The sequence below is a fragment of the Methylicorpusculum oleiharenae genome (assembly GCF_009828925.2).
GTDB classification, from domain to species: Bacteria; Pseudomonadota; Gammaproteobacteria; order Methylococcales; family Methylomonadaceae; genus Methylicorpusculum; species Methylicorpusculum oleiharenae.
The window spans coordinates 4,323,878-4,439,220 of record NZ_WUTY02000001.1 but is presented as its reverse complement, the minus strand read 5'-3'; the positions used below and the strand labels follow the sequence as shown (position 1 = coordinate 4,439,220).

At 46.6% G+C, this 115,343-nt stretch carries 81 protein-coding genes, 2 tRNA genes and 4 pseudogenes (2 of these 87 running past the window's edge); 47 read left to right on the top strand and 40 right to left on the bottom strand.

Features of this window, described 5'->3' with window-relative positions; genetic code table 11:
* Nucleotides 1-2,248, bottom strand: partial view of a hybrid sensor histidine kinase/response regulator gene (locus GO003_RS19775; protein ID WP_159658822.1) — the 5' portion only. Its footprint begins 1,118 nt before the window's first position; 2,248 of the gene's 3,366 nt are visible here — the first part of the coding sequence; its start codon is at nt 2,246-2,248; its stop codon lies beyond the left edge, outside the window.
* A gap of 364 nt (nt 2,249-2,612) precedes the next feature.
* On the opposite strand from GO003_RS19775, the gene GO003_RS19770 reads away from it, so the two are divergent.
* Nucleotides 2,613-3,002, top strand: coding sequence for a hypothetical protein (locus tag GO003_RS19770; RefSeq protein ID WP_159658823.1), 390 nt, complete (start codon nt 2,613-2,615; stop codon nt 3,000-3,002).
* A 283-nt stretch (nt 3,003-3,285) separates the two neighbouring features.
* Nucleotides 3,286-5,061: an ABC transporter transmembrane domain-containing protein gene (locus tag GO003_RS19765; RefSeq protein ID WP_231089102.1), complete on the top strand. Its 1,776-nt coding sequence runs from the start codon at nt 3,286-3,288 to the stop codon at nt 5,059-5,061.
* A 191-nt stretch (nt 5,062-5,252) separates the two neighbouring features.
* Here the strand turns inward: GO003_RS19765 and GO003_RS19760 are convergent, their stop codons facing one another.
* The 6 genes from GO003_RS19760 to GO003_RS19735 all read right to left on the bottom strand — a co-directional run bounded on the left by GO003_RS19760 (nt 5,253) and on the right by GO003_RS19735 (nt 11,306).
* Nucleotides 5,253-6,914, bottom strand: a complete 1,662-nt coding sequence (locus GO003_RS19760) for a glutamine--tRNA ligase/YqeY domain fusion protein (protein ID WP_159658824.1) — start codon at nt 6,912-6,914, stop codon at nt 5,253-5,255.
* 458 nt (nt 6,915-7,372) lie between these two features.
* Complete coding sequence (locus tag GO003_RS19755; RefSeq protein WP_159658825.1) at nt 7,373-7,636, bottom strand: hypothetical protein; 264 nt, start codon at nt 7,634-7,636, stop codon at nt 7,373-7,375.
* 41 nt (nt 7,637-7,677) lie between these two features.
* Nucleotides 7,678-9,510: a Na/Pi cotransporter family protein gene (locus tag GO003_RS19750; protein ID WP_159658826.1), complete on the bottom strand. Its 1,833-nt coding sequence runs from the start codon at nt 9,508-9,510 to the stop codon at nt 7,678-7,680.
* A gap of 189 nt (nt 9,511-9,699) precedes the next feature.
* Nucleotides 9,700-10,518 (bottom strand): MOSC domain-containing protein, encoded by an 819-nt coding sequence (locus GO003_RS19745; protein ID WP_159658827.1) that lies wholly within the window; start codon nt 10,516-10,518, stop codon nt 9,700-9,702.
* 13 nt (nt 10,519-10,531) lie between these two features.
* Nucleotides 10,532-10,864 (bottom strand): hypothetical protein, encoded by a 333-nt coding sequence (locus GO003_RS19740; protein ID WP_159658828.1) that lies wholly within the window; start codon nt 10,862-10,864, stop codon nt 10,532-10,534.
* A 46-nt stretch (nt 10,865-10,910) separates the two neighbouring features.
* Nucleotides 10,911-11,306, bottom strand: coding sequence for a PilZ domain-containing protein (locus tag GO003_RS19735; protein ID WP_159658829.1), 396 nt, complete (start codon nt 11,304-11,306; stop codon nt 10,911-10,913).
* A gap of 459 nt (nt 11,307-11,765) precedes the next feature.
* On the opposite strand from GO003_RS19735, the gene GO003_RS19730 reads away from it, so the two are divergent.
* The 18 genes from GO003_RS19730 (at nt 11,766) to bstC (ending at nt 32,775) form a co-directional block, all read left to right on the top strand.
* Nucleotides 11,766-12,929, top strand: a complete 1,164-nt coding sequence (locus tag GO003_RS19730) for an ABC transporter substrate-binding protein (RefSeq protein ID WP_159658830.1) — start codon at nt 11,766-11,768, stop codon at nt 12,927-12,929.
* 10 nt (nt 12,930-12,939) lie between these two features.
* Complete coding sequence (locus tag GO003_RS19725; RefSeq protein WP_159658831.1) at nt 12,940-13,902, top strand: PQQ-dependent catabolism-associated beta-propeller protein; 963 nt, start codon at nt 12,940-12,942, stop codon at nt 13,900-13,902.
* Entirely contained in the window at nt 13,899-14,636 is a 738-nt protein-coding gene (locus GO003_RS19720) for an ABC transporter ATP-binding protein (protein ID WP_159658832.1), read from the top strand. The genes GO003_RS19725 and GO003_RS19720 overlap by 4 nt, the downstream gene beginning before the upstream one ends.
* Nucleotides 14,633-15,436 (top strand): ABC transporter permease, encoded by an 804-nt coding sequence (locus tag GO003_RS19715; protein WP_159658833.1) that lies wholly within the window; start codon nt 14,633-14,635, stop codon nt 15,434-15,436. Before GO003_RS19720 ends, GO003_RS19715 begins: the two co-directional genes overlap by 4 nt.
* Nucleotides 15,436-16,512, top strand: coding sequence for a dTDP-glucose 4,6-dehydratase (rfbB, locus tag GO003_RS19710; RefSeq protein WP_159658834.1), 1,077 nt, complete (start codon nt 15,436-15,438; stop codon nt 16,510-16,512). Before GO003_RS19715 ends, rfbB begins: the two co-directional genes overlap by 1 nt.
* A gap of 344 nt (nt 16,513-16,856) precedes the next feature.
* Entirely contained in the window at nt 16,857-18,425 is a 1,569-nt protein-coding gene (locus GO003_RS19705) for a hypothetical protein (protein WP_159658835.1), read from the top strand.
* A 252-nt stretch (nt 18,426-18,677) separates the two neighbouring features.
* The gene (locus tag GO003_RS19700; RefSeq protein WP_159658836.1) at nt 18,678-19,178 is read left to right on the top strand and encodes a hypothetical protein; all 501 of its coding nucleotides are present in this window, start codon (nt 18,678-18,680) and stop codon (nt 19,176-19,178) included.
* A gap of 63 nt (nt 19,179-19,241) precedes the next feature.
* Nucleotides 19,242-19,316 (top strand) — tRNA-Gly (locus GO003_RS19695).
* A 50-nt stretch (nt 19,317-19,366) separates the two neighbouring features.
* Nucleotides 19,367-19,440, top strand: a tRNA-Cys gene (locus tag GO003_RS19690).
* Between the two features lie 346 nt (nt 19,441-19,786).
* Entirely contained in the window at nt 19,787-21,448 is a 1,662-nt protein-coding gene (locus GO003_RS19685) for a cytochrome P450 (RefSeq protein WP_159658837.1), read from the top strand.
* Entirely contained in the window at nt 21,445-22,047 is a 603-nt protein-coding gene (locus GO003_RS19680) for a nuclear transport factor 2 family protein (RefSeq protein WP_159658838.1), read from the top strand. The genes GO003_RS19685 and GO003_RS19680 overlap by 4 nt, the downstream gene beginning before the upstream one ends.
* 245 nt (nt 22,048-22,292) lie before the next feature.
* The gene (locus tag GO003_RS19675; protein ID WP_159658839.1) at nt 22,293-24,524 is read left to right on the top strand and encodes a terpene cyclase/mutase family protein; all 2,232 of its coding nucleotides are present in this window, start codon (nt 22,293-22,295) and stop codon (nt 24,522-24,524) included.
* A gap of 57 nt (nt 24,525-24,581) precedes the next feature.
* Nucleotides 24,582-25,976, top strand: a complete 1,395-nt coding sequence (locus tag GO003_RS19670) for an FAD-dependent monooxygenase (RefSeq protein WP_159658840.1) — start codon at nt 24,582-24,584, stop codon at nt 25,974-25,976.
* 257 nt (nt 25,977-26,233) lie between these two features.
* Entirely contained in the window at nt 26,234-27,250 is a 1,017-nt protein-coding gene (locus GO003_RS19665) for an NAD-dependent epimerase/dehydratase family protein (protein ID WP_159658841.1), read from the top strand.
* 37 nt (nt 27,251-27,287) lie between these two features.
* Entirely contained in the window at nt 27,288-28,394 is a 1,107-nt protein-coding gene (locus GO003_RS19660; RefSeq protein WP_159658842.1) for a Rieske 2Fe-2S domain-containing protein, read from the top strand.
* A gap of 19 nt (nt 28,395-28,413) precedes the next feature.
* The gene (gene bstA / locus GO003_RS19655) at nt 28,414-31,128 is read left to right on the top strand and encodes a sterol transporter cytoplasmic membrane protein BstA (protein WP_159658843.1); all 2,715 of its coding nucleotides are present in this window, start codon (nt 28,414-28,416) and stop codon (nt 31,126-31,128) included.
* A complete protein-coding gene (bstB, locus tag GO003_RS19650) occupies nt 31,128-31,970 on the top strand; it encodes a sterol transporter periplasmic substrate-binding protein BstB (RefSeq protein WP_159658844.1) in 843 nt (280 codons plus the stop codon). Before bstA ends, bstB begins: the two co-directional genes overlap by 1 nt.
* 1 nt (nt 31,971) lies before the next feature.
* On the top strand, nt 31,972-32,775 hold the full coding sequence (gene bstC, locus GO003_RS19645; RefSeq protein ID WP_159658845.1) for a sterol transporter outer membrane protein BstC: 804 nt from the start codon (nt 31,972-31,974) through the stop codon (nt 32,773-32,775).
* Between the two features lie 95 nt (nt 32,776-32,870).
* Here bstC and GO003_RS19640 read toward each other — a convergent pair whose 3' ends face one another.
* From GO003_RS19640 to GO003_RS19625, 4 genes are read right to left on the bottom strand one after another with little or no spacing between them, the layout of a single operon-like run.
* Entirely contained in the window at nt 32,871-36,032 is a 3,162-nt protein-coding gene (locus GO003_RS19640; RefSeq protein WP_159658846.1) for an efflux RND transporter permease subunit, read from the bottom strand.
* Between the two features lie 5 nt (nt 36,033-36,037).
* Nucleotides 36,038-37,246, bottom strand: coding sequence for an efflux RND transporter periplasmic adaptor subunit (locus GO003_RS19635; RefSeq protein ID WP_159658847.1), 1,209 nt, complete (start codon nt 37,244-37,246; stop codon nt 36,038-36,040).
* Complete coding sequence (locus tag GO003_RS19630; RefSeq protein WP_159658848.1) at nt 37,239-38,636, bottom strand: efflux transporter outer membrane subunit; 1,398 nt, start codon at nt 38,634-38,636, stop codon at nt 37,239-37,241. The genes GO003_RS19635 and GO003_RS19630 overlap by 8 nt, the downstream gene beginning before the upstream one ends.
* Nucleotides 38,624-39,259: a CerR family C-terminal domain-containing protein gene (locus GO003_RS19625; protein ID WP_231089101.1), complete on the bottom strand. Its 636-nt coding sequence runs from the start codon at nt 39,257-39,259 to the stop codon at nt 38,624-38,626. Before GO003_RS19625 ends, GO003_RS19630 begins: the two co-directional genes overlap by 13 nt.
* 646 nt (nt 39,260-39,905) lie before the next feature.
* On the opposite strand from GO003_RS19625, the gene GO003_RS19620 reads away from it, so the two are divergent.
* Together GO003_RS19620 and GO003_RS19615 are read left to right on the top strand one after the other, a co-directional pair.
* Nucleotides 39,906-40,079: a type II toxin-antitoxin system RelE/ParE family toxin gene (locus tag GO003_RS19620; RefSeq protein ID WP_159658850.1), complete on the top strand. Its 174-nt coding sequence runs from the start codon at nt 39,906-39,908 to the stop codon at nt 40,077-40,079.
* Nucleotides 40,080-40,082: 3 nt separating this feature from the next.
* The gene (locus GO003_RS19615) at nt 40,083-40,655 is read left to right on the top strand and encodes a PKD domain-containing protein (RefSeq protein WP_159658900.1); all 573 of its coding nucleotides are present in this window, start codon (nt 40,083-40,085) and stop codon (nt 40,653-40,655) included.
* Between the two features lie 166 nt (nt 40,656-40,821).
* Here GO003_RS19615 and GO003_RS19610 read toward each other — a convergent pair whose 3' ends face one another.
* From GO003_RS19610 to GO003_RS19600, 3 genes are all read right to left on the bottom strand, one after another.
* On the bottom strand, nt 40,822-41,316 hold the full coding sequence (locus GO003_RS19610; RefSeq protein ID WP_269144427.1) for a GNAT family N-acetyltransferase: 495 nt from the start codon (nt 41,314-41,316) through the stop codon (nt 40,822-40,824).
* A complete protein-coding gene (locus GO003_RS19605) occupies nt 41,316-41,588 on the bottom strand; it encodes a type II toxin-antitoxin system TacA family antitoxin (protein ID WP_159658851.1) in 273 nt (90 codons plus the stop codon). The genes GO003_RS19610 and GO003_RS19605 overlap by 1 nt, the downstream gene beginning before the upstream one ends.
* A 149-nt stretch (nt 41,589-41,737) precedes the next feature.
* Nucleotides 41,738-42,289 carry a hypothetical protein gene (locus tag GO003_RS19600; protein ID WP_159658852.1) on the bottom strand — a complete coding sequence of 184 codons (552 nt, stop codon included), beginning with the start codon at nt 42,287-42,289 and terminating at the stop codon, nt 41,738-41,740.
* Nucleotides 42,290-42,539: 250 nt separating this feature from the next.
* Here GO003_RS19600 and GO003_RS19595 point away from each other — a divergent pair, with 250 nt between their 5' ends.
* The 12 genes from GO003_RS19595 to GO003_RS19540 all read left to right on the top strand — a co-directional run bounded on the left by GO003_RS19595 (nt 42,540) and on the right by GO003_RS19540 (nt 68,540).
* The gene (locus GO003_RS19595) at nt 42,540-46,703 is read left to right on the top strand and encodes a DEAD/DEAH box helicase (protein WP_231089099.1); all 4,164 of its coding nucleotides are present in this window, start codon (nt 42,540-42,542) and stop codon (nt 46,701-46,703) included.
* Nucleotides 46,704-47,285: 582 nt separating this feature from the next.
* Nucleotides 47,286-48,332, top strand: coding sequence for a PstS family phosphate ABC transporter substrate-binding protein (locus GO003_RS19590; RefSeq protein WP_206444787.1), 1,047 nt, complete (start codon nt 47,286-47,288; stop codon nt 48,330-48,332).
* Nucleotides 48,333-48,448: 116 nt separating this feature from the next.
* Entirely contained in the window at nt 48,449-49,831 is a 1,383-nt protein-coding gene (gene pstC, locus GO003_RS19585; RefSeq protein ID WP_159658854.1) for a phosphate ABC transporter permease subunit PstC, read from the top strand.
* The gene (gene pstA, locus GO003_RS19580) at nt 49,824-51,140 is read left to right on the top strand and encodes a phosphate ABC transporter permease PstA (protein WP_159658855.1); all 1,317 of its coding nucleotides are present in this window, start codon (nt 49,824-49,826) and stop codon (nt 51,138-51,140) included. The genes pstC and pstA overlap by 8 nt, the downstream gene beginning before the upstream one ends.
* Before the next feature lie 82 nt (nt 51,141-51,222).
* Nucleotides 51,223-52,032, top strand: a complete 810-nt coding sequence (gene pstB, locus GO003_RS19575) for a phosphate ABC transporter ATP-binding protein PstB (RefSeq protein ID WP_206444792.1) — start codon at nt 51,223-51,225, stop codon at nt 52,030-52,032.
* 68 nt (nt 52,033-52,100) lie between these two features.
* A complete protein-coding gene (gene phoU / locus GO003_RS19570; RefSeq protein ID WP_159658856.1) occupies nt 52,101-52,790 on the top strand; it encodes a phosphate signaling complex protein PhoU in 690 nt (229 codons plus the stop codon).
* Nucleotides 52,791-53,317: 527 nt separating this feature from the next.
* Entirely contained in the window at nt 53,318-53,953 is a 636-nt protein-coding gene (locus GO003_RS19565; protein WP_159658857.1) for a hypothetical protein, read from the top strand.
* Nucleotides 53,950-54,732, top strand: coding sequence for a hypothetical protein (locus GO003_RS19560; RefSeq protein ID WP_159658858.1), 783 nt, complete (start codon nt 53,950-53,952; stop codon nt 54,730-54,732). The genes GO003_RS19565 and GO003_RS19560 overlap by 4 nt, the downstream gene beginning before the upstream one ends.
* Nucleotides 54,723-55,328: a hypothetical protein gene (locus tag GO003_RS19555; protein WP_159658859.1), complete on the top strand. Its 606-nt coding sequence runs from the start codon at nt 54,723-54,725 to the stop codon at nt 55,326-55,328. Before GO003_RS19560 ends, GO003_RS19555 begins: the two co-directional genes overlap by 10 nt.
* A complete protein-coding gene (locus tag GO003_RS19550) occupies nt 55,325-63,088 on the top strand; it encodes a calcium-binding protein (RefSeq protein WP_159658860.1) in 7,764 nt (2,587 codons plus the stop codon). The genes GO003_RS19555 and GO003_RS19550 overlap by 4 nt, the downstream gene beginning before the upstream one ends.
* 608 nt (nt 63,089-63,696) lie before the next feature.
* Nucleotides 63,697-64,890: a hypothetical protein gene (locus GO003_RS19545; RefSeq protein WP_159658861.1), complete on the top strand. Its 1,194-nt coding sequence runs from the start codon at nt 63,697-63,699 to the stop codon at nt 64,888-64,890.
* Between the two features lie 182 nt (nt 64,891-65,072).
* Nucleotides 65,073-68,540 (top strand): AAA family ATPase, encoded by a 3,468-nt coding sequence (locus GO003_RS19540; RefSeq protein ID WP_159658862.1) that lies wholly within the window; start codon nt 65,073-65,075, stop codon nt 68,538-68,540.
* Between the two features lie 194 nt (nt 68,541-68,734).
* On the opposite strand, the gene GO003_RS19535 is transcribed toward GO003_RS19540, so the two are convergent.
* The 9 genes and pseudogenes from GO003_RS19535 to pap form a co-directional block, all read right to left on the bottom strand.
* Entirely contained in the window at nt 68,735-69,337 is a 603-nt protein-coding gene (locus GO003_RS19535; RefSeq protein ID WP_159658863.1) for a nitroreductase family protein, read from the bottom strand.
* Between the two features lie 128 nt (nt 69,338-69,465).
* Nucleotides 69,466-70,551, bottom strand: coding sequence for a nucleotidyltransferase domain-containing protein (locus GO003_RS19530; RefSeq protein ID WP_159658864.1), 1,086 nt, complete (start codon nt 70,549-70,551; stop codon nt 69,466-69,468).
* 4 nt (nt 70,552-70,555) lie between these two features.
* Nucleotides 70,556-71,413 carry an HprK-related kinase A gene (locus tag GO003_RS19525; RefSeq protein WP_159658865.1) on the bottom strand — a complete coding sequence of 286 codons (858 nt, stop codon included), beginning with the start codon at nt 71,411-71,413 and terminating at the stop codon, nt 70,556-70,558.
* Entirely contained in the window at nt 71,410-71,715 is a 306-nt protein-coding gene (locus GO003_RS19520) for a hypothetical protein (protein ID WP_159658866.1), read from the bottom strand. Before GO003_RS19520 ends, GO003_RS19525 begins: the two co-directional genes overlap by 4 nt.
* Before the next feature lie 23 nt (nt 71,716-71,738).
* Nucleotides 71,739-72,425, bottom strand: coding sequence for a hypothetical protein (locus tag GO003_RS19515; RefSeq protein WP_159658867.1), 687 nt, complete (start codon nt 72,423-72,425; stop codon nt 71,739-71,741).
* Nucleotides 72,426-72,567: 142 nt separating this feature from the next.
* Nucleotides 72,568-73,671: pseudogene (locus GO003_RS26685) on the bottom strand (TonB-dependent receptor); the annotation flags it as partial.
* 576 nt (nt 73,672-74,247) lie between these two features.
* Nucleotides 74,248-74,535 (bottom strand): annotated as a pseudogene (locus GO003_RS26680) (TonB-dependent receptor plug domain-containing protein); the annotation flags it as partial.
* Nucleotides 74,536-74,876: 341 nt separating this feature from the next.
* Nucleotides 74,877-78,008 (bottom strand): bifunctional proline dehydrogenase/L-glutamate gamma-semialdehyde dehydrogenase PutA, encoded by a 3,132-nt coding sequence (putA, locus tag GO003_RS19505; RefSeq protein ID WP_159658868.1) that lies wholly within the window; start codon nt 78,006-78,008, stop codon nt 74,877-74,879.
* A 41-nt stretch (nt 78,009-78,049) separates the two neighbouring features.
* Nucleotides 78,050-79,543 (bottom strand): polyphosphate:AMP phosphotransferase, encoded by a 1,494-nt coding sequence (pap, locus tag GO003_RS19500; RefSeq protein ID WP_159658869.1) that lies wholly within the window; start codon nt 79,541-79,543, stop codon nt 78,050-78,052.
* Between the two features lie 316 nt (nt 79,544-79,859).
* Between pap and GO003_RS19495 the strand changes: the two genes are divergently transcribed.
* The 3 genes from GO003_RS19495 (at nt 79,860) to GO003_RS19485 (ending at nt 82,075) form a co-directional block, all read left to right on the top strand.
* Complete coding sequence (locus tag GO003_RS19495) at nt 79,860-80,744, top strand: transglycosylase SLT domain-containing protein (RefSeq protein WP_231089098.1); 885 nt, start codon at nt 79,860-79,862, stop codon at nt 80,742-80,744.
* Between the two features lie 232 nt (nt 80,745-80,976).
* Complete coding sequence (locus GO003_RS19490) at nt 80,977-81,675, top strand: metal-dependent hydrolase (RefSeq protein ID WP_159658870.1); 699 nt, start codon at nt 80,977-80,979, stop codon at nt 81,673-81,675.
* Nucleotides 81,676-81,859: 184 nt separating this feature from the next.
* Nucleotides 81,860-82,075, top strand: coding sequence for a cold-shock protein (locus tag GO003_RS19485; RefSeq protein WP_159658871.1), 216 nt, complete (start codon nt 81,860-81,862; stop codon nt 82,073-82,075).
* A gap of 377 nt (nt 82,076-82,452) precedes the next feature.
* Here the strand turns inward: GO003_RS19485 and GO003_RS19480 are convergent, their stop codons facing one another.
* On the bottom strand, nt 82,453-82,917 hold the full coding sequence (locus tag GO003_RS19480) for a CreA family protein (protein ID WP_159658872.1): 465 nt from the start codon (nt 82,915-82,917) through the stop codon (nt 82,453-82,455).
* Between the two features lie 417 nt (nt 82,918-83,334).
* Here GO003_RS19480 and GO003_RS19475 point away from each other — a divergent pair, with 417 nt between their 5' ends.
* Complete coding sequence (locus GO003_RS19475; protein ID WP_159658873.1) at nt 83,335-84,096, top strand: motility protein A; 762 nt, start codon at nt 83,335-83,337, stop codon at nt 84,094-84,096.
* Here GO003_RS19475 and GO003_RS19470 read toward each other — a convergent pair.
* From GO003_RS19470 to GO003_RS19460, 3 genes are read right to left on the bottom strand one after another with little or no spacing between them, the layout of a single operon-like run.
* The gene (locus GO003_RS19470; protein ID WP_159658874.1) at nt 84,093-84,677 is read right to left on the bottom strand and encodes a CDP-alcohol phosphatidyltransferase family protein; all 585 of its coding nucleotides are present in this window, start codon (nt 84,675-84,677) and stop codon (nt 84,093-84,095) included. The two genes, GO003_RS19475 and GO003_RS19470, sit on opposite strands and share 4 nt — an antisense overlap.
* The gene (locus GO003_RS19465) at nt 84,674-85,426 is read right to left on the bottom strand and encodes an endonuclease/exonuclease/phosphatase family protein (RefSeq protein ID WP_159658875.1); all 753 of its coding nucleotides are present in this window, start codon (nt 85,424-85,426) and stop codon (nt 84,674-84,676) included. Before GO003_RS19465 ends, GO003_RS19470 begins: the two co-directional genes overlap by 4 nt.
* Nucleotides 85,427-85,435: 9 nt before the next feature.
* Nucleotides 85,436-85,939 (bottom strand): CDP-archaeol synthase, encoded by a 504-nt coding sequence (locus GO003_RS19460; RefSeq protein WP_159658876.1) that lies wholly within the window; start codon nt 85,937-85,939, stop codon nt 85,436-85,438.
* 135 nt (nt 85,940-86,074) lie between these two features.
* Here GO003_RS19460 and GO003_RS19455 point away from each other — a divergent pair, with 135 nt between their 5' ends.
* Nucleotides 86,075-87,889, top strand: a complete 1,815-nt coding sequence (locus GO003_RS19455) for an ABC transporter ATP-binding protein (RefSeq protein ID WP_159658877.1) — start codon at nt 86,075-86,077, stop codon at nt 87,887-87,889.
* 35 nt (nt 87,890-87,924) lie between these two features.
* Here GO003_RS19455 and GO003_RS19450 read toward each other — a convergent pair whose 3' ends face one another.
* Together GO003_RS19450 and GO003_RS19445 are read right to left on the bottom strand one after the other, a co-directional pair.
* On the bottom strand, nt 87,925-88,800 hold the full coding sequence (locus GO003_RS19450; RefSeq protein ID WP_159658878.1) for a ribose-phosphate diphosphokinase: 876 nt from the start codon (nt 88,798-88,800) through the stop codon (nt 87,925-87,927).
* 5 nt (nt 88,801-88,805) lie between these two features.
* Nucleotides 88,806-90,341, bottom strand: a complete 1,536-nt coding sequence (locus GO003_RS19445; protein ID WP_159658906.1) for a thymidine phosphorylase family protein — start codon at nt 90,339-90,341, stop codon at nt 88,806-88,808.
* Nucleotides 90,342-91,183: 842 nt separating this feature from the next.
* Here GO003_RS19445 and ppsA point away from each other — a divergent pair.
* Nucleotides 91,184-93,643, top strand: a complete 2,460-nt coding sequence (gene ppsA / locus GO003_RS19440) for a phosphoenolpyruvate synthase (RefSeq protein WP_159658879.1) — start codon at nt 91,184-91,186, stop codon at nt 93,641-93,643.
* Between the two features lie 67 nt (nt 93,644-93,710).
* Here the strand turns inward: ppsA and GO003_RS19435 are convergent, their stop codons facing one another.
* Both GO003_RS19435 and GO003_RS19430 read right to left on the bottom strand, forming a co-directional pair.
* Nucleotides 93,711-94,328 (bottom strand): SOUL family heme-binding protein, encoded by a 618-nt coding sequence (locus GO003_RS19435; protein ID WP_159658880.1) that lies wholly within the window; start codon nt 94,326-94,328, stop codon nt 93,711-93,713.
* A gap of 160 nt (nt 94,329-94,488) precedes the next feature.
* A complete protein-coding gene (locus GO003_RS19430; RefSeq protein WP_159658881.1) occupies nt 94,489-94,722 on the bottom strand; it encodes a TIGR02450 family Trp-rich protein in 234 nt (77 codons plus the stop codon).
* A gap of 185 nt (nt 94,723-94,907) precedes the next feature.
* Here GO003_RS19430 and fusA point away from each other — a divergent pair, with 185 nt between their 5' ends.
* From fusA to GO003_RS19410, 4 genes are all read left to right on the top strand, one after another.
* Complete coding sequence (gene fusA, locus GO003_RS19425; RefSeq protein ID WP_159658882.1) at nt 94,908-96,950, top strand: elongation factor G; 2,043 nt, start codon at nt 94,908-94,910, stop codon at nt 96,948-96,950.
* A gap of 209 nt (nt 96,951-97,159) precedes the next feature.
* Nucleotides 97,160-98,356 carry a potassium/proton antiporter gene (locus GO003_RS19420; protein WP_159658883.1) on the top strand — a complete coding sequence of 399 codons (1,197 nt, stop codon included), beginning with the start codon at nt 97,160-97,162 and terminating at the stop codon, nt 98,354-98,356.
* A gap of 44 nt (nt 98,357-98,400) precedes the next feature.
* Nucleotides 98,401-99,963: an alginate export family protein gene (locus GO003_RS19415; RefSeq protein ID WP_159658884.1), complete on the top strand. Its 1,563-nt coding sequence runs from the start codon at nt 98,401-98,403 to the stop codon at nt 99,961-99,963.
* 166 nt (nt 99,964-100,129) lie between these two features.
* Nucleotides 100,130-100,816, top strand: coding sequence for a protein-L-isoaspartate(D-aspartate) O-methyltransferase (locus GO003_RS19410; RefSeq protein ID WP_231089097.1), 687 nt, complete (start codon nt 100,130-100,132; stop codon nt 100,814-100,816).
* 107 nt (nt 100,817-100,923) lie between these two features.
* On the opposite strand, the gene GO003_RS19405 is transcribed toward GO003_RS19410, so the two are convergent.
* Nucleotides 100,924-101,478 carry a DUF2799 domain-containing protein gene (locus tag GO003_RS19405; RefSeq protein ID WP_159658885.1) on the bottom strand — a complete coding sequence of 185 codons (555 nt, stop codon included), beginning with the start codon at nt 101,476-101,478 and terminating at the stop codon, nt 100,924-100,926.
* A gap of 414 nt (nt 101,479-101,892) precedes the next feature.
* Between GO003_RS19405 and trxC the strand changes: the two genes are divergently transcribed.
* Nucleotides 101,893-102,333, top strand: coding sequence for a thioredoxin TrxC (trxC, locus tag GO003_RS19400; RefSeq protein ID WP_159658886.1), 441 nt, complete (start codon nt 101,893-101,895; stop codon nt 102,331-102,333).
* A 24-nt stretch (nt 102,334-102,357) separates the two neighbouring features.
* Here the strand turns inward: trxC and GO003_RS19395 are convergent, their stop codons facing one another.
* From GO003_RS19395 to GO003_RS19380, 4 genes and pseudogenes are all read right to left on the bottom strand, one after another.
* Complete coding sequence (locus tag GO003_RS19395; protein ID WP_159658887.1) at nt 102,358-102,777, bottom strand: DUF2934 domain-containing protein; 420 nt, start codon at nt 102,775-102,777, stop codon at nt 102,358-102,360.
* Nucleotides 102,778-103,930: 1,153 nt separating this feature from the next.
* Entirely contained in the window at nt 103,931-104,728 is a 798-nt protein-coding gene (locus GO003_RS19390; RefSeq protein ID WP_159658888.1) for a DODA-type extradiol aromatic ring-opening family dioxygenase, read from the bottom strand.
* Nucleotides 104,729-104,834: 106 nt separating this feature from the next.
* Nucleotides 104,835-105,728, bottom strand: a pseudogene (locus GO003_RS19385) (restriction endonuclease).
* A 667-nt stretch (nt 105,729-106,395) separates the two neighbouring features.
* Nucleotides 106,396-106,599, bottom strand: a pseudogene (locus tag GO003_RS19380) (DUF6494 family protein); the annotation flags it as partial.
* A gap of 358 nt (nt 106,600-106,957) precedes the next feature.
* Here GO003_RS19380 and GO003_RS19375 point away from each other — a divergent pair.
* Nucleotides 106,958-107,419, top strand: a complete 462-nt coding sequence (locus GO003_RS19375) for a hypothetical protein (protein ID WP_159658889.1) — start codon at nt 106,958-106,960, stop codon at nt 107,417-107,419.
* Nucleotides 107,410-108,333, top strand: a complete 924-nt coding sequence (locus tag GO003_RS19370; protein ID WP_159658890.1) for a YihY/virulence factor BrkB family protein — start codon at nt 107,410-107,412, stop codon at nt 108,331-108,333. Before GO003_RS19375 ends, GO003_RS19370 begins: the two co-directional genes overlap by 10 nt.
* A 198-nt stretch (nt 108,334-108,531) precedes the next feature.
* Here GO003_RS19370 and GO003_RS19365 read toward each other — a convergent pair whose 3' ends face one another.
* From GO003_RS19365 to GO003_RS19350, 4 genes are all read right to left on the bottom strand, one after another.
* Nucleotides 108,532-108,672, bottom strand: a complete 141-nt coding sequence (locus GO003_RS19365) for a hypothetical protein (protein ID WP_159658891.1) — start codon at nt 108,670-108,672, stop codon at nt 108,532-108,534.
* 724 nt (nt 108,673-109,396) lie between these two features.
* Entirely contained in the window at nt 109,397-110,935 is a 1,539-nt protein-coding gene (locus GO003_RS19360; protein WP_159658892.1) for a vanadium-dependent haloperoxidase, read from the bottom strand.
* A gap of 373 nt (nt 110,936-111,308) precedes the next feature.
* Nucleotides 111,309-114,938: an HAD-IC family P-type ATPase gene (locus GO003_RS19355; protein ID WP_159658893.1), complete on the bottom strand. Its 3,630-nt coding sequence runs from the start codon at nt 114,936-114,938 to the stop codon at nt 111,309-111,311.
* A gap of 15 nt (nt 114,939-114,953) precedes the next feature.
* Nucleotides 114,954-115,343, bottom strand: the 3' portion of a protein-coding gene (locus tag GO003_RS19350) for a chemotaxis protein CheB (RefSeq protein WP_159658894.1). 204 nt of this gene lie beyond the right edge of the window; only the last 390 of its 594 coding nucleotides appear in the window; its start codon lies off the right edge, out of view; the stop codon is at nt 114,954-114,956.

Genomic DNA, 115,343 nt, shown 5'->3' with positions numbered 1-115,343 from the left:
TCGGTTCAGATTTTAATTCAAACTTCCTGGCTTCGATGCGGGCAATATCCAGAATATCCTCAATTAACGAGGATAGATGTTCACCGCTGCGTTTAAGAATATCGATAGCGGAGCGCCGATGCTCGGGAATAGCCGGGTCTTTCTGCAAGACATAGGCATAACCGATGATGCTGTTCAGCGGTGTTCTTATTTCATGGCTCATATTGCTTAAAAATCGGCTTTTCGCGCTATTGGCCTGGTCTGCTATTTTTAGAGCCTGCTCCAGTTTGATATCGGTTTTTTTATGTTCCTCGATTTCCATCAATAACAATTGTGTTTGTTTGGCGGTTTCTTCATGGGCAAAGCGGCGGCTTTCGTCATTCAAAATCAACCACCAGGTACACAAGCCGATGAAGACCAGCAGAGAGGCATAAATTTTGACGAAATTGGCTAACAAGAGGTCGAAAGAGGGCAAATACTTTTGCGCAACCAACAAATCCTGGTAATAAATAATGCCTATGAAAATGCTGGTGAGTATTGTCAAAAAGCCGAATAACAGAAAAAAGCGCAGTAATCTTAATCGGGAGTGCAGCGACATATTTGCCGGAAAAATCCGGTTGGCAAACACTTCCAGGTAATCGTCCAGCCTGAAACCAGGCTTGCAGGCATCCAGACAACGTGCATCCAGGGTACAACATAAGGAACAGATAGAACCCGAATAGGCCGGACAATAGGCTAAATCCTCCTGTTCAAACTGGTTTTCGCATATGCTGCATTTTTGATGCGCGGCGCTGTTATTTTTATGGCGGTCGCGTGCCAGATAATGTCTGTTACCGAAACGCCAGGCCATCAGTGGGCTTAATAGAAAAGCCAGGCCCAGCGCGATAAAAGCCGAAAATGCTTGAGGGTATAGACCAAACAGACCGACATAAGACAAAATCGATATCACCGAAGCGGCGAGGGTTGCAATGATGCCAACCGGATTGAGGTCCGGCAGGTAGGCCCTTTTAAACTCGACAATTGGAGGACTTAACTTTAACGGTTTGTTGATTAAAAACTCTGCGGCTACAGCGCTGATCCAGGCGATAGACATATGCGAAAAAAGGCCCAGTACTTTTTCTAAAGCGCCGAATACACCAAACTCCATCAACAGCAAAGCAATGGCGACATTGAAGAACAGCCAGATAACCCGACCGGGATGGGTATGAGTCAGGCGGGAGAAGAAATTCGACCACGCCAGTGATCCTGCGTAAGCATTGGTGACATTAATCTTGAGCTGACTGATAATCACAAACAATAAAGTGCAGGCCGCAACCCATTCCGGATTACTAAAAAGCGTACCGTAGGCAATCTGGTACATCTGAGTTGGCTCATGCGCATGCTCCGGGCTGATTCCATTGCGGATTGCCAGATGAGCCAGCAAGGCGCCGCCTAATTGTCTAAGCATGCCGAATAAAATCCAGCCGGGGCCGGCAGCAAAAACACCGGCCCACCAGCGAAATCTGTTTTCATGTTTTTTTTCAGGCATAAACCTTAAAAAGTCCACCTGTTCGCCGATCTGGGCCATCATCGAAAAAGCCACCGTTGCCGCGCTGCCAAACAACAATGCATCGAATCCCCTGCCGCTTCCGGCGATCCAGAAATAAGTGGAGAGCGTTAACTGCGCTTCCGGTTCATGCATAAAAACCGCGACATAAGGCGCAATCAACATAATGAGCCAGACGGGTTGTGTCCATAATTGCAATTTACTGATCGTGGTGACACCGAAAGTCACCAGCGGTATCACCAGAACAGCGCTTATCACATGAGCGAGAGCCAACGGCATCTGAAAATATAATTCCAGCGCCAGCGACATGATGGAGGCTTCCAGTGCGAATAAGGTGAATGTAAACGACGCGTAAATCAGTGATGTTATGGTAGAGCCAATGTAGCCGAAGCCCGCGCTGCGCGTTAGCAGATCAATGTCGATGTTATAGCGGGCCGCATAATAGCTGATTGGAAAGCTGGTAATAAAAATGACCAAACCCACCACTAGAATCGCCCAGAAAGCATTAGTGAATCCGTAATTGATGGACAAAAATCCGCCGATAGCCTCCAGCACCAAAAAGGATGTCGAGCCGAATGCGGTATTGGCTACCTGAAATTCAGACCATTTGCGAAAACTGCGCGGAGCAAATCTGAGCGCGTAATCTTCCATCGTTTCATCAGCCACCCAGGAATTATAATCCCGGCGAATTTTTGAAATAGTTTGATGAATGGGTCGGCTCATTGGGTTGGCACAGATGAACTCAAGTCGGTTGAATTGGGCATTTGCTGAACAAATAGGTAACGTCGGTTAATTGATTGCGACAGAAAGAGGGTTACAAAGTATAGGAACGATTCATAATGGGGCACATTTGCTCACTATTTAGCAATAAATGTTCCTTACTCATTCGGTGCGGCAATTACTTGAATTAATTAGGATTTACTGAGGCTAAAGATGAGTTGGATGCGTTATTTTGCATTATTCTGGTGCATAAAATGCTTTTAGCACTAAAAGAGTGCCTAATTTTTATGAATTCGATCTTGTCAACAGATGACTGATAGTAATTAACGTGTTATGTTCGGTATGCAATTTAACGAGGAGAGACACCATGAATATAATAATCAAAACCAGTTTATTTTTAGTGCTGACCCAGTTTGGGCCGCTGGCTGTGGCGATGGAAGACACTATGCCCCAAAAGTCCGATATGAAAATGGAAAAACCCATGAAACATAAGGCCGGCATGGGTGCTGGTAAAGAAGACGGTATGGCCGGTATGGAAGGCGGTAAAGAAGGAGGCATGGGCGGCATGGATGAATCCAAAATGATGGAACATATGAAGATGAGGCAAGAACATGACCTTAAAATGCATGATCTTTCCAATAAAATTCTTGCGGAAACCGACCCAGCTAAAAAACAAGCATTAAAAGATCAACAAATCGAGCTCATGAAATCCCATCATATGCATATGATGCAAATGATGAAAAATCATAAAATGTAATAAACTCGGTTGAACTTTAGTTCGTCCAACGCTACAGATTTAAGCCGGTCAAGGTCAGTTTGTCTGACCCTGACCGGCTTTTTTCGCCCACCCCTCACTCCCTACGAAAAAATTGAATAGGGGAATGTTTTGCGGTTTTCTTGACGCGTTTTATTCAAGGTTGCATAGCTTAGGGGCCATCAAAATCCAGGTCCCGAGTTGATTGGGCTATGAAGTTTTGTGTATTTCATGCGTTTTGTGGACAATGCGTAACAACAGATCTTAACTACGAGAACTCTCCTCATTGAATGAGCCTATTGCCCGTTTAGCCTCGACAAAAATCAAAATATTCAGCCGGCTGTCCGTTTTTTTCAAGCCCTATAAATTCAGAATGCTGATGGCGTTCGTTGCACTGGTGATAGCTGCCGCATCCTCTCTTTCGCTGCCCCTAGTTATCAGGAACATTGTCGATCAAGGATTTTTTGTTAATCAGCAAGCGGTTATCGACAGGTATTTTTTGATTCTGTTGGCAATTGTCGTCGTGATGTCCTTGTTTTCAGCATTGAGATATTACTTGGTCATGTGGCTGGGTGAGCGAATCGTTGCCGATATTCGTTCAACCTTGTACCAACATGTTTTGGCGATGGACTCGGTTTTTTATGAAGAGACACCCTCCGGCGAAGTCTTGTCCCGATTGACGACCGATACCACATTGGTGCAGTCAGTGGTCGGTGCCGGTCTCTCGGTCACGCTACGCAGCCTGTTTTTACTAATGGGCAGTCTTTTTATGATGACGCTGACCAGTCCCGAGTTGACCGGACTGATTGTTGTGATTGTGCCTTTGGTGATTTTTCCTATCATTTTCTTTGGCCGTAAGGTCAGGTATTTGTCCAAAATCAATCAGGATTCTATTGCACAATCCAGTGCGATAGCCGGTGAAACACTGAATGCAATACATCTTGTTCAGGCCTATGTATTGGAGACGTATCACTCCAGTCGCTTTAATGATTCAGTGGCAACTGCTTTTTCCACGGCCAGACGCCGGTTAAAAGCCCGCGCTTTATTATCGGCTTTTGCACTCTTTATTGTGTTTAGCGCGATCATGACAGTCATCTGGATCGGTGCCCGTTTCGTCATGGCCGGTCAGCTCACCGTTGGAGAGTTAAGCCAGTTTATGATGTATGCGATCATTGTGGCTTCCAATACGGCGTCACTCAGTGAAGTTTGGGGGGATGTTCAAAGGGCGGCCGGTGCCATGGAGCGTATTTTGCAGCTGTTAAACCAGTTGCCGGCACTGAAACGGGTTGAGCATCCGAAAGTGATGAATCCGTTGACCATTGACCGGATTCAATTCGATCGGGTGTACTTCAGTTACCCATCAAGATCTGAACACTATGCATTGGAAGATTTTTCATTAATGATTGAACCGGGTGAGACCGTGGCTCTGGTGGGGCCATCCGGGGCAGGGAAAAGTACTGTTTTTCAATTATTGCTGCGCTTTTACGATACGCAGCACGGTAGTATTCGTTTGGGAGGTACCAATATAGCCGAGGCTGATATTGATCAGTTGCGACGCAGTATCGGTATTGTTCCTCAGGATACGGTCATTTTTGCTGCAGATGTCATGGAAAACATTCGGATGGGTAAACTGGATGCCACCGATGCTGAGATTAAAGCGGCGGCAAAAGCGGCTGCGGCGGATGAATTTATCAGTCATCTTCCTGATGGTTACGACACCTTTTTAGGCGAACGAGGCATCAGGCTTTCCGGAGGTCAGCGCCAGCGCATCGCTATTGCCAGAGCCATTTTAAAAAACCCGCCTATTCTTTTACTGGATGAAGCAACCAGCGCATTGGATGCGGAGAGTGAAAAATGGGTGCAGGCAGCGATGGAACAAGTCATGAAAAATCGCACCACGCTGGTTATTGCGCATCGCCTGGCCACGGTATTGAATGCGGATCGAATTGTAGTAATGGATAAAGGCAAAATAGTAGCCAATGGAACGCATCAGGAATTGTTAAAGCAAGGGGGACTTTATGCGCGGCTGGCTGCTTTACAATTTGGCGATATTCATTTGTGAATCAATGCTGGCCTCGTTGTTGCCGGCCACTGGGGTTTCAGAAGAGGCTTTTATTCATTTCATACTGAAAAATCGTTCGATTTCGTTAAAGCCGCAGAATTGACCGTCGAGGACCGGACCGACTTCAACCGGTCAATGTGCGGTGACGGCAGCTTTCATGCTGCCGTCATCCACGTCCCCCAATCAGAAGATTATTTCCCCCAGGTGTCTCTGAGGGTCACCGTCCGGTTAAACACCATAACGCCTTTGTCGGTATCTTGAAGGTCGCGGCAAAAATAACCCAAGCGTTCAAACTGAAAACGGCTGCCAGGTGCCGATGTCGCCAGACTGGATTCAACGCGACAATACTTAAGCACTTCAAGTGAATGTGGATTCAGCGCATCCAGGAAGTTGGTTAATGTATCAGGGTTAGGATGATTGAATAGCCTATCGTACAGGCGTAATTCAGCGGGTACTGAATGCTGTTCGGATACCCAATGAATAACGCCTTTTACTTTACGGCCTTCAGGATTTTTGCCCAGTGTATCGGGATCGTAGGTACAACGAAGTTCGACAATGTTCCCTTGTTCATCTTTGCTGATTTCATTGCATTTAATGACATAAGCTCCACGTAAACGCACTTCGCCGCCATTAATCAAACGCTTGAATCCCGATGGCGGCACCTCGGCAAAATCATCGTGTTCAATCAGTACGGTTTTTGAAAACTGAATGTTGCGGGAGCCCATTTCCGGGTGCTGCGGATGATTGCTGATGTCAAGAGACTCAACCTGATCTTCAGGATAATTGTCGATAACGATTCTTAGTGGTTTTAATACCGCCATGGCTCTGGGCGAGTTTTCGTTAAGATCTTCACGAATGCTGTTTTCAAGTACAGCCATTTCAATCCAGGAGTCTTTTTTGGTGATACCGATACGTTCGCAAAAATCGCGAATGGCATTGGGGGTCACTCCGGCTCGTCTCAGACCTGCAAGAGTGGGCATACGCGGATCATCCCAGCCGTCGACATGTTTTTCCATGACCAGCTGATTGAGTTTGCGTTTGCTGACGATACTGTATTCCAGTTGTAAGCGCGCAAATTCAATCTGTTGCGGATGGCAGGGCACATCGAGTTGGTCCAGGACCCAGTCATAAAGAGGGCGATGGTCTTCAAATTCCAGTGTACACAATGAATGAGTGATGTTCTCCAGTGCATCGGAAATACAGTGGGTGTAATCATACATCGGATAAATACACCACTGATCGCCGGTCCGATGGTGGTGAGCGCGGCGAATCCGATAAATGGCAGGATCGCGCATGTTGATGTTCGGAGAAGCCATGTCGATTTTTGCCCGCAACACATACTGGCCATCAGCAAAATCGCCATTTCGCATACCTTCGAACAGCCGTAAGTTCTCTTCTATGCTCCGGCTTCTGTCGGGACTTTCCTTGCCGGGTTCGGTAAGCGTGCCCCGATATTGTCTTATTTCTTCAGGTGACAAGCTGTCAACATAGGCTTTATCCTGTTTAATCAAATCAACTGCATACTGGTAAAGTTGTTCGAAATAATCCGAAGCATGTCTTAATTCGTGCCATTCAAAACCCAGCCATTTCACATCTCTTTCTATGGATTCCATATACTCGATGCTTTCTTTTTCAGGGTTGGTGTCATCAAAACGCAGATTGCAGGTGCCTTGATATTCAGCAGCTGTCCCGAAATTCAGGCAAATCGATTTGGCATGACCTATATGCAGATAACCATTGGGTTCGGGAGGAAACCGGGTGGCGACCCTGCCATTGTTCTTGTTTTGTTTCAGATCATTGTTGATTATGTGACGGATAAAATTTGAAGTCGATTGATTTTCGTTTGTTGACATGGGGTTTATTACATTGAATGCGTTAAATTTTAACGCGGTTGAGTTGTGAAATGAGCCGGCTTGAAGCCGCACAGGTCCAGTTTTTAGAACGTTGCAACATTCTTAGGGTTGGCAAAATACTACTGCAATAAACCTACTGCGTAAAGACAAGCGTTAAAGGCCACCAATTCCCTGTTTGAACTTTTATTTAGCTTTGCGTGTTGGCGTAAGCCTTACGAGGAACGCTGTAAACCCCTTCATGGAAGCTTGACTGCAGCATTCCTGCTGCCGACATCCCCGCAAAACTGACGCCTCCCCTTTTTATCATCCAACTGGGAATTGTTGGTTTAATACTATGAATTTGCTAAAGGCCGACGGGACTTGTATTTTGATCCACCGGGGTTAAATGTTTAGTCAAGATCCTGGCCACATTTTGATTGATCACTCTGATTTTAAAAATTGCTGTTTTATGCAGATTATCAGCTCAAATTTTTAATGTTTTCATAAATTTCATGCAATGCGGCGATTCCCTTTTTGTATTGCATGCGAATAATTTCATGTTCTGTCTGAAACAGCTTTATCAGTTCAGGATCCTGGGTTAGCAGGATCTCATTTTCAAGCGCCTGTTGTTTCTTTTTTAGTTTCTCCAATATGTTTTGCAACTCTTTGGCATGAGCTTTATTTTTTTTAAGCTCGGGCCGGAAAAAACGCTGTAACTTAATTAATAACTTAACTATGTTCATATAAAAACTCTATCTCAGCCAGCTTAAAACGGGCCATTGGATCAGTTCAGATCGGAATTTTGTTCGTAAGCGGGGTTGATTTTTTCTATTACCTGTTTTATTTCCGAGTCATTCAAAGCCAATTTGAGTTCGGGGCGAAACATTTGCGGGCTTTTGTGCAGAAATAAAGTCTCCGCAGCTTTTACAAGATTTGACTTAATACTGTACATATAAGCGCTATCATTGATCAGAGACGAGCCGGTCTGTGGGGTTATTTTTTTCTCTCTGATCAGCTTTTCTATCTGGCGGGTCACTTGAAGATCATCTTCTTCTATTTTCGATTTTAATGAGTCCAGCGACAGCAAAGGCAATTCATTTTGAGCTATTTTTTGTCTGAATTGCTCGATTTCCCTGATCATCAACGCAATCTGAAACGCTATTTTCTGATATTCATCTCGGGCTTCGGCTGATTGTGAGCGCCCGTAACGTATCCAGTTTTTTTGCAAATGCTTGGTATCTTTGATGGCTTCGACAATATGACGGCCTGAATTCCTGAGCCAATAAAGTTTGGAAGATTGTTCCATTTCACGGCTGAATGTGGCTTGACTTATAAACTCAATAATTGCGCTGAAGATACCTTTGATGCGTTTTTCGTAGCCCGCATCGATGTCGTAATAAGTACCGGTGCTGTCTTTTTGCAATGCAGCCCAAAGCATGTCATTGTCAAGAAGGTCCCGTCGGTGTAATCCGAACGTTTTAAGCACAATATGAATGGCGTTTTCATAAAGATGAATGGTTTCCAGTCGGACCGATTCGACAAAAGTTTCGGGAAATCCTGCGGCTGAGTCTGTTAAATATTTGGGCTTAAAAATATTGGATTTGGCCGGTTTAATGATTTTCTCCAGCACTTTAACCAATTGGTCAATAAATGGAAACAGCAAAATGATGCCAAACAGATTAAATAGACTATGAAAAATAGCCAGCTTAACCGTGTAGTTATCAGCTGCGATGGTTAAAATCTGTGCAACCCAATCAACACATGCTTCAAAGTACTGGATTAAAACAAGTGCAAGTACGCCGGTGACCATATTAAATAAAAAATGGGCTGCTGCAAGCCGTTTTCCTTCCACATTGGCGCCCAGCGATCCCAATATTGCCGTAATCGTTGTTCCAACATTGGATCCTATCGCCAAAGCTAAAGCATTTTCATAGGTTATCTGGTGAGCGGCTAGTGCGGTGATAATCAAAACCATAGTCGCGTGACTGGATTGCATGATGATGGTGGCGGCAAATCCCATCAGGGTATATATCAGTAAGCCGCGTATTCCGGTTATGGCGTATTCAACCAGATCAAGTGTCTCTTTGATGGCTTCAAAACTTTCTTTCATATAATGAATGCCAAGGAATAAAAATCCCAGGCCTGCCAGAATGTAACCCAGTCCTTTTATTTTTTTATTGCCTTGAAAAATAAACAGAATGCCGAAGACTAATAGCGGGAGGGCGTATTCAGATAAATTGACTTTAAGTCCAAACCCTGCAATCAGCCAGGCTCCGGTAGACGTGCCCAGATTTGCACCGAAGATAACGCCTATACCTGCAGCGAGTTCAAGCAGTCCGGCACTGATAAATGAAATTGTGATGATAGAGACCAGCGAACTGGATTGCATCAACGATGTTGCAAGAATCCCGAACCATAGGCTGCGCCAATTTGTCCTCGTGGTTTTTCTTAGAATCCGTTCAAGTGTGCCGCCGGTAAAAGCGTTAAAACCTTGCTCCAGGGCGAGCATGCCAAATAAAAAAATCGAAATACCGGCGGCAATGCCAGTAAAGTCGTTGCTGAGCCAGAAGCCATAAATGAGGAAGGGGACACCAAGGATGAGCAGAATATTTTGCATTAGGTGGACAAGATAGCTTGAATATTGGTTTTATGAGATTGGAGCAACGGATTAGCTTTATGCCCGGCATAAAAAGATCAGGATTAAGGATAGCTCTCCTTAAGTTGCTTGTTGTCAGGCTTACGCCGGATTAATGATTAAAGACTTTGCCTGGTTGCAAAGATTGTAAGGGTTGTCTTACGAACTGATTTATTGGAGCGGTGGTTGTTTGGGTCCATGACTCAGAACAATTAGCGCATCATCAATGTGTAATTTTCCTGGCCTATCATGAAGTGCATTTTGACCAAAAAAGACTTGGTTATTCCATTTTCTGGTTCGATTAAGTGTACGTAGCGGTTCTTTACCTTGTTGCCCGGTAAGAGGATCAATCGTAGTGATAGAGCAGCGAGAACAAGGTTTAGGTAGCCGAAACTCAATTGCACCAATTTGAATGGTTCGCCAAGTATCTTCTGCATAAGGCTCGCAACCAGTCACTACAAGATTCGGCCTAAAACGCGTCATTGAAAAGTTTTCGTTCATTTCCTCATTCAAAGCCACAAGTGAAGCTTCGGAAATGATTAAAAAAGGAAATCCGTCTGAAAAGTAGATTTTGTCATTAGGCTTTGCGTAGTTTGGATCAACAGCACGAACAGCATCCTCGGGCTGATAGACTAAACGACAATCAGTTTCTAAAAAATGGCTTAGCCAGTTACTGGCTGCTTGTAATGCGGGTTTTGCTAAACAACTGTCATTCCAGATTTTAACTTTTAAAGAAGTCGTATGACCCGATTCATAAGGCACTGTTATCGGCGGCATCGATTCTGCGGAAAGATGCAAACCTTCTTCAGACAGCGACGTGCTGATTAATGCCATTTTTGGCAATTGCCGTTGAGTAATAAAACGGTTTTCCTTATCAACTATTACCCACCTTCTGTCGTGCAATAATCCTTTTTCGTTAACGGGCCATGATTTAACATTAAATCCCCCAAGGGATTTTACCGGATAGACATAAATTGACTTGAGATGCATAGCCGTCGACTGATTAACCGGTCAGGCTTCTTATCATATTGGAGGTGAAGTTGCTTTGAGCGGAAAAAGAGCGGCCCGGATCATTCTGCATGGCAATTTTAATGTCATTGATTGTTGCCTGGGCTTCCTGGTTGTCAGAAATTTGAGTTTTTGTCTGTTCGGTTTCGTTTTTTTGAAACTGCCGGGATAATTTGACTGCATCATCAGATAGTTTGACTTTATTTTCAGATTCAGTCCGGATAGGCCTGTCGGCTTGCTCAATTGCCGTCTGTGTTGTCTGAAAGTTCTCTTTGGAGGCTGTCAATGGGGGTGCTGAGTGGTATGTGTTAATAGCAGAGGTTTCCATGACTTTTTCCTGGTTGGATCGTAAAAGGTGACGAAATCAATTTTATCTATTTGAATACTAGATCTACTTGAGTCTTAAGTAAATGATCAGCCAAATTATTTTCTTGCTTTTCGAACTTGATTCCGTATTGATATTCAGATTTGATACAACAGTTTTTGATAAAAGCATTAATTTTAAATTCTACACCGTCCTCGAATCTAAAAGTCAGGTAGACTGGTTTTCCGATTTTTAGCCGTTTAGCAACTGAAATGTTTACACCCCGGCTGCTTATATCGAAAAGCTTGACATCCATTGTGCTTTTCAAGCCTATGAAATTTCGGATCGAGAGGGTGGTTTGAATATCATTGCGGACATAACGCACTGATTTTCTTCTATTGGAATGAACCAGATCGTCGTCATAGGGAATTGGGTCATCAACATCTTTACTTGGGGTTGACGGCATTAGGACATTCCTTAAATTTTCTTTGTTATTAATTATCGTAGAATCAAAGAAATAGTGAAACGGTTAAAATAAAAAATATTTCTCTTAAATCACAAAGCTTTACCGATAAGGGCTGATTTAACAGCCGTAGCGTAATATAATTGGCTTTTGTTGGTGAATGCATTGAAATTTCAGCTTTGAATAAACGCATGAAAGCAGGCTTTTAGTTTTGAAAGTAGAAAAGTTAAGACTTCCATTCCCTTGTGTCCTGCTTTAATAAGGGTTAACTGCTTTTCAGGAAATAAACTTGTTTTTAGTCGATTACGTTACAATGTTCAAGCATCGTATTACTATTCATCGATTGTTTTCAAGCATGCAAACATGTATACGCGTTTAGTTTTTGCATGCCCAAGTCGATGGCAAGCTTACAAAAATTCGTCTTAACCCCCCTTGTTTTTGACAGAAATCCAGGAATAAATCATGGCTTACCCTTTTAAATTAAGAGTACTGTTTCTTTATTTTTTTTGGGTTGGTTTAGCCGCGGCAGCAAATGAAAAAGAGATCAAGATTGCCTATTTCAGCCAGGAACTTGCCCCGCCGCAGTCGCTGTCCAATCTTGACCCTTTTATAAAAGATAAAGGCTTTCCTGGCGCGCAACTCGGTATTGCTGATAACAATACAACCGGCCGATTCACAGGACAAGTCTATATCATCGATAAGATAGCAGTCCCTATACAAGGAGACAGTTATCAGCTTTTTAAGGATAAAGTCCTCAATAAATACGCATTTGTCATTGCCGATTTGCCGGCTTCACAATTAGAAAAAATCAGTGAACTGGCTAAGCCTGATCAGATGCTCATTTTTGATGCAAATACGTCGGATGATGCCTTAAGAACAAAATGCTTACCTCAAGTGTTGTTTATTCTCCCCAGTCGCGCAATGCGGGCCGATGCTCTTGCGCAATACATGATGAAAAAACGTTGGTCAAAGTGGTTTCTGGTCGTCGGACCTGCCAAAGAAGACGCGCTTTTTGCGGCTGCAATTAAACGTTCGGCTAAGCGTTTTGGAATCAAGATAACCGCTGAAAAAAAATGGGAACATACCTTTGATGCCCGTAAAACCGAGCAGTCTGATATTCCAACATTTACGCAGTCCGGGGATTATGATGTTTTGGTTGTTGCCGACGAACAGGGTGCATTCGGCGAGTATTTGGATTATCGCACCTGGAGTCCCAGGCCGGTTATCGGTACACAAGGTCTTATTGCAACAGCGTGGCACAAAACACATGAGCAATGGGGGGCGATACAAATGCAAAACCGTTTCAAGGATAAAATAGGTCGATGGATGGAAGAATCGGATTACGGCGCATACATGGCCGTGAGAGCCATAGGTGAAGCGGCAACGCGGACCCATTCTGTAAATTTGGCTGATATTAAAGCCTATATGATGAGTGAAGACTTTGCCCTGCAGGGCTATAAAGGCAAACCACTATCCTTTCGGGTTTGGGATGGCCAGATGCGACAGCCCATTTTACTGGCTGCGCCTCGCTCACTGGTGGCTGTTGCCCCCGTAGAAGGTTTTTTACATCCTAAAACAGAATTGGATACCTTAGGCTTCGATCAACCTGAATCACTTTGTAAATGAGGTTACATTAATGAAAGCTTGGATGATAAGCGCGGGTTTTCTTATCGCGTTAAGTGCGGCCGCTCATGCCGAGACGGTGTATGTCACTCTGGAAAAAGATAATGCAATTGCTGTCGTCGATCCCATTGCAGGGAGTCTCCTTAAAACCGTTTCAGTTGGGCAGCGGCCCAGAGGCATTGCCATTAGCAATGATTATAAATATCTGTTTGTAGCAACCAGTGACGACAATACTATTAAAGTGATTGACTCAGAATCATTGCTTGAGATTGGCAGGCTCCCTTCCGGTGAAGATCCGGAAACTTTTGCATTAACGCCCGATGGTAAACGCCTTTTTGCTTCAAATGAGGACGACAATACCGTCACTGTGATCGATATTGCGACAAAACAAGCAGTTCAACAAATACCGGTTGGTGTGGAACCTGAAGGAGTTGCTGCAAGCCCAGATGGCCAATGGGTTGTCAGTGCGACTGAGGCAACGAACATGCTGCATTGGATAGACGCAAAAACACTGACAATCAGTGATAATACGCTGGTCGATCCTCGGCCCAGAGCCTTGAGTTTTACATCAGACAGTCAGTTTTTATGGGTGACATCGGAAATGGCGGGAACAGTCACTGTGCTTGATGCCAAAACTCGGCAAATAGTAAAAAAAATTAAACTATCCGTTCAAGGCGTTACGGACGACACTATTCAGCCTGTTGGTGTTGTTATCGATAAAGATCAGCACTGGGCTTATGTTGCTATGGGACCGGCCAACCGGGTTGCAGTGATCAACGCTAAAACCTTTGAAGTTGAAAAATACTTGCTGGTGGGACAACGCGTATGGAATCTGGCGTTTTCACCGGATCAAAAAAGACTTTATACAACGAATGGCCTCAGCAATGATGTTTCCATCATTGATCTGGACAATCATAAAGTGACTAAATCTATCGGTGTAGGGCGCTACCCTTGGGGCGTGGTGTCAAAGCCATGAGTTCAGCCGCCTTAACGATTCAGAATTTAAGTTTCGCCTACGGAAATAAACTCGCGTTGGATCAAGTCAACATCACGGTGAATTCTGGCGAATGTACTTTGCTGCTGGGTCCCAACGGCGCAGGGAAAAGCACGCTTTTTTCATTGATTACTCGCCTTTACGACAGTCATCACGGGCGTATTTCGCTTGCCGGTTTTGATATTAAAAAGCAGAGTACTCAGGCTTTAGCCCGGTTGGGTGTCGTCTTTCAGCAGGCGACGCTGGATATGGATTTGTCGGTTATCCAGAACCTGCGCTATCACTGCGCATTACACGGTTTAAGCCGGAAAACTGCGGCATCACGGATTCAAGAGGAACTGGAACGCTTAAAAATGTTTGAGCGCCGCTTTGAATCAGTTCGGCAATTGAATGGAGGTCACCGGCGGCGAGTTGAAATTGCAAGAGCTTTGCTGCATAAACCCTCTTTGCTGCTCCTGGATGAGCCCACCGTAGGTCTTGACATACCCAGTCGTCAAGCGATTGTCGACTACGTGCATCAGTTAGCGGTTGATGAAAACATCGCGGTTTTATGGGCCAGCCACCTGACGGACGAAATTTATCCTCAGGATCGTTTAGTGATATTGCATAAAGGCGTTATTCGGGCTCAAGGCAGTGTTGAAGAAGTACTTCAAATAACATCGGCAGATACCGTTAACAAGGCTTTTTATGCGCTGACTCAAGGAGAAGCATCATGAGATTACTCCATTTCTGGAGAGCCATGTGGGGCATTATCTGGCGTGAGTTATGGCGTTTCCTCAAGCAGAAAGAACGGTTTGTGTCCGCTTTGGTGCGGCCCTTGATTTGGCTTTTTGTGTTTGCAGCGGGTTTTCGCTCTGCTTTGGGGATCGCGATATCACCCCCTTACGAAACGTATATTTTGTATGAAGTTTATATCACCCCGGGTTTAATCGGTATGATTCAATTATTTAACGGTATGCAGAGTTCTTTATCCATGGTGTATGACCGGGAAATGGGCAGCATGCGTATCCTTATGGTTTCGCCCTTGCCCCGTTGGTTTTTGTTAACCAGCAAATTGATAGCCGGAACCGCGGTTTCGGTCTTACAAGTCTACGTTTTTCTTTTGATAGCCTGGTTTTATGAAATTGAAGCGCCCTTGGAGGGGTATCTTTGGGTGCTGCCTGCTTTATTAATGGCGGGGATGATGCTGGGGGCTTTGGGCTTATTGCTTTCTTCATTTATCAAGCAATTGGAAAACTTTGCAGGGGTAATGAATTTTGTCATTTTCCCCCTCTTTTTTCTATCCACAGCGCTTTATCCCCTTTGGAAGCTCAAGGAATCTAGCGAATTGTTGCATACCTTGGCATACTACAACCCTTTTTCTCAAGCGGTTGAGCTGATCCGTTTTGCATTGTATGGTCAATTCAATCTTGAGGCTTTCATTTACGTATCGGTTGCTTTCGTCATTTTTATGATTGCGGCAATTTTTGGCTATAATCCATCAAAAGGCATGATGACCAGAAAAGGGGGAGCTTAATGCAACAGTACAAAACTATCATCGTTACCGGTGGTGCAGGATTTATAGGAAGTAATTTCGTCCATCAGATGCTGAAGAGGGGTGACACTAAAGTCATTACTCTGGATGCGCTGACTTACGCAGGTAATTTGGAAACCCTTGCAGATGTCGATGATGATATTAACCATCGTTTTGTGCTGGGATCCATCGGCGATAAAAGCCTGGTTGATTATTTACTGTCCAGGTACCAACCGGATGCAATTATCAATTTTGCAGCGGAGAGTCATGTCGATCGATCCATCGATGATCCGGGGTCATTCATACAAACTAATGTTGTGGGTACTTACGGGTTGCTCGAATCGGCGAAAAACTACTGGCAACAGCTGGATGAAAACGCCCGTGATAATTTTCGCTTTTTGCATGTTTCAACCGATGAAGTTTATGGTTCATTGGGCGAGGAGGGCAAGTTTACCGAAGAAACTCCCTATCAACCTAATTCTCCTTATTCTGCATCCAAAGCCGCTTCTGATCATCTGGTAAGAGCTTATTACCATACCTATGGCCTGCCGGTTCTGACAACAAATTGCTCAAATAATTACGGGCCCTATCAATTTCCTGAAAAGCTCATTCCTTTGATGATCTTGAATGCCATGTCGGGAAAAGCCCTGCCTATCTATGGGCAAGGGCTCAACATTAGAGACTGGTTGTATGTTGAAGATCACTGCAAGGCAATTGAAGCTGTGTTATGCAAAGGCCGGGTCGGGCAGGTTTACAATATTGGCGGTAATAATGAGAAAACAAATGTAGAAGTAGTCGATACACTGTGTTCGCTTTTGGACGAGCTCTTACCTCATTCATCATTTAGCCCTCATAAACAATTGGTCAAGTTTGTCGTCGATCGGCCAGGGCATGATCTTCGCTATGCAATAGATGCAGGGAAAATAAAAAATGAGCTGGGTTGGGAGCCGGAAGAGACTTTTGAAACCGGATTAAGAAAAACCGTCCAATGGTATATCGACCATCCGAATTGGTGGACAAATATTTTAGATGGCAGCTATCGTGGCGAGCGTTTGGGTTTACAAGGTAAACAGAACTGATAGGGTTTAAGCTTACTGCAGTTAGAAGGCTTATATAAGTTAGCCCTTCGCTGTTTTGGTCACCAGGGCAGACGAAGGGGGTTTATTCAGCGTAGGTGGGGCTGCATGCTTTTCGCAACCCAACAATTTAGACCATGGCCTTAATTGTTGGGTTAGCTATGGTTTGCCGCAACCTACAAAGAGCATCACCTTGGTTTTGTTGCTCCGCTGAATAGTTACAAAATTTTAATCGAAACAGCTGAATATTAGTTATATTGATCCAAACCCCTCAAGTTTTCTTACCTTTAGCCCTAAAATGGGCGTTTCTATAGATTGCCAATCATGTTCATTAACCTGAGGGCTGAGTGAAGAATTCTTTTTATCTGGTTATCCCAGTCCAAAAGGACCTGCCGGACCGGCTTCGATTATTTGAGCCAAAATCCCTACAGCATTGGTTAAGTGAACTTCCAGTTACTAACCCTGGTTTATCGACGCGCCTTTTTTTTGATTTATTGAAAGAATTGAATGGTCTCACAATGGCTACCCAGTTCCGTCTGGATGCTCTTGAAATAGTGAGGCTGAGTTATTTAGGCATTGAAGAGTTTTTGAGATCCAAGCTAATAACACAAGGTTTTCCACAAAATGAAGAAGCATTAAAAATTTTTAATCTTCTGATAACGCTCCAAAAAGAATTCACCATTGGGTATTGGATTACCTTAAAAGAACAGACCAAGAGAGATGTCAGCTGGTTTCAGGGCAAACACGTCGTTTTATCTTTGCAGAGGACGATCAGCGGCCTTTGTCAGATAGTTCTAAGTCATTATTTAATGGTTATGCCTGTCCCTGATTGGGTATGGATAGATATCCACTCAATTTATAAATTAAGTGTAAAAACAAAAAAAGAGACTTCAAAGATTCCCAGATTGCAGCGTGATTTGGGGAAAACGGTTTCTGTAGATGATTGCTACCGGCAAATATTAATGATGAGTCTGGCGCAACCGGCGGGCTTGATGCAAAAAGAAGTTCTGCCTGTTTTTGATTTTATAGAACTATTGACGCCGTATTTGACCGTTGATACAAAACTTGCAGGTGATCAAGCAAAAAAACAATGTATTGTGCTGACCGATGAAGATCTGGGGCCTCAATTTAGCTCAGAGCCTAAATATCGAACGGACGCTTCTTGTCTGTACCTGGGTTTTGAAAAAATAAACAAGATCCTTTTCCAGAAAGATAAATTGGTCAATAAAGATCAGGCTCGATTCAGCGCTGTTACGGCGGAAAAAGCGCCAAAAAACAAACTGCCTATCGAGTTGCTGGATTATCTAAGCTTAAGATGGCAGGGCATCGAGCTAAAAGGTTATGCCCTGTTTTCGGATCGCTTGGATCGTTGCATTTGCATTGGTCTCGATAATACACATGATTTATTATCCGAACCGAGTGATGCCAACATTCAAAGCCTGGAGTATCGTGTACAGTCAACATCAGAAAGATCATTAGCCTGTGATTTTCAGGGTACAGAGCTAATTTCTATTGGTAGTCTGGTCAGTCTCAGAAAGCCTGATGCCCCGGCAAATAAGCGTTCATTAGGGGTTGTTAATAAAATCTCAATTACAAAATCAACGTCAAAAGTGAGTTTCGAAATTGAGTTGCTGGCAATTCAGGTGTATGCCATGTTTTATCAGCCGCTTGATCATCAGACGCCCCCTGTAAGAGCTTTAATTTACGGGGTAAAAGATAATGGACCTGAAAAAAGTTACATCATTATTGAATCTTATAATTTAAAAGATGGCGATATAGTAAGAATGTTCATGAATAAAAATACTTTTCCAATTATTTTGAGAGGCCGGAAGAATATAGGTTTAGGATACTGGCAGTTTGAATGCAGACGTTTGGAAGAGGGCTCCAGACCACAAAATAAATCAATATCAAATTGATTTTTTCTTCACTTTTTTATTTTCTATCCGCAACTATTGAAAATAGTTCGATCACTTAATACTTGAAAAGTTTTATTAACATGGTAATTTGTTAACCGCTTAACATCGAATACGGAAAATTTTAAATTATTAAAACCCTTATAATAATAAATAAAAGGACTGGATTAGTTATCAAACCTGATTCATAACACCGATAACCAAATTAATTCAGGCCTTAACCACTACGATAATAATTTTAGAGTGAGAGAAACTATGAGTAATGAAGAAAATACACCTCAAGAAGATAAAGCGTCTGAAGCAGTAGAAAAGTCCCAGGCTGCTTTAGGCAAATTCACGGATACTTTGCTTAAACTGAAAGAAGACCAGCCAAAAATATTTTATGGTGGTTTAAGCGTTATCGGTTTATTAATTGTAATTTCTTTATTTAGTGGGGGGTCAAGCTCCACGGTAAGCGGTCCGGTAATAAAGGATCTACAAATTGGTCAAAAATATGTATTGAAAGGCCCCAATGCAACCGATCCTAATGCATCAATAAGACTTGTGGCCGTTCCTGGAACTATTGCAGCTTATGATGATACTGAAGAAGATGACCGTAGCGGCGGATGTAAGCATATGCCCCAAGGAACACCTGTTTCTGTAGAAGGGTTTCAGGATGCTTATGGAAAGAAAAATGCATTTGTTAATGTCAAAATTCTGTCAGAAGGTGAGTGCAGTGGACAGACTGCATGGACGTTAGCAATTAATGTTCAGTAAAAAATTAAAATAAAGCTTGACTGATGTTTTATTTGCTTTATAATGCTCGTCATTGAAGGTGTTGCGGGAATAGCTCAGTGGTAGAGCACAACCTTGCCAAGGTTGGGGTCGCGGGTTCAAGTCCCGTTTCCCGCTCCAATTAAAGTTTTCAAAAAGCCGCGTATTCGCGGCTTTTTTGTTTTTAGTATGGCTGCGTAGCAAAATGGTTATGCAGTGGCCTGCAAAGCCATCTACGCCGGTTCGATTCCGGCCGCAGCCTCCACTTATTGATATAAAAAAGCCGCTTTTATAAGCGGTTTTTTTATGCGCGATAATAAAGTCTAAAAAGCGATCCTGAGAAATTATTACTCAGTCTAAGCTGAGCCTTTTTCTAAATTCCATAGCATGACTCTGTCCAAAATTCAGCGAACCGCCTGCAAAGCACTAGTTACATCGCTATTGCAGGGCAGGGGCGTAAGCCGTTTCGAGAAAGTTTGTACATTAGGTAGGCACCGCGTAAAATCAGCGTTTAATTTCCTTTTGTCTATGGCTGTATTCAAAGGCTAATGCTCTTGAAGTAACCGACAACATCAGCGTTCCTAAAGGGATAAACACATCAAGATCGAGTTATGACTACAACGAATACCGAAAAACCAGATTCGACAGGCAAAGTGCCGCCTAAAATGCCTCGCTCTTTGCCTCTGTTAGGTAACATGCTCGAATTCGGAAAAAATCCTTTCAGCTATATGATGGAGCTTAGAAAAACACTGGGGGAAATCGGTGAATTTCGTATGTTTCATCAAAAAATGGTTCTGATGACCGGCCCTGAAGCGAATGAGGCGTTTTTTCGCGCGCCTGATGCGCAGCTCGATCAAAGCCAGGCCTATAAAATCATGACGCCTATTTTTGGCAAGGGTGTAGTTTTTGACGCGCCTCCGCATAAAAAAGATCAGCAGCTTAAAATGCTTATGCCGGTATTGCGTGACAAACCGATGCGCGGCTATGCTCAGGTGATCGTCCAGGAAGTGGAGCAAATGATTGCCGGCTGGGGCGATGCCGGCGAAATTGATTTGCTTGAGTTCATGAAAGAACTCACCATTTACACCTCCAGCCACTGTCTGCTGGGTGATGAATTTCGTTATGAGCTCAATGAAGAATTTGCCAAGATTTATCATGATCTTGAAAAAGGCGTTAATCCTCTGGCCTTTGTTTTTCCCTATTTGCCTTTACCCGTGTTTCGCCGACGAGATAGAGCACGCGCCAGATTGCAAGAATTAGTTACCGGCATTATTGCCAAAAGAGCGCAGAAAGCTGAAAAAAGCGAAGATGCGTTTCAATTGCTCATTGATGCCAAATACGACGACGGCAGCGGCTTATCGGCTCATGAAATAACAGGCATGTTGATCGGCACTATCTTCGCCGGGCATCACACTACAGCAGGCACTGCAGCCTGGACGCTTCTGGAATTGGCGCGCCGGCCTGGCTATATGGTTGAAGTTTTGAATGAACTGGATGCGCATTTTGGCGTAGATGGTGAAGTCACTTTTCAATCTTTACGGGAAATTCCTATACTGGAAAATGTGATTAAAGAGGTGTTGCGCCTACATCCACCCTTGATTTTTTTAATCCGTAAAGTGATGCAGGATTTTCACTTTAAAGATTATACCGTCAAGGCCGGAAAATACGTCTGCGCTTCCCCTCGCGTGTCGCATCGCATCCCGGATGTTTTTCCTGATCCGGAAAAATTTGATCCTGACCGTTATTCGGAAACACGCCAGGAGGACGCAAAGCCCTTCAGCTGGATTGCCTTCGGCGGCGGCAAACACAAATGTTCCGGTAACGCATTTGCAATGTTGCAACTGAAAGCCATTTTTAGCATACTTTTGCGCCGCTACACCTTTGAATTGATTGACGACAAGGATACTTATCAGGATGATTTTACCCAAATGGTCGTGCAGCCAGTTTCTCCCTGCCGTGTTCGCTACATAAAACGAACAGACCTTAAATCTGCTGCTGATCAATCAACGAACGTTGTTGTTCATGAACACACGCAGCCAACAAGTCCGAGCTTTCAAATCAAAATAGATAGGGAGCTCTGCCAGGGACATGCAACCTGCATGACAGAGGCACCGGAACTTTTTCATGTTGACGATGCCGGCACTGTAACCGTTCTGCAAGAAAACCCCATGCTGGATTTGCTGGTAAAAGCCCGGCAAGCCGAAAAATATTGCCCAACCAAGGCAATTAGTGTGGTTTCAACTGAACTCAACCACTATGAAGAAAAAGAATGACCGCATATCCCAGAGAAGAACTTGAAGAAATGGTTGAGCGCTGGTTACAAGCAAATCGTAACGCTGAAAAAGAAGGTAATTGGCCCAAATACTTGGGGGCAATGTATACCGATGATGCAGAATACCGCTGGAATATCGGCCCTAATGAAGAGTTCGTTGCGCGTAGCCGTAAAGAGATAGAAGAATGGGCTTTAGGCGTGCAAATGGAAGGCTTTGAAGAATGGCGTTATCCCTATCACCGCATTTTAATCGACGAAAAGCAGGGCGAAGTCATCGGTTTGTGGCGTCAGGTATCACCGGCTCTTCGAGAAGATGGATCGCATTATGAAGTAGCAGGAATAGGTGGCTCCTGGTTTCGGTATGGGGGCAATTACAAATGGGAATGGCAACGTGATTTTTTTGACTTGGGCAATGTGAAAGCCTTGTTTTTTGAATTAGCTGCAGACGGTAAACTAGATCCCGCCGTGAAAAGAAAAATAGGCAAATTGGCCAAAGGGCAATTACTACCCGGTCATGAGCGTTTGCGGGCACAACCTGGTTTATGGAAAAAACTGAAAGGTCTTATGGCAATGGTCCGTATCGCTCTATTCAATCAATAAATTAACAAAAATTGTAATTGTTCAGTATGAATCCTATTGAATAAGGTGCCGGTAATTGATTTATAAAGCTGTCTGCACAGGACGTTTCAGTCAGAACTTACAGAGACGTTTCACGCGTCCTTAAAAATCAATTCCTGGCGCCAAAACGGCTGCACACACTGAATAGGTAACAAAAAAATAGTTGCCATCCTTTCAAAGTCTGGCATGTTGCACACGTAAAGATAAAAGCCACATCATAAGAATCTATGCTGAATGTAAAACCGAGTTGGAAAAACTGGCAACTGCTCACTGAAAAAGGAAGGCAAATTTGGGCTTTCAAGCCGGACTCAAGCGATATCAATGATCATTTGCGAAATGCCGACACGATTACAGGTGAAGAAATAGCGCAGTTATCTGAAGATTTTAAGTTTGATAAATCCGTCAATCCCAATTCAGGTGATAAGGTTTTTAGAGACACGGTCATTAATTCGAATTTTCATGAATTTAACGGACAAATTCCGCAGTCAGAAAACCCTGAAGTGCAAAACGTGATAGACGCGGTCATCAAGGGGATTAACTATTACTCGTATTTGCAAACTGAAGCTGGCAATTGGCCGGGTGATTATGGAGGCCCTCTATTTCTCTTACCCGGCTTGCTGATTGCGGCCTATATCTCAGAGACGCCTTTTCCCAAAGCGCATCAGGAGATGATGAAGATTTATATATTGAATCATCAAAATAAAGATGCCGGATGGGGTATGCATATTGAAGGTGAATCGACGATGTTCGGCACGGTTATGCAATATGTTTCATTGCGCATTCTAGGCGTCGATAAACAGCATGAGCAATTGGTCAAAGCCAGGACCTGGATAAAAATAAATGGCGGTGCAACCGGCATTCCTTCCTGGGGAAAGTTTTATCTTTCAATAATGAACCTCTATGACTGGCAGGGATTTAACAGCCTGTTTCCGGAAATGTGGTTATTTCCCAAATGGCTGCCGGTTCACCCCTGGCGTTATTGGTGTCATAGCCGTATGGTTTATCTGCCGATGGCTTATTGCTATGCGCAGCGAATCAAGGCGCCGGAAAATGAACTGATTCTGTCATTGAGACAGGAGATTTATAACGAAGATTTCGCCACGATAGATTGGCCTAAACAACGTAATGCCGTTTGTGAAAAAGATTGCTATACCACGCCCTCACCCATATTGAAGTGGATGAACTTTTTCACCAATGCTTATGAAAAAGTCCCCTGCAGCTGGTTAAGAAAAAAGGCCGTAGCGTTTATTTTAAAATATCTCAATGCTGAAGATGAGCAAACTAACTACATCAACATAGGCCCGGTTAATAAAGCCATTAACTCCATTTGTATCTGGCATGCTTACGGAAAAGATTCGGAACAATTTAACAAACACACGGCGCGTTGGTATGATTATTTGTGGGTTGCCGAAGATGGTATGAAAATGAATGGCTACAACGGTTCTCAGCTTTGGGATACCGCTTTTGCTAGCCGCGCGATGCTTGAAAGTGATTGTGGAAAACTATTCCCTGAGACAATTGCAAATAGTTATAAGTTTATCGAGTTTTCACAAATCAAATCCGAACACGTGACGCATGCCGAGTTTTTTCGTCATCCCATGATAGGCAGCTGGCCGTTTTCAACGGCAGAAAATGGCTGGCCGGTTGCCGACTGCACCGCGGAAGGTTTAAGTGCGACGCTGGCTATTCATCATTCAGGTTTGGTTCATCCAGCGATTGATGATATTCGTATCAAAAAGGCCGTCGATGTCATTCTTTCTTATCAAAATACTGATGGCGGATGGGCGACCTATGAGTTGACGCGAGCGCCTAAATGGCTGGAAAAACTCAATCCTTCTGAAGTATTTGCCGACATTATGATTGATTATTCATGGACGGAATGCACTGCGGCCTGCGTTATTTCATTGCTGGAAATTCAGGAGGCTTATCCTGATTATAAAAACAGCGAATTACGAAAAGCGATCAGTTCCGGCATCAATTTTATTATTAAACAACAAAAACCTGATGGATCCTGGTATGGTGGTTGGGCGGTCTGTTTTACTTACGCCACCTGGTTTGGTGTCGAGGCGATCAGTAAGGCAAAAGGCAAAGGTTATTATGACGATGATGTTTTGTTGGCAGGTATCAACAAAGCCTGCACTTTTTTAGTGGGTAAGCAAAAAGCGGACGGCGGTTGGGGAGAGACTTTCGAATCGTGTTCAAAACTGGTTTATACCCAGGCAGTGGCTTCTCAATCCGTTAATACCGCGTGGGCATTATTGACCCTTATGGCGGGTGATTTTAGCGATAAAAGTATTATTGAATCAGGTATTAACGTATTACTGAACAGACAAACCGATATCGGTGATTGGCCTCAGGAAAATATTTCCGGTGTTTTTAATTATAACTGTATGATTACCTACGCAAACTATAGGAATATATTCCCTATCTGGGCATTAAGTCGATACTCTAGCCGTTAGTTTAGGGATGATAAAAAAATCAACGCAGTTTAAAGTATGTGGATCAAGTAGCTCAATATGAAATCAGAGTTTGATATTTGCATTATCGGCGCAGGCATGGCAGGCGCCACCATCAGTGCTTATCTCGCTCCAAAAGGCATCAGGATCGCTTTAATCGATCATTGCTATAAAGAGAAAAAGCGTATAGTCGGTGAATTGCTGCAACCAGGCGCCGTGTTATCGCTTGAGAAAATGGGTCTCAGGCATTGTCTGGATGGTTTTGAAGCACAGCGGGTGAAGGGCTATGCCTTGTTGCAAGGTAATGAAGAAACGACCATTCCTTACCCGCATCAGCATGAAGGCGTAGGTTTGCATAATGGCCGGTTTTTACAGCAAATAAGAGCTTCTGCGTTGCAAAACGAATCTGTCACGCAAATACATGGTAAGGCGCTGCAACTACTGGAAAATGAAAAGAATGAAATTATCGGCGTGAGTTACCGGGAATCGCATACGTCCCAGATAAAATCTATTTATGCCCCTTTAACCATTACCAGCGACGGATTCTTTTCAAATTTCAGAGCTCATCTCAGCAATAACGAAAAAACCGTAACCTCTTATTTCATAGGCTTGATTTTAAAAGACTGTGAAATGCCTTTTCCGCAACATGGCCATGTGTTTTTATCGGGTCCGACGCCTTTTATCTGTTATCCGATTTCCAATAATGAAGTCAGGCTTTTAATCGATTTTCCCGGCGATCAGTTACCCAGAAACTTTTTGCTGAAAGAGCATTTAGAAACCAATGTAACCCCATATATTCCCGCCTGTATGGCTAACAGTTATGCACAAGCTTTGCAGGAAGGCGGATTTAAGGTCATGCCCAATCATTACATGGCTGCAAAACCCAAAATAAGAAAGGGCGCTGTCATGCTGGGAGACGCCTTGAATATGCGTCATCCTTTAACCGGAGGCGGATTGACCGCTGTGTTTTCCGATATTGAAATATTGAGTGCGTATTTACTGGCTATGCCTGATTTTAGTAATAACGATTTGATTCACGAAAAAATCGAAGCCTATTATCAAGACAGAAAAATAGCTAATGCCAATCTTAATATCCTTGCCAACGCGCTGTATGCCGTAATGTCGAATGATTTGCTTAAAATGGCTGTGTTCAAATACCTGCAATGCGGAGGTGCCAACGCACAGGAATCGATAGCTGTTTTAGCCGGTTTAAACAGGAAACATTATTCATTGATTAAACAATTCTGTTTTTTGGCGGTATTCGGTGCCGGTAATTTAATCCGACACAATATTTCGAATATACCTCAGGCGGTAAGACTGCTTCTAGATGCGTTTACCATCATCAAGCCATTGATAAAAAATGAGATACCGTTATTTTCATTTTTGTATCCTTATCAAGCGAAAATAAAATCTTTTGCCTATTTCGGGTATGGTACAAATATTGAGAGGTCTTAAGTCATGAGGTTCTCGAGCTAAGCTGGACTCTGGAAACCATGCCGTGTTTTCAGTTTCAAAACGCTTGTTGCGCGGGAAAAGGTTAGAAAATTTTAGTGAATTCCGAATTTATGATGCTAATTGCCAAGGGCAGAATAATTCTCTCTTTTGCTCCCGTAGTTTTACCAGACCGTTTTTAAACCAATGACTATGACATCCAAATCCCTTGTTCTGTTCTTCCGGCTACACACTGGTTGGCGCTTACTTGATTTAATGCAATGAGCGCAGGTATTTCCCTCGTTACAGGAGCCACCGGTCACTTAGGTGCCAACCTCGTCCGCCGCCTGCTTGAAGAAGGCGAGCAAGTTCGGGTGATGATGCGGGCCGAACGTGATAATGGAGCCTTGGATGGCCTCAATGTTGAGCGTGTGTTCGCAGATCTGCGTGACGGCGAAGCGGTATCGAACGCTTTGCGGGGGTGCGCTCGTGTTTATCATTGTGCGGCTTTGGTTTCGACCATTGAAGGAAATGCAGCCCATAAACGCGAAATTTTCGATACCAACGTCAAAGGAACAATCCATATTCTCCAAGCCGCCGAACGCCACGGTGTCGACAAGGTGGTTGTATCCGGATCGCTCAGTGCAACCGGCTACGAGCCTGATCGTTCAAGTCACGAGGGCATGCCGTTTTATCCTTTCGACCGACATCTGCCTTATGGATTTACCAAGCATCTTACCGAGCATGAGTGCCTAAAGGCTCATGCCAACGGTCTCAATGTGGTTGTCGCGACCTCCTGTGCGATCATCGGCCCTCACGATTATGTACCCTCGCGAATGGGCCGCGTACTCATTGATTATGCTCATGGCTCTTTGCGCGCCTATATTCCGGGGGGGTTCGAGTTCGTATCCAGCCGGGATATCGCAGAAGGCCACCTTTTAGCGATGCGGCATGGGCGTTCCGGGCAGAAATACATATTCAGCACCGGCTATGCCAGCGTCGACGACCTGATGGAGATGTTCAGGAAAGTTACCGGTCGTTCCTTGCCCCGTCTGAAATTATCGCCTTTCCTAATGGCCATGCTGGCCGAAGTGGCCGACAAGACCTGGTATAAGGTATTTCCCAACCTGCCCAGACGCTTTACACCCGGAGCAGTGCGCTTGCTTCAGATGCGGCGGCGCGCTGATCACGACAAGGCGAAACAGGAATTGGGCTATCAGCCCACCCAGCTGTCTCAAGCGGTGCAGGAAGCCTACGATGATTTCGTCCGCAGGGGCTTAATCGTTACTGCCAAGTAAATCGCCCCCCTCTTAACCACCTAACAGAGTTCCGAAGATGAAGAATGCGCAGACGAAATCCCCACCCCCTTCCTTTTCTGAAGCTAAAAATTCGCGGCAAAAAGCCCGCGCGTCGGGAATGGATCCGAATCGCTGGTATGTAGTGGAATACGACAACGCAGTAAAAAAAGGTCAGGTTAAAGAGGTGATTTTTTCGAACACCTCAATTGCCCTTTTTCGCGGTGAAGACGGTAAACTTGCGGCCGTTCGTAACCTCTGCATGCACCGTCAGCTAAAGTTGACACATGGCGCGGTAGACAAGTGCACTTTGCGTTGCGCTTACCACGGTTGGGCCTACAACAGAGACGGCTGGCTGGAGGATTACTCCCATGACAGCTTTGGTAACCCGCTAATCAAGAAACAGTTACGGACTTATCCCGTGCAAGTCCGCTACGGTCTTATCTGGTTGTTCCCCGGCGAAGCTGAACTTGCCATTGACTACAAGATACCGGAAATTCCCGAACTTACCGGCGCTGATACCTGGGCTAATTTTGCTGTGGATTACACTTGGCGCACGCATCATTCAATGGTGATCGATAACATCTGCGATTTTTCTCATGCCTTCCTGCACAGAAAATACAAACCATTTATCGATGCCAAATTGACCCATCATGAAAGCAATGAAGATAGGGTTTATTTGACATACGACGCCTTTATGGCCGGAGGTCGGATTTCCGGGATTTTTGTTGACCGCAAACGGGTTAATACCCGTTCCATCGAGTTATGCTATGAATATCCGTATCAATGGACCAATACCGGGGACAGCATCAAAAATTGGTCGTTCATGTTGCCTATTGATGAACGAACCACGCGTGTATTTTTCCTGTTTTATTTCGATGCGCTCATCATTCCGCTGATTTCGTTAAAAACCCCGAAGTGGCTGACCCAAATGGTACTGAATATCGCCAAACCTTTGGTATTCAAACCCATCCTCAATGAAGACGGTGTTGCCCTGGAAGCCGAACAATTAGGTTACGAATCTTATTGGGATGCTGCTCCCATTGAACTCAATCCAGTAGTACCCCTTTTCCAGAGATTGACCGCACGCAAGTGGGAAAACTATCTGGAGCGTTCTAAACCCCCTCAAGGTGCCGGCACGAATTAAGTTAAACAACCCTCTTTCTATGAATATCAACCAGCGTGCCGCCAAGATAGCGGAATACTTTGCCCGAAATCCCAAGAAGATCCTGGGACTGGCCTTGGTTTTGTCGATTCTGGCAGGTTTGTTAACGTTACAACTTCCGGTTCACACCTCACGACAAGCTTTGCTCCCTCAGAACACAGCAGTTGCCGGGCGCTTTAACGATTTTTTGAAAAACTTTGGTGCAGCTTCGGATCTCATAGTGGTTCTGGAGGGTGCGCCGCGCAACGAATTGGAATCATTTGCCAACGATCTGGCCGCCAGACTCAGACCGGAACCTGAAATAGGCCAAGCGACCTCGCGTCTCGATATTGCATTTTTTCTGGACCATGCTTATTTGCTGATGCCGCCTGAGGGCCTTGACAAGCTTGCTGCGATAGCGAGTCAGCCCTCCTTGATTGAAGGTGGTTTGGAGCAAAACCTGCTCAATGCATTAAGCTGGAGCAAAGGCAGTTCTCCGCTGGGCGGGACTGACATTGATTTGACTACGGCCGAAACAAGCCTGAATATGGCGGCTTTTTTCCTGGAAGAATGGCAGCGCTGGCTGTCCTCTGAAACTGTTCCTGCCGGTGTGGACTGGAACAACTTGCTCGTTAAAAACGGGGCAGGCGGCATGAATGACGGTTACTTTACCTCGCGTGACGGGCGTATGTTGTTTTTGTTCGTTCACCCGAAAAATCCTTCGGGAGACTTCGAGAATCTTGGACCCTTCGTAGACAAGGTCAAACAGGTATCGGCCGAGTTGGCTGCGCAAGCCAAAGCTGCCGGCCGAACACCGCCCACTTTGGGGCTGAGCGGCTTGCCTGCCATAGAGTACGAGGAATATGTCAACCTTCGCAAGGACATGATGCTGGTGACGTTGACTTCCGCTTTTCTAGTCGCTACGTTGATTCTGTTGGTGGTGCGAAGCTTGCGCTGGGCCGCGCTGATTTTTGTTCCTATGGGGCTGGGCGTGCTCTGGAGTTTGGGATTGGCCTTTATTACGGTGGGTCATCTCAATATGATCACCGCAGCCTTTATCGCCATTTTGTTCGGTCTTGGCGCAGACTACGGCATTTTTACCTCCTCTCGCATTGCCGAGGAGCGTCGTGCAGGCAAACCGTTAATTCAAGCGATAAGCGATGGCGTCGGCTCATCCTTTATCGCAGTGCTTACCGCGGGTGGTGCTTCATTATTGATCTTCAGTGTTCTGGCTACGGTTGATTTTCCAGGTTTTGCCGAGCTGGGCGTGATAGCGGCCATGGGTGTGCTGATGATTCTGATCAGTACCTGGATGGTTCAGCCGGCGCTCTACGTTTTACTTCCGCCCAAACTCAGCTCCACCCCCGCGCTAGTTAAGCCTTCAATTTCAGCCGGAACCCGCAAATCAAGCGCTGCATTGCCAATGCCTGTCGCGCTGATCCTCGTCATAATTGCCCTAAGCGGCGCTGTCTTTGGCGGATTCAAGGGCTCGGCTATTCAATTTGACTACGATGTGTTGGCCATGTTGCCCAAAGATTCCACGGCGGCTTATTACCAGCAGCGTATGGTAGCGGAAAGCGATTACCAGGCGGAAGTCATTATTTTTACAGCCAAGGACTTGGCGGAAGCCCGGCGCATCACCAGCGAGGCAGGCAATCTCAAGACAATTGCCCAAGTGCAGTCGCTGACCAATCTGTTTCCTCCCGATGCGGACCAACGCCTTCAAAAAGCGGTGAGTATCGGTGACGCATTTTCCCGGACAGACGCGGCCAAACAGATCGCCGGACTGACTGAATCGGGTTTGTCTGCAAAATCCTTCGAGTTATTGCAGGAATTGCTGCATAACAGCGCAGGTGTCATAGACGAAGCTCAGGAGCAGGCCTTTTCCGCAGGACATTCCAAACTGGTCGAGAGTCTGGAGGTATTGCGAGTGCAGCTTTCGGCCATTTCAGAAAAGCTCGCTACAGAGGGTGAACAGGGTCGGGTGCGTAGCGAGAGTTTTTTACGGGCTTTATTGTCCGGAGCGGATACCGGACTCAAAATGATCGCGTCATGGAGGCAGATTCAACCGCTGACGCCGGATCAGTTACCACCTGCACTGCGCGACCGTTTCTTCGCTGCTGACGGCAGTATCGCAATCTATGCTTTCCCTGCAAAAACCGTGTACGACCCCGTCAATCTGGACGCGCTGATCAACGATGTTTATAGCGTCTCGCCCGATGCGACCGGCTTTCCGACGACACATCAAGAGTTTGCCAAGGCCGTGGTTGAAAGTTTCACACACGGCACGCAGTTGGCTCTAGGCTTATGTTTACTTTGGGTCATGGCGGCGACACGCAGCGTGCGCGGCTTCGCGTTGGCGGCGCTGCCCTTGTTAATTGGTGGGGGCTGGATGCTCGGAATAATGGCGCTGGCAGGCATGAGCTACAATTACGCCAATATCGTTGCCTTGCCCTTGGTCATCGCGTTGGCAGTTGATTACGGCGTTTGGTTCAGCTACCGCTGGAATGAATTAAAGAGCCATACGCCTTTGCAAGTCAGCCTGAACGTTGGTAAGACCATCGGATTGGCCGCCGGAACGTCTTTGGCAGGTCTGGGTGCTATCACCTTGGCCAGTTACCGGGGCGTATCCTCTTTGGGTATCAGTATCACCATAGGATTGGTGTGCTGCCTCACCGCAACTCTCGTCGTGGCTCCTGCCATTGGACAGTTACTTGATTTCAAGAGAAAACCCTAATGCAAAAAATCTGTCTCTTTATTCTTGCCGGCCTGGCTGCGGCTTCCTTTATTACCAATGCCGCGCCTAATTCAGAAATGATCGTGGTGTGCTATCCCGGCGGATCCGTCAATGCAAAAGACGCCAACGGAGCAATGACTTCGATGTTGCGCGTGGTTGAACGTGTCGGTCAATGGCAGGAGAACAGCTTTAACAGTGTGTTTACGGCTAAATCGGACGAATGCAGAAAACAGATGGCCGACAATAAACCCAAGTTCGCCATCACCTCGTTGGGGCTTTTTCTGGATTTGCGCAATCAACATAACCTAGTACCTGTAGTTCAACCCAAAATTAAAGGGCTTACCCATGAACGTTACCGGGTCATGGTTCAGAAAGGCAAGTACAAGAACCTGGATGAGCTTAAAGGTAAAACGCTAGGCGGAACAGCCCTGGAAGAATCCTCTTTCATCGGCAAAATCGTTTTTGCCGGAAAATACGACCCCGACACTTTTTTTGTCTTACAAAAATCAAATCAGGCAATCCGTGCCTTGCGCTCTTTGAATAAAGGAGAACTGGATGCGGTCATCTTGAACGAGCAACAATTTGGCGGCCTCTCTTCGCTCCAAATGGATACGTCTCTTGAAGCTGTCTTTACCTCCGAGGAAATTCCACTGATGGGCGTTGTAGCCAACAGCGCCACAACGACAGAGGACGAGCGCGCCCGTTTTGCTAAGGCATTGGAAGGTATGTGTTCCGACAGTGAAGGCAAAAAGCTGTGCGAGCTATTCGGGGTGGAAGCCTTTGCTACTGTAGACTCTGTAGTGTTTGACCCGATGATCAAGCTGTGGGCAAACGGGCAATAAGATGGAGAATAAAACACGGCTTGTTCCGCCGCTTGTGTTGCTGACATTGCTGGCCGGTTGCGCCGGTTTGCCGCGTGATCAGGTGCAGACAGAATTGCCAGATGATTGCCCTAAACTATCCGCTGTATCTTTGGTCGAGGAGCAAAACCGGTTTGGTCCTAAGACAGATACCCATACCTTGGCGTGTGCTCGGATTGTTCTTCGCAATAGTCAAGATCCTGCGGCGCTGAGTACCTCGCTAGCAAGTCGCCTGTCCCTGCTTTTGGCCGAGCGTGAAATGGACCAAATGCAGCGCGAAAAATTGGCTGCCGAAGGGGTTGGCTTTGCCGAAGCCGCTTTGCAACAAGGAGGGCGCGGTGATGGGGCGGTGCATTACTATTTAGCCGCTAATCTGGGCCTTTCGGTACGCGAACATATGACCCAGGCCATAGTGAACCTGGGTCGTCTGGAAGAAGAAATGAAGCAAGCGGTGGCTTTAAGTCCGGACATCGACGGCGGCGGCCCGCTAAGATTATTGGGGATGCTTTATCTCAAGGCTCCGGCTTGGCCCAATGGTATTGGAGACCTCGACAAGGCGCTGGAACTGGTGGAAAAAGCAGCCAAGGAACATCCAGGCCACCCGCTTAACCACCTGTTTTATGCTCAGGCACTCTGGGCCGACGGCGACGAAGCAAATCTAACGCAGATAAAAGCCGAATTCGCGCAAGCGGAAAAGCTTCTGGATGAAGGTGATTGGGGATACAACACAAAGCCCTGGAAAAATGAACTCGCCGAATTTGCTCAAGAGTTTCAGCAGGCGGATTGATCGCCAGAAAAAATAAACGGATTGAGAATTTGTCAGCAATTCCCCGTTTGATGATAAAGAAGGGTAGGCGAAAGCTTAAATGAAGCCGGAGTAAGCTAATCCACCGAGGATTCAGTCTTTTTTAGCTTGACCAGCAGTGCGCGCAAATCCTCGACTACCAGATAGAGTGAAGGGATAAGAATCAGCGTGATCAGCGTGGCGAACATGATGCCGAAGCCTATCGAAATAGCCATCGGAATCAGCATTTTGGCTTGCCTGGATGTTTCGAAAATCATCGGCATCAAGCCGCAGAAAGTGGTTAGTGTCGTCAATAAGATCGGTCTCAAGCGCTGAATGCTTGCCGTTTTGATGATGTGCAAAGGTGACCTGTTGCTGTCAGCCTCAGTCCGCAATTCGTTTGCGTAGTTGATTAATACCAGCGCGTCGTTGACCACAATGCCGGAGAGGGCCACGATACCCAGCATGCTCAAGATGCTTAACTCGTAACCCAACAGTAAATGGCCGAATATCGCGCCGATGATGCCAAAAGGAATACTGACGATGACGATCAGCGGCAGAACATAGCTACGGAACGGAATTGCCAGCATTGCATAGATCCCCAGTAAAGCGAACACGAAACTGATTTTAAGACTGCTCAGGCTGTCTGCCATCTCTGCCTGACTGCCTTGAAAGCTGTATTGCAAACCCGGAAATTCATTTTTCAAACGAGGCAGTTCGGTTGCTTCCAGATCATTTAGAATTTCGCTGGTTCGACTGCGCGGCGTAACGCCTGATTTGACTTGTATATTGCGCCGGCCATTTCGGCGATTGATTTCGGTATAAGCCCGGCTCTGCTCGATTTCGACGGCCTCGGTTAACGGAATTTCCAACCCTGCAGGTGACCATAGCATTAAGTTTTTAATGTTTTGCACCGACATCCGTTCTTCTTCAGGAAGTCTGACCATGATTTTGATTTCGTTTCGGCCCCGCTGCTGGCGCAATACTTCCGCACCGAAAAAAGCGTTACGGACTTGGCGCGCGACGTTTTGCGCGGTGAAACCAAGGCTTCTGCCTTCAGGCAACAAGCTAAAATCCAGTTGTTCCTTGCCGCTACTAAAACCGCTGGAGACATCGTTGACGATAGGGTAGGCGTTAAGCGCATCGGCCAGTTGTTGACTGGCTTGTTCCAGTATCTTGATATCGCGATGATTCAGTTCTATCGTTAATGCGGAGCCCGAGCCCGGTCCGCCTGCATCCGATTCAAACATGATCGACTCGATTCCTGCGATTTCACCCGTGGCTTCTCGCCATCGCTGGTTAAACTGCTCAGTGCTCATGATTTTATCGCGTATTTCAGGCGGTGCCAGGTAAGCCCGGATTGAAGCCAAATGACTTCCTGTCGTTCTCTTGTGGTCGATCGTGCCGATTTCAGCAAAAATACCCTTGAGCAGCTTATCTCCGTCCGGAACGCTCCCTGCTACTTTTTGAGCGGATTCAAACAGATGGCGTGCGACAGCTTCAGTTCTGGCAACCGGAGTCCCGAACGGCATGACCAGCGTAACCTGAGCGAAATCGGATTCGGTTTTTGGGAACAGTGTCATGCCCATTCGGCCGCTCAACGCATAAGCAAGCGTGGCGACTAACAATGCGAAAGTGGCCGCTATGGTCAGATAGCGATGCCTTAATATACTTTCCAGAAAAGGTCCGTAGCGGTGCGTCGTCCAATGCCTGAAGCCATGACTGAATTTTTGCTGGTAGTGATGCACGAATGCCAAAATCCCGTGACGTTTCATTTCCTTCAGTTGCCCCAAATGATAGGGCAGGATAAACAGACTTTCCGCCAGCGACAGCAGAAACACGGTGATGATCACCAGCGGTATCATGTAAAAGATTTTGCCGGTGATGCCGGGGATAAAGAGCAACGGCATAAAAGTCGCGATATTGGTCAAAATACTGAAAGTGACCGGCATTGCCATTTCTTGTGTGCCTTTAATTGCGGCTTGCATCGGCGAAAATCCTTCCTGCCGGTAGTGATAAACGTTTTCGCCGATGATGATTGCGTCGTCCACGACAATACCTAACGCGATTATGAAAGCAAACAGCGAAATCATGTTCAGGCTGACGCCTATGCTTGGCAGAATCAAAAATGAGCCAAGAAATGCTGTCGGAATCCCCATCATCACCCAAAATGCCAGACGCAATTCCAAAAACAGGGCCAGCATGATGAAAACCAGCACTAAACCCATGGCACTGTTGCGGAGCAAAAGATCGATACGCTGCGAATATTCCTCCGATGTGTCTCGTCGGATTTCGGCAGAGATGCCTTTGGGTAGCTCGGGAACGATACGTTCCATGTGTTTTTTGACCGTTTCAGATATCTGGATCGGCGTTTGGTCGCCGACGCTGTAAACCTGAATCATCGCGGCAGGCTGGTTATCGAAAGTCGCGTAATAATCACTTTCATCATAACCGTCTTTGATGGTGGCGATGTCGCCCAGTTTTACCTGGCTGCCGTCCGCAGTGGTAATAATTGGCAGGCTGGCAAACTGGTTGGCGTAATCCCGGCGTTCTTTGACCCGGATCAAAATTTCACCGGTACCGGTTTTAACACTGCCGCCCGGCAAGTCGATGCTGGCGGCAGTAATGCGCTGAGCGATGTCGCCTAGCGACAGACGGTATCGGCGCAGCGTTTCCTGTGGGATATCGATCGCGATTTCAAGCGGTTTGATACCTTCAAGTTCGATTTGGGTGATGCCGGGGTCTTGTAACAGTTGATCCCGGAATTGTTCTGCCAGTTCGTGCAGCACGTTTTCTTGCGTATCACCAAATAGGACGATGGAAATGACCTGACGCTTATTGGCCATTACGGTGACTTGAGGTTTCTCGGCATCAATGGGGAAGGTCGTGATGCGATCAACTTCTTTTTGAATCTCCTGCGTCAGGCGCTGCATGTCCGTGCCTCTGAGGGCTTCGACTGTGACCATGCCGATATCTTCTTTGGCGGAAGAATTGACTTGATCGACGCCTTCAATGCCGCCTATAGCATCCTCTATTGACAGAATGATGCCGCTTTCGACTTCTTCCGGACTGGCTCCGGGGTATGCGACACTGATGCTGACGGTGTCTATTTCAAATTCCGGAAATACTTCCTGCCGAATAGTCGTCATAAACAAGAGGCCGCCAATGATCAACACGGCCATGACCAGGTTGGCTGCTACCGAGTGGCCTGCCATCCAGGCGATAGTGCCGGTTTCTGTCGAATGTTGCTCTTGTGACATCGTATCTACCTGGCCGATTCGGAAATCTTGGGTTCATGAGTGCGGATTTGCATGTTCTGGACGGGAGCAGACAGATCGCTATTGATAATGCGGGGAGAGGGCGGAAGTGCTTCGGCGCTTAAATAGACCCATCCCGACTCATTCCAGAGCGGTTCAACTGTGATGATATCCAGCGTGTTTTCTGTTGTCATCAACCAGAGCCGGTTGCCGTCATGCACCGCGTTTTCGGGAATTGCCATAACACGATTAATTGATTTACCCGCAATAGCGGCATGGACCAGTGTGCCCAGCATCATATGCGGTAAGTTGCGATTAGCCGGTTTGAGTCCCAGCGGATCCTCGACTTCGACAATCAACTTGGCCATGCGTCCTTCCGGTTCCACCTCGGCTTTCAACCGTTTGACCTTGCCGATCCTGAATGCCTCCGGTCCCCACGCCTGCGAGTAAGTTATCTTGACGGTCGAGCCTTGTTCATTGTTGAAACCGGGAATATTGATCCAGCGCAGTTTTTCCAGCGGCAACGAGACATCTATCCAGAAGGTATCGGTCGCAACCAGTTGAACCAGGGGTGTGCCGGTAGAGAACGTCGATACCCAGGAGCCGATATTGGCATTACGCGCAGTGACCACGGCGTTGAAAGGTGCGATGGTTTGTGTGCGCTGAAGATTCAGACGGGCCTGTTCAAGTGCTGCTTCGGCAGCGTCCAGTGCCGATTTTGAGGCTTCCAGATGAGGTTTGCGTTGGACCAGTTCGCTTGCGAGTTCATCCAGTTCCTCGCCCAGCAGTTTATATTCCTCTTGAGCGATTTCTTGCTGGCCGAGTTCCAGTTTTAAATTGAACTTGGCCCGGATCAAATCATTTTGAGCTTGGCGCAGGCGCAATTCATAGTCGGTAGGATCAAGCTTGACGATTTCCTCGCCTTTTCTCAATAAGCCGCCTTCGATGAAGTTTTCGCTGACCGACTTGACCATGCCGTCGACTTGAGAGTTTAAATTGACACTTTGCGAAGCAACAACATTTCCCAATGCGGAAACAGTAACAGAATGATCGATTATCTGCGGCGCAATGACTTCGACCAAAGGAGCGCTTATCTTTACCGGATTGCGCGCCGCGCGCGGTTTATTGGTCAGCCAGTAATAAGACAAGGATCCGGCAATGGCAATAATCAACAGAGAAGGGAGTGCTTTGAATAATTTCCTTAAAACATTAGCCATTGTTTTCAATCCTGGTTTTAACGGGTTCCGCAAGTGGCCACCCACCTGCAAGTGAGCGATAGAGTAAAATTCTGAAATCGACCAATTCGCGTTCGGCACGAATCAGCGAGCGCTGCATGGCTTGCAAACTGTTGAGCGTCGAAAGTACGCGGAGAAAATCGAAAGCACCGTAAGCGGTGCGAATCCGGATATTGTTATTGGCTTCATTCAAATAACGCAGTTGCTGTTTCAGGCTGTCCAGGCGTTGATGTTGCCTCTCTTCTTGAGCCAAGGCGTTTTCAACTTCTTTGATGGACTGCAATACGCTTTGTCCATACAGATTAAGCGCTTCCTCAGTTGCGGCTTTGGTGCGGTCCACTTCCGCAATACGGCGGCCACCGTCGATCAACGGTAAAACCAGATTGCCGGCGAGCGTCGCCATCCAGTTATTAAAGAAGTCCTGAAGATCCGGTGCAGTCGTGTCTATTCCTGCGGACAGGCCGATTTTTGGAAAACGGTCGGCAATCGCAGCCGCTACTCTCAGGTCGGCAGCTTGCAACCGGAAATAGGCTTTGAGGACATCGGGGCGGCGTTGAATCAAATCCGAGGTTAATCCGGTATCCGGTAAACCGTTTATTTCAGGAAAACGATCACTGGTCGCAATTTCGAGCGTTCCGGGCGATTGGCCGGTTAAAACCGCCAGTTGATTTTTCAGGACCTCAATGTTGGCCAGCACGGTATAACGGTCGCCAACCACGCCTTCCAGCAATTGGCGCTGCTGGAATACGTCAGCCGCAGTCGCTTGACCGCCTCTGAAACGGACTTCCACTAAGTTGGCATATTGTTCATTGATGACGATTTGTTCAGTCAGTAAGTTGTATTGTTTCTGTTGTTCTATCAATTGATACCAGGTGCGTGCAATTTCTGCAGACAATGCAATTGCGGCGGTATGAATATCCTGTTCAGAGGCTTTTACATCCTGTTCGGCAGCATAAGTGCCGGCTCTAATGCGGCCCCACAAGTCAAGCTCGTAACTGGCAATGAGGCCCAGTGAAAAATTATCGTTAGTGAGTAAGCCTAGCGTTTCATTACCATCTCTGCGGCTCAGGCTGGATGTGCCGTCAAGGGCGGGAATCAGTTCTGAACCGGTCTTGCGAGCGATGGCCTGGGCCTGTTTGAGTCGCTCATAAGCGGCGATAAGATCAAGATTTTGCTGCAGCGCTTTATCGATAAGCTGATTCAGCGCTGTATCGTTAAAACTTAGCCACCAGCGTTCCTTCAATGGAACACTGCCGCTTAATGAAAAGGATTCGTTAACCGCAACCGGTGTCTTAAATTCTTTGACCTCAATGCTGCACGCACTGAGCAGGCAAAGCAGCAGCATAACGGTAGGAACTTTTATTGCGCGCATGCGCTGTCTCCGCGGGATTGTTCTATCCGGTTGCGAAGCGCCCGAATACCAGCCAGAGAGAAGAGTACAACGTGCTCGGCATAGCTCACCGGGTTTTCCAGTTCCGGATAGTGTCTGCGCTCAGGATAGGTCTTTTTCATGTGTTTGAGTTGCATCAAATGAAAACATTGGCCAATGATGCTGGTGTGGCAAAAGTGAATATCCTGGTCATCTGCTAGCGGTCCCAGGCACTCCTTAATTTGCGTGATCATGGCCTGGCGTTGGGGGTTGATTTCCTTTTCGAGAATTTCCGGCAGCAGCGAAGTGGGTTGAGCCATTTCCTTGTTGATAATTGCGAAAAAATGCGAATTTTCTGCGGCGATACGAGCGATCAAAGAACGGATGCGACCAGCCAGACGTTGCTCTGCCGGAGCGTCTGAAGCGACGCCGCCATCCGATGGGTAAAGCGCTAGATCTTGTTGGAACGCATAGCGCCAGGATTCCAGATAAAGGCTTTCTTTGTCCCGAAAATGGTAATTGACTGAAGCAATATTGGACTGAGCCTGTTCGCAGATTTCGGCAATCGTTGTTTCCTGAAAACCTTTTTCGGCAAAAATCCGGCTGGCGGTGATTAAAAGACGCATCCGCGTTTTCAACGGTTTTGAATCTGAATCAGTCATTGAATTAGGTATATTCAAATAAAGATTTTAAATATACATATAAATCAGGCATTGGACAAACGAAATATCGGGTCAAAGTCTGTTGTTTGCTTTGTTCGTAGGCTACGAGAGAATACCTCAACAATTGAAGTAAGCAACTTCTGAAAAATCCAGCAGTTAACGGATCAGAGCAAGCGGGCCTATATGATCAATGTCGTTCGTAACGCCTCATTCCCCCGTGTTGCCTTAATTGACAGGTTTGTCTTTGGGTGCAGGTTGTGTTGTGTTCTGTGTATCTGATTTCATGATACGCACTTCTATTTAAATGAATGGAGATTGGATTTTCGCAGGTAGTGTTTGTTGATAGTATGATATTGTCATACAAAGTACAGATCTTTAATTGTGAGCGCTTTTATGGCCATGCAACGCAAAACTATCACTATCACCGATCAAATGGAAAGTTGGGTTAAATCCTAGGTTGATTCAGGCAAATATGGGAACGACAGCGAATATTTCCGGGATCTGGTTCGCCAGGATCAGGAAAAACGAGAAGCAGAAACCCGACTCCGATTTATTCTCGATGAAGCCGAATCAAGTGGCGTCAGTGTTCGTAGTGCTCAAGAAATATGGGATGAAGCTGAAACCCGGCTTGCCGGAAATAATGGTTAACTATGTGTTATCAAGGCCGGCAGAAAAGGATATTGGAAATATTGCCGTCTATTCGATCCAAAATTTCGGTATCAGGCAAGCTCGGCTATATCGGGATGGATTATTCAAAACGTTAGAAATGATAGGTAACATATAGAGTCTGCATATCTGCCACTGGGACTTTGGCGATGCAGCGAGCCCTGACAATACGAGCGTGCTAGCCACTCCAACGCACGTCTACACCACTGAAGGCAGATATGTAGCCCAATTGACGGTTATCGATGGCCAGGCTGAAGTGTCCTCCAGCGTTGACGTCGTTGTTGCCGCCGCACCGCAAGTCACCGCCCGCAAGATCCATGTGGTTGACGAACGCGATCACGCCGCGCGCAAGGCGAAGGTCTCTATCTGGGCCGATGTCGGCTTTGGCAGCCTGGCGACGGACGATTTGATTGCCGTCAAGCTGGATGGCGTGACCTTGTTTGAAGCCCGATTTGCCGAGTTTAAACCCGGCCGCGAGGGCGACGTCTATCTGCTGTTGAAAAGGGACTTATTGGTACGTATCGATCTCGCGGAGCAAAGCCTGTTTGTCGAAGCAAAACGGGTGAGTCTGGCGGGCGCCGATTTCAGTAACGGCAACACCTTGACGGTCAGCTGGGACAATCACGTCGGCACCGATCAGTTTGATCTGAGCGAGAATCCCGGTGGCGTGTGGCTTTACCGGCATCATCCCTAAGATGACAGTTCTGACGATCATGATCGGTAATCCCAAGTCCGTAGGTCAGGTTTAGTTGATCTGCGCTTTACCTTGAGCTGGATCCCCGCATATACGGGGATCCACGACGCGGGGATAACAAACTGACGCTTTCCAATAACTTTCCTGAGTTGTTGATTGGGTCCATTTAATCAAAGCTGGACCGTATGTCGGCAATAGTGATAAACAGCTTGTTTTCGGCATCTCGAAAAGCAGTGAATCCGTACTTTTCGTAAAATTGCTGGGCTCCGTGTTTGGCGTCAACGACGACTATCGGAAATCCAACGGTATTGCTTGCTTGAAGCAGCTTTTTTAATGCGTCAATGAGCAACCATTCACCTTTGCCTTTCCCTTTGTAGCGCTCATCGACAGCTAATCGAGCTATCAGTCCACCCGAGATTGATGAAGGGTGTTTTTTTTGAAGCTTGTCAGGTAATGCGTTTAAATCGACGGGGGTCATTGTTAGCGTGTAAAAGCCAACAATGTTGGATTGATTGGCTTCGTCTTCGAGAATGAAAGTCCTTGTATTATCTTTTTTGGCTTGTTGACTAGCCATGAATTTCAGGTAGTTGTTTAAAGGCTCAACACCGCAATTAAAACGGTTTCTATCGTGTTTCGCTTTGTCTAAAAGTACGGTTCTCATTATCGAGCAGAGTTTTCATAACATGCAGCTGCCGCTTTTAAGTTACTGTTAGTCGTCGCCGGTTTATCAAGCGCATCCATAAGCAACAGGGCATCCTGTTCAGTCAGCTTAAGTGTCTTGTCTTGTTCAATAAGTTGCTTAGCTTTTTCAACTGCCGCGCTAAGGACAAATGAGTTGATACTGGACATGCCCGATATGACCGTAGCTTTAGTGAGTAAATCTTGAGTATCAGCATCCACCCTAGCGGTGATACGAGGTAATGAAGTCGTCATAATGTTTCTCCTTTGTGCCAAAGTGGCACCTCGAAATTATGGGTGCAGCATTTAGCTGAGTCAAGCCCCCAAGGATGGGTCTATGGCGATCTTGGCAAGGCTTACGCCAACCCTCAAAGCCACATTAAAAGTTCAAACTGGACCGGAGATCAGGTCGGTTTTTTTTGAGGGTGGTTATACAGGTTATCAAACAGTCGGATTACTACAAAAATCATCGCCTGAGTCATTTGAATCGCCGGCACTCTGGCGGTATTTTCCGAAGCAAAATCATCAATTGCGTCATTCATGAAATTTACGAGACCGGTTTGCGGCTTATCCTCTTGCATTCTATGCACAAATCGGTCTTTGAGCTTGGCACTGATTTTTTCATCCATATCCCGCCCTTTGATCAGTGCTTGTAACTCCGTGTCCAAAAGCACGGCTTGTTTTTCCAGCCAGTCAATATCAATTTCATGTTGTGGGGGCAGGGGGCCAAACGCTTTTTGAAAGACGCAGAACACATCGAAACATAAATCCATAAAAAAGTAGGACATCTCTTGATTGTGTTCGGCAATAATGTTTGGAAAAACGCCGAAGATGGTTTGGACCAGCGCCGGTTGATCACCTTCAAATTGTTCCATCATTTTACGGCCAGTATCTTCGTCAATGCTTCTGGCGTATTCTAGGGCTTGATATAGCTCGCGGTCAGTGAGTTCTTTCATGTGTTTATCGGTGTATGAGTCGCAAAAAAGGGCTCATTATGCTGATATAGGCGATCAATGCAAACGCCAACTTCGAGTAATCAGAAAGCATTTTAACTAAAGCAAATTGTAAATCCGGATAAGAGATACTGTTATGTATAATAAGCCGGTTAACTGCAAAGTACCTTTTTTTCAATTTTAATTGCTCATGCCATCAGAAAAACATTCTAAATTGGTTTCATCCTATCAAAGACTATCGGTTGAACAACAGATGATCCTTAAACTGTTGGCAGTCTATTATGGATATGCCTCGCCAACATTTATTACCGAATGTATCAAAGATACCGGCTTACGTGGCGCAAACGGTAACACTTTTAAACTTGCCGATATTCATGGTTTTATTCGACTGTTGCTCAAGGACAATCTGCTTGAACAGTTGCCGAAACAGTCATCCTATCGTTGTCACAGAATGTTGGTCGAGCCGATTGCCAGACAGTTGATCGATGACAATGAATTTGAGCGTTATGCGAAGATTATCGAGCAGCATGCGCCGATCGGGACCGGTTATTACCGTTATATGAGAGTCGAAGATTGTCTTCGGGATGCGCGAATTCAATTTTATCGGCGAGATTTCAGTAAGGTCCGAGAGTGTCTCACGCTGGGCAATCGTTACGGGCAGATTGCAAGTTATTTTAATGTCTATCTTTCGTGGATACTTAATCCGTTTGATGCAGAATGGTTTCTAAGTCACACCGAGTTCCTGCCGGCTGAAATCAGTGGCTACATCGGCTTGCACCAACTGGTTTATCTTTATGCCAATCAGGAGATTGACCAGTTCTTGCTGCAACAATGTCAGGCAGAATCAGCCAGCAACGATTCTCTTTTAGTCAGGACTTATGCTGAATTACAGCTGTTACGGGGCGAATGGGATGCCTTGAGTGACTTTCTTGTTAACAGGGAAGATCCGGAATTACTGGCTATTGACGCAGCGTTGACGTTTTTCAAAGGCGACTTGAACGGTGCCTTCGTGCAATATGAAAATGCATTAAAGGCACTCAAAAAACTAACCGGGAAACGTAACTGCTATTTTTTCGGGTTGGCAGGCATATTTTATCCTTTGGTCATTTTAAAGTCCGATCAGTCAGCGCAGCGTGCAAAGTTACCAGCGCTTTTGGCCCTGGCAATCAAAACTCAGGGTTACTGGACCGAGGTCTACCGCTACTTAAACCAATTTCAGCAATTTATTCAAGGTGATGTAAAACAGCGCGACAGTTTATTGGCGCTTAATGCCCCCTACAAAACTCATCGTGGCTTTACTGATAAAGGTGAGCCTGATACGGTGTATGCGCCGTCATTATTGTTGCAAGTTTTTCTGATACTCATCAAATTCTGGACAAAATCCGAACATTTTGCTCATGTCTCGGACCTGAGTCATGATCTTTATAAACAGATGGATGATAACGGCTACCGCTGGCCTGCCGCTGAATTGGCTAAAGTATTCAGTCATATCGATCCCAGTAAAGCAATACGCTGGGATACCGGATTTTTTAACCGACAGCCACTCGCTTTGGCTGATTTGTTTGTCAGTCGGCCTGATTGGGATCTGGCTCTGGACGCCTTGCTTCATCTTAACTCAGTCGTCAAAAAATCAGGTGCTTTGCAGCCAACGGAAAAGCCTATCCGGCTAATCTGGCTGGTTACTTTTACGGAACAAACGCATGGACTGATAATCGAGCCCAGAGAACAAAAACAGCAGGCCAAAGGCGGATGGAGTAAAGGCCGGGCCGTTTCGTTAAAAAGACTCTATACGGAACGCAGCAGTTTCGACTACCTGACCGAATACGATCTCAAGCTGTGCAGCACAATCAAGGAGTATCGTGATAATGGCTGGTACGCGAGCTCCTATATCGATTTCAGTCCAAAAATGCCGCTGGCTTTAATAGGGCATCCCTTGTTGTTTTGGGCGAGTTCACCTGAAGTCAGGATAGAAGTCGTCAAAGGCGAGGCCGAACTGAGGGTCAGTAAACTGGCTAAAAGCGATAAAATCAGAATCAGCCTGAATCCGTTAGCGAGCCTTAATCAAACGGTATACATCACCAAAGAAACACCGACGCGCCTCAAGGTGATCGAGCTCAACGAGGATTACCAGAAAATTGCCTCGGTATTAGGCTCAAAAGGTCTTGAAGTTCCTTTGTCCGCTCAGGAACGCGTTCTTCAGACATTGACCAGTATTTCCGGGGTGTTGACTGTGCACTCGGACATTGGCGGCAGTTCGAGCACGGCCGAACAGGTTGAAGCCGATGCGACACCGCGCGTCCATTTGTTGCCTCTGGGAGATGGGCTTAGGGTGGCCTTATTAATCCGGCCATTTGCAACCGAAGGTGCTTATTATCAGCCTGGGCAGGGCGGTGAAAGTGTACTGGCCGAAATTGACGGGAAACCGTTACAAGCCAAACGCAATTTATCGCTGGAGAAAAAACGTTCGAAAGCCATTCTTGACGCCTGCCCGGGTTTGCAGGAAGCCGAGCGGGATGTCGCCGGCGACTTTTTGCTGGAAGAGCCTGAACAATGTCTGGAACTGTTGTTGCAACTTCAGGCGCTTCCCGAGGGTCAGGCCATACTGGAGTGGCCGGAAGGCGTTAAATTTCGTGTGTTGGGTCAAAACAGCGGCAGCGGATTTACTATGCAAATCAAGCGCGATAATGACTGGTTTGCATTGCAGGGTGAACTGAAGGTTAACGAAGATACCGTGCTTGAAATTCAGCATCTGCTGGGTTTGTTAAGCGGTAGCCAGGGCCGGTTTTTAAAGTTGAAGGACGGCCAGTTTATCGCCCTGACCGATGCGTTCCGCAAGCGTTTGGATGATCTGAAAGCCTACGCCGACATCAGCGGTAAAAAAGTGCGAATCAATCCGCTGGCGGCATTGACTTTAGAGGACTGGGATGATGCGTCCGGTACTATTAAATCGGACAAACACTGGCAGGAACACATAAAAAGGCTCAGAAACGCCCGCAATTACCAGCCGGTTTTACCTTCAACGTTTCAAGCCGAATTACGTGATTATCAGCTGGATGGCTTTATATGGCTTGCCCGACTAGCGCAATGGGGAGTGGGTGCGTGTTTGGCGGACGATATGGGCTTGGGCAAAACAGTTCAGGGTCTGGCTTTATTGGTGGACAGGGCGCCCAAGGGTCCCAGCCTGATTGTCGCGCCCACGTCAGTGTGCATGAATTGGGAAATTGAAGCCCGCCGTTTTGCACCGACGCTGAACCCTCAATTATTGGGTACAGGCGACAGGCAAAAATTGCTGGATGATCTGGGGTCTTACGATTTGCTGATTTGCAGTTACGGCATGCTGCAACAAGAACAAGTGGCCGACATGCTGGCAAAAATCCGCTTTCAAACCCTGATCCTCGATGAAGCGCAAGCGATCAAAAACACCGCAACTCGCCGTTCGCAGGGGGCGATGAGTCTACAAGGCGATTTCAAATTGATCATGACCGGCACGCCGCTGGAAAATCACTTGGGTGAACTCTGGAACCTGTTTCGATTCATCAATCCCGGTTTGCTGGGGTCGATGGAACAATTCAATCAGCGCTTTGCCGGACCCATTGAGCGTGACCGCAACACACAAGCCAGACAGCAATTAAAAAAGTTGATCCAGCCTTTTATTTTGCGCCGTACTAAAACCCAGGTTTTACAGGAACTGCCGCCGCGTACTGAAATTCCAATCTATGTGGAAATGAGCAGCGAAGAAATGGCGTTTTACGAAGCCTTGCGCCGCGACAGTCTGGCGACATTGGTCAATACTGAAGGCCAACCGCCCGGCCAAAAGCATTTGCAAATTCTGGCGGCCATTTCCAAGCTGCGCCGCAGTTGCTGCAACACGCGCCTGGCCAATCCCGATATCAGTCTGCCCAGTAGTAAACTCGCGGCTTTTGGTGGAATCGTCGATGAACTGCTGGACAACAAACATAAGGCGCTGGTTTTCAGTCAGTTTGTCGATCATTTGCACTTGATTAAAGAGTATGTAGAAGATCGCGACATCAAGTATCAATATCTGGACGGCAGTACGCCGGCCAAGGAACGCCAAAAACGTGTCGATGCGTTTCAGCGCGGTGAAGGCGAGTTGTTTTTGATCAGCTTGAAAGCCGGTGGTGTCGGTCTTAATCTGACAGCAGCCGATTATGTGATTCATATGGATCCCTGGTGGAATCCCGCTGTGGAAGATCAGGCATCGGACCGCGCTCATCGCATGGGTCAGCAACGCCCCGTTACGATTTATAGGATGATAGCCAAGCAAACGATTGAAGAAAAAATCGTCGCATTGCATAGCCATAAACGAGATCTGGCAGACAGCTTGCTGGATGGCGCCGACATCAGCGGAAAAATGTCAGCCGATGATTTACTTAGCCTGATGAAAAGTGAAGGCTAAAGTCCACTTGTTTATTTAAGAAATAGCTTATCTCCCATGTACGACCGAAATTAAATTGCCAGGGAGGGCGGTCTTTGATCATATCCATATCATCATCGTAGATCGAAATTCGGCACCGGGGTGCCCGTCAAAGGACGCCGTAAATACATCCAAGTAGGCTCTATGCCAGCATCCATACTCGCAAAGCCTTTGCCGAACAACCCGTTGCCTCCTTAGGCACTGCCGAAATTTGAAGTGCGAAAGGTATATTTAGCGTGAGTAATGCTTGTCGGCAGGACGGCTAGTCAGCCGACCGGTTTCAACTCACCTGTGCCATTTTCCCAAAACGCAAAAACTTCCTGATTCATTCGATAGCGTGCTCTTTCGGTAGGCCTGTCATTATTCAATGCACTCATTACCGTAGCTTATTTCTTCCATTGCCTGGTGATAAATCAGCATTGTCATCTTTTTGTCATATTAGGGTTTTATGATGCCCGCGTTGAATATAAATTTCGGGCTGCAGCTCACGAGCGTGAGCAACACTTACCCAAATACTGATTTCGTCAGTTCAGTTCTGACGGGTCATACACAATCAGAGGATATATGAATATAAAGTTGAAATCTGTTGTCGTCGTTTTGCCCCTGATGCTGAGCAGTGCAGTAATGGCTCAAAGTTCACGTGACTACATCAATATTGTAGGCTCTTCGACTGTTTATCCCTTTTCGACAGTCGTTGCGGAGCAGTTCGGAAAGTCCAGCAAATTTAAATCGCCTAAGGTTGAATCAACCGGGACAGGCGGTGGATTTAAATTATTTTGTAGTGGTGTGGGTGTTCAGTATCCCGATATCACCAATGCATCGCGCGCCATCAAAGCTTCCGAATTTGAAACCTGTCAAAAAAACGGGGTTAAGGACATAGTTGAAGTCAAAGTCGGTTATGACGGCATCGCTATTGCCCAAGCCACTACTGGTAAGTCGTTTGAATTGTCATTGAAAGAGTTGTTTCTGGCACTGGCTAAAAAAGTGCCTGATCCAAAAGGCGGTAATCAATTAGTCAATAACCCCTACAACAACTGGGTTGAAATCAACCCGTTATTACCGGCAACCAAAATAGAAGTCTTGGGACCGCCTCCGACTTCCGGAACCCGTGATGCGTTTCTGGAATTGGCCATGGAAGGTGGATGCAAGGAATTTCCCTGGATCAAGGCGTTGAAAGATAAAGATGAAAATGCCTACAAAGAAATCTGTCACGCGATTCGTGAAGACGGCGGTTATATCGAAGCCGGCGAGAACGACAATCTGATCGTGCAAAAACTGGAAGCCAATCCTAAAGCAATCGGTATTTTCGGCTTCAGTTTTCTGGACCAGAATGCCGATAAAGTGGTCGGTCTGAAAATTCAGGGTGAATTGCCCGAATACGATGCAATTGCGTCAGGTCAGTACCCTATTTCGCGCCCCCTGTTTTTCTATGTAAAAAAAGCCCATGTGGAAGTCATTCCCGGTATCAAGGAATTTCTGGAAGAGTTTACCAGCGAAAAGGCCTGGGGTAATGAGGGCTATTTGACTGACAAAGGCTTGATCGCGATGCCTGATGCCGAACGTAAGCAATTTGCCGATGATGTTAAAAATCTGAAATTACTCAAACTCTAATTCAGACAAACCAAGATAGAGTTTGGGCCTGTGATGACTCGCATAGTTAAGCAGGCACACGCGGCGGGGGAATGCTTAGGCAGAGCCCCCGTATTTTTACCCAGGATACACAGCTTATGTCTCCATCGATTCTTCTGATCATATTGTTGATACTGGCCTATGCCGGTTTCTATGCAGGAAAAAGGCGCGCAGTAGCCTGTGTGGAAGGCAAAGTAAAGATTCTGCATTCATTGCCCGGATTCTATGGTTTTTACGTAAGCTTATGGAGCGTTATTCCTGCGCTGTTGGTCACGTTGATCTGGCTGATCGCTGAGCCTGCATGGATAACTCATGCGGTAACGGCACAACTGCCTGAAGAAATGATCAATCTTCCGCCGGAGCGTTTGAATCTGGTCCTCAATGATGTACGCAATGTCGTTAACGGTTCAACGCTGGCAACCCAAACCGATTCGGTCATACTGGATGCGGCCGGGCATTATCAATCTTTACAGTCATTAAGCCACTGGTTGTTGGTATTTGTCGCAATGGGTTTGTCACTGGCCTGCATGTGGATTTCCTGCCAGCGTATTCATCAACATTACCGGGCCCGCAATGCGGTTGAAAAAGCCGTTACGGGCGGCATGGTTATCTGCTCTACGATCGCGATATTTACCACCGTAGGAATTGTCAGTTCCGTGGCTTATGAATCGTTCCTATTTTTTCAATCGGTGCCCGTCTTTGATTTTTTATTCGGTCTGGAGTGGAGCCCGCAGACGGCCATGCGTTCTGATCAAGTGGGATCCTCGGGCGCTTTTGGCGCGATTCCGCTGTTTACCGGCACATTGCTGGTGTCGTTTATTGCGATGCTGGTTGCGGTGCCGATTGGCTTGATGTCTGCCATCTATTTATCGGAGTTCGCAGGACCCACGTTTCGTGCATCAGCCAAACCTACGCTGGAAATTCTGGCCGGTATTCCCACCGTGGTTTACGGTTTCTTCGCGGCGTTGACAGTCGCTCCGTTTATACGTGAAACCGGCGAATCAATGGGGTTGTCAGTATCTTCGGAAAGTGCATTAGCGGCCGGCCTGGTGATGGGGGTGATGATTATTCCGTTCGTTTCATCATTGTCGGATGATGTCATAAATGCGGTGCCGCAATCCTTGCGGGACGGAGCCTATGCCTTGGGCGCCACCCAGGCCGAAACCATCAAGCAGATTATTTTTCCCGCCGCTTTGCCCGGCATCGTCGGCAGTATTTTGTTGGCGGTTTCAAGAGCTATCGGTGAAACGATGATTTTAGTCATGGCGGCAGGACTCTCGGCCAATCTGACCTTTAATCCTTTCGAAGCGGTGACAACAGTAACCGTGCAAATAGTGACATTGTTAGTCGGCGATCAAGAATTTGACAGCCCTAAGACTTTGGCGGCGTTTGCCTTGGGATTGGTGTTGTTTGTCGTCACACTGATGCTGAACGTCTTAGCTTTGTATATCGTTAGAAAATACCGGGAACAATATGAATAATCTAGCCACTTCAGCGGATTTGGGGGCTGATAATAAGTCGTCTACTTTTGATATTGTGCAAAAAAGTCTGGCTAAACGACGGTCCGCCGAGCGTAGGTTCAAAGCCTATGGCTTAACCGGCATTATGCTGGGCTTGATGTTCTTACTGGTGTTGTTTATCAGTATTATCGGCAAAGGCTATACCGCATTTGTGCAAACGCAAGTCCAACTGGATATCTATTTTGATGCGGAATGGCTGGATCCTGAGCATGGCGGGGATGATAGCCTGGCCAAGGCCGACTATAACGGCTTGATCAAAAAGTCGTTGTCGACGGCTTTTCCTGAAGTAATGGAACGCCGCGACAAGCGCGATCTTTATGCCATGGTCAGCAGCGGAGCGGGCTTTTTGTTGAGGGAAATGGTGATAGCCGATAAGTCTTTATTGGGTAAAACCGTCCCTGTGTGGTTACCCGCGGATGACGATATCGATATGCTGATGAAAGGCCATATCGACCGTGAACAGGTACAGGCCAATCGTCGGGTCAACGACAAGCAACTGGCATGGATCGACAGTCTGAGCCAGGAAGCGCGTATCGAAAAACACTTTAACGCCTTGTTCTTTATTGCCGGTGATTCCAGAGAGCCGGAAATGGCGGGCATACGCGGTGCCTTGATGGGTTCCTTGATGACGCTGGTCGGTACGTTTTTGCTGTCATTTCCGATTGGCGTAGCGACCGCCGTGTATATGGAGGAGTTCGCGCCCATCAACAAATTTACCGATTTTATCGAAGTGAATATCAACAATCTGGCAGCCGTGCCTTCGATTGTCTTCGGTTTATTGGGGCTGGCCATGTTCATCAACTTTTTCGGATTACCGCGCAGTACGCCCGTTATCGGCTGTCTGGTGCTGACGTTGATGACTTTGCCCACTATTATCATTGCCGGTCGAGCTTCATTAAAGTCGGTGCCTCCCTCGATTCGGGAGGCCGCTTTGGGAATGGGGGCATCCAAACTGCAAACCATAACACATCATGTGCTGCCGCTTGCGATGCCAGGCATGATGACAGGGTCGATCATCGGTATGGCCAGAGCGTTGGGAGAAACTGCACCTTTGTTGATGATAGGGATGGTGGCGTTTATCGTTGATGTGCCGACCAGCTTTACCCAGCCATCGACCGTCTTGCCCGTGCAAATTTATCTGTGGGCGGACAGTCCTGAAAGAGCTTTTGTCGAACGCACTTCCGCAGCAATCATGGTATTGCTGTTTTTCCTTATTTCCATGAACGGACTGGCAGTTTATCTACGCAGACGCTATGAAAGACGCTGGTAAAGAGGGTAAACCCATGAGCTATATTAGAGAATCCGTACCGAGTCACTCCATGAAAAGACAAACCTTATCGAATGTGCTGGGCATGAAAAAAATAGACCGCGAATCCCGTGAGACAGTAGGCGCCATTACTTCATCCGATACCCGTATTTCTTGTAGAAATGTCAATGTATTTTATGGAGAAAAACAAGCCATCAATGATTTGTCACTGGATATCGGCAATAACGAAGTGATTTCGTTTATCGGCCCATCCGGCTGCGGAAAATCGACCTTTTTACGCACGCTGAACCGTATGAATGACACCATTCCCAGTTGTAAAGTGGAAGGCGAAATTAAAATCGATGATAAGGATATCTACCACCGCGATATGGACGTGGTTCCGCTGCGCGCCCAAGTCGGTATGGTATTTCAAAAACCCAATCCATTCCCCAAATCGATTTACGACAATGTGGCCTATGGTCCGCGTATTCATGGTCTGGCCGTGAATAAAACCGAACTGGATGAAATTGTTCAAAATTCCCTGATTAAAGCCGGGTTATGGGAAGAAGTAAAAGACCGTCTTGATGAGCCGGGAACCGGTTTATCGGGTGGTCAGCAACAGCGTTTGTGCATTGCCCGCACAATTGCGGTCAATCCGGAAGTGATTCTGATGGATGAGCCTTGTTCCGCCTTGGATCCCATCGCCACCGCAAAAATCGAGCAACTGATTGCCGAACTTAAAGAACGCTTCACGATCGTTATCGTTACTCACTCCATGCAACAAGCAGCGCGGGTTTCCCAGCGAACGGCCTATTTTCATATGGGACATCTGATTGAAGTGGGCGATACCAACCAGGTATTCACCAATCCGGTGCATCCGTTGACTGAAGATTACATTACCGGACGCTTTGGTTAAGGTTTTCTGGATTTGATGAAATTGCCCGCCAATTTTTTTACTTTACTGATTGCCCACTTCAAATGATTATGGCGACAAAAGAACATACCTCACGCATCTTTGACGGCGAATTGAACCAGCTGCATTATCTGGTTCTTGAAATGTCCGGATTAGTCATCACTCAACTGGATCATTCGATGAAGGCGCTGGATGAGCGCGATATCAAGTTGGCTGAAAAGATTATTTTGCGCGATAGGGAAGTTAACTGTCATGAGAACAAAATCAATGAAGCGGCGCTTACTATTTTGGCTAAACGTTCGCCGGTGGCTAATGATCTGCGGATGGTGATGTCGGTTTCAAAAATAGTGGTCGATCTGGAATTAATCGGTGATGAAGTCGTCAAGATTGCCAAATTGATTCTGACCTTGTTTGACAGCAAAAGCGCTGACCCGAATCTTCAGTTGCTCAGAGATATTATGAAGATGGGGCAAATGGTTTCAGAAATGCTGGAGCAAGCCATCCGGTCTTTCGATACCTGTGATGTCAAAGGCGCCTACACCCTGGTGAATGAATATTGGGACTATGGCGATGAGTATCAGGCAGGCATCAGACGCCAGTTGACTTTTGTTATTGAAGATCCCCGTATCATCAGCCGCTCACTCAATATTTTCCAAATCATGAAATCGCTGGAACGCTGCGGCGATCATGCTCGCAGCATCGCCGAATATCTTATTTTTATGATGGAAGGTAAAAATATCCGGCATCAGGATGCGGAATAATGCCAACGCATTGGAAACAAGGACGTTAAAGTCAGCTTAGCTAAAAATCGTAATACAGTCGGGATGAAGCTATCCATAATCCGGAAAAGCCGCACCCTACGTCAAAAACATCCATCCTCAAGATATCAAAAATCATCAGCCTGAGTTTGCCGATAATGGTGACTCGATCACAATCCCATCCGCTTGGAGCAGTTACTTTATAACTGTTTTTCAAATTCTTCGACCGGCAGCAAATAGCCTTATTCGCAAATTCGGATAAACGGTGTCTTTTCTGCTATATCTGCTTATCGACAATAATAAATCGTTACACTGTTTATGGCGACTGATTTAGGCCGTTTGTACTTAAATTGAGATGAGGCCATTTGCTCATTAATAAGTACGAGCCCGATTCCTGTTCATTCCTGCAGCAGCAAAGAGCGAAGAACACCATCGGCTAATCTATTGCAATTGATTCAAAGGAATAGCTATCGCTGTTTATCAGGTGACTATTTATTGAATATCCGGATTGTTTTCAGGAGATACGAAACATGATTGCGCTGCTCTATTTTATTTTTTTGTTTTTAATTTATTTACCTATTTCCATTTGGGTGATTCGTAAGAGTTACCTATTTGCGAAAGACAAATATCAGCGCGGCTGGTTAGGCGGAATAGTTGCGGCGTTAATCATGTATAACCTGGTGTTTTGGGATTGGATACCGGTGATCTTAATTCATAAACATCTTTGCGAAACTGAAGGCGGTTTTTGGGTTTATAAAACACCGGGGCAGTGGGTAAAAGAGCATCCTGAGGTCCTGGGCCAGGATTGGGGGGATTCTTCTAAAGTAAAATTGGAAAAACTTAACGAAAATTATCAACCTGATAAAAGCTTTCATAACGCAATTAACAGGTATTGGTATAGCCAATGGATATATATGGATTCTGTTCAACCTGTAAATGTAAGTTTTATTGGCACAGTCACCAAGATTGAACGGAGACTGGTAGAAGCCAAAACAGGACAAATATTAGCTAACAGCATAAATTTTCAAAGAGGTGGGAGCTTTCATGCCGGAAACTATAAGTTCTGGCTTAATATCGGAAATGCATCATGTAACAAAAATGCAAATAAAGGTGTTCAAAATTTATTAAAAAGCTTGATTGATATCGTCAAGGGAGATAACAAATGATTGCTAATTTAAAATTTATGGCAGACATGGCCGCCTTGGCTGAAGCAAGTTACGCTGATTTAAACGAAGCCTTATTCGGCAACATTGTCGCCATTCAATACAAAACTGCATTTAAAGGCTTAATCTGCAAAGTCAGCATTGATGGGTCGGCATCTCCAGATAATGAAGCGCGATCTTACTCTGGAGCATATTTAAGCTTGATCTACCCAACACCTTTTGCGTTAAAGTCTATAGATGTTGCTTCCAACATTTTATTGCAAACGGCTAGTTTGAAAAATATCGAATTCGCTTTGCTATGGAAACAAGATAACGATTTAACCTCAGAACAACTAGCTAACGGACAATATCATTATTCCGATATTTTACTCAATAAATGGACGAAATTATTGTCGCATAACAATCCCGATTTATTGGGGTCGGGTCGGTTCGACGCCATTTTCGCCAGCGTCGACGACGACCGGGACAGTCATAAGAACGATACCGACCCTGATTTTAATGTACTGTCCGACCTCCATAATTTCGGTCTCTCGACGGCGAACGGCGATTATGGCCACTTCTTATCTGACGGTGGCGACGAAGACAATTATCACCTTATTCGCTGCTCCGTATTGCGTTGGAATGGCGTATCCCACCGATCTGGTATAACTACCGGGTTCTCTACAAAATTATTCAAACGCAAATGTAAAGACCTTGTCAGTTGTTACCAAACTGGGCAAGTTGTTTACAGGATTCATAGCGATGCGGGTAACACTGATTTGGGCGTTTCCCTATGTTGTTAATAGTTATATTCATTTTTTTGGCTATTTATCTGCTGATATCAGTTGCCGTAGTTACCATAACTGCCATCTGGGCAAGTCGAAAACAGCGTAGACCTTGGCTATGGGCTTGTCTAGCGGTATTTGTAATGTATAACCTTTTGTTTTGGGATCTAATTCCAACACTGATTATGCACAAATATTACTGTGATACCCAAGCTGGGTTTTGGATATATAAAACTCCCGAACAGTGGAAGGCTGAAAATCCAGGTGAGGTTGAAACGTTGAAGGAAAGCTTGCGTTCAACTTCTGATAGTCACAATTGGCTAAATCAACGTTTTTACACAGATGTAAAGCAAAACAAAAACTTTGCCCACGCAATTGGCAAAACAGAAAAAAAACTTATTGATGCAAAAGATAACAAGCTTATTGCCCAATACATAAATTTTTGGCGTGGTAAAAGTGGCGGAATTTTTGGATTAGGTGGAACACCAGATAATTTAAGGCAATCATTAGTTTTAGGTTGGGGTAATAGAAACTGTGTCGATGAAGGAAATCCGCCAAATGATGAATTCAATAAATTTTCATATCAATTTTGGGAATGGGGACAAAACAAATGACAAACGTTGCTAAAGTCTTTGAATTAGCTCAATTAGCCGAGGCCAGTTACGCAAACTTTATAGCCCTTAATGTTAATTTAAAAGACGAATTGAAAAACGCAAGCTTTAATGACATGGCATTTTCTATTAGTCAAGCAGACGAATTTGCCCTTCATTGGAAAGTCGTATCCCACCAACCCGACACTGACTCCGGATTTTCAGCAACCTTATTTCAACGCATCGACGATGATCCTGTAAGCGGCTATCAGGCGGATCAATTTTTTTACGCGATAAGGGGTACGGCGGGTAATTCAGATTTACTTGGTGCTGATCTTGGCGATATTGTGCAAGATGGTCTGGCATTAGACCAACTTGTTGATCTGTATAATGACTGGCAGCGCCTAAATAGTATCGCAGGTCAGAGTTATCAAGCTGCGGAGTTAACATCAAATACAACGTTGACAACAGAGCTACAAAGTTCGGTTTTCGCATGGGCTGCCTATAATGCCAATCCTTTAATCGTTCCTATGCCGACTGAGCTTACTCCGGAACAACTGATAGCTTCTTGGCGGTCGCGTTCCGACATTGTGATCGACTTACCCAATCATATTATTAGAACAATAGAGTTCAAAGACTCAAGAATTTTGTTTACAGACGAGCGCGCTTTTGGAAGCAAACCTGACGGATTTTCTGGACAATTGACGGAGGTGACAGGGCATTCGTTGGGCGGACATCTTGCCGCGGCATTTACACGTCTTTTTCCCAATACTGGTGCTGAGGCGGTAACCATCAATGCCGCCGGGTTTGGGGGTGATGGACTGTTAGGTATTGGTACGAATGCCAATATAAATGTTGCCAATCTATTTTCCATGCTGGGTGGTAACTTTGATTTTACCTACGATTCTATACACAATTTATTCGGCGATAAAATGCCGGAATTTATTACTCAAAATGGTCCAGGATTGTTCCAAAAAGGATCACATGATCCATTGTTCATAGAGCAATCGAAGCCATCGAACTACACGTTTGGACATGGCGCTGGCCAAATGACGGATAGTCTTGCGGTAGCCAATTTATTTGTCAGATTAGACCCCATTCTAACTAATCAAGATCCAGCCACCGCTCTTCTTGCGCTTACTGAATTATTTCAAAAATCCAGTAACCAGGTTGACCAAAGTTTAGAAAATTCTGTAAGTGCGCTAACTGAATTTATTTTGGGTAGTAAGCCTGCAATTATCACAGACAATAGAAACGATCTTTATTCTGCTATTAATAATCTAATCGGGGGTACTGGCTTCAAAAATCTGATCGGCCAAGTCAGAATAGTGGCCCCTGCAGCTACGTCCAGCGAAGCACGTGCGGACTTTGGTTTATTTCTAAGTTTGGTGCATCTAACGCCGTTTGCGTTGAAACCCAATAGCTACGAAGCGAAGGCTTTTCTGCAGAGTGCCAGTTCGAGTAACACGGAACTAGGTTTGCAGTGGGAGCAAGATAATCTTATGACGGCGGAGCAGCAAGCGGATGGTGAAGCTCATTATTCCGACATGTGGCTAAGTGACCGCGCCCACCTTTTGGAGCAATTGATCCGACGCAATACTGCGGATTCAGATATGGTCGTAAGTGGTGTACGTAATGAAACTTTTCAAGACTTGAAGACCGGACAGGTAATCTCGACAGCGGGGATCGGTTACATAGGTCCCGATTTACCACCTGACAGTAAGCGTTATATTTTCGGAGACGATTCTGATAATTCGGATATTCAAGGCGGAACTCAAAACGACCACCTCTATGGCGGAACCGGCGACGACACACTCAATGGCAACGGCGGCAACGATTATCTGGAAGGTGGTACTGGCAATGATAGCCTGAATGCAGGCAGCGGAGCCGATAAGTTGTTGGGCGGCTCCGGTAACGATATTCTCGAAGGTGGCCAAGGCAATGACCGGCTTATCGGAGGTCAAGGTCACGACACCTATATTTACCATTCCGGCGACGGTTTCGATACGATTGAAGATAGCGACGGCTTGGGAAGCATCATCGTTAACGATGTCACACTCGACCTTACCAGCGGCAAAAAGATCGGCACGGATGTCTGGGAGTCGGCTGACCAAAATATTTTAGTGGTTTTGGGTGCGCCCGATCAGAATGGCCAGCGGAACTTGTATATCAACGGCAGCATTTTTGACGGCGGCCGTATCATGATCAAAAATTTCCACGATGGTGATCTTGGTTTGACGCTACCCCCTTCTTCAGAAGAACCGACGTCGACGCCCGTCACTCTATTTCTGGGTGATTCGCAGCCGGGCCAACCCGATATGCTCATCGGTACTTTTGGGGATGATTATATGGTTGGCGGGGTGGATCGCGATATTTTGGAGGGCTGGAATGGTGATGATGTCCTGTTTGCCGATCAGGCTGTGGATTTAAAAACGGTAACTGATTATCGTGATTTTGGTGGTGAAACTGCAAATGGACAGTACGGTGATTTTTTGTCGGCGGGTTCCGGTAATGACATTCTGATTGGGAGTGCACACAGTGATGCACTAATGGGCGGTGAAGGAGATGACCTTATTCTCGGTGGTGCGGGTCACGACATAATCTATGGTGATGCCACTTACGGTACATCTAATTCTGATTGGACTTACAAAGGTCTACCGGAGATGTATCAAGCCGCTGATCCATCTTCACCTGGATGGAATAATGGAACGGGTTTAAGCCCGGTCATGGGATCGTTCGATACAGGCTTAGGTGGGCAGGATAGGATTTATGGAGGTAGCGGAGGGGATTTGATCCTGGCAGGTCAAGGCGACGATATCGTATATGGCGAGAGCGGCATGGATTCGACCGACGGCGGTGCCGGCCACGACATACTCTTTGGCGGCGAAGATGACGACAGCATCAACGGCGACATAGGTGCCGGCAGTTTGAGTCAACACGGCAATGACTATATCGATCTGGGTTCCGGCATTGCTCATCAATACGCCAGAGGTAACGGTGGCAACGACATCATCCTGGGCGGCGATACCGACGACACGCTGGAAGGCGACGATCTCAGGGGCATTGACGTGTCGGCCGCTTATCACGGGTCGGACTACATCGACGGCAAAGGCGGCAATGATACCATTTGGGGCCATGGCGGTGACGATACTATCTATGGCGGCGAGGGTGATGACTATATTGAGGGGGATGCAGGAACTGAATTTATCGCAGCGCAGTACCAGGGTAACGATTACCTGGATGGAGAAGCGGGTCACGACACGCTATTCGGTGGGGGTGGTGATGATGAAATTTATGGCGGCAGTGGCAATGATTTACTCATAGGTGATGGAGATCACATAGATTTAGTTGCTCATGGCCATGATTTTATTGATGGCGGGGAGGGTAACGACGAATTACACGGTGGCGGCGGTTCGGATTATTTAGATGGCGGCAGCGGCGATGATAAGCTTTTGGGCGGTGCCGGTGACGACATCCTCATCGGGGGCAGCGGCACCAATTTTCTTGATGGCGGCGAAGGTGCGGATACCTACAAGGTAGGACAGGGAGAAGATGTTATCACTGATGCTGATACCAATAACCGGATTGTATTGAATGAAACGACTCAATTACAGGCTATTTCATTGGCAACCGATGGAGCAGGTCAACAAGACCTTTTACTGACTTTTGCCAATGGCGCCCGGGTCAGCATAAAGCAAGGTTTTTTGGGCGCCGTCAATTCATTTGTGGTTGACGGTGCAGAAAGAAATTTAAGCGATCTTTTATCTGTCTATGCGAACCAAAACCTTGCTTTAAAGGGTACCGATGCTGCTGAACATATTACAAGTGGCGCCGGAAACGATTTTATTAACGGCAATGCCGGTAATGATTGGCTTGACGGTGGCCGTGGAAATGACGTTTTACAAGGTGGGGCAGGCTCAGATACTTTGCGCGGAGGACAAGGAGCAGATGTGCTTGCTGGCGGGAGTGGCAGCGATGTTTATTGGTTTGATTCAGGCGATGGCGCTGATGTGATAAATTCAGCTAACACCAGTGATTCAGCCGGTGACGTAGTTTATTTCGGTAAAGGTATTGAGGCCAGCGGCTTAGTTTTTTTTCAGTTGGCTAACGGAAGCCTGCTTTTGCGGATCGGTGACGGTCAAGATAGCATTTTGTTCGATGGATGGTTTAATGAAGGCCCCAATGTGTCAGCTTTGCATTTTTATGATGATACACAGTTGCTTGCCTCTGAAATGACGATTTCATCAGTCGGTGTCTATGGGGGTACGGCAAACAATGATCGCTTGATTGGCACTGAAGCGGATGATCGAATCGAGGGCTATGCCGGGAATGATGTTTTGTCCGGAGGAGCAGGCAATGACATTTTGGCCGGTGGTGCCGGCAATGACAGCTATCTCTTTGGCTGGGGAGCGCTTGGTAACGACGTGGCGGAGGAGTCGTCTGATGCTTCAAGCATTATCGCTTTGACAGATGGAACAAGCTTGAGAGATTTGAAGTACTCACGGGTTTCAAATGATTTGGTTATGTCACTAAAAGGTGGCGCTTCAACCTTAATGCTAAAAGACTATTTCACTTCTACGCATCTGTGGACAATACTTGACGAATCCGGCATTTCAACGGGGGTTGCTGATTGGGTCGCCTTGCCGCAAGCAACGGTCGATCTTGATCAAGTCAAGGCTAATTTTGTCGATACGGCCCTTGCCCAATGGGCGAGTGAATTAATGAGTAATTCAACATTTAATTATCTTCGTGTTGACGGTTCAAGCTACCGGTCATCATCAGTGAGCGCTGATTCAGCTACTATCCGCACAGAGCATTTTAAACAGGTGGAATTTGTCAGTGATGCGGCAGAATTCCAACGCAGTTCTGAAAATAAAACTTACTCCAGCAGCACTGTCAATGTCGTTAACACTTCTCCCATTGGTGAAGTGGATAAGACCCCTGTGGGTCAGCGCTTTGTAAACATCAAAGACTGGACTAATTTGTTAAATCAGTTGCGGATGGATGATGCCAATACCAGTCTTGATGCGGCAATGCCTGTTTTCAGCGGCTTCAATATTTTAGGTGGTTTTTTGATCGGTGCCAGCCCTTCGGCAATGACTCAATACTGGCAAACCAATCAAACCATTACTACTCAGGTTGAATTGATCCAAGGTGGCAACAGTGACAATACCATTAGAGGCTACCGGTATTACGGGGATAACAGTATCTCAATGATCGATGGAGGTAGTGGTAACGATACCCTTTATGCGTCTGGCAGGCCAGGCCTCAATAACGAAACAAACTATTTTACCGATATTGATACCTTTATCGGTGGTTTTGTTTATGGCAATGCCGGCGATGATAGCCTTTATGGCGGCTATTACCGGGATACTCTGGTGGGAGGTGAGGGAAATGATTTTCTGGATGGCGGGTTTAGCCAAGATACCTATGTTGTATTTGCTGACGAGTCCGGTATCGATACAATTTGGGACACAGGAACTCAATTAAGACAATCAATTGGTTATCGATTGGGATTTAACACACCCGGTTTAGTGCTTGAAGGCGGTCAGCAAATCGTTTCGTCGCCTGTTGATGAGCCTCAAACAATTCCTGAGGATACGTTACGTTTGATAGCCATTAGTCCAAATGCCTTAACTTTTTCCTGGGGGGAACGAGTGGTTGAGGGTATCCGCAATAACGGAATACTTGGATCAACCGGTACTCTCCTTAGAGACGGCACTGCAGTCAGCAATCAGTCTGTTCATGCGGTGCTCTCTTTGTTATGGGCTGGAGGTGGTGTCGATATAGTCTTGCCGAACTCTACCGATTTATCCGGCATGGGTTTGGAGCGTATTGAATTTGGGGACGGAACGGTGATGACAATGGCAGAGTTGACCGAACTGGCAAAGCCGACCGTCACACTTAACCCGCAGGACGAGGACAATATCCTTTATGGGCTTTATGACAGTAACACACTATACGGTGAGGCAGGCAACGACCAATTACACGGTGGTATTGGCAATGATTTTCTCAGTGGCGGTTCGGGTGATGATGCGCTTTATGGGGGAGACGGTCATGATGAATTAAACGGTGGTGCCGGTACGGATACCATGACAGGTGGTACAGGTAATGATACCTATGTTTTTGGCAAAGGATCAGGTCAGGACTGGGTCAATAGTTACGATACGACTGCTGGTAAAATCGATACTGTACAGTTTGATTGGTCAGTAGTGCCTGATGATATCCAGGTTCGCCGGATTAACAACAATCTTGAGTTTTCAATTAAGGGCTCATCGGATTCGCTTACTATCTTTAATTACCTTGAAAATGACGGCATAACGCCTTACTCGGTTGAACGGATCAGCTTTTTTAATGGGACGGTTTGGGATTTGGCTGTGGTTAAATCCAAGCTCATCAGTAATCGCCCACCGGAATTGTCTGCACCACTTACCGACCTGCAGGTTTTTGAGGGTGAGGATTTCCTGTTCAGCCTCGACGGCACTGCCTTCAACGATCCTGATGACGGTGATTCGCTGACTTACAGTGCCGGACTGGCCGATGGCAGTGATTTGCCGCAGTGGTTGGTCTTTGATGCCGAAGCACTGACTTTCAGCGGTATTGCTGATAAAGCAGGGACACTCAGCGTCAGAGTGACTGCGAAAGACACGGGAAATTTGGCGGTCTCGGATATTTTTGACCTTACTGTTACCCCAACGCCGGGCTTGATTATCACCGGCAATTCGGGTGCCGATAGTCTGATTGGCGGGCGTGGTGATGATGTGCTTAATGGTTTGGCAGGCAATGATAAGCTGTACGGTTATGCAGGTAATGATGTATTAAATGGAGGAATAGGTCATGACATCATGGCAGGTGGAATCGGCGATGATATTTACATCATAGACAGCGCTGGAGATACTGTTATCGAAAATGCAGATGAAGGGTTTGATAAGGTTGAGTCCAGTGTTACTTACAAACTCAACTCCCATGTCGAGCAGTTACAATTAAAGGCTAATAACGCTATCAACGCTACCGGTAATGAGTTAGATAATGTGTTGATAGGTAATGAGGCTGCAAATATTCTAAATGGCGGTATCGGTAAAGATACTCTGATAGGTGGGCGCGGCAATGACACTTATAGCGTGGATAACGCGAGTGATACAGTAATTGAATATGTCAATGAGGGCATTGATCTTGTCCAATCCTCAGTATCTTTCACCTTGACCGAACATATCGAGAATCTGACGCTGACAGGAAATTCTTCAATTGATGGTACAGGAAATGAACTCAATAACGTGTTAAGAGGTAATATCCGTAACAACTCACTGATAGGCGGGGGCGGAAACGATTTGCTTTACGGGGGGCGAGGTAATGATTTGCTTGATGGCGGCACTGGTGATGATTACCTGAACGGTGGAACTACTGGCTCGGATAGGTATTTATTCGGTAGAGGGTCGGGTAAGGACATTATTGATAACTATGATACGTCTACCAATAGCACGGACACACTGTCATTTGGAAATGACATAAAGGTTGAGCAGCTTTGGTTTAGAAAAGCAGGTCGGCATCTTGAAGTCAGTATTATTGGCAGTAACGATAAAACGACGATTAATAATTGGTATTCAAGTAAGGCTTACCGGGTCGAGCAATTTAAGACTGCTGACGAGCAAACCTTGTTAAGCACTCAGGTTGATGCGCTGGTATCAGCTATGGCAGCGTTTGCTCCTCCGGCAGCGGGCGAAACTGTGCTGCCTCCGGATTATCAAGCTCAATTGACTCCCGTGATTGCCGCCAACTGGCAATAACCTGATGAAGTCTTTTAAAGAAGCTCGTATTAAAAATTTGGAAAATGCGATTTCCCCGTTCTAATCGGAAGTCTATTGCTGGCAAAATGAGTCGGTTAGATCATTTAATCTTTGTATTATTTGATTTGTCACCTCGTCCCTTGATCAAAAACTGAAGTTTCTCCATCCTGTTAACGACAATTTGGGCACGAGGCGGGTTATCAACTATTGATTGAAATAGCCGGGCGATTGAAAGCCTGTTTGCGGAAAGGGGCTCTGTCTCGCGACTGGGTGGTGATGAATTTGCCTTGCTAATGAGCAGTATAGAATGCAGGGCACATTAAGAGCGGGCGCTGCATCGAATTCACCACACTATTAGTCAGCCTATACCCTTGGCGGGTAAAGCGTAAAAATCGGCATAAACAGCGGCGTAACGTTGTATCTGCTGGATAAAAGCGATCTAAATTTCCTACCGCGCCTCAATACGCTTTCACCGATGTTCAAGTTATTACTGACCGGATTCACACGGAGGCCAATAACTATCAAATGTGCTTCATTTTTTGGGTCATGCCGGGTTTTCTGGTTTATTGTATTAACCTCTTACTTGCCGTAATTAGTGAATATTTGCAATGATGAACAATAACGCTACATTCTCACTGCCCGATGACTTTTCCCTGGTGTTGGGTGGGCCACTCTATCAGTTTTTTATCCGTGCCCGCTTGACTACCAATACACTTGACTTGGTCAAGCGCAGAGTGATCACTATTTCCCTGTTTTCCTGGTTGCCGTTACTGATTCTTTCAGCGTTGGCTGGCGATGCACTGGGCGGCGCCATTAAAGTTCCCTTTATTTATGATGCGGATGTGCATGTTCGTTTTCTTCTGGCCTTGCCCTTGATGTTGGTCGCTGAAATCGTAGTTCACAAGCGCATCAGGTTGACTATCCAGCAATTTATCGAGCGTAGGATCATAACGCCACCATCCCGCCCGGAGTTCGATGACCTTATCAACTCAGCAATGCGTTTGCGCAATTCGGTGGTGATTGAAGTCATGCTGATAGCCCTGGTGCTGACCGTTACGCATCAGCTGTGGGCAGGTCAGATAGCGCTGGAGTCGGCAACATGGTATGCGTCCATTAAAGAAGGTCAACGCCACTATTCTTTAGCAGGGTATTGGTATGGCTATGTCAGCATTCCGGTTTTTCAATTCTTATTAGCACGCTGGTTTTTTCGAATTTTCATCTGGGCGCGGTTTCTCTGGCAGGTTTCACAGTTGGATCTTTGCCTGGTTCCTACGCATCCTGATCGTGCCGCTGGACTCGGCTTTCTAGGGGGAAGTGCTGCGGCTTTTATGCCCTTGCTATTGTCTCAAGGCTGCTTGTTGGCAGGACTGGTCGCCAATCAAATTTTTCATGAAGGCAAAACACTGCTGGACTTTAAACCCGAGATCCTGGCCAGCGTGGTTTTTTTCCTGATACTGGTGCTCGGTCCTTTGTGTGTGTTCGCGCCCCGTCTCGCGCAAGTCAAAAGGCAAGGATTGCTGGAGTATGGCGCACTGGCGAACCGATATGCGCGTGAATTTGACGATAAATGGCTGCGCGGCGGTGCACCGCAGGATGAGCCACTGGTCGGTAGCGGCGATATTCAATCGTTGAACGATATGGCCGGAAGTTTTGAGGTCGTGCAAACGATGCGTCCTTTTCCATTCAGTAAAACAATTGTTCTGCAAACCGCGATTACAGTTCTGGCTCCTTTGCTGCCGTTGACCTTGACGATGATTTCTCTGGAAGATCTGATTAAACGGTTAATGGGAATTTTGTTATGATCCGGGTAACCTGATTTAAGAAATAACGGATTCAGGGAAAGAAAGATAGTGATAGGTCTTCTTTAAAGGGGTGAGGCTGGCAAGCTCTATTGTTAAACCCCGGGTAGGAAAAAAAGTCGTTAGGGCGCTATAATGCCCGGGTTTAAAAAATTAACCCGGGTGCCGGACAAAGCCGCCAATCAATGAAAATACTTACACTTCATTTTAAGAATATCAATTCCTTAGAGGGTGAAAACCGCGTTGATTTTCAGCGCTCGCCTTTAAGTGAGGCGGGGGTGTTTGCGATAACCGGGCCTAACGGATCAGGCAAATCCAGCATCCTGGATGTGATTACTTTAAGTCTGTACGGTGAAACTTTCCGATTTGACCGGCCTGCGCAGCATGTGATGACGCGTCATACGGCGGAATGCTTCGCCTCGGTTGAGTTTTCAGTTGACCAAAAGGTTTATAAGGCGACATGGACAGTTGAGCGGGAACAGCAAGACGTGGTAGGCCGGATAATGGCCCCGGCAATGAAGCTGATACGCTATGACGAAGAGCAGGAACTACTTTTGGCTGAAACGCAGCATTCGGTGTGTCAACAGGTAACTGAGATCACCGGAATGAATTTTCGCAATTTCACACGTTCCATCATGTTGGCTCAAGGTGATTTCGCCGCTTTCCTGAATGCGCTGGATAATGAGCGTATGGATATTCTCGAGAAAATCATCAGTGCCGATATCTATACCGATTACAAAAACGCTATTTTCAATAATGCTGAGCAGGAACAAGCAACACTGGCGTTGCTTAACGAGGAAATTTCAGCCCTTGATCTGCTGCCAACCGAAAAGCAGGAAGCGTATGAACATGATTTGCATGATTTCAAAGATCAATTGGGTGAATTGACAGAACAGCAATCCGAGTTGATAAAGCAGCAAGCCTGGCTGCAATCTTTGGCATCCTTTGAACAACGCATGAAGCGTTTAAGTGCAGATAAGGAAAAACTCAATGTCCAGCTGGGTGAGCAGCAACAACTATTAGAGCAAATAGAAAAAAACCGGGCCGTTTCAGTTTACAAAGATGCATGCACTGCGATTGAGGCGCAGCAAAAGGCGATTGAATCATGCCGCATTGCAATTTCGGCTTATGATCAGGAAATTAAACAGCTGTCTGACCTGCTTGCCACTGCATCCGTTGACGCTGGCCGTCTGGCAGAGAAACAACAGGTTTCTTTCGAGGATCAACAAGCCGCAATAGCCGAGGAACGGGCCGCTATTGAGCAGTATAGGCTGGAAAAACAATCCGAATCCATGCAACTGGATGCCTTGAATCGTCAGTTGAGTGAGAAGCAGACTGCTTTGGCCACGGTCGATAACTGGCTGACTGAGCATGCCGCCGATGTCAATCTGATCGATAACTTTCCGGAAACGGGTAAATTAAAAAATCTTAGAGCTCAGCTGAGCTCAGTGAATGACAAGTACAAATCCTCAGCAAAACTGATGGCATATTCCGCCAGGCAACTGGGTAAAAACAAACAGGCAATCGATTCCACTTCGCGTGCAATCGAAAAATTAAAAGTCAAACTCCAAAATTATGAAAATCAATTGGAGAAAATCGCTTCCGGTTACGATGTCACGCAACTGGAGGAACTGCTGTCAGATCAACGTGAGCGGATTCAGGATTTTGGCGAGTTGTACAAACTCAGTCAGGAACACGCTCGTCTGACGCGTTCCGGTTTCAGTTTGTTCGGTTTGTTCAGAATTAAGGAAGAACAATCCTCGGAAGAACTTGAGCTTGAATTGCAAAAATATCAGGATGATTTGCAGCGAGAAGAGAATATTCGAAAAGCCTTGGAAACTGCCGTTACCAACGAGGCGCTGGTTGCGAAAATGGCGTTCGATCGAGAGCATTTGGTCGATGGTAAACCGTGCCCGCTTTGCGGTTCTGTTAATCATCCCTATGCTCACAAGCCGCCCGTTTATGGGGATTCAAAAAAAGCGCTTGCTGATCAGCGCGCCAAAATTCAGGCTTTACTGGCAGGATCGGAACGTCTCAGCCAGCAAATCAAAGCCGTAACCAAACAAAACGAAAACAGTAAAGTTAACCGGGAAAGAGTCAGGCAAATACGTGCCAGTTGGTTGACGTTGTGTAATCGCCTGAATGCGGCCAGCGAAGATTTGAATATTGACAACAGCCGCGGTATCAGGCGTTTGCTCAAGACGGAAGTCACAGAATTAAAAAATATCAATGCTCTGGCTGCAAACTACCGCCGCCAACTCAAGCAGATTGAGCAAATTAAAGCGCTGATTACCAAGCGTGAAAGTTTTCTTGAGCAAATGCAGCAAGGCATAGATAGTCTTGAAATGCAGCGCCAGAACCGGCCTCAGGAAGTCGTGGAACTGGAACAGACGTTGGAACAGCTCAAGGCAGACGAGCAAGTGTTAACCGCAAAAGTGCTGGAACAACTCGCTTTAGTCGGAGAGGCTATGCCTGGAAAGGGTAAGGAAGACCTGTTTTTTGATCGCATGAACCAGCGCCGTCAGGATTATCAAAGCTATACGTTGCGGCAGAAAAATCTGCACAACGAAATAGCCGATTTGACCGGAAAAATCACGCTTTGTCAGACTAAAATTGCCGAACTTGCAGAAAAACTGGAACGCTCATCAAAACGCTTAAAGTTTGAAGAAGCCGCCGGTTTGCATTTGGCCCTGGTGGAAAAGCAAAAACTGAGAGCTGAAAAAGAGCGTTCATTAACGCTGTTGAGTGGGCAGATGACGGATCAAATGAATCAACTGCAAAATGAACTCGCAGGAACAGCCTATAACACGGTTGCCGAAGTGATAGAGCTTCAGTATTTATTGGCTCGCAGACCCGAAATAGACCAATGCCTAAATGCCTTGTCAATGGAGTTAAGTCAGAAAGAAGCTGAGTTGATTCGTTTGCAGGAACAACTGGATGCAGAACGTGCTTATGCAATGACCGACTTAACAGAGGCTGAGTTGCTGCAGGAATTGGCCAGCATCGCTGAGAAAATCGAAATCACCGGGCACGAAATAGCGCATCTGGAAAAACTGCTGGGCAAGCAGCTTCAAATGATGCAAAAGTATGAAGTTTTATCCTCCAAACAGGTTGCCCAGGAAGATATTGTTAAAGAAAGTCTGGCCGAAGTGAAGTTACTGGAACAGGAGCAAGGTTCTGTATTCAGACGCAAAGTTCAGAATAAAATGGCCGAACAATTGTTGACCCGGGCCAATCTGATGCTTGAAAAAATCAGCGGCCGTTTTTATCTGAGGCAAATGCCCAGCGAGCAAGGATTAGCGCTGGAAATTGAAGATACTTATCAGCAAAACGCCCGCCGTGTCCCCAAAACGCTTTCCGGCGGCGAAAGTTTTGTTGTCAGTCTGGCATTGGCGCTGGGTTTATCCGAATTGGCCAGCAACGGACGTTCGGTTGAATCGCTGTTTTTGGATGAAGGCTTTGGCAGTTTGGATGCCGAAACGCTGTATATCGTCATATCGACCCTGGAGAGTTTGCGAACCCAGGGCAAAATGGTCGGTGTCATTTCCCATGTCGAAGCGGTTCACAAACGGATAAAAGCGCAACTGCAAATGGTTAAAAAACCTAACGGCATGAGTGTGATGCAAAATGTATTTGAGCCGGAAGCCGTATAGTGACTAATAAATCAGCCGTCAAACACGAGCTCCCTACCATCAAGGCGCCGCCGTCGTATCACCAGGAAAAACAAAGATAAGAAGTAGGATGTGCTGAGGTACGAAGCGCATCAATCGCGAACGATGCGCTTCACGTTGTTCAGCACATCCTACACACAGTTACGTTAACTATTTCCCTCACTTAGCGAGTTTTTTCAAAAAGTATCAGTAAAAACGACCTCTTCCCTAATTAACTGTCCGCCTCTGGGTTTTGCTGGTTGAATGGCCTTGCCAATGGCTACGAATAGGGCGATAACATGGTCATCGGGTAGCTTGATAAGCTTGGCGGCCTGGTCAAAATCGAATCCGTCCATCGGACAGGAATCATAACCCATCGCTTTCGCGGCCAACATCAGAGTTTGTGCAGCAATGCCGCAGGAGCGCATCGCCTCATCGCGCTGGACTTGCTCTTTGCCTCGATAGTAAGTGTCTATTGCGGGAATCAGATAATCCTGAACTTCTTTGGGTGCGTTGGCCCAATACCGCTCGGGCTGCTTTTCCCAGGCTTTTAAATCGGCACATAACACAAGCAATAACGAAGCATCGGTCACCTGTGCCTGATCCCAGGCTATCGCCCTGATTTGGCGGCGCAATTCAGGATCTTTGACGACAACGAAACGCCAATGTTGAATATTAAAAGCGGTGGGTGAGAGCATGGCCAAGGTCATTAAATCGCTAATTTCATCATCGGTCATACGATGACACGCATCATAAAGCTTGACCGCTCTTCGTTCTTTGATCGCATCGATTGTGTTCATAATTGATCCGCTAATGGCTGGAGTTTTAAAATGAGGGATTGTAAATCAGGGCTTTGATGGTGAACAGGTGCCTGCTAAGTCTCATATGGCGGTGAAGGTTTTTTTAGTTTACTTGCGCGCACGATGTTTTAATTCGCACTTTCACCATTAACAGCTTGATAACCTTTTTTTACTAAGTGGGGAATCAATAACTTAAGCGGCATCTTGAGCCAATGCGAGCGGATGAATAATAGCCAACGAGCCAAGCCGGTCCAGATATCCTCGCAACTGGAATGCTCAGGCATTAATACTCTTAGAAACAAAAAATCCATCAATTTAAGCATAATTCTGCTTGGAGTGTAGGGCGCAATGCGTTTTAATGCGTCTTCTGATAAGGGTGTTGCCAGGATGATCGATGCGTATCGTAAGGCATAAACCAGGGGTATTTGTTGTTTTAGTTCAATAGACCGATTGACTAATTGAGTCCAAAAATTCTCCTGGCTTGAGAATTGGCGCAGAAGTAAATCGATATCGGAAATATCTCTCAACCCGTGTTTAAATTCACTTTCATGAAACAAGTGGGTGGCACTATGCAACACTCTGTCTTCAGGCGCTAAAATCCAAAACGGCGAGTTTTCAATCTTGACAATATTGGCGAATAGTTTTTTGGGGTCAGGGCAGGTTTTGCAGGTTGTCGGCAAAATGTTATGGTGCACATCCAATGTCGTTTGTCTTTTTAAATGAATCATGGGTGGTAGTTCATGCATCCATTCCCGATAATAGCGTTGGTCATAATCATTTTGATGTGTCCCTACCCACAAATGTTTTTTTAATGCGCTTTCAACTGCCGGTAAATCATCTTGATTGACCAAAATATCTACATCCGAAAAAAGCCGACCTTTCTCCGCATGATCTGATGCAAGGATATAAGCAGACCCTTTTAGGAAAATTACCGGGATAGCCAATTCTGTAAGCGCTTTTTCTATACAGCGAAACTCCCATTTCAAAGATTGATTTTGTTTAATCGAATAGGTTGTGGCGGAAATAAAGTGATTTTTAATGTTATCAGCCAACTTATCAATTAAGCCGTTTTCTTGCAGCAGAAGATAAAGCCGGACTAAAAGCATTGATTGTCTGGCCTGACGAATCAATAAATCCCAGTCTTTAGGTGAATAGGCGCTAACGCTTAAGGGGTTTTTAAGAACCTGGGCGACACGATTTTTTGTTAAATCCATAACTTCAAGAAACCAGATTGTCCAAAGACAGGATTGCTTCTTCCAAGCGGCTGTAACGCAAATCATAACAACCGCTATTTTCCACCAGTTGGCTTAAAGCATTGAATCCAGTAAGAGCAAGCAAGTTGTAATTGAACGATAATTTGGCGAGTTCCATAAAGGACAGCCCCTTTTTTTTATCACTTAACAGGCACTCGGAATCTGTTTGATACTGGGGAAACACAACCCAAAGCGGAGTCGCTGGAATGTCTACTTTTTCAATACTTTCATCCGGTGCTTTGACATGGGTTACCGAGCCTTTGACGGTATCATGCACAACATTTCCGAATACAGCTTCAGGAGCAAAATCCTGAATAACCTTGATGGATTCATTTTTAAGGCAGATCGGTCTTGCTAGTGGTGAAATTAAACCGGTAGATAAAGAAAGCAGAGTAAGTTCATCAGATAACAAACGCCAACCACTATGAATAAGTGCTGCGCACAAAGTGCTTTTTCCTGCGCCGGGTTGGCCGGGCAATATTAAAGCCTTATCGTTTTTGGCAACAACAGCCGCATGAATGATTAGATAGTGATGGCAATGTTGGCTGATACACCAGTTCAAGCCCCATTCAAACATCGGAAAAGCTTGGTCAAGAGGTAAAGGTTTGAACGGTTTTTTGCCGTCAAAAAAGAACACCACCTGAGGTTTTAGCCAGCGGCGTATTGTTTGTGGTGTTGAAAGCTTGATATGGAAGTCGTAAAAATCATCTTGATAGTTAGAGATCATGCCTGGATAGAGTAATTCCAGGCTGGTAATGACGGAGGGTAATGACGTGCTTAGACATGAAAGGAAAGGGCCTGTTTTGACGGAATAACTTTTCACGCTAACGAGTTGCCCAAACTTTCATTGTAAGTTGATGTCAGTAAATCCAGTTGTTCTAAGCTGTTTAAAAAGATTTCAAGAGATTTGCGGCTGTCTTTATCATCCATCATGATATCTTCCTGGATTGCCAGCATTGCCAGAGCATCGAGACTCAAACAGTTGAATTCTAGTTTTCTTAAAATCCATACGGAAGGGCTTTTTAATAAATGCGTATCTTGAGTTAATTGATTAAATATCACAGCCCCATCTTCCCATACACTAATTTTAATAGCCAGATCGTAAGGCCAGGACCAGTAATTCACTTTTAGACTCAAAGGCTGTTTTATTAAGTCCTATTAATGGCACAAGAGGTACCGTTTTCAGGGTAGTTGGTAGCTAAACTATTCACAGCTACGATATTGATGCGATTTGGTTGATTTTGTTGTGAAGGGGTCGTAATCAATAATGCTGAGTTGACTGCGGTTTGAACTTGGTTAGGCGTATACGTAATATTTACCTTGGTAGCAATATGAAGCGCATTAAGGTAGGCGGTTGTGAACAAACGTATGGCTGCTTTCAGTTGAGTTCTATGAGGCTCTGTGCCAGATAGATCACTGGTATTATTTTTGAATCTTAATTGGTCATGAACAACAATTGTTCCGGCAAGAGCTTGTCCAATAGTTCCAGATAAAATCGGCAGACCTGAGTAATTGGTGGGATTAGTTGGACGTGTTAAAGTGGGAATCGTAAAAATAGTACCAATTGAGCTGGTTAGGCTTATGTTTATACTGGCTAGTTCGGCTGGGGTTGCTGCACTCCATTGAATAGACGTACATGTCCCACAAGTTGATAACTCAACCTGATTTGATAAGTTACCTGAAGCTAAAGCGCTACCAGAACACTGAGTAGCAAAAGCCGGGCGACTCAATAAGGATGCGATGACTGGCGTTGTTAGTCCAATTTTTGTCAGTGAACGTCTTTTTTTGTCCACGCCACCGTTTTGATTTTCAGTATTAAATTCTTTATCGCTCATACAATTTCCTGCGTTAAGTGGACGGGCAAAGTTTATATTGATGAAATGCTAACAAAACAATGCGGTAAAGTATATTGAACTTTTGTGCAAATTTTATGACACCTCTGTTTAATGTCACGTTATGGTTCTACTTTCGTGTCGATTAGAAAGCAACCCTTACGCCCAGTTCAACCGCTCTTCCCGCATCCGGGGCCGTATTGCGTAAATAGGAAACAGAGTGGCGAATGGTTTGATCCAGTAAATTATTCGCTTTAACAAACAGCAGGAAGTCTGTGGTTTCGCCTGCGGCAATTTTGTAGCTGGTCGTCGAATTTAATAACCAGTAGCTGTCTGTTTCCGTCTCGTTTTCGCCTGGTTTGTCCTGTTCTTCCGCGCGCGTGATGCGAACGTTGGTATCCCAGACAGGATGAGTCCAGCCTACTTGCATGCCATAACGCAGCGGTGGCATTCTCGGAATATCCGAACCATCGGTAAAGCGTCCGCGCGTGTAATCGCCGAAAAACTGAGTATCCAGACTGCCGTAATGCGTTTCCAGCAGTGGTATTGTCAGTTGAGCTTCAAAGCCCTGAAATTCGGCATCGCGTTGTCCGGCCCGGTAAACCGGTAAATGGTCTAGTTCTTCGCCGGTATTGATTCTGGCAATGTAGTCCTGGGCCCAGTTTTGATAAAGGTTAAGATTGAGTTTGGCCCATTCCCGATCAATATGAAAACCTAATTCCAGATTGTGCGCGGTTTCTTCAATCAGGTTCTCGTTACCGATATCATAGCTTTGCGTGGCCAGATGGGGGCCGTCAGAGTACAGTTCCTGAACATCGGGTGCGCGCTGTGCGCGTGTGAATGACAAACTGACCGAATCCTGATCCGTTATGTCCCAAAGTGCCGAAGCTGAACCGCTGACGGGAGTATGAGAAGAGGATTTGCGGCCATCGGCGTCGATAAATTGTTGTTCTACTCTCGCGCCAAATTCAAAGGTTAGTGGGCCGGTATGAATGTCCTGGACGGTAAAAATGCCGTAGCCGTTGATATCGGAACGAGGCACAACCGCTTCTGCGCCTTTTGCTTCAAACTCGCTGTTTTTGGTTTGTGCGCCAACAACCCCGTGATCAAAAAACGCCCAGGGTTTTTGTATCAATTCCATCCGGCTATCAAAGCCTCTGTTGGTATAGACAGTACCGGTTTGCCCGTTTTCCAGTTCGGCATGTTCGTAATCGTTATAACCGAGACGTAAGCGCAAGCTATCGGCGAATGCAAATGGATCTTTGATTTCGCTTTTCATGTCGTAACGGGTTTGTTGTAGATCGATACGCACCGATTCAGGCCCTTCATCAGCATGTGCTTCATGCTCACCTTCCTCTTCTTCATGATGCCCATGCGCACCGGGAGGAACGCCGTAATTGTTATCGAGATAATTGACCGAAAAACCGATAAAGCCTTTTTCTCCTATCATCGAGAAACCGGCTGTGCCGCTGTAAGTTCGGCTGTTAGTGTTTAATAACCGGCCCCGGCTGTTGAAAACGTCTTCTTCGTGCTCTTCTTCATGACTTTCGGCTTCTTTCGATTCATCAATGGCAAGACCTGGAATCTGCATGGGGATAGTTTCTCTGAACATGCCGTCAAAATGAACCGCGAACATGTCTTTGCCCCCGTCTAGTCTAAAAGCGCTGGTTTTTCCCTCGTTGACAAAGTTGTAGCGTTGCTCGGCGGCACCTTCAACAAGACGTTCCGGCACTTTATCGGGTATACGGTTATCGATGACATTGACTACGCCGCCTATGGCGCCGCCGCCATACAATAAAGTCGAAGGGCCTCTTAATACTTCAATGCGATCCGCCCAAAACGCTTCGGTACTGTTGGCATGATCAGGGCTTAAGGCCGAAGCATCCAGACTGCCCAGGCCGTTTTGCAAGACTTGCGCCCGGGATCCGCTTTGGCCCCGAATTACCGGTTGGCCTACGCCAGGTCCAAAAGATTGGCTATGAATGCCCAGTTCATTTTTTAATGTATCGCCAACCGTGCTGCCCGCTTTTAGTCTTAAATCATCACCAGATAATACAGTGACGGGCAGGGCGGTATTTGAGGTTGACTGCGGCAGCGGCGTGCTGACGATCATTTTGCCGAAATCCAGCGGTTTATGGTCATCCGCCTTGAGTGGAATGCTGGCAGTTCCTGCAGATAAAATTACAATTGCACAGGCTTTAGGATTCATGGTTCTGGATATTAAATTGATTGAAGCGATTGGCAGCATCACGAATCAGCGCTTATTTGGCTTTAATGCGGCTTATGCCAATAAGCAAGGACGTGGGTGTAAGCCAGGATGGGTCATAATGTATGTTATATTATAACATATTACAATCTTTTTTATGCCTGATGTTTATTGATGGTTTTGTCTGATGACATGGCAAATGAAAGTGTAACTTCTCGACCGCTTTGAATTAAGGGGGGGACTTCGTATTAACTCAAATCCTGGCTAAGCAGGCCGGTGTTGCCTCCGACCGCTGCCGTATTGATGCAAAGCGTTTGCTCGCAGGCAAAGCGTTTTAAATAGTCAGGGCCTCCGGCTTTTGGGCCTGTTCCGGATTGTCCCATGCCGCCAAACGGTTGAGCCCCGACGACAGCGCCTATCATATTGCGATTAACATAGACGTTGCCGACTTTGGCGTGCTGAGCGATGGTTTCGATGGTGTCGTTCAATCTGCTGTGTATGCCCAGCGTGAGGCCGTAACCGCTTGCATTGATAGCGGCTATGATCTGGTTTAGCTGGTCTGTTTGATACCGGATGACATGCAGTATCGGGCCGAATACTTCGTGTTTTAATGCGTCCATGCTTGATACGCCATGCAACTCGACCAGCGCCGGTGGAAAAAAATGACCTTGGCGGTTCAGCTCATCGGGTAAATGCAATTGGTACAGCAGTTTTCCCCGTTGTTTTATCTCAGTCAGATGGCTATAAAGCCGATCTTTAGCGCTTGAATCGATGATTGGGCCGATATCGGTATCGAGATGAGTTGGGTTACCTACGATGAGTTGGTTCATTGCTCCGATAATCAATTCAATGACCTGTTCGGCAATGGTTTCGGGTAAAAAAAGTACGCGTAAGGCAGAACAGCGTTGTCCTGCACTATTAAACGCCGAGTAGATAACGTCTTGAACCAGCTGTTCCTTGTGCGCAGAGCTATCGGCAATCAGCGCATTTTGACCGCCGGTTTCGGCTATGAACGGCACAATGGCCGGAATCGCGAGCAGTTTGCGCGCAATATGCTTGGCTGTTGCTGTGGAACCCGTAAAAGCCACGCCGGCGATACGATAATCTGACAGTAATTGTCCGCCGATTTCAGTGCCGGAACCCGGAAGAAAATGCAGCACCGGCTCCGGAATTCCCGCTTCATATAACAGCCTGATGCAGAAAAATGCAGTTAATGAAGTTTGCTCCGAGGGTTTTGCAATCACAGCGTTACCGGCTGCCAGAGCGGCGGCGATTTGGCCAATAAAAATAGCGACAGGAAAATTCCACGGACTGATGCAGACAAAAATCCCGCGTCCGTTATAACGCAGGGTATTTTGTTCGCCGGTAGGGCCGGGCAAGGTGATGGCCTCGCCAAATTGCAGGGCGGCTTGTTGCGCATAGTAGCGGCAAAAATCAACAGCCTCTCTGATTTCTGCCAAGGCATCTTTAACAGTTCTACCGCCCTCATAAACACACAAAGCCATCAGCTCAAAGGCGTTGGCTTCCATGAGGTCTGCGGCTTTATTTAAGGCGGTAGCACGCTTATTGACCGGCGTTAACCGCCATGTATCGCGATGTCGATAAGCACAATCAATTGCTTGCCCGACCGCATCCGCGCGGCTGAATGCGACTGTACCAAGTTGTAAGTCATGATTGAAGGGGGAGTAAACCGGATAGTCATCACCTGAAAATGTCTGGCCGTTAACAACAGGATGGGCGGTATAGGTTTTGTGTTTTCGTGATTCCACATAGCGTTGGATTTTATCGAGAAAAATTGGATCAGCCAGATTAAAACCTGCCGAATTGAGACGCTCCGGCATGAACAGGGCGCAAGGTAATAAGACACCGGATTTTTTGGATTCATCTATCGCCCGCCAAAATGCAACGGGGTCTCGGGTCAGTGTTTCGATTGCGTAATCCGGATTTTCGACCTGACCGATGAACGATGTATTTGCGCCGTTTTCCAGCAGCCGCCTGACCAGATAAGGCAGCAGTTCCTGGTAAGTGCCCACCGGCGCGTAGATCCGGCAGGGAATATGCCATGGCTCGTTAATTACCAGTTCATGATAAAGCGCATCCCCCATCCCATGCAGCCTTTGAAATTCAAATGCCGGGTGTGTTTTGCCCAGATGATAAATTGCTGCAACCGTATGGGCGTTATGGGTTGCAAATTGCGGATAAAAAGTATCTGGATGTGTCAGTAAAAAATTGGCACACGCCAGATAAGAGATATCGGTCGCCGATTTGCGGGTAAACACCGGGTAATGGCTTAAGCCGTTTTCTTGAGCGCGTTTAATTTCGCTGTCCCAATAGGCGCCTTTAACCAGGCGCACAGGAATTTTGCAGTGGTGTTGCGCCGCCAGAGCGTCAAGCCAAGCCAAAACATGAATCGCGCGTTTCTGATACGCCTGCACGGCCAAGCCTAATCCCGGCCAGCCGCTTAATGATGGATGCATCAATGCCGCTGCAAATATATCCAGCGTCATTTCCAGTCTATCGGACTCTTCTGCATCAACCGTTACACTGATGTCATGTGTCTTTGCGCACTGAGCCAGATAAATCAGTTTGCCGGTCAACTCTGTTACTGCGCGATTTCGTTGCAGCGGTTCAAAGCGTGGGCATAATGCGGATAATTTGATGGATATGCCGGGCTTATCAAACAAATTAACCGTTTGAGGACTTTGTCCGGCTTGTTGAATTGCAAACAGGTAGGCCTGATAGTAGCGTTCTGCATCGGTAGCGGTTAACGCAGCCTCGCCCAGCATATCGAATGAATACCGGTATTCAATTTGTTGCCGGCTTTTTCGCAATGCAGGACCAATCGCTTCAGCCATGACGAACTGTGAACCCAAAAGCTGCATCGCCTGCTTGACAGCTTTACGGATTAAAGGCATGCCCAATCGGGCCAGCAGCGAATTTAAATGGAACTGGTGCTGCTGATAGCTGGGCTTCAGGTGTTTTTCAAATTGGCCGCTTAAAAGCAGGGCATCAGTGGATAAATTGACCAGCCAGGAATCACTGTGATGCAAATGTTCACGCCAATTGGCAGCGGCCAGTTTTTCGGCGAGAAACTGGTCCTGTGTTCGCTGGTCAGGAATGCGCAGCAACGCTTCGGCAATGCTCATCAAGACAATCCCTTCGGTGCTGTTGAGCTGATATTCATGCAAAAATGCTTCAGTAACCGATTGCTTGGGTTTTGCTGTTCTTATCGCGCTGACCAGTTTTTCAGCTGTTCGACGGGTTAGGTCGGGATCGTAATTGCCCAGCGAGCCCAATAAACGATGAACTGCGTCCGTTTCATCGCTCAACCAGGCCGAGTTGATGGCTTGACGTAATGATTCCAGTGTATGTTCAGCCATAGCGAATGCGGCAGTTAATAATCAAAAACAGGTGTGGTCCGTTATTTAGGAAGTTGAAGCGAGGATTCCAGTTTTTCGCAGTAGGCCTTGAGAATTTTGATCCGTGCATGTTTTTTGTCATTTCCTTCGACCAGTAGCCAAGGCGCACTGCGGGTGCTGGTGCGTGTAACCATTTCATTTACCGCATGTTTGTAGTCGTCCCATTTCTCTCTGTTCCGATAATCATCCTCGGTTATTTTGTATTTTTTATAGCTGATTTGTTCCCGCTCATGGAATCTTTTCAACTGTTCATCTTTGTCGATGTGCAGCCAAAATTTCAGTAAAAGAATGCCGTGACGTACTAGCGCATCCTCGAAATCGGCTATTTCAGAATAAGCGCGCTGCCATTCATTAACCGACGCAAAACCTTCGACGCGTTCGACTAGAACCCGTCCGTACCAGCTTCTATCGTAAAGTGTCACTTTTCCGGCGCGTGGAATATGTCGCCAGAAACGCCAGAGATAATGATGAGAGCGCTCTTCATCAGTGGGCGCTGCTACAGGAATAACCCGGTAATTCCTGGCGTCAACGGCATGAGTGATACGCCTGATGGCGCCGCCTTTGCCGCCGGCATCCCAGCCTTCAAAAACCAGAATACATGACCGCTTTTGTTGCTGAGCAATTCTGGCCAGATTTTTAAGCTTACTCTGATAATAATCGAGTTGTTCGTTATAGGATTTCTTGTCAATTTTCAATGACAAATCCAGCGAGTCCAAAAGGCTTTGTTGATTGGGATTGATATAGGGGGCGCCGTTATTTTTTTTTGCGCTGTTGACTTGAGCAGTCCGTTCTTCGATGTGTTGTTCAATTCTGTGCAAAACATGCTGACCTACTGTAAAGCTGCTGTATCGTATATCGCTGCCATCGACGATATGCCAAGGCGCATCGCCGGTACTGGTTTCAGTCAGGGTCTTTTCCGCCACGCCAATAAAGTCATCGTAGAGTTTTAAATGTTTTTTATCACGCTCGGTAACTTGCCAATTGGTATCAGGATTTTTTTCGAGATTTTTTATCCGCTTTTTTTGCTCATCCTTTTTTAAATGTAACCAGCATTTGATAATCAGCGTGCCGTCGTCGAATAAAAGCCGCTCGAGTTCTTTGATATTCATCAGTTCGATTTGCAATTGATTGTCATCAATTTCACCGTACACACGTTGCGAGAGAGGGTCGCTGTACCAGGAGCCGACAAATATAGCTATGCTACCTTTACTGGGTAATGTCCGCCAGAATCGCCAGAATTTGGGGCGTTCTTTTTCTTCATCACTGGGTTCGTCAAAAGCAATCGTTTGCATGTAACGCGGATCCATCCATTCGTTAAGCAGGTTTATAACGTCGCCTTTTCCACCGCCATCGACGCCGGAAATCAGAATGATCACAGGGAAGTCACAGTTCATTAATTTTTGCTGTGCCAGCAGTAATCGAGTCCTTAGTTCCGGGACTTGTTCGTTGTAATCGGATTTTTTTAAGGTGTGACCCAGTTCGGCAATTTCGAACATTATTATTCCTTCATAGGTTAGTCTGGCTTACTATATCTTAAACCCTCAGTGGGACCGGTTAGAAAAGGAATGGATAGCCGCAAAAAAACGTCATCGCCTTTTGCGATAAAAGTTAGAATTTTAGCCTCAATCGGAAGCTCTTGCTAATTTGCTGCAGACTGTCAGAAACCGGCAAATTGAATGAGTGTCAGTTATTTTTACAATTCATGATGGACGTAGTCTGATCGTAAATGGCAAATTATTGAAATTTAATTATAAAATGCTGATGGTTCAATTTTTGCTTGATAAATGTTGTGTTAGCCAAGGTGTGATTGATATGCGCGTATTTAACTTAATGAGTGTAGTGCTGATAATGTTGTTTTCATCGGCTATCAATGCCAATGAAGCCAGAATGAGTGCTTCCGGTTTACGAAAAATGGCTCAATCCTATGAACATGGGCATGGCGTTAAGAAAAGCTACGATCAGGCTTTTGAGCTTTATTGCAAGGCCGCTCTGATGGGCGATGCGTTGTCGGCTTACAACATGGGTTTTATGTATTTCAACGGACGCGGCGTTGCGCGTAATTTACCGCTGGCTATTTACTGGTTTAAAAAATCGGCAGAAACCGGTGATATTTATGCCAAAAGAATGTTGGTTAAATTTCGAGGTGTTGCGGCCGGGAAAGATGAGTCCTGCCAGCCTGACCCGCTTGTTGAAGCGGTCGTTGAACCGGCCAATCAGGTCAAATTGGTCGATAATCCCAAACGAGACAAAGTTATTACCTGGGTCAATCAGATTGCTCCGCATTACGGCATCGATCCTCAGTTGGTTATGGCCGTTATTCAAGCAGAATCGGCTTTCAACGCTCAGGCGCTGTCCAATAAAAATGCCCAGGGCTTGATGCAGTTAATACCGGCGACAGCAGAGCGCTTTGGCGTTAAAGACAGTTGGAATCCTGTTCAGAATATCAAGGGAGGAACGGCCTACCTGCATTGGTTAATGCGGCATTTCGCAGGCAATGTTGAGCATGTTCTTGCGGCTTATAATGCGGGGGAGGGGGCAGTTGAAAGATACCAGGGCATACCGCCTTACCAGGAAACCCAAAATTACGTAAAACGTATCTTGTCCAATTATCAAAAAAAATCTCATCCTATACCACCCGAGCATCCTGAAAAGTTTGATCTGGCCAATGTCAATACGCTACAAGTATCCAATTTGTAAAAGTTTTTTACAGTCAGTCATTTTTGCCTCGAATTTCCATAATTCGAGCCCCCCCGCTAATAGAAGTCTTGTAACTATTCGGTATTTTTTGTCGGATTGGTGCAGACTGTCCGGTAATTCAATAGGCGGCCCCATCTAAGCGACTCGCTGAATTGTTGCTAAATCTTTACAGTATTTGTTTTAATTGCCGTTAAAATGATTCGTTTTTGTCGCTTCGGCGCTGCGGACATCCATGGCCAATTTTAAAACACATCTTTCAGTCGCTACGTTTGCAAGTACTGCCTTTGCCGGTGGTTTGTTCCAGATATCCGTAGTCGATCCTGTTGATATCCCGAGGTTGATCTTTTTTGGCGTCATAGGCGGCTTATTGCCGGATGTTGATGCCGAAAATTCTGTACCGGCCAGACGTCTTTTTAATAGTTTGGCCTTTTTGGCCGCAGGATTGATTTTATACCGGCAAACGAATTTGATACCTGCAAAGCAATTGTTTTCGTATGCTGTTATTGCCGCGTTGCTGGTTCGTTACCCTTTATTTTATGTATTTCGCAAAACAACCAAGCATAGAGGTGTTTTTCATTCGTTATTGGGGGCGCTTTTTTTTGGCTTTCTGGTTACGTGTCTCAGTCATTGGTTTTTGCAATGGGACAGCCTGCAATCCTGGTATAACGGGATTTTTATTGGGTTTGGTTTTATTGTTCACTTATGTCTGGATGAAATTTATAGCGTCAATCTATCCGGATTAAGAATGAAAAAGTCATTTGGCACGGCTTTAAAGTTATTTAGTTATAACGATATGCTTGCTTCTGGTTTATTGCTGGTGGCAGTGATTGCTTTAATGTCCGTCACGCCTTCAGCCGATTCTATAGGTCAGGTGTTTGCAAAGACTAACTGGAAAGAGGTGGCACAGATTGGTACTCAGTTGTTGAAATAACTGCATTGACATAATCAAGGATCAGTCTACAATTGCCACAGCTAGAAAACTTGATTTACCCTTTGTTTATCAATTCGATGTCGCTCCTGTAGTCTCTCGTTCTGTTCTTCATAAAGTAATTTCCACGTTATCAGCTTTACCTGCCTGGCTTCAGGCAGTCTATACATATTTTTTAGGACTCATTATGTCTACAATAGCTACAGGCACCGTTAAATGGTTTAATGCAGATAAAGGCTTTGGCTTTATTGAACAGCAACAAGGACCCGATGTTTTCGTCCATTTTAGAAATATCCTGAGTGGAACCAGCAACTACAAATCACTAGATGAAGGCCAGCAAGTGCAGTTTAAAGTGACTAGCGGCCCAAAAGGACCTCAAGCAGAAGAAGTGACTGTCATCTAAAGGCCCGTGCCAACTCACAACAACCTCAGTTGAGAGTTGGTAACCTCCCTAAATTGAAGTTTCCCAGTTTTTATAGGGATGTCCAGGCTTGTTAGGGAGTTGTGTTTGCATTAAAAGTTGCCGTCTGCCGGAACCCAGAAGCCATCGATGGCGAAGGCTGTAACTCTTCCTTGAGCACTGGATACCGGCTATCCCTGCAGCCCAAGCCTAATGGCAGCCCGTTTTTGAAATTATTGGGAAACTTCAGCTCCCTTCAATCTGCCGTTTATCAGTTTCGATCAGTTAGTAGTGAACGAACCATCAAAATCTGATGGATCTTTAGTGTTACACAGACCTCAACTATCCCTTTTTACTTCTTCAGCGTTTCTCGGCAAGCCTCATTTACCGTTCCAGGGCATGATAGGAACTGTGGAAATGCTATTCGCCGGAGCACCATCAATTAACAAACGACTGATGGCGACATAGATCAGCGTATTTCTTTTTGAATCATAGAGACGATTCACACGGGTTTCCTTGAACAAGATGGACGTGTTTTCGCTGAATGCAGTCTCATTTTCCGGCAATTTTCCATCAATAACGATGGGCCCCACTTGTCGGCAGGCTATCGAAAATTGAGAAGGATCTTCAGCTACCCCCAGTGTTCCTGCAATACCTCCGGTTTTCGCCTGACTGATATGGCAAGTCACGCCCTGAACTTTAGGGTCATCAAAAGCCTGGACGCAAACTTTGTGATTAGCCCCTATAAGTTTCCACGCCGTTGTAACACAGCCGATTTCTTCCGATTGGACTGTAGGCGATAAAAAACTGAGAACTAATGTTAACGATGCAAGCGCTTGTTTCATAGAAATAACGAATGAGTGGAAAGAATAGGTTGGATTGTATCAATAAATATTGAGATCAGGTATTGAATCACAGCGATCTTAATAAGAAACACATTTAAATCAGATTTGCAATTGATTGGAGTCGGTTGATTGAAAAGGATTCTGAAAAAAAGAAATAACGGAAAGCTAGAGGGGATTTATTGACGCGTCCTTTAAAAATTAAGCACCTGTTGTCTCAATTCAAAGACGGTTTTATTTTAGCTGATTATGAGCTATGGTTACCTCAGGATCAACATGCTTATGTGCTTGATGAATGTTATTAAGTTATTGAAAAAATTAAAGTAAAGTTGCATTTAACGGATTCCGGTCAGCAAGTTGGATAGACAGACGCTTTGGAATTTTTTACCGGCATAAAATACGGGAAACAACCCTGCCCACATGGATTTTGCTACTATTTTCGGCCCTTTTGTTGCGGTAAGCGCCATCGCAATCGCCTTTGTACTGGATGAGGGCAATCCGGTATCGTTAATCAATTGGCCGTCTTTTATTTTGGTCATAGGCGGAACGCTGGGTGCTACTATGGTCGCTTACCCGTTAAAACAATTTGTGATGCTACCGATTTTTTTCTGGCAAAACTTTAAAACTGAGCCACTAAATCCCCAGGAACATATCGATCTTTTTGTGAATTTGGCCGATAAAGCACGGAGGGGAGGCATGCTGGCATTGGAAGAAGAGTTGCCGTCGATTGATGATCCCTTTATTCGCAACGCATTAATGCTGGTTATAGATGGCGTAGATATGGATGAGGTAAGGCAGGTGCTGGAAAACGATAATGACATGACGTCTCAGCGTCATCATGTCGGTATTGCCATGATGTCAACCATGGCCGGAGTTGCTCCTGCGATGGGAATGATAGGCACTGTGGTCGGTCTGATTGGCGTCATGGGCCACTTATCCGATCCTTCTCAATTGGGGCCTTCTATTGCGGTAGCTTTTTTAACAACGCTTTACGGCTCATTGATGGGTAATCTGATTTTCAGTCCGATGGCTAATAAACTCAAACAGAAAGATAAAGATGAAATATTTATCAGAGAGTTAATTATTGAAGGTATTTTAGCCTTACAGGAAAGCGAGAATCCCCGAATGATCAGACAAAAACTGGAATCCTTTTTGCGCCCGGGCCTGCGTTCCCAAAATTAAAGTTTCGTTTCCTCTCTGATTGATTTCAGCACGTTCAAAATCGAACGCACATTGGATCGAGGTTCAGTCAATAAAAAGGTTATCGCCATCTCTTCAATGGCTGCAGTAATACACATGATCGCGGCAATTCGAAAAGGCCAGATAGGGCCGTCCAGAAACATGAGAAATAAACTGCTTCCCATGGCTGCCGCTGCAACTTTTACAGTCCAGGTGTGATAACAGGTAAAACTGCCGAATTTGATTAATCCAAAAACGGTAGGCAATAAACAACTGGCAATAATCAGCGCAACATAAAACCACTCCTGTTCGACAATTTCAGGCCATAGCCACCAGCAGCACAAAGCGATGGTGAGATAATTCACCACATCCGCACAACTGTCCAATAGGGCGCCAAATTCCGAGACTTGCCCCATCATTCTTGCGACCCAGCCGTCTAATAAATCGGTTAAAAAGGCAAGGGCCAGCAAGCCCATAAAAGCCAATCCATATCCGTGCCATGCCAACCATAATAAAGCGGGTGCAGCTATAAACCGAAAACCGGTCAGTAAATTGGGTAATGTTAATCGGGATGGCTTTGTCATAGTTCGAATAAACCGGCTAAGGGTGCGTGGTCGGAAAGAGCATGCCATGGGGAATGGGCCAGCCGATTGCAAGATAGCGGCGTTAAGCCTCGAAAATAAATCCGGTCCATGGTTAAAACCGGTAACCATGCCGGAAATGTCTTCGCGTAACGACCATGAGTCGTTTTGAAAACCTCTTTAAGTCCCAGGTGCTCATAAAAGTGGCGATCAGCGTGGCCCAGCCAGTCATTAAAATCACCGGCAACGATCAAGGGCGCATCATGAGGCACATGAGATTCTATGCGTTGACAAAGGCGTTCAAGTTGAAGACGGCGTTCTTTTCCGGTTAATCCGAAATGAATGCAAACCACATGCAAAGGCTGAACATCAGGTTTAACCCGGATTACGCCGTGCAACAAACTCCGGCTGGCCCAGGAGAAGGGGGAAACATTGATATTTTCGAAGCTTTCAAAAGGGTATTTACTTAGCAGGGCATTGCCGTGGTGACCGGCTGTGTAGATCGCATTTTTACCGTACGCATAATGGGGCCAGACGCCCTCTGCGATAAATTCGACCTGCGGCCGGTCCGGCCAATCCGGAACGTGTTTTTCTTTATGCACATGTTCACCCTGCATTTCCTGAAGAAACAGTAAGTCTGCATCGGCTTCAATCAAAGCTTCACGGATTTGATGCAAAACAAAGCGCCGGTTTCCAACATTGAAGCCTTTGTGGATGTTGTAGGTTAATACGCGAAAGGTGCTGTCAGTCATGGGCTCATTTTAATAAGGACGTTTGCGAATATGCAGCCGGTATAGAATCGGCGAGAGAAATTCTTCGATCATAAAAAAAAGTACCATGACAACCGTGATGTCCGACCAGTCCAAATCCATGGCTATTCTTAAAATCCATAACGGTATCAGTGACTCGGGGACTGTGTCGAGTCCTCTTGCCCGGCTGCTTTCGACCAATCCGCATCTTCGTTTGATAAAGCTTGCCAATAAGTCGCCGCTCATCGTCAATAAGCCGAACAGTATTCCGGTCCAAAATCCGAATCCCAAGAACACCGATGCGCAGCCTCCCACGACGGTTGAAAATACAATGCCACGCCAGGTCTTTGAATATCCGAACAAAGGCTGCCCATCACCTAAACATAGCCCATTGTCCACAGGCCATGCAAAGCGTTTTCCCATAAACTTGGAAGCAATAACCGGTGCACCGTTGGTAACCAGCAATAGAATTAGTGCGTGAATTATACCGTTCCAATGAAATGCGGATGCAGTCATTTAAAAAGTCTCTTTTGCCCCTGTTATTGAGCCATCTTAACCGATTGAAACGGCGATCTGAACTTTAGCAAGCATGAGCCGTCGTGAATTAAGTATTGCTATATAATGCCGATCCTATGATTTGATAAAAAGATAATGGCAAAAAAAATACCCGGCTCTACATTTAACAGGGCGGTTCAAGCGCCGCCATTACCCGCTCACACGTTCAGTTTTATCCTTTATTGTCTGCGACAATTCAAGGCCTGGCTGGTGTTAATGATGGTGCTTGAAGCAGGGCAGGCGGCAGGCAGTATTATGGTGCCCTATGCAATTAAAACACTCATGGATACGGTTGCCGCTCAACCTGCCGGTGCAGGATTGTGGGATGCTTTCCAGCAACCTTTGTTACTCCTCGTGGGTTTGAATTTGGCGGAGATTGTTTTCAGCCGAAGCAGCGGTGCCGTGCTGATTATTGTGGGACCTCGCTTGCGGCAACGCACCAGCCAACTGCTGTATGCCTATCTGCAACAGCATGCGCCGCGTTATTTCGGAAATCATTTTGCCGGGGGTCTTGCGCATCGCATCAGTGAAACGTCTATGAGTGTTAATCACACGACCTGGTCGGTATTGTTTGATTTCTGGCCGATCATGATTACATTCACCGTTTCGGTTTCACTGTTGTTTCAGACCCATATAGAGTTAGGGGCATTTGTCGGCGGCTGGATGTTGCTGTATGTGGCCATCTCTTTTTGGCTGGCGACGCGTTGTCAGCCTTATGCGCAAAACTACGCTGCTACACGCAGTATGGTCAACGGCAAAATTGTGGATGCGGTAACCAATATACTCAATGCCAAGTTGTTTGCCCGCCTTGATTTTGAACGCGAGTATCTGAACGGCTTCCTGGAAACCGAAGTGCAGGCCGGACGCCGGACATTCTGGTATATGGAACGGGTGCGCTGGTTTCAGTTTATTGCTGCTGCATCATTAAAAATCGGCACTATCGGTTATGCGCTGATGCTCTGGCGCGAAGGCGCAATCAGCGTCGGTGATTTTGCGATGAGTACAGGCTTGGCTTTATTAATTATTGGCGATGCACGTAATCTTACGCGGCGATTTCTGGAATTTTTTGAGTACATAGGCAATGTCGCCAACGGGGTAGAAACGATTGTAAAACCGCATGAAATAGTCGATGTGCCGGATGCCAAACCCATGCAAATTTCCTGTGGACGGATAGAGTTTCGTGATGTGTGTTTTGCCTATGAGGCCAACCGGCCTGTATTTGAGCATCTGAATGTCGTGATCGAATCCGGGGAACGGGTCGGCTTGGTTGGCTTTTCAGGGTCGGGAAAATCGACGTTCGTCAGTCTGATATTGCGTAATTTTGAACCGCAGTCCGGGCATATTTTGATCGATGACCAGGACATAGGCCAGGCGACCCAGGATTCTCTTCATCACCAGGTCAGTTTGATTCCCCAGGACCCCAGCCTGTTTCATCGCAGCTTGAGAGAAAATATCGGTTACGGCCGTTTGCATGCAAGTGATGCCGAGATACAGAAAGCCGCACGCCAAGCCAATGCCGATAGTTTTATAGAGGCTATTCCCGAAGGCTATGATTCATTGGTCGGTGAGCGCGGTGTTAAGTTGTCCGGCGGCCAGCGTCAACGCATCGCAATAGCGCGAGTGATGCTGAAGGATGCGCCCATACTAATTCTCGATGAAGCCACATCCAGTCTGGATTCGGTCACAGAAAAAACGATTCAGGATAATCTTGACAGTGCGATGGGGCAAAAGACCGTAATCGCCATAGCTCATCGTCTATCGACTATTGCGCATCTGGACAGAATTCTGGTGTTTGATCAGGGGCGTATCGTTGAAGACGGCACGCATCAAGATTTGATGGCGCTAAAAGGCTTTTACCATCGGCTATGGACCATGCAAGCCGGAGGCTTTTTACCGGATGGGCAGGATTAATAGACGAGTGCTAGGTCAAGAAGATCAAGCGGTCATCATAAAATAGATCTGACCGCCGCAGCTAACAACTCGTCAAGTCTTATACATGAAGTGGAATGCCGGATACTGTCCGTACTCCAGATGCCATTGACTCCAGCTGAGCGGATGGCGGTTTCAGCATCGTCGCAAAACAAAGGATGGGTGATTGCGGCATAGATTTCTGTCGCACCCGCTTTGTGAAGCAAGTGAATCGTTTGGGTCAACGTTCGTCCGGTGCTGGCCATATCGTCGATGACGACGACGGGATGGCCGCTAAAATTTCTGTTGGGCAAGGTGATTTTGACATCATGGTCACTGCGCCTGATTTTTTTTGCGATACCATATTCGAAACCTATTTCTGAGGCGATGCCTGCCACCCATTGCTCGGATTCACTGTCCGGTCCCAAAAGAACAGCATGATTCAGCTGCGATTGGAGATAGCTACCAATGACACCGGAAGCGGAAAGGCTTATTGCATTTTGCAGCGGAATGGCTTGGTCCAAACGGGAAATACGATGCAAATGGGGATCGACAGTGATCACATCGTCGAACAGGTCGGCCAAAAGCTGTCCGATAATTCTCTGACTGACTGCTTCGCCGGGGTTGTTGGCGATATCCTGGCGCATGTAACATAAATAAGGCGCGACCAACGTGATACGATGGACACCCAGTTTGCGAGCTGTTTTGGCACATAACAATAGCTCGATCAGCTTATCGTTAGGATGGTCCAGACTCCGGAAAATGACGATATGGCGCGGCAACGCAGGAGGCAGGCGAACCAGACTTTCGCCGTCAGGAAAACGATGCAGGAAAGTTTGAGAAATCGGAACATTAAGCTGGGTTGCCAGTCTTTGAGCCTGTTCCAGGTAATCGGGAAAAGCGAGTAGCAGCATAATATTCAGAAAGCGACCAGCAGTTTAAGGACATGTTCCTCGGTGCCTATCATATAGCCGTTATTGTCGGCAGCCAGCTTTTGAGCGAATTTAAAATCGGCAGGAAACTCGGCATAAATACGGTAAATCGGCTCGCCTTTTTGAACACGTTCGCCCAGTTTTTTCAGCAAGTCGACGCCTGCCTTTTTATCCAGCGGCGCTCCGGCGATGCGGGCAATTTTAGCCATCTGAAAATTATCAATATGTGTCACTACGCCGTCTTGTTCGGCATAAACTTCCCGGCAAAGAGATCCCGGACTCAGGTCAATGGATTTGGCGCCCTGAGCCTGAATGATTTCATTCATCTTGGCAATCGCCCGGCCCGAATCCAGGATATCTCTGGCTATCGCATATCCCTGGCCGCCTCTGACATCGGGGTCGAATTCAATAATTCGTCCGGCCAGCTGTAGCGATTTTTGCCGCAGATCAGACGGTGCATCCGGATTGTTTTCAAGAACTTTCATAATATCCCGCGCTTCAAGCACAGGACCTATGCCCCGGCCAATGGGTTGGCGGCCGTCGGTAATCATGACTTCAAGATGAATGTTCAGCCTGTCACCGACAAATTCGAACAGCTTGCGCAGGGCCAATGCCTGGCGCATATGCCGAACCTTAGCCGTAGGACCAACGGGAATATCAATAATCAAATGGGTAGAACCGGCCGCCAGTTTTTTTGAGAGTATAGACGCGACCATTTGGCCTTGTGAGTCAATGCCCAGCGGGCGCTCAACCGAAATCAGTATATCGTCCACAGGCGCCAGTTTGGCGGTCCCGCCCCAGGCGAGGCAGCCGCGCTCCTGCCGGACAATGTCATGCAGACGTTCCGGAGACAGGTTGACCTCCGCAAGCACCTCCATCGTATCGGCGGTTCCTGCAGGCGAGGTGATCGCTCGGCTGGATGTTTTCGGTATCAGCATGCCGTGCGCGGCTACAATGGGCACTACCAGCATTGAGGTTCGATTGCCCGGTATGCCGCCTATACAGTGTTTGTCGGCCACCAGCGATTCGTGCCAATTCATGCGTTCGCCCGAATCCAGCATTGCTCTGGTTAGATAAAGTAATTCGTCGCGGTCAAGATTGTTTTGTCCGGTGGCAACCAGAAAAGCGGCCATTTCCATTTTGGAATAACGCGTTTCGACAATATCCCGGGTTATGCTGTGAAAGTCGCTTTGATCCAGTCGTTCGCCGTTGATTTTTCGCCGGACGGCGTCCATGGACTCGGGATTCTCGGCATGATCGACAGTAACGAAAGTGCCTTCACCAATGTTAAGCTGATTGAACGCCTGTTCGGAGAGTCCCAGTTCGCCTGGCTGAACAATGGAATTGTCATCGACCACATTCAAAACCGCAAAAAGCTTGGTGCCGTTTGCGCAAACTTTGATCTTGGATAATGCCTGAAATCCCTCAGCCCGGTAAATCGCGCAATCCCGGTTTAGATAGGCCACGTTTTCATGATAGGTATCGATGCGTATACGGCGTATTTGCAGCGTGTCATTGCTCATACATTTGGGGCGATTGAAAAATGATACGCGATGATGCGTGTTACCGGACGAGATGTCAAATGAGCGGGTCAATTTAAAATCGTTTGACTTTGTTAAAACTGCCGAGAATCGTCATAATAAAAAGCGTAGACCTTTACCCAAAATATAAATGGTTTTCGACTCACTTTAATTTATTAATTGAATGCTGTTTTTCAAGAAAAATTTCAAGTAATGCAAAAAACGTATTGACGAATATGAATTTTCAAAAATCTTTTTATGCACAGAGTTATCGGGTGATTGGGATTAACTTACCCGATCAGCATAAACGGTATATAAAAAGCAATAGTTATCTATAACTTATTGTTTATTATAGTTTTAGGCTTTTTGTATAAAAAACCGCCAAGCTGACTGATACCCTTTACCAATAGGGGCTTGGCTTAGTTAATGAGAGCTTATACACAAAGTTATCCACAGAAATTGTGGAAAAACATCAGGTGTTTGATCCGGAAAATAACAGCGGCATGTCAAGCTTTTTCCTGATTAGCAAGATGTTTCAGCTAAATCCATCAGCGCCCGTCATGCCCGTCGGGAAACGGGCATCCAGTGCCATGGATGGTAAGCTTCGAGCTATCCATGTGATCTGGATTCGCTAACGCGGTCTGACGGCTCCGGCAATCCCTGCCGGAATGACGCGTCCGAATATATAGCTGAAACATCATTATAATCAGGAGCTTTTTTGCCAAAAATTTATGGAAATATCAGCCGACATCCTGGTTGGATTATGATTGTTCCAAAATAGACCGTTTTCTCTTAAATCGTCTCGAGTTTCAGTCACAAACAAATTGATCACAGATGGAGGGCGTATGCCTAAGTCCTATAAATATTTACGTTGGTTCGAAGAATTAAACCTGTCAGACATTCCGTTAGTAGGCGGCAAGAATGCTTCGTTGGGAGAAATGTACAGAGCGCTGGGGTCAGAGGGCGTTAAAGTGCCAAACGGTTTTGCCGTTACCGCAGAGGCATACCGCTACATGCTCAATAAAGCAGGTGCATGGCAAGCGCTGCATGATGTGCTTGATACATTGAATCCTGATGATGTGAATGATCTGGCCCGCCGCGCTCGGCAAGCCCGCGAAATTGTTTATGCTGCGCCTTTACCTGAAGATCTGGAACAGGAAATTCTTAATGGCTTGGCGGAACTGCAGAGCCAGTATGACGAAGCATTGACAGTTGCGGTGCGCAGTTCGGCAACAGCAGAAGATTTGCCTACTGCCAGTTTTGCCGGCCAGCAGGATACTTATTTAAACATTGCCGGCGGTCCGGCTTTATTGGATGCCTGCAAGCGTTGTTTTGCGAGTCTGTTTACCGATAGAGCCATTCATTATCGAATCGACCAGGGGTTTGATCATTTCAAGGTTTCACTTTCTATTGGTGTCATGAAAATGGTGCGTTCTGATCTGGCGGCCAGTGGTGTGATGTTTACCCTGGATACCGAATCGGGTTTCAAGGATGTCGTGTTCATCACCGGTGCTTATGGATTGGGTGAAAATGTTGTGCAAGGTGCGGTCGATCCTGATGAATTTTATGTACACAAACCCACATTCAAACAGGGTTATCGCTGTGTGCTCAGGCGGGTTCTGGGTGCAAAGAAAATCAAGATGGTGTACAGCGAAGGTCGGACCCGGGAAGCGATACGCAATATTGTGACGGCTGCCGAGGAACGTTTGCGCTACTGCATTTCAGATGAGGAAGTTCTGAGACTCGCAGATTATGCGATCAAAATTGAAAACCACTACAGCACCGAAGCAGGCCATCACAAACCTATGGATATCGAGTGGGCCAAAGACGGGATGGACGGTCAGTTATATATTGTTCAGGCGCGCCCCGAAACCGTCGTTTCTCAGCGCAATGCTGCCGTGCTTGAAAACTACCGGCTTGATAAGCCAGGCCAATTACTCGTAACAGGGCATGCGGTCGGTAGCAAAATAGCATCGGGCAAGGTGCATGTTATTAATCATGTCAATGAATTGCCGTCATTCAAGCCCGGTGAAGTGCTGGTGGCCGATATGACCACACCGGATTGGGAGCCGGTCATGAAGACAGCTGCGGCTATTGTTACGAATCGGGGAGGGCGAACCTGTCATGCCGCGATAATTTCCAGAGAACTTGGCGTGCCCGCGGTCATCGGTTGCGATAATGCTACCACTGCATTGGCCAGGCAAACCGAGGTGACAGTGTCATGTGCAGAAGGCGATGCCGGTAAAGTCTATTCCGGTCTTTTAAAATTCACTGTCGATACCACCGATCTGACCCGGCTTGAAAAACCAAACACCAAAATCATGCTGAACCTGGGTAATCCTGAACTGGCTTTTAAGATCAACCAGTTACCTAACGATGGCGTGGGTCTGGCTAGAATGGAATTTATCATTAATGAATATATTAAAGCTCACCCCCTAGCGCTATTGCATCCGGAAAGGATTCAAAACAGCGATGAAAGAATCCGGATTGATGCATTGACACGAGAATACGTAAAACCTGAAGAGTTTTTTATTGAAAAGCTGTCTGAAGGGGTAGGCACCCTAGCCGCTGCGTTTTATCCAAAACCGGTGGTGGTGCGTTTATCGGATTTTAAAACCAATGAATATGCCACGCTTTTGGGCGGCTCTTGGTTTGAGCGCGAAGAAGCCAACCCCATGATTGGCTTTAGAGGCGCTTCCCGATACACTCATCCGGATTATGCCGAAGCCTTTGTGCTGGAATGCAGGGCAATGAAGCGGGTACGCGAAATCATGGGTTTGATCAATGTCATACTGATGATTCCATTTTGCCGCACAATTCATGAAGCTGAAAAGGTGCTGGCATTTATGGCTGAGCAAGGTTTGAAGCGAGGCGAGCAGGATTTAAAAATCTACGTCATGTGCGAGATTCCCAATAACGTCATTCTGATCGACGAATTTTCCCGCTATTTTGATGGTTTCTCGATAGGTTCAAATGATCTGACCCAATTAACCCTGGGTGTTGACAGAGATTCGGAAATTGTTGCCGATGTCTTTGACGAAAGGGATGCCGGTGTTAAAGCCATCATCCGTATGGCTGTGGAAGGGGCGCACCGCAATGGCAGACACTCGGGGATTTGCGGCCAGGCACCTTCGGATTTTCCCGAAATGGCTGAATATCTGGTTGAACTGGGTATCGACTCTATCAGCCTGAATCCCGACTCGGTGTTAAAAACGACCCAGCATATCTTAGCCGTAGAAAAAAGACTGGAACAGGAAGGACGTAGCAGCAATTCCCAGCTTAAGGATAAAAAAGGGGAGTCTTAAGCTTTGTGGGCATCTCGGCAGCAGGGATGCTGGGGTCAAGCCCCTCTATTTCGGGACAGTTGTTGCCTTACTCAATGTCTATATGGATTTCATTTCTTCTCATAAATGGCAAGGTCCAGGGCGGGTCGTATGCCGCAGAACGGGGTTGAGAGAGGGTTTTGTAAGCCTGTGTGGATACCCATTCTGTCAATGCCGTGGCGTTTTCAATGATGCCTTGTTCGGACAAACTGCCTGAATACGTTAATACTGCGACTTTTCTGGCAGGAATTTCTATAACAACAACCGCCGGATCAAGCGGAATGGGCGCGTTTTCAAGGGTATAGTCCTGCGGTAGTACAAATGCCATTCGCCATTTTCCGGCTGATTTTTGTTGAATTACCGGCGCAGTCATGTCAAGTGTTGTTGACGCTTTTTCCTGCGTAACCGGGGCCGTCATGGCCAGTTTCTCCTGGGTTTTGTTTTTTCCAAAAATGTAACCGGCCAGACGCTGAAAACCCTCGCTGCTACTGGTTTTATAATCAGCCCCAATCTCCGTTTCTGCTACGACCAGAGCCTGATACTGCCTAACCTGAATCTGACCTTCGTCCCTTAGCACCTGGTAGACGGGCTCATTTGCAGAGCGAATGCCAACGATACTGCATCCGGCAAGGAAAACACCGGTTAAAATACTGAGTAGTTTTTTCATGGATTGTTTTTGGTGTTCTATGGGAAAGTTGTAGCAGAGCAGTTTGTTTCAAAATGATACGCTTAAAAAGATTGCGGTGCCGGCAATTAAAGTTGTCTGGCAAAGGGGTAATGACTTTTTTCCGCCTTTATACTCCCTTTCGCCAGCCGATGAAGATTAGTCATTTCCAGCCTTGCAACCATTGGCGTGGGTCGGTCAATTCATGCCAGGGTAAGATAAAACTTCGCCCTGAATAGACCGCTTCCAGTTCAACAAATTCGATCTTAATGTCCGGCGGTTCAGGCTCAATCAGTTCGGTGACAATAAAATGTTTTTCTTTGTTTCTAGGGCTTGCGGCAGTCCATTTACTGAGCAGCAGTTTTTTGGGATTAAGCCGTGGCGGAGTAGGTAGCATGGTCTAGAAATCTTTTTGATTGCGAGTGTTTATGATGGCTACAGAGTACCGTGGTAATTTCTTTGTGCAATGCCCGCAAAAGATGAAAGTAAAATCAAGCGTCCTACACTTCATCAAATTGACGCAAAAATAAAGCCTACCGCGTAAAATATCCCCTTATATTCAATTGAACAAGGAGCAGAGCCATGCCTCATTATACGACGAAAGCCATACGAACCATCGCTCTTGTTGGCCATGGGGCGGCAGGTAAAACCAGTTTGGCGGAAGCGCTGCTTTTTGGTGCCGGAGCCATCAAAAACAAAGGCATGGTTGAAAAAGGCAATACGGTTTGTGATTTTGATTCTCAGGAAAAATCTGTCGGCCATTCGTTGCAAAGTGCCATCGTTCATTTTGAATATGAAAACGCCCTCGTTCATTTGCTCGATACCCCGGGATATCCTGACTTTGCCGGACAAGCCATTGCGGCCCTTGAAGCCGTTGAAACGGTATTGGTAGTCGTCAATGCTCAAACCGGAATTGAACTCATGACCGAACGCATGCTGCGCTGGGCCAGGGAAAGGAAGCTTTGCACGATGATCGTGATCAACAAAATCGATGCCGATAACCTCGATTTGCCCGGCTTGGTGGCGGAAATTCGCACAAGATTTAACGGCTTGGTGTTAGATCTTCCCGCCCACGGCGCAAAAGAGGTTGTCGAAGTGCTGGCGCATGATTCAGGCGTGGCCGATTTTGGCTCGGTCGCTGACGCGCATAGTGAATTGATTGAGCGTATCGTCGAAGAAGACATGACGTTGCTGGAAAAATATCTTGAAGAAGGGCAAGAACCTGAATCCAGTGAAATTCATTCTCCTTTTGAAAGTGCGTTGCGTGCCGGTTTTGCGCCCATTGTATTCACTTCTGCGAAGACCGGAGCCGGGATTAACGAGTTGCTACATGTCATTGCCAATCTGGCCCCCAATCCCACAGAAGGCAATCCTCCGCCGTTCTATAAAATTCAGCCGGACGGTTCTATCGAAACCTTTCAGGCCCTGCCCGACGCAGACAAGCATGTGTTGGCTCATGTGTTCAAGGTTGTCAGCGACCCCTACATGGGCAAAGTTGGCATTTTCCGCATGCATCAAGGCACATTGAAGCAGGACGCGCAGCTTTTTGTCGGCGATGGTAAACGCCCTTTTAAAGCCGCACATCTTTATCAATTGCTAGGCAAGGATTTTCAAGAAGTGGACACTTTGATTCCTGGCGACATCGGCGCCGTGGTCAAAGTGGATGAAATCATGTTTGATGCGGTATTGCACGACTCTCACGACGAAGATTACATTCATCTCAAACCCATGCGTTTTCCACAATCAATGACCGGGTTGTCAGTGGAAACCCGGCGCAAAGGTGACGAACAGCGATTGTTCGACATACTTGATAAGTTAGCGTTAGAAGACCCAACGTTTATCGTGGAGCGCCGCCCTGCCACCAATGAGACGGTGATAATGGGCTTGGGAGATGCCCACCTCAAAGCCAAGCTGGAAAAAATGGCCAGCCAATACAAGCTGGAAATCGACACCAAGCCGCCTGTTATCCCTTATCGAGAGACAATCAGCCAATCTGCTGAAGGCCATTACCGTCACAAAAAGCAAACCGGCGGGGCAGGTCAATTCGGCGAAGTATTTCTGCGCGTTGAGCCATTGGAACGGGGTGAAGGCATTGACTTTGTGGATGAAGTTAAAGGCGGCACCATTCCCGGTGTATTTATGCCTGCTGTGGAAAAAGGTGTGCGTCAGGCATTAGAAGCGGGTGTGTTGGCCGGTTTTCCGGTGATAGACCTGCGGGTAACGGTTTATGACGGCAAAACGCATGCTGTGGACAGTAAAGAAATTGCTTTCGTCACCGCCGGGCGCAATGCTGTAATTGAGGCCATCCGGGCGGCGAAGCCGTTGGTGCTGGAGCCGGTGGTTGATATTGAGATTATTGCTCCGGAAACGGCCATGGGCGACATAACCGGTGATCTTTCGGCCAAACGCGGACATATAACCGGTACCGATTCTCATAGCCCAGGCAGAATGCTTATCAGCGGCAAAGTTCCGTTGAGTGAGCTGCCCGACTATCAATCCCGTTTGAACGCGCTGACCAGCGGCCGTGGTCATTATGCTATTGAATTGAGCCATTACGCGCCTTTGCCGGCGCCTCTCCAGCAGCAGTTGACCAGCGGGTTTAAGTTGAAGGAAGAAGACCAATAAGCATTTGGCTTTATATTTGGCTGGATTGGCACAGCCGATAGATTGTTCAGCCCTATTCTTAATGGCTTCAAGTCACTCATCCTGCCAGGGCAGCGTCTTGCACAATAAGAATAAAAGCATCGGCACTGAAAACAAGTAAAGGTTGATTTCGTGCTTTGAGAGAGTCATCAGATATTTAGAGTTTAACCAAGGGATAACGGGGTATGCAGATGACTGTATCTACAGATTTAATTGCAATTATTCTTTCAGTTTTTATTGTTGCAGGCATTTTGCTGTACAACTCCAGTAAAAATTTAGGCATTCCAAGCTTTATCATATTTATGGGGATTGGCCTGTTTTTAGGTGATGGCACCTGGGGCGAGCCTGTGTATGATAATCCGGAACTCACCGAGTTCCTCAGCAGCATGGCGCTGAACATCATCATCTTTGTGGGGGGGTATAATACGTCTTATCCCAGCATAAAATGCGCTTACAAAGAAGGCCTGTTGCTGTCCACTGTGGGCGTGTTAATCACTGCGCTCTCACTCGGCTATTTTACGTATTGGGTTACCGATTTGCCGCTGATTACAGCGATTTTATTTGGCTCCATTGTTTCATCGACGGATGCAGCTGCTGTTTTCGGCATACTTGAGACAAAAAGGATAAATCTAAAACATAATACCGGCACGATACTTGAGTTTGAATCGGCGACCAATGATCCCATGGCGCTCATTCTGGTGACTATCTTTACTGCAAGCGCCTTAAATGGCGCAAGCGATGGTGCCATGGGAGAGTATGCGTTCACTTTTTCAAAACTTTTATTAATTGGGGCTGCAAGTGGATTGCTGTTTGGTCTGCTGACGCAATGGGTTTTAACGAAAATCGAGTTTCATGAATTGGGTCTGGTACCCATTTTTATGCTGGCGATGTTTTTTATCGCAACCTACTCAAGCAACCTGATGGGTGGGAATTTACTGGTCGCATCTTATATCTTCGGCGTGATAGCCGGTAACACCGAGCATGCCGCAAAATTAAACAGCACCTATTTTAATCACAGTCTCTCATGGCTGGCGCAGGCATTGATGTTTCTGTTTTTGGGATTACAGATATTCACTGACCAACTGGGCCCCGTGTTTGTGACAACCATTTTGCCCGCTCTTTTTCTTATTTTGGCCGCCCGTCCTCTTGCAGTCATGGTGTGCTATTTACCGTTTAGGTCGGCACCGTGGTCAAAAAGACTGTTTGTGTCCACAATCGGATTGAAAGGCGCGACTCCAATTGTTTTTGCATTTGTGCCGTTACTGCAAGGTGTGCCCCGTGCAAATGAGCTTTTCAATATGGTTTTCTTTGTGGTTTTATTCTCCATTGCCATTCAGGGAACCCTATTGGGTCCGGCAGCAAAGTGGCTTCAGCTTCAGGAAAAGTAAAGAAGCATAGAGACTGAAGTTTTTTTGATTAAATCGAGCAGACGATGATTGACTTCAAAACACGAATCAAAGTGAGCACTGGCAAACGGGTATTGTTGATAGTCTTTCCAAAAGATGCAAAACACTCCGCAAGCTTTACAATCGACAGGACTTGTATTTCACTGGTATTGATCATCTTCTTTTTTACGCCGGTTGATGCCGCTTATGCCGCTCAGAAAAAACCGGCCAGTCCACCTTTTGCTTGTTTTTCCAGTCAAATGAATGATCGCCTGGCACAAGCGCCTGGCTATGAAAAGCCCGTCTGGAATTTACATGACACCTTAAAATTGCCCGACTGGCTCTCTCTTTCGCTGGAGCAACGCACGCGCTATGAAGTTTTGGACGGACAGTTTCAAGCCAATGCCGAGGGGGGCGATCAGCAAATTCCATTGGCAACCTGCTTGAGTCTGGAAGCCAGCTTCAATGACTTTCGCTTGGGTACCGAATTTATGGATTCACGCCAATTCGGCAGTGATTCAGGCTCGTCACTCAATAATACTCATGCGAACCAATCGGATTTTTTGCAAGCCTATCTTGCCTGGGCGCAGACAAATTTCCTGGACAGCGGTATCGGCACCGAGGTGATTCTGGGGAGGCAAACACTTAATTTGGGTAGCCGCCGTCTGGTCGCCCGAAATGTATTCCGTAACACGATCAATTCTTTTACCGGCGCGCGATTACGTTTCCAGGACAATGGCAAATGGCAATTCAACGGTTTCGTGACTCTGCCGGTCGGACGCTATCCGAACGACAAGCAAGAACTGCTGGACAGCAAGCATGAATGGGATACCGAGTTATACAAAACCTGGTTTTCCGGTGGTTTTTGGGAAATTTACGATATAGCCTGGAAAATAAATGCCGAATTATATTTATATCATTTGAGCGAAGACGATCAAAACGATAACGACACGCGCAACCGCCGTTTGTTCACTCCCGGTATGCGCTGGTACCGCAAACCGGCCAAAGGCGAGGTTGACTTTCAAGTCGAGACTGCCGGACAGCTCGGTTCAATCCGTGCGACAACGGCGGCCGATGACACCAAAAACCTGAGTCATCAAGCCTGGTTTCAACATCTATCCCTGGGCTATACCCTGGAGTTGCCCTGGTCTCCCCGTTTTGTGCTGCAATATGACTATGCCAGTGGCGACAGTAATCCCAATGACGATAAAAATGAACGGTTTGATACTTTGTTCGGCGCAAGACGTTTTGATTACAGCCCAACAGGCATTTACGGCGTCATAGCTCGCAGCAATATCAATTCACCCGGAACCCGTCTTGTCGTCACGCCCCGAGATGACGTAGAAGCTTTTATCAGCCACCGGCTTTTATGGCTCGCGGAAAGCCGCGATAGCTGGACGGCATCCGGTTTGAGAGACCGCAGCGGTGCCTCCGGTGATTTTCTGGGTCACCAAATTGAGCTATCTACCCGCTGGAACTTTAACAGCAGCCTAAATCTGGAAACCGGTTGGACACATCTCTTCAAAGGCGATTTTGCTCGTGATGCAGCCAATGCGCCGGATGAAGAAGATGTCGATTATTTTTATGTGCAAAGCTTGTTTCGATTCTAACAAGCGAAGGGTTCACCACAAAGGGCTTTTTACAACAGCCCGTCAAAACCAAATTGACTGAATACTGGTTTCTGCTTTGTCATTTCAGTGGGCAGACTCATTTGCAAATGATTAGAAAAACGCCAAGCAGATTCACATTCGAGCTGGAATAACCGGAGAACAGGCCTTGAAAGAAAAAATCCAACAAATGCTTGATGACATTGAATCCGAAACAAGGTTGACGCGACATCTAATCGGGAAGAATGCTTTGGATGAGCGGGTCCTCAATGCGATGAGAGAGGTGCCCAGGCATTTGTTTGTACCCGAAGTGTCGCGGCATTTTGCTTATACCAACGGGCCGGTGTCTATCGGTTTGGGGCAAACAATATCTCAGCCCTACATTGTCGCGTTGATGACTGATTTGTTGAGTGTCAAGCCGGACGATACGGTTCTGGAAATCGGTACAGGCTCAGGTTATCAAGCGGCGATTTTATCTCGGCTAGTCAAGCAGGTTTATTCGGTCGAAATCGTCGGAGTGCTGGCTGATAAAGCCTCTGAAAGGCTCGAGACATACCATTTTCGTAATATTAAAGTGCGGTCCGGCGACGGTTACCTGGGTTGGCCTGAACACGCCCCCTATGACGGTATCATTGTGACCGCAGCTGCACCGCATATTCCGCAGCCTTTGATTGATCAACTAAAGGAGGGCTCTCGTCTGGTTATTCCGGTCGGCCTGCCTTACAGCTATCAGGAATTACTGGTGATAGAAAAGGACTTAAACGGTGAAATTAATACGCGCCGGGTATTAGGTGTCAGTTTTGTGCCTTTTACCGGCAAGCATATGGAATCGGAAAAGGGTCGGTGCGCTGATTGAATTCGAGCTCCTCTTCGGGAGAACAAAGAGAATGAATCAGACATGTGCTTCCCTCATCTGGTTGCCGTCTAAGTTGACACACCGGTTATCAATGCGGTTTCTGGTCATCAACGGGCAGTTTGGGCTTCGTGACGCAAATTGTCGAGTTGCCGCTCGTGAAAATAGAGATCATCACGGAGGCGATCACACTGCCTATCCAGGCTCCGAATGTCGTCACGAATTCGGGAACGGTCTTTTTCGCTCAATTTTTTATCTCGCAATTGGCTTTCTTTGCTGGACAGGTCGTTATCGAGTTGATCAAGTTCGGCTCGATCTTCATGAACGGTGTAGGCGGTGGAATGATAATGTGCAAACGATCGATCAATGTTCGGCGGGCAAACGTGGTGATAGGGTTGGCCGTTCAAACCGACGATAAAGGCATTCTCCAGGCGGCAATAATCTTTCAGTCCTTGTTCGCGACCGTCCATATAAGCATTATTGTCAACGGCAATGCCATATTCATTGCAGGCTTTAATGTGATCAGACAGGCGGCTACTGGTTTCTCCGGCATGGCCGTCTTTACTGCCTACTCCATACCAATCACCTTGCATGCAGTCTTGTTTGCTCAATGTTGCACAGCCTGTCAAAACAATCAGGCTCAAAATTCCGGTTATACGATTCATAGGTTTTTTCTCCCGCCGATTGAAGGGTTGTTGATAGTAATTTTAGCGGATTGAAAAAAGAAACATAATGGATATGCCTTGGGCGGCAGCTGGGCTGGAAAGTTGTTAGGATAGTGCAAAATTTGCCTAAAATGGTATCTGCTCACCCCTTTCCCGTTTTATTGGGTGTAGGCGCTTGATTTCAAAGGACGCATTAATACGTCCCTGTAGCTCTCTGCAACATCCCTGTTGCCGAAGCCTTTTCAATCAATCACCTACACTCGCTATTCCAAGCGGGCGAGTAGTTACTTAAAATGAGCGCAAGAATAATTCTATGCCGCTGTTTAAGATTGACCCAATAAAGCCAATTTGGCAGTCTGTTTTTAGTGCTATAAAGTGCACGTTCGTCGTTGCTATTAAAAATAAGATAAAAATATGAATGAATCACTGCATGTTGTCTGTCCTGATTGTTTAGCAATCAACCGTTTCCCAGCCAATCGGCTGCGACAAGGACCGAAATGTGGGCATTGCCACACACTTTTATTTAACGGACATCCCGTCGAACTTAACAGTAACAACTTTGAAAAACAGCTGTCTCGGAATGACATTCCGTTGTTGGTCGATTTTTGGGCTCAATGGTGTGGTCCATGCAAAATGATGGCGCCGGCTTTTGAACAAGCCGCTAAATTGTTGGAACCAGACGTTCGCCTGGGCAAATTAAATACTGAAGCGGAATCTGCACTCAGCACAAGGTATAACATTCGCAGCATACCTACACTGATTGTGTTTAAAAATGGCAGGGAATTGGCTCGTCAATCTGGTGCTATGAATACGAGTGATATGGTGAGATGGGTGAAAGGTTTGATGCATTTATAACAGACAACTGTGAAGTTGTGAGTATTACCAAGCTTTTAAAGGATGCCACCTGGCAATAATTTTTCTGCATTCAGCTTTCCACAGGCATGATTCAAATTGGTTGCAGTCATTACCCGGTAAAGAATTGAAGCAAGGATCAATATCCAGCAATTTTTGGATGGCTTGAATTATTTCTTCTGCCAGAGTCATCGTCTCTAAACCTTCAATGCCTACCACTTTTGCTAAAAGCCGCAGCCCTTGAATGGACATGCCACCATCTTCATAGGCAATAGCCTGATAACGCGTAATCTGCATTAATACTAAGTTTTTTTCGGCAAGTAACCAATCATCGAGTTCACTCCCGGGTAAAAAATTTCGCCGCTCGGACAAGTAGTATGCCGCTTCTGAGATCCATTTCTGCCGGAATTCAAAATCAGATAATCGGCCCGCAGAGCGATTTTCCATTCTGCTAGATCAATTTAGAAAGTCTTAACATACAAACTCATTCATTGGTTCTGTTTCATAGTGGCATGATTACGGTGTTATTTTAACGTCAGTATAAGTGTCAACGCATTTGCAAGCGATAAACTTTTTAATAAACCGAAAAATCACTGCATGAATTAGTCGAATTCTTGAAGTTCAGAAGACTCACTCCTCATTGCTACGAATGGTATCAGTTAAAACATTCTCTGGATTTAAGTTTATTTAGAGCGAGTAAAAAAATATATTGTTCGTAAATTGTAATTACTCGACCGCTTGGAATAGAGGCTGTAGGTGATTGATTGAAAAGGCTTCTGCAGCAGGGAGGTTTCATGAATCCCTTAAAAACAGGTGCTTACACCCAATAAAATGGGAGGGGTTGGTAGAACCGTAAATTTAACTAATCTTTAATACGCCTTAGTAAGAACATCTATGAAGGTGAGGAATCCACAATCCATTAATAACTGATGTTATGCATGGCTATGTTCGCGTTAGTAGTTGAAAGGACATTAACGCCGTCATTCCGGCATAGATTGCCGGAATGCAGGTCTCAAGGATGTGAAAGTCCAACGCCATCCATGACTTCTGGACCCCGGTGTCCGGCGTTAATTATCCGTGCCGGGGTGACATCAACTATTAACGCAAACATAGCCTTAAGCAGTGTTCACAACACTGAAGAAATACACAAGATTTATCTGGATTACTCCTTAAGCGATGAAATGTTTTCTGTAAAACATTATAAAGCCTCGACGATATCGGTATATGTTTATACCGTTATATCTGTTCCTGATTAGCAAGCTGTTTCAGCTAAATCCATAAGCGCCCGTCATACCCGTCGGGAAACGGGCATCCAGTGCCATGGATGGTAAGCTCCGAGCTATCCATGTGACCTGGATTCGCTAACGCGGTCTGACGGCTCCGGCAATCCCTGCCGGAATGACGCGTCAGAATAGTTAGCTGAAACATCTTTATAATCAGGTATCTGTTTGTGATATTGCATTTCTTCAACTTTTTCCAATTACGGTTTCGATGATCTTGACCAAAGGCAGATATCGTGATGCTCTGTCCGGGCGAACCCCGCTATCAGCCGCGCGCTTAAGCATACCGTCTGCATGGCCTGGTTGGCATACAGTTCAGTTCACCACAGATACATGCTCGATTTTTTGTTCATGATTTTGACTTCAAAATATTCTGGGCATGGCGCTTGTGCCACCCCATAACACACATGGAGAGGAAGCAAATGTTCCTCTCGGGGATGACAAAAGCGTGCACCAGGGGCATCGGTCCAACGAATAAGCAGTTGTCTTCGTTCATCTTCCGAATAGTCTGAATTGCAACACGTTTTCAACAACCATTCCTCAAATAAATGGTTCAGCTCCAGAGATTTAGGGGTGTCAGGCCGGAAAAATGCTTTCATGTTGTGAAAGGAGAAACCGGACCCGATGACCAATACATTACCGAGGCTTAACGATCGAAGGGCTCTGCCCACCTCAATGTGCTCAGAAGGGTCAAGCGTGCTGACCAGAGATAGCTGAACACAAGGAATATTGGCTTCCGGGTACATGATTTTGAGCGGTACAAAAAACCCATGATCGAACCCTCTTTCGCCATCAAGCTCAGATAGAATCTCGGCATCGCTCAGTAATTCTTGGATCTGTCGAGCTAAGGATGGCTCCCCGACGCATGGATAGCGGATACCGTACGACTCTTCTGGAAATCCAGAATAGTCATAAATCAGCGACGGAGTCGTACCTGAGGTAATAGTCGGAAGCCGTTCTTCCCAGTGTGCGCTTACAACCACAAGAGCATCAGGTTTAGGGATGATTGAGGCAATGTTCTCCAGACATGCGACCATTTCCTGATGGCCTGCATCTCCAAGAAGTGGCATAGGTCCACCGCCATGAGAAAGAAATAAAGCTTTGTATTTATTTTCCATGAGCCGATCCCGTAATAATTCTAACGCTTTGCATCACCGACAGCAAAAAGCAGAGCAACGAAGGAGCGGAGCTTTTTAATGCCCGTGAATATGCGATTGTTATGCCTTACTCAGCATCGAAGTAGTCGGAATCCAACTTTTTGACTTCATACTGACCAACCGTTGAGACGCCAACATTGTGTTCTACCATCAGCCTTGAAAGATGCTCACCATCAATCAAGATGATTTTTGATTCGATCAGAGAGGCATATTCCTTAGCTTCGTTTGTGAATGATGATGTTGTAATGAATACACCTTTTCGGGCGCGCTGTCCTTGTAGTGCACCTGCAAACTTTTATATTTCTGGACGGCCAACCGTCCCCTCCCAACGTTTAGCTTGGATATATATAACATCTAAGCCAAGACGGTCTTCATTAATAATGCCGTCAATTCCTTCATCACCTCTTTTGCCAAGCGCCTTTCCAGCATCTTGACGGTTACCACCATACCCCATTTTTACTAGAAGATCGACCACCACGCGTTCAAAAAATGACGGTGATGTTTCTTTAATAGAACTTAATACTTCGGATTCGAGAGCAGAACGGAGTTTCTTGTATGCTAATGCTAGAGCGTCCTCCGGCGTTAGAGTTGATTCGGGCACGATAGGCGTTTCTGCATGTGTTTCTGTTTCGCTTTTATCCTTTCTGCGGTTCTTGAATTCAATAAACTCAGGGTATTGCTCAAGGACTGATAGATCGATTTTTCCAGGATTATTTACAAGAAGTTCAGTACCTTTGGGAGTTATTATGAAAAACCCGCGTTTTGGGGAGGAGAGTAAGCCGGCCTGCTTTAGATAGGAGCGTGCCCAGCCAACGCGGTTATTAAATACAGCTTGACTACCGCTGGGAAGAAGCTCATTTCTTTCTTCTGATGACAGGTTGAAATCATCAGCCAGCTCTTCAACTGCCAGACTGAATTTGTGCTCCTTTTCATCAGCTGCCAATTTCAGAACTGGCAGCATGAGTGTTTGGTAGTCTGGTATTGCCACAGTTCTTAGAGCTCCATCTTATGCATAACCTTACGTTAAGGGGCTCGCCGCCAACTGAGCTTAAACGAAGCCGCCAAACCTTGATAAAAACCAAAAGATCAAAACCGCCAATGGGCGGCGCGTCCCTTTGACCGTTTTATTAGCCATTTCACAATTGATTGTATCTTGTGAGCGCAAGTGTTTTGACAACTAATTGCGAAAGGGGCATTTTGCCCGATCTTGGACGAACATCTTGGAATTTATTTGTACTTAGCGACGACAGTTCGAGGCTCACTGAGCCTATATCTTCTCGTACCTGGAAGTGACAAAGGTTGTCTAGGACGTAGGCAGTCTGAACTCCCAGATGATGTAATTCTTTCGCGTAGGCGCTAACCATGAGCAGATCGAGCGTATCGTACTTGTCGGAAGTGAACTTTTCGACTGATATGTCGAACCACCACACAGATTTTCTCGCATTAACATTGGCGAAGCGGGTTGTACTGTTAGACATAACAAGGCCCGATTCTCGTTTGATTGCTTCGATGGCCTCTCGCTAGGAGAGCATAGCCATCATAGATTTCACTCCGTAGGTAAGGCCAAAATGCGGTGGCTCAATAGAGGTTCGTTCCATTAAAACATATACAATTTTTAGTAAGCCAAGATTAAAACCTTTCCATTTAAAAATAACTGGCTGATCGTTAAATTCGGCAATGCCTCTCAAAATTCATTGCTCGAGCTCCTGTTTTGAAGTCACCCCGATATGGCGCAGAAACGAGCGAGCCGTCTTGGAGAAAGCTATTTTAATCAGGTTGAGCCAAGAGCCATGCTTGGGCGTATGGATATACTCAAAGCGGCCCGTCGCGGAGAACACTTTTCGCGAATTACCCTCTATTCGATTGGGGCCACTGTCACCGGTCGCTAGCGCCCCCGGCAAGCCTTGATTCTGCAGGCTTGTGCACGGGGCATAGCTTGAACTATCTACGGCACTACACCTTATTGGCTGGGATTACTTCGATGCCTAGCCTGATAAGGTCTGCCATCAGAAGTGGTAAGTCCTTTAAATATTAGCCATAGCTTCCCTGTGCGTGCGTTACCGAACTGACTAAAATTATTTTACTCTGTAAAACTTGTGGCCATATTGTCCACGCCCAGGGGCATTTAGCGTATTTGACTTGGTGAATGACTGATCTTTATTTAACACGCTTACGTATGATGAATCTACCATGACCTCAACCGCAGAACATCTATCCAAAACCGCCGCAGATACCTTGTGTAAAAAAAGTCAACAAATGAAACACGTGGAAGAGCAATTTCTCGAAAATTGCCGCACCTGTGTACATGACAAACCGGTGACCCCGTTAATCATCGACGTGGCGCTTGGTCGACAAGATGCGGGACGAGATAAAGTAGCCGGCTTTAGGACTGGTAAGCCAATGCGGCTGCAGCGGCCCCAAACCAAGCCTGAGCCTCAAGCCAAAACGCCCACACCCCTGAAAGAGGCGCCTAACTTGTTGACCTTGGCTCAAAATATCACCTCGGCTTGGCCTTGGATTCCGATGATGCGCGCAGGCAGACCGGCTCCGGCAGCGCGATTCGTTCCGCATTGCTCGCCAGTAATGGGGTTGCAGCCCATTACTGGCGAGTGGCCTCGGCCAATGCCAGGAGGTAAAGCCTCATGCTTGTAAACATAACCGATTTTTTTAAGGGGCTTTCATTAAAACAGGCTGTTTCAGATGTAATCAAAGGTTTGCGCTGCGGTTACGTCCTGCTGTCCCCATCACTGACCGCCTGGCTGGCCCATCGCACTGCCAGTAAAGGGGCTGCTGTGGCTTTTTATACCTTGTTTTCCATGACCCCCATCCTGGTGTTGACAATTGCCGTGGCAGGCTATTTTTTTGGTGCAGAGGCGGCGCAAGGGGAAATTATTGCGCAGATGCAAGCGTTGGTAGGACCCAATGGCGCCCAAGCTATCAGTGCCGTGCTGGCCGCCGCGCACTACTCCGAGTCTGGGGTTATCGCATCGGTCATTGCCACGCTCTTGCTGCTGCTGGGGGCTACCAGTGTATTCGTTGAATTGAAAGATAGCCTAGATGAAATGTGGGGCACCGATAAACCTCAAGCCTCCTCTCTCGGCGTACTATTCAAAACCCGGGTTTTGTGTTTTGGCCTGGTGCTGGTTTTAGCGTTTTTATTACTGGTTTCGCTGGTCATCAGCACCGCTCTGGCGGTGCTTCAACAGTATGTCTTCGGCGGGCTCTGGAGTCTGGCTGCCCTGTTGCTGTCTCCATTGGCATGGCTGATTTCCTTTGGGGTGATTGCGAGCCTGTTTGCAGTGATTTATAAAATGCTGCCGGAGGCACCGCTAGCTTGGCAGGATGCCTGGTACGGTGCGCTGTTTACGGCCTTTTTGTTCAGTCTTGGCAAATACGCCATTGGTGTATACTTGGGTAACAGCAGCGTAACCTCAGGGTTTGGCGCAGCAGGTTCAGTGATCGCCTTGTTACTCTGGGTCTATTATTCCGCGCAGATCTTCTTTTTTGGGGCCGAGTTTACTCGCCAGTTTGCTTTGCGGTTTGGCAGCCTCCGTTCGCGCGATTGACTTATTTCGCTATCAATCTAAAGCCAAGTAAAAAAATCCTCGTTAGATGAGATTGGCATATATTCAGCGGAGGACATATCCAACCCGGGGCCGGAAAGGCTTATATAGTTGACCGAACCGGACAATATATATTCCGCCCGTTCAAAATATTGGCTTTCCCAGTTATTCTAAAGTATCGTAAAAAACCTAAGGATTTCGTCAAAAATAACTTCCCGAAATAATCAGCCGTGAGGCAAAGCCCGGTAATTCCATCGGGGCAAAAAAATCATCAAACACGATACGCCGGATATTATCATTTTCACCGGTGCCTACGCAGGTGACTTCTTCTCCGTTACACATCGGAATTTTTCCGCTAGGTGCAGAGGAAGAATCGGAGCAGTCAATAGTAAAGTGAAAGCGAAGCCAGTAATTAGAAGCCCGTAATTATTTTGGTTTTCATTCGATACCCTCATAAATGGAATTTATACTGCCAAATAGAACTGTCTAGACATATAGAACACGGCATATTCTATGTAACTTATAAGAATATAATTATATTCATAATTTGTTTATTGATTATGTTATTAAGCGTCATTTGACTTAGTCAGTAGGTCAAATCACATATTTTTAAATAATCGGCGACTAATTAAATGATTTTTGGAGTCGAAAAATAAAGTTGGCTAGCGATGTGTTGGTGTCACCCTGCCTTTTAGTGGGTCATACTCGTTGGCAACCTAAACAATTTAATGTAATGCATAATAATTGCCATTAAATATGGCTATGTTCGCATCAACAGTCGATGTCGCCCCGGCACGGATTGTCGGGGTCCAGAAGCCATGAATGGCGTTGGACTTTCACATCCTTGTGACCTGGATTCGCTCACGCGGTCTAACGGCTCTGGCAATCCATTCCGGAATCACGGCAATAATGTACTTTCAACTACTAACGCGAATAGTACCTTAAATGTCCAGCGTCAATGAAAGGATGATTGTGGATTAAATTTTCGAGGTGAAATCGGTATGGGCATTTAAAGTCGAAACGATGGCTGAGTTCATCGCTTCGACTTTTAACGGCTTTGAAAAATCTATATTTGGATTTCATCGCCGTTGAATTTTATCAACGTCAGCGTGGGTTGCTTTGGATGGGCATCACGCCAGTCCTTGAGAATTGCTATACCAATTTCCTCGCCCAGCAACATCCCTTCGGTGCCATCGCTACGATAGTGAACGCCCGCCCAATCACGACCCAAGGTAATGTTTGACGCCAGCTTGTTGAGCTCGCCGCCGATAGTTAAAACATCGCCGATGGCTTCCAAAGACTTGCCATTGGCGCTAGGTTGCACCGGTGAAGGTATCGCGGCGTCGTCTTTGAAGAAGGCTTTCAACACTGTAGCGCAGGCGCCAGAAATAGTCGCATGCCCTGCCGGATAAGCGGGATGCGTTGGCGCGCCCTCTGGATAGGCAAGTGGCAGCAATGAACTGCCATACTTAGCCTGAACCTTCATCAGGACAGGTGAAGAGGTAAATTGTGTATGTAATAAGCCTGGATTATTCTGGGCCAAGCCGCCGTATTCTTCCGGACGTAAGCGACGGTGAACGTTCCATTTTTGAAACCAGGCCGCTCTCAAAGCAGCATTGCCAGCCCTGGCGACTGTGTCGAGAATTTCTCCGGCACCCATATCGATAAACGCCCCTTGTCGGGTGGCAGTTTTGTAAGGGTTGCCATCATCCCAAGCGCTAGGGCCCCAGCTTAGCAAAATTAAGGCTGCATTATGGTAAGCTTGGTAGGTGAAATCCCGATGCACGTAACTGGCCAAATCGCGACCGGTAATGATGTAACGAGAAGGACCGGCAGTAACTGTTGCTATAGGATTTTGTCCGTTTTCTATTGCCAGCCATTCATTGTAGGACGTCATAAAGTTCTGCCCGGATGCATAGCCAGTATATTTTTGATCGACAACCTTAGGGCCGGCAGGAATATCCTTGTAAAGAAACTGTGAAAGATAGGGTCCATCCTGATCGCCCTCGAAAACGCCGCGAAACAGCGTCGCAGGACTTGTTGGCCCATGAAAGTCGGTTAGACCAGCCAATTCAGTGGCAACTGCCCTAATATGCGCATTGCCAACATAATCACTGAAAGGGATGTCTCGCAATAGCGCTTGACCATAAACTTCAATCATTTCAGCGCCTGTTTCGGCGCTACTGAGGGAGGGTGGCGGTTTGATGCCGTAATCGTGCGAATCCCTTCCTTCCAAATCGTAGACCTGGGCTGCTAAAGGATTGGCCAATTTGACTGGACCACCTGCCGGAATTTGTTCGAACGCTTCGAAGGTGCCGGTTTGTATGGCTTCCAGGAGCTTTCCGTAAGCCAAGGGAGCCACCATTCCGTTATTGTTGTGAGGTAAGGATTTGTGAAATTGCCCCGAATAATTCGGAACCGCGGATTCGTCGCCGTTAGTTGGGTGTGGGGCAGATGAATTGAGAAAATTCATATTGGCGCGATGCTCACGGTATTCGTAGGCTAGTTTTTTTCTTTCGGTTGCGGGTAAGGGGTCAAGTTCGTCAGCAAATACCGGAGTTGTAAGAATAGTAGCGATGGTGCTGATTAAAATAGTTTTTTTCATATTATCTCTTCTTGATTATTATTTCATGCAGGCTCAGAGCGCTTATAGCAGGGCCTGCAAGTTATAAAGCAAATAATATGCCACTTATTAACAAATTAAAATATAAGGAATTTATTATGTATAGCGTTCAACTTAAATCAAAACATCGGCACATGACACAATTTAACTACGGCAAATAACCTAAAAAAATAAAGGTATTAAGATCACATCTCTGTTAAAGATTTATAAAAGCATGCAGTTTTAATGATGCGTCAACCTTCAAGAAGTATTTGACACTTTGACGGCGACTTTTTAAAGATTACCAATCTGTAACTTCGTAGAAGACTAAAGTTTTCATAGCGATTTGTGAGGCAAATCCAGTTCACATCGGTATTTATCGGTGCTCTTGAACTAAGCCATTTTTATTGGTGTTCATCAATAAGATTTCGTTGTCAGCCTGAGCTGCGCACAGGCAGGCGCCGAAGATAAAAATGCATCCGGACAGGTAAATCCAGAGTAGTAACGCCATGATTCCGCCGAAGGCACCATAAACTGCGTTTAAGGTGGCGAAATCATTTAGATAGATCAGGAATAAACTTTCCGCCGACTGCAATAATGCCGTCGTGCACAGCGCCGCGATCCATACTTCGGAAAAGCGAGTGGGTCGACTGGGAGCCAACCGGTAAAACAGGCTCAAACTGAGGAATACTAGCAGCGTGGCCACAAAATAACTCCCTAAGACATAGAACGAGGGGCTGAAACTCTGCAGTGGAAACAGCCAATTTTGGGCCAGTTTCGCCAGCACAGGCAGTGCGACGCCCGATAAGATCAAACTAACCATAACAACCAAGAGCCCTAAGCTTTTGAACGGTAGCCGCCACCAGTTGGCCGTTTCAGTACCCCAAGCCCAGTTAGTGGTACGAATCAGGGTGGCAAAAAAGCCCATAGCTGCCCAAATCAGCATCAGAAATGCAATGGCACCGGCCTGTCCCCGTGCTTTTATCACACCGGTAATAGTGCTGAAAATGTAGCGCTGCATTTCGCCCGTAAGCGGAACGTAGTTTTCAATGTAGGCAATAATTACCTCTCCGGCTTGTTCTCGGTCGATAAAAGCCGAAGCTAGGGTGACGATAAGGACGATTAAAGGAAACAGTGAGAAGAACGCATAGTGAGTGAAAGCCGCCGCCGACTGAGCCCCGTTGATCGTCGAAAACTTATTCACAGCTAGGCACAATATGCTCCAAACTCGACTGCTGTTTAGACTAAACCGCTGGTTGGCTATTTTCGGCGAAGCCTTGATGGACACTGGAGCATGACGTATAAGCTTCACCATCTCCAGTACTAGCAAAGGGATAGCCCCCAATACGACCAGCAGCAAACAATCGCTGAACGGCATGGATGAAGTCTTCAGGAAGCGGCCCAGCATTTCGTTATGCTGACTCCACACTTGCAGGCCGAACGAAACGGCAACCACGACAACCAGACTGATGTTCGTGAAAAGGGAGATACGCCAGATGGGTTTTGTTTCGCTACGGGCGCCAAAGGCTCTCAACAGCTCGGCGAATACCAGCACGGCAAAAGCGTAGGTGCGAGCAATCTCAGTGGTTTCCGTGTTCAGGATATAGGAGTACACCGCGAATGCCACACTCGCCGTAAGCAATCCGGTGAAACCCATTGTGCGGAGAAAGTTGGGCGTGGTAATCCGCTCGGAGCGGGGACGCGGTTGGCGCTTCATCACGTCGGGATCAATGGGATCGGTGGCGAGACACAGTGCGGGAAGGCCGTCGGTGACCAGATTTATCCACAGCAGGTGTATGGGCAATAACGGCGTGGGCAACCCCACGATTACGCAAACAGTCATCAGTAACAATTCGCCGCTGTTGCCCGCCAACAAGTATTGGAGTGTTTTGCGGATATTGTCATAGATGCCGCGCCCCTCTTCGACGGCGGCGACGATGGACGCAAAATTGTCATCTGTGATGATCATGTCCGCCGCCTGTTTGGTGACTTCCGTACCGGCTTTACCCATGGCGATGCCAATGTCGGCGCCCTTAATGGCCGGCGCATCGTTGACACCGTCACCCGTCATCGCTACCACCGCGTCATTTGCTTTCCAGGCGCGGATGATACGTAATTTGTGCTCTGCGGTGACACGGGCGTATACAGAAATTTTGGGTATACGCTGCTGGAGATCGTCATCAGACAACTTGTCCAGTTCGATACCGGTGGTAGCCGTGTCATCGCCGGTAGCAATGCCGAGTTCCCGAGCAATGGCTGTCGCGGTGTGCGGATGATCGCCGGTAATCATGACTACGCGGATGCCCGCAGCGTGACATTTGACGACGGCATCCTTGGCTTCTTGGCGCGGCGGGTCAACCATACCCGACAAACCCACGAACACCAGATCGCGCTCCACGGCGTCTGCCGAGATGTCGGTGGCGCTTGAAGGGTCCAGGCCGCGATAGGCCGAACCGAGTACGCGCAGAGCTTGCTGGGCCATCGCGGCATTTTGCGCCAGAATGGTCTGACGATCCTCTTCCGTCAAGGGACGGACACCGGCGTTGGTGTAAAGGTTTGTGCAGCGCTGTAACAACACATCCGGCGCGCCATTGATGAAGGCGCGTAATTGGCCATCCGGCAGTTTGCGGATCACCGTGCTCAGTTTACGATCGGAATCGAACGGAATTTCATGCTGTTTGGGCATCTCTCGCTCGATGCGTTCCTGGTCACCGCCCGCTTTCGCGCCCCCTGCCAATAATGCCCCTTCAGTGGGGTCGCCTATCACTTTCCAGGTTCCCTTTTCCTGGGCTAGGTGGGCGTTATTGCAACCAAGCATCACGGTCGCCAGTTCAAGCAATGCCGGCGCATGTTCCTCTTCGATCTGCTTGCCCTCGATCAGCACTTCGCCTTCCGGCCCGTAACCTTCGCCGCTGACCTCATAACGCTGCCCAGCCACGAAAAGTGCGCGCACGGTCATTTGGCCCACGGTCAAGGTGCCGGTCTTGTCGGTGCAGATGACGGTAGTCGCACCCAGTGTCTCGACGGCTGACAGTCTGCGCATCAGTGCATGGCGGCGTGACATGCGTACTACTCCAAGCGACAGCGCCACCGTGACGACGGCCGGCAGCCCTTCAGGCACGGCCGCCACGGCGAGACTCACTGATGTCATGAATAACTCGAACAAGTCCGTGCCGCGCAGCAAGCCCAGCCCGAACAATAGTGCGACAACGCCCAACGCCGTCCAGACCAGTATCTGTCCGAAGGACTCAAGCTTTTTCTCCAGCGGGGTCTGTTCCTCCTCACCAGCTTCTGCAATCAAACCGGCGATGCGACCCAACTCGGTCTGCATCGCCGTGGCGACAACGACGGCCAGACCCGTACCGGTCGCGACACTGGTACCCATGAACACCATATTGTCGCGGTCTGCCAGCGGCACATCGATCTTTTCCAAAGTCTCGGAATGCTTGGTCTGCGCTAACGATTCGCCGGTCAGCGTCGCTTCGATACATCTGAGCGAGGCGGCCTCCAGAAGCCGGGCATCGGCTCCGATCAGGTCGCCGGCTTCCAAGGCCAAAATATCGCCGGTAACGATACCCGAGGCTGGAATCGACGTGACTTTTCCATCGCGCCATACCTTGGCCTGAGGCGCGGTCATTTTCTTCAGCGCCGCGATGGACTTCTCCGCATTAAACTCCTGATAAAAACCAATGACGGCGTTGAGGGCGACAATGGCGAGGATGGCAGAGGCATCCATCATTTCGCCCAACAGGCCGGAAACGACACCAGCCACGATCAGTATCCAGATGATCAGGCTCTTGAACTGGTCGAGGAAAATCCGTAGCGGACTGATGCGCTTGCCTTCCTTCAGCGCGTTTGGGCCGTTGGCGGCAAGTCGAATAGCCGCTTCTTGTGTCGACAGTCCTGCCGCGGAGGAACCGAGCTGTGTCAACACATCCTCGACGGACAGTCTGTGCCAGGTTTGGTTTTTTTTGGGTTGTTCAGCGAGGTCTGGCGGTGGATTCATGTTATGCAACCTTCACTAAATATTTACTGCCGTTTGCGAAATTCTGACAATTTCTTCAGCAATATCCGCTGGGGAAAGGACAAAATCGATATACCCGCTGGCAATTGCACTCTCTGGCATATCAGGCTGTTTGGCTGTATCCAGTTTTTGTGCGATGGTAATGCCCCCAGCTTGTTTTATCTTGGACAGCGCCGCGGCACCATCTCCATCATAGCCAGAAACAATAATAGCGATCACTTTACCGTCCCAATTCTCTGCCAGGGAACGAAGAAATACTGTAATCACGTCCGGCCATCCTCGCGGTTTTGATATCGGCTTTAAACGAAATTCTCCGTCAAGAATATGCAAATCACGCTTTTCCGGAATGATGAACACATGGTTGGGTTGGATATCTAATTTCTCCGT

Coding starts and splice junctions, on each gene's coding strand:
- GO003_RS19455 (WP_159658877.1), top strand. CDS start 86,075: ATGGCAAAAAAAATACCCGGCTCTACATTTAACAGGGCGGTTCAAGCG.
- bstC (WP_159658845.1), top strand. CDS start 31,972: ATGGAGAATAAAACACGGCTTGTTCCGCCGCTTGTGTTGCTGACATTG.
- GO003_RS19545 (WP_159658861.1), top strand. CDS start 63,697: ATGATGAACAATAACGCTACATTCTCACTGCCCGATGACTTTTCCCTG.
- GO003_RS19565 (WP_159658857.1), top strand. CDS start 53,318: ATGATTGCGCTGCTCTATTTTATTTTTTTGTTTTTAATTTATTTACCT.
- GO003_RS19460 (WP_159658876.1), bottom strand. CDS start 85,939: ATGACTGCATCCGCATTTCATTGGAACGGTATAATTCACGCACTAATT.
- GO003_RS19600 (WP_159658852.1), bottom strand. CDS start 42,289: ATGAAAGAACTCACTGACCGCGAGCTATATCAAGCCCTAGAATACGCC.
- GO003_RS19420 (WP_159658883.1), top strand. CDS start 97,160: ATGACTGTATCTACAGATTTAATTGCAATTATTCTTTCAGTTTTTATT.
- GO003_RS19700 (WP_159658836.1), top strand. CDS start 18,678: ATGAGTAATGAAGAAAATACACCTCAAGAAGATAAAGCGTCTGAAGCA.
- GO003_RS19495 (WP_231089098.1), top strand. CDS start 79,860: ATGCGCGTATTTAACTTAATGAGTGTAGTGCTGATAATGTTGTTTTCA.
- GO003_RS19750 (WP_159658826.1), bottom strand. CDS start 9,510: ATGCAAAATATTCTGCTCATCCTTGGTGTCCCCTTCCTCATTTATGGC.
- GO003_RS19450 (WP_159658878.1), bottom strand. CDS start 88,800: ATGCTGCTACTCGCTTTTCCCGATTACCTGGAACAGGCTCAAAGACTG.
- GO003_RS19755 (WP_159658825.1), bottom strand. CDS start 7,636: ATGAACATAGTTAAGTTATTAATTAAGTTACAGCGTTTTTTCCGGCCC.
- trxC (WP_159658886.1), top strand. CDS start 101,893: ATGAATGAATCACTGCATGTTGTCTGTCCTGATTGTTTAGCAATCAAC.
- GO003_RS19670 (WP_159658840.1), top strand. CDS start 24,582: ATGAAATCAGAGTTTGATATTTGCATTATCGGCGCAGGCATGGCAGGC.
- GO003_RS19610 (WP_269144427.1), bottom strand. CDS start 41,316: ATGAGAACCGTACTTTTAGACAAAGCGAAACACGATAGAAACCGTTTT.
- GO003_RS19395 (WP_159658887.1), bottom strand. CDS start 102,777: ATGGAAAATCGCTCTGCGGGCCGATTATCTGATTTTGAATTCCGGCAG.
- GO003_RS19660 (WP_159658842.1), top strand. CDS start 27,288: ATGAAGAATGCGCAGACGAAATCCCCACCCCCTTCCTTTTCTGAAGCT.
- GO003_RS19740 (WP_159658828.1), bottom strand. CDS start 10,864: ATGGAAACCTCTGCTATTAACACATACCACTCAGCACCCCCATTGACA.
- pstB (WP_206444792.1), top strand. CDS start 51,223: ATGAAAAAAATAGACCGCGAATCCCGTGAGACAGTAGGCGCCATTACT.
- rfbB (WP_159658834.1), top strand. CDS start 15,436: ATGCAACAGTACAAAACTATCATCGTTACCGGTGGTGCAGGATTTATA.
- GO003_RS19445 (WP_159658906.1), bottom strand. CDS start 90,341: ATGAGCAATGACACGCTGCAAATACGCCGTATACGCATCGATACCTAT.
- GO003_RS19370 (WP_159658890.1), top strand. CDS start 107,410: ATGCTTGTAAACATAACCGATTTTTTTAAGGGGCTTTCATTAAAACAG.
- GO003_RS19680 (WP_159658838.1), top strand. CDS start 21,445: ATGACCGCATATCCCAGAGAAGAACTTGAAGAAATGGTTGAGCGCTGG.
- GO003_RS19715 (WP_159658833.1), top strand. CDS start 14,633: ATGAGATTACTCCATTTCTGGAGAGCCATGTGGGGCATTATCTGGCGT.
- GO003_RS19465 (WP_159658875.1), bottom strand. CDS start 85,426: ATGACTGACAGCACCTTTCGCGTATTAACCTACAACATCCACAAAGGC.
- fusA (WP_159658882.1), top strand. CDS start 94,908: ATGCCTCATTATACGACGAAAGCCATACGAACCATCGCTCTTGTTGGC.
- GO003_RS19745 (WP_159658827.1), bottom strand. CDS start 10,518: ATGCATCTCAAGTCAATTTATGTCTATCCGGTAAAATCCCTTGGGGGA.
- GO003_RS19365 (WP_159658891.1), bottom strand. CDS start 108,672: ATGTGTAACGGAGAAGAAGTCACCTGCGTAGGCACCGGTGAAAATGAT.
- GO003_RS19635 (WP_159658847.1), bottom strand. CDS start 37,246: ATGGCTAATGTTTTAAGGAAATTATTCAAAGCACTCCCTTCTCTGTTG.
- GO003_RS19415 (WP_159658884.1), top strand. CDS start 98,401: ATGATTGACTTCAAAACACGAATCAAAGTGAGCACTGGCAAACGGGTA.
- GO003_RS19405 (WP_159658885.1), bottom strand. CDS start 101,478: ATGAATCGTATAACCGGAATTTTGAGCCTGATTGTTTTGACAGGCTGT.
- GO003_RS19555 (WP_159658859.1), top strand. CDS start 54,723: ATGTTGTTAATAGTTATATTCATTTTTTTGGCTATTTATCTGCTGATA.
- bstB (WP_159658844.1), top strand. CDS start 31,128: ATGCAAAAAATCTGTCTCTTTATTCTTGCCGGCCTGGCTGCGGCTTCC.
- bstA (WP_159658843.1), top strand. CDS start 28,414: ATGAATATCAACCAGCGTGCCGCCAAGATAGCGGAATACTTTGCCCGA.
- GO003_RS19760 (WP_159658824.1), bottom strand. CDS start 6,914: ATGTCAACAAACGAAAATCAATCGACTTCAAATTTTATCCGTCACATA.
- GO003_RS19490 (WP_159658870.1), top strand. CDS start 80,977: ATGGCCAATTTTAAAACACATCTTTCAGTCGCTACGTTTGCAAGTACT.
- GO003_RS19430 (WP_159658881.1), bottom strand. CDS start 94,722: ATGCTACCTACTCCGCCACGGCTTAATCCCAAAAAACTGCTGCTCAGT.
- pstA (WP_159658855.1), top strand. CDS start 49,824: ATGAATAATCTAGCCACTTCAGCGGATTTGGGGGCTGATAATAAGTCG.
- GO003_RS19675 (WP_159658839.1), top strand. CDS start 22,293: ATGCTGAATGTAAAACCGAGTTGGAAAAACTGGCAACTGCTCACTGAA.
- pap (WP_159658869.1), bottom strand. CDS start 79,543: ATGTTCGAAATTGCCGAACTGGGTCACACCTTAAAAAAATCCGATTAC.
- GO003_RS19550 (WP_159658860.1), top strand. CDS start 55,325: ATGACAAACGTTGCTAAAGTCTTTGAATTAGCTCAATTAGCCGAGGCC.
- putA (WP_159658868.1), bottom strand. CDS start 78,008: ATGGCTGAACATACACTGGAATCATTACGTCAAGCCATCAACTCGGCC.
- GO003_RS19665 (WP_159658841.1), top strand. CDS start 26,234: ATGAGCGCAGGTATTTCCCTCGTTACAGGAGCCACCGGTCACTTAGGT.
- GO003_RS19620 (WP_159658850.1), top strand. CDS start 39,906: ATGAAGCTGAAACCCGGCTTGCCGGAAATAATGGTTAACTATGTGTTA.
- GO003_RS19475 (WP_159658873.1), top strand. CDS start 83,335: ATGGATTTTGCTACTATTTTCGGCCCTTTTGTTGCGGTAAGCGCCATC.
- GO003_RS19640 (WP_159658846.1), bottom strand. CDS start 36,032: ATGTCACAAGAGCAACATTCGACAGAAACCGGCACTATCGCCTGGATG.
- GO003_RS19535 (WP_159658863.1), bottom strand. CDS start 69,337: ATGAACACAATCGATGCGATCAAAGAACGAAGAGCGGTCAAGCTTTAT.
- GO003_RS19375 (WP_159658889.1), top strand. CDS start 106,958: ATGACCTCAACCGCAGAACATCTATCCAAAACCGCCGCAGATACCTTG.
- GO003_RS19770 (WP_159658823.1), top strand. CDS start 2,613: ATGAATATAATAATCAAAACCAGTTTATTTTTAGTGCTGACCCAGTTT.
- GO003_RS19725 (WP_159658831.1), top strand. CDS start 12,940: ATGAAAGCTTGGATGATAAGCGCGGGTTTTCTTATCGCGTTAAGTGCG.
- GO003_RS19630 (WP_159658848.1), bottom strand. CDS start 38,636: ATGCGCGCAATAAAAGTTCCTACCGTTATGCTGCTGCTTTGCCTGCTC.
- phoU (WP_159658856.1), top strand. CDS start 52,101: ATGGCGACAAAAGAACATACCTCACGCATCTTTGACGGCGAATTGAAC.
- GO003_RS19485 (WP_159658871.1), top strand. CDS start 81,860: ATGTCTACAATAGCTACAGGCACCGTTAAATGGTTTAATGCAGATAAA.
- GO003_RS19435 (WP_159658880.1), bottom strand. CDS start 94,328: ATGAAAAAACTACTCAGTATTTTAACCGGTGTTTTCCTTGCCGGATGC.
- GO003_RS19590 (WP_206444787.1), top strand. CDS start 47,286: ATGAATATAAAGTTGAAATCTGTTGTCGTCGTTTTGCCCCTGATGCTG.
- GO003_RS19530 (WP_159658864.1), bottom strand. CDS start 70,551: ATGGATTTAACAAAAAATCGTGTCGCCCAGGTTCTTAAAAACCCCTTA.
- GO003_RS19480 (WP_159658872.1), bottom strand. CDS start 82,917: ATGAAACAAGCGCTTGCATCGTTAACATTAGTTCTCAGTTTTTTATCG.
- GO003_RS19730 (WP_159658830.1), top strand. CDS start 11,766: ATGGCTTACCCTTTTAAATTAAGAGTACTGTTTCTTTATTTTTTTTGG.
- ppsA (WP_159658879.1), top strand. CDS start 91,184: ATGCCTAAGTCCTATAAATATTTACGTTGGTTCGAAGAATTAAACCTG.
- GO003_RS19355 (WP_159658893.1), bottom strand. CDS start 114,938: ATGAATCCACCGCCAGACCTCGCTGAACAACCCAAAAAAAACCAAACC.
- GO003_RS19360 (WP_159658892.1), bottom strand. CDS start 110,935: ATGAAAAAAACTATTTTAATCAGCACCATCGCTACTATTCTTACAACT.
- GO003_RS19625 (WP_231089101.1), bottom strand. CDS start 39,259: ATGCGTCTTTTAATCACCGCCAGCCGGATTTTTGCCGAAAAAGGTTTT.
- GO003_RS19605 (WP_159658851.1), bottom strand. CDS start 41,588: ATGACGACTTCATTACCTCGTATCACCGCTAGGGTGGATGCTGATACT.
- GO003_RS19595 (WP_231089099.1), top strand. CDS start 42,540: ATGATCCTTAAACTGTTGGCAGTCTATTATGGATATGCCTCGCCAACA.
- pstC (WP_159658854.1), top strand. CDS start 48,449: ATGTCTCCATCGATTCTTCTGATCATATTGTTGATACTGGCCTATGCC.
- GO003_RS19560 (WP_159658858.1), top strand. CDS start 53,950: ATGATTGCTAATTTAAAATTTATGGCAGACATGGCCGCCTTGGCTGAA.
- GO003_RS19515 (WP_159658867.1), bottom strand. CDS start 72,425: ATGAGCGATAAAGAATTTAATACTGAAAATCAAAACGGTGGCGTGGAC.
- GO003_RS19735 (WP_159658829.1), bottom strand. CDS start 11,306: ATGCCGTCAACCCCAAGTAAAGATGTTGATGACCCAATTCCCTATGAC.
- GO003_RS19720 (WP_159658832.1), top strand. CDS start 13,899: ATGAGTTCAGCCGCCTTAACGATTCAGAATTTAAGTTTCGCCTACGGA.
- GO003_RS19390 (WP_159658888.1), bottom strand. CDS start 104,728: ATGGAAAATAAATACAAAGCTTTATTTCTTTCTCATGGCGGTGGACCT.
- GO003_RS19540 (WP_159658862.1), top strand. CDS start 65,073: ATGAAAATACTTACACTTCATTTTAAGAATATCAATTCCTTAGAGGGT.
- GO003_RS19685 (WP_159658837.1), top strand. CDS start 19,787: ATGACTACAACGAATACCGAAAAACCAGATTCGACAGGCAAAGTGCCG.
- GO003_RS19470 (WP_159658874.1), bottom strand. CDS start 84,677: ATGACAAAGCCATCCCGATTAACATTACCCAATTTACTGACCGGTTTT.